The organism is Mesorhizobium sp. B2-4-3 (assembly GCF_006442815.1).
Classification (GTDB): domain Bacteria; phylum Pseudomonadota; class Alphaproteobacteria; order Rhizobiales; family Rhizobiaceae; genus Mesorhizobium.
The window spans coordinates 1-111,718 of sequence record NZ_VFVL01000012.1 but is presented as its reverse complement, the minus strand read 5'-3'; the positions used below and the strand labels follow the sequence as shown (position 1 = coordinate 111,718).

107 protein-coding genes, 1 tRNA gene, 1 other RNA gene and 2 pseudogenes (1 of these 111 cut by a window edge) are annotated in these 111,718 nt (G+C 64.2%); 52 read left to right on the top strand and 59 right to left on the bottom strand.

The window, feature by feature from the left end:
- The 5 genes in view from FJ956_RS14415 to FJ956_RS14395 are tightly spaced (each overlapping or abutting the next) and all read left to right on the top strand, a layout consistent with a single transcriptional unit that may run on beyond the window.
- A protein-coding gene (locus FJ956_RS14415) for a cobaltochelatase subunit CobN (protein ID WP_140674431.1) crosses the window boundary here: on the top strand, window positions 1-265 show its 3' end. The gene continues 3,290 nt to the left of window position 1, outside the view; 265 of the gene's 3,555 nt are visible here — the last part of the coding sequence; the start codon falls outside the window, past its left edge; its stop codon occupies window positions 263-265.
- Window positions 262-1,749, top strand: coding sequence for a precorrin-3B synthase (gene cobG / locus FJ956_RS14410; protein ID WP_140674433.1), 1,488 nt, complete (start codon window positions 262-264; stop codon window positions 1,747-1,749). The genes FJ956_RS14415 and cobG overlap by 4 nt, the downstream gene beginning before the upstream one ends.
- Window positions 1,750-2,382, top strand: a complete 633-nt coding sequence (locus tag FJ956_RS14405; RefSeq protein ID WP_140674435.1) for a precorrin-8X methylmutase — start codon at window positions 1,750-1,752, stop codon at window positions 2,380-2,382.
- Window positions 2,379-3,128, top strand: coding sequence for a precorrin-2 C(20)-methyltransferase (locus FJ956_RS14400; RefSeq protein WP_140674437.1), 750 nt, complete (start codon window positions 2,379-2,381; stop codon window positions 3,126-3,128). Before FJ956_RS14405 ends, FJ956_RS14400 begins: the two co-directional genes overlap by 4 nt.
- Entirely contained in the window at window positions 3,125-3,889 is a 765-nt protein-coding gene (locus tag FJ956_RS14395; protein ID WP_140674439.1) for a precorrin-3B C(17)-methyltransferase, read from the top strand. The genes FJ956_RS14400 and FJ956_RS14395 overlap by 4 nt, the downstream gene beginning before the upstream one ends.
- On the opposite strand, the gene FJ956_RS14390 is transcribed toward FJ956_RS14395, so the two are convergent.
- Window positions 3,853-4,620: a cobalt-precorrin-6A reductase gene (locus FJ956_RS14390; RefSeq protein WP_140674852.1), complete on the bottom strand. Its 768-nt coding sequence runs from the start codon at window positions 4,618-4,620 to the stop codon at window positions 3,853-3,855. The two genes, FJ956_RS14395 and FJ956_RS14390, sit on opposite strands and share 37 nt — an antisense overlap.
- Window position 4,621: 1 nt before the next feature.
- Here FJ956_RS14390 and cbiE point away from each other — a divergent pair, with 1 nt between their 5' ends.
- The 7 genes from cbiE to cobT are packed head-to-tail and all read left to right on the top strand — an operon-like array spanning window position 4,622 to window position 11,060.
- Entirely contained in the window at window positions 4,622-5,863 is a 1,242-nt protein-coding gene (gene cbiE, locus FJ956_RS14385) for a precorrin-6y C5,15-methyltransferase (decarboxylating) subunit CbiE (protein ID WP_140674441.1), read from the top strand.
- Window positions 5,860-6,360: a cobalamin biosynthesis protein gene (locus FJ956_RS30860; RefSeq protein ID WP_246672009.1), complete on the top strand. Its 501-nt coding sequence runs from the start codon at window positions 5,860-5,862 to the stop codon at window positions 6,358-6,360. Before cbiE ends, FJ956_RS30860 begins: the two co-directional genes overlap by 4 nt.
- The gene (gene cobM, locus FJ956_RS14370; RefSeq protein WP_140674443.1) at window positions 6,357-7,121 is read left to right on the top strand and encodes a precorrin-4 C(11)-methyltransferase; all 765 of its coding nucleotides are present in this window, start codon (window positions 6,357-6,359) and stop codon (window positions 7,119-7,121) included. The genes FJ956_RS30860 and cobM overlap by 4 nt, the downstream gene beginning before the upstream one ends.
- The gene (gene cobA / locus FJ956_RS14365; RefSeq protein ID WP_140674445.1) at window positions 7,118-7,933 is read left to right on the top strand and encodes a uroporphyrinogen-III C-methyltransferase; all 816 of its coding nucleotides are present in this window, start codon (window positions 7,118-7,120) and stop codon (window positions 7,931-7,933) included. The genes cobM and cobA overlap by 4 nt, the downstream gene beginning before the upstream one ends.
- Complete coding sequence (locus FJ956_RS14360; RefSeq protein WP_140674447.1) at window positions 7,930-9,246, top strand: cobyrinate a,c-diamide synthase; 1,317 nt, start codon at window positions 7,930-7,932, stop codon at window positions 9,244-9,246. The genes cobA and FJ956_RS14360 overlap by 4 nt, the downstream gene beginning before the upstream one ends.
- On the top strand, window positions 9,243-10,010 hold the full coding sequence (gene cobS, locus FJ956_RS14355) for an adenosylcobinamide-GDP ribazoletransferase (RefSeq protein ID WP_140674449.1): 768 nt from the start codon (window positions 9,243-9,245) through the stop codon (window positions 10,008-10,010). The genes FJ956_RS14360 and cobS overlap by 4 nt, the downstream gene beginning before the upstream one ends.
- 24 nt (window positions 10,011-10,034) lie before the next feature.
- Window positions 10,035-11,060, top strand: coding sequence for a nicotinate-nucleotide--dimethylbenzimidazole phosphoribosyltransferase (gene cobT / locus FJ956_RS14350; protein ID WP_140674451.1), 1,026 nt, complete (start codon window positions 10,035-10,037; stop codon window positions 11,058-11,060).
- A 236-nt stretch (window positions 11,061-11,296) separates the two neighbouring features.
- Here the strand turns inward: cobT and FJ956_RS14345 are convergent, their stop codons facing one another.
- Entirely contained in the window at window positions 11,297-12,133 is an 837-nt protein-coding gene (locus FJ956_RS14345; RefSeq protein ID WP_140674453.1) for a hypothetical protein, read from the bottom strand.
- A 248-nt stretch (window positions 12,134-12,381) separates the two neighbouring features.
- Between FJ956_RS14345 and FJ956_RS14340 the strand changes: the two are divergent.
- Window positions 12,382-12,555: pseudogene (locus FJ956_RS14340) on the top strand (nicotinate-nucleotide--dimethylbenzimidazole phosphoribosyltransferase); the annotation flags it as partial.
- Window positions 12,556-12,778: 223 nt separating this feature from the next.
- A complete protein-coding gene (locus FJ956_RS14335; RefSeq protein WP_140674455.1) occupies window positions 12,779-13,039 on the top strand; it encodes a hypothetical protein in 261 nt (86 codons plus the stop codon).
- A gap of 128 nt (window positions 13,040-13,167) precedes the next feature.
- Here the strand turns inward: FJ956_RS14335 and FJ956_RS14330 are convergent, their stop codons facing one another.
- Window positions 13,168-14,082 carry an AraC family transcriptional regulator gene (locus tag FJ956_RS14330; RefSeq protein ID WP_246672010.1) on the bottom strand — a complete coding sequence of 305 codons (915 nt, stop codon included), beginning with the start codon at window positions 14,080-14,082 and terminating at the stop codon, window positions 13,168-13,170.
- 228 nt (window positions 14,083-14,310) lie between these two features.
- On the opposite strand from FJ956_RS14330, the gene FJ956_RS14325 reads away from it, so the two are divergent.
- Entirely contained in the window at window positions 14,311-15,441 is a 1,131-nt protein-coding gene (locus tag FJ956_RS14325; RefSeq protein WP_246672011.1) for an acetylserotonin O-methyltransferase, read from the top strand.
- A gap of 31 nt (window positions 15,442-15,472) precedes the next feature.
- Complete coding sequence (locus tag FJ956_RS14320) at window positions 15,473-16,000, top strand: cytochrome c (RefSeq protein WP_140674458.1); 528 nt, start codon at window positions 15,473-15,475, stop codon at window positions 15,998-16,000.
- Between the two features lie 194 nt (window positions 16,001-16,194).
- On the opposite strand, the gene FJ956_RS14315 is transcribed toward FJ956_RS14320, so the two are convergent.
- Window positions 16,195-16,270: transfer RNA gene (locus FJ956_RS14315), tRNA-Lys, on the bottom strand.
- Between the two features lie 105 nt (window positions 16,271-16,375).
- Window positions 16,376-17,278, bottom strand: coding sequence for a PhzF family phenazine biosynthesis protein (locus tag FJ956_RS14310; protein WP_140674460.1), 903 nt, complete (start codon window positions 17,276-17,278; stop codon window positions 16,376-16,378).
- Between the two features lie 131 nt (window positions 17,279-17,409).
- Here FJ956_RS14310 and FJ956_RS14305 point away from each other — a divergent pair, with 131 nt between their 5' ends.
- Genes FJ956_RS14305 through FJ956_RS14295 form a run of 3 tightly spaced genes read left to right on the top strand, consistent with a single transcriptional unit; the run spans window position 17,410 to window position 20,622 of the window.
- Window positions 17,410-18,696, top strand: a complete 1,287-nt coding sequence (locus FJ956_RS14305; RefSeq protein ID WP_140674462.1) for an efflux RND transporter periplasmic adaptor subunit — start codon at window positions 17,410-17,412, stop codon at window positions 18,694-18,696.
- A gap of 4 nt (window positions 18,697-18,700) precedes the next feature.
- The gene (locus tag FJ956_RS14300; RefSeq protein WP_140674464.1) at window positions 18,701-19,408 is read left to right on the top strand and encodes an ABC transporter ATP-binding protein; all 708 of its coding nucleotides are present in this window, start codon (window positions 18,701-18,703) and stop codon (window positions 19,406-19,408) included.
- Window positions 19,405-20,622 carry an ABC transporter permease gene (locus FJ956_RS14295; protein WP_140781973.1) on the top strand — a complete coding sequence of 406 codons (1,218 nt, stop codon included), beginning with the start codon at window positions 19,405-19,407 and terminating at the stop codon, window positions 20,620-20,622. Before FJ956_RS14300 ends, FJ956_RS14295 begins: the two co-directional genes overlap by 4 nt.
- A gap of 399 nt (window positions 20,623-21,021) precedes the next feature.
- Here FJ956_RS14295 and FJ956_RS14290 read toward each other — a convergent pair whose 3' ends face one another.
- Both FJ956_RS14290 and FJ956_RS14285 read right to left on the bottom strand, forming a co-directional pair.
- Window positions 21,022-21,738, bottom strand: coding sequence for a hypothetical protein (locus FJ956_RS14290; RefSeq protein WP_140674861.1), 717 nt, complete (start codon window positions 21,736-21,738; stop codon window positions 21,022-21,024).
- A gap of 5 nt (window positions 21,739-21,743) precedes the next feature.
- Window positions 21,744-22,856: an endonuclease/exonuclease/phosphatase family protein gene (locus FJ956_RS14285; protein WP_140674468.1), complete on the bottom strand. Its 1,113-nt coding sequence runs from the start codon at window positions 22,854-22,856 to the stop codon at window positions 21,744-21,746.
- Window positions 22,857-23,022: 166 nt separating this feature from the next.
- Here FJ956_RS14285 and FJ956_RS14280 point away from each other — a divergent pair, with 166 nt between their 5' ends.
- Complete coding sequence (locus FJ956_RS14280; protein ID WP_140674470.1) at window positions 23,023-23,601, top strand: BA14K family protein; 579 nt, start codon at window positions 23,023-23,025, stop codon at window positions 23,599-23,601.
- 178 nt (window positions 23,602-23,779) lie between these two features.
- Complete coding sequence (locus FJ956_RS14275; protein WP_140674472.1) at window positions 23,780-24,064, top strand: PilZ domain-containing protein; 285 nt, start codon at window positions 23,780-23,782, stop codon at window positions 24,062-24,064.
- A gap of 218 nt (window positions 24,065-24,282) precedes the next feature.
- Here FJ956_RS14275 and ilvC read toward each other — a convergent pair whose 3' ends face one another.
- The 3 genes from ilvC to FJ956_RS14260 form a co-directional block, all read right to left on the bottom strand.
- On the bottom strand, window positions 24,283-25,302 hold the full coding sequence (gene ilvC / locus FJ956_RS14270; protein ID WP_140674475.1) for a ketol-acid reductoisomerase: 1,020 nt from the start codon (window positions 25,300-25,302) through the stop codon (window positions 24,283-24,285).
- Between the two features lie 127 nt (window positions 25,303-25,429).
- A complete protein-coding gene (locus FJ956_RS14265) occupies window positions 25,430-26,089 on the bottom strand; it encodes a TetR/AcrR family transcriptional regulator (RefSeq protein WP_140674478.1) in 660 nt (219 codons plus the stop codon).
- A gap of 127 nt (window positions 26,090-26,216) precedes the next feature.
- Window positions 26,217-26,675 carry a MarR family winged helix-turn-helix transcriptional regulator gene (locus FJ956_RS14260; protein WP_140674480.1) on the bottom strand — a complete coding sequence of 153 codons (459 nt, stop codon included), beginning with the start codon at window positions 26,673-26,675 and terminating at the stop codon, window positions 26,217-26,219.
- Window positions 26,676-26,771: 96 nt separating this feature from the next.
- Between FJ956_RS14260 and FJ956_RS14255 the strand changes: the two genes are divergently transcribed.
- Window positions 26,772-27,077, top strand: coding sequence for a Rieske (2Fe-2S) protein (locus FJ956_RS14255; protein WP_140674482.1), 306 nt, complete (start codon window positions 26,772-26,774; stop codon window positions 27,075-27,077).
- Between the two features lies 1 nt (window position 27,078).
- Window positions 27,079-27,798, top strand: a complete 720-nt coding sequence (locus FJ956_RS14250; RefSeq protein WP_181170127.1) for a glutathione S-transferase family protein — start codon at window positions 27,079-27,081, stop codon at window positions 27,796-27,798.
- On the opposite strand, the gene FJ956_RS14245 is transcribed toward FJ956_RS14250, so the two are convergent.
- Window positions 27,752-28,981: an NAD(P)/FAD-dependent oxidoreductase gene (locus tag FJ956_RS14245; RefSeq protein ID WP_140674486.1), complete on the bottom strand. Its 1,230-nt coding sequence runs from the start codon at window positions 28,979-28,981 to the stop codon at window positions 27,752-27,754. The genes FJ956_RS14250 and FJ956_RS14245 overlap by 47 nt on opposite strands.
- A gap of 73 nt (window positions 28,982-29,054) precedes the next feature.
- Window positions 29,055-29,411, bottom strand: coding sequence for a helix-turn-helix domain-containing protein (locus FJ956_RS14240; protein ID WP_246672015.1), 357 nt, complete (start codon window positions 29,409-29,411; stop codon window positions 29,055-29,057).
- Between the two features lie 218 nt (window positions 29,412-29,629).
- Between FJ956_RS14240 and FJ956_RS14235 the strand changes: the two genes are divergently transcribed.
- Window positions 29,630-30,523: an SDR family oxidoreductase gene (locus tag FJ956_RS14235; RefSeq protein WP_140674490.1), complete on the top strand. Its 894-nt coding sequence runs from the start codon at window positions 29,630-29,632 to the stop codon at window positions 30,521-30,523.
- 37 nt (window positions 30,524-30,560) lie between these two features.
- Here FJ956_RS14235 and FJ956_RS14230 read toward each other — a convergent pair whose 3' ends face one another.
- The 4 genes from FJ956_RS14230 to FJ956_RS14215 form a co-directional block, all read right to left on the bottom strand.
- Window positions 30,561-31,601, bottom strand: coding sequence for an aldehyde reductase (locus FJ956_RS14230; protein WP_140674492.1), 1,041 nt, complete (start codon window positions 31,599-31,601; stop codon window positions 30,561-30,563).
- 73 nt (window positions 31,602-31,674) lie between these two features.
- Window positions 31,675-33,591 (bottom strand): potassium transporter Kup, encoded by a 1,917-nt coding sequence (locus FJ956_RS14225; RefSeq protein ID WP_140674493.1) that lies wholly within the window; start codon window positions 33,589-33,591, stop codon window positions 31,675-31,677.
- Between the two features lie 105 nt (window positions 33,592-33,696).
- The gene (locus FJ956_RS14220) at window positions 33,697-35,610 is read right to left on the bottom strand and encodes a potassium transporter Kup (RefSeq protein ID WP_140674494.1); all 1,914 of its coding nucleotides are present in this window, start codon (window positions 35,608-35,610) and stop codon (window positions 33,697-33,699) included.
- Between the two features lie 86 nt (window positions 35,611-35,696).
- The gene (locus FJ956_RS14215; protein WP_140674496.1) at window positions 35,697-36,437 is read right to left on the bottom strand and encodes a pyridoxine 5'-phosphate synthase; all 741 of its coding nucleotides are present in this window, start codon (window positions 36,435-36,437) and stop codon (window positions 35,697-35,699) included.
- 109 nt (window positions 36,438-36,546) lie between these two features.
- On the opposite strand from FJ956_RS14215, the gene FJ956_RS14210 reads away from it, so the two are divergent.
- A complete protein-coding gene (locus FJ956_RS14210; protein WP_140674498.1) occupies window positions 36,547-36,945 on the top strand; it encodes an STAS/SEC14 domain-containing protein in 399 nt (132 codons plus the stop codon).
- 138 nt (window positions 36,946-37,083) lie between these two features.
- On the opposite strand, the gene FJ956_RS14205 is transcribed toward FJ956_RS14210, so the two are convergent.
- From FJ956_RS14205 to FJ956_RS14165, 9 genes are all read right to left on the bottom strand, one after another.
- A complete protein-coding gene (locus tag FJ956_RS14205; RefSeq protein ID WP_095764795.1) occupies window positions 37,084-38,211 on the bottom strand; it encodes an ATP-dependent RecD-like DNA helicase in 1,128 nt (375 codons plus the stop codon).
- A gap of 135 nt (window positions 38,212-38,346) precedes the next feature.
- A complete protein-coding gene (locus FJ956_RS14200) occupies window positions 38,347-38,697 on the bottom strand; it encodes a nitrile hydratase accessory protein (RefSeq protein ID WP_140674500.1) in 351 nt (116 codons plus the stop codon).
- Window positions 38,684-39,343 carry a nitrile hydratase subunit beta gene (gene nthB, locus FJ956_RS14195; RefSeq protein WP_140674502.1) on the bottom strand — a complete coding sequence of 220 codons (660 nt, stop codon included), beginning with the start codon at window positions 39,341-39,343 and terminating at the stop codon, window positions 38,684-38,686. The genes FJ956_RS14200 and nthB overlap by 14 nt, the downstream gene beginning before the upstream one ends.
- Window positions 39,340-39,945 carry a nitrile hydratase subunit alpha gene (gene nthA / locus FJ956_RS14190; RefSeq protein ID WP_140674504.1) on the bottom strand — a complete coding sequence of 202 codons (606 nt, stop codon included), beginning with the start codon at window positions 39,943-39,945 and terminating at the stop codon, window positions 39,340-39,342. Before nthA ends, nthB begins: the two co-directional genes overlap by 4 nt.
- Before the next feature lie 64 nt (window positions 39,946-40,009).
- Entirely contained in the window at window positions 40,010-43,162 is a 3,153-nt protein-coding gene (locus tag FJ956_RS14185) for an efflux RND transporter permease subunit (protein WP_140674506.1), read from the bottom strand.
- Window positions 43,159-44,466 (bottom strand): efflux RND transporter periplasmic adaptor subunit, encoded by a 1,308-nt coding sequence (locus tag FJ956_RS14180; RefSeq protein WP_140674508.1) that lies wholly within the window; start codon window positions 44,464-44,466, stop codon window positions 43,159-43,161. The genes FJ956_RS14185 and FJ956_RS14180 overlap by 4 nt, the downstream gene beginning before the upstream one ends.
- Window positions 44,467-44,683: 217 nt before the next feature.
- The gene (locus FJ956_RS14175) at window positions 44,684-45,280 is read right to left on the bottom strand and encodes a LysE family translocator (protein WP_140674510.1); all 597 of its coding nucleotides are present in this window, start codon (window positions 45,278-45,280) and stop codon (window positions 44,684-44,686) included.
- A gap of 106 nt (window positions 45,281-45,386) precedes the next feature.
- Window positions 45,387-45,962 carry an acetolactate synthase small subunit gene (gene ilvN, locus FJ956_RS14170; protein ID WP_027169049.1) on the bottom strand — a complete coding sequence of 192 codons (576 nt, stop codon included), beginning with the start codon at window positions 45,960-45,962 and terminating at the stop codon, window positions 45,387-45,389.
- A gap of 83 nt (window positions 45,963-46,045) precedes the next feature.
- Entirely contained in the window at window positions 46,046-47,827 is a 1,782-nt protein-coding gene (locus FJ956_RS14165; protein ID WP_140674512.1) for an acetolactate synthase 3 large subunit, read from the bottom strand.
- A 344-nt stretch (window positions 47,828-48,171) separates the two neighbouring features.
- On the opposite strand from FJ956_RS14165, the gene FJ956_RS30500 reads away from it, so the two are divergent.
- Both FJ956_RS30500 and FJ956_RS14160 read left to right on the top strand, forming a co-directional pair.
- A complete protein-coding gene (locus FJ956_RS30500) occupies window positions 48,172-48,333 on the top strand; it encodes a hypothetical protein (protein WP_181170128.1) in 162 nt (53 codons plus the stop codon).
- Window positions 48,334-48,415: 82 nt separating this feature from the next.
- Window positions 48,416-50,224, top strand: a complete 1,809-nt coding sequence (locus FJ956_RS14160; RefSeq protein WP_140674513.1) for an NAD(P)/FAD-dependent oxidoreductase — start codon at window positions 48,416-48,418, stop codon at window positions 50,222-50,224.
- A gap of 53 nt (window positions 50,225-50,277) precedes the next feature.
- Here the strand turns inward: FJ956_RS14160 and FJ956_RS14155 are convergent, their stop codons facing one another.
- Both FJ956_RS14155 and FJ956_RS14150 read right to left on the bottom strand, forming a co-directional pair.
- Window positions 50,278-50,868 carry an HD domain-containing protein gene (locus FJ956_RS14155; RefSeq protein ID WP_140674515.1) on the bottom strand — a complete coding sequence of 197 codons (591 nt, stop codon included), beginning with the start codon at window positions 50,866-50,868 and terminating at the stop codon, window positions 50,278-50,280.
- Window positions 50,865-52,016, bottom strand: a complete 1,152-nt coding sequence (locus tag FJ956_RS14150; protein WP_140674517.1) for a gamma-butyrobetaine dioxygenase — start codon at window positions 52,014-52,016, stop codon at window positions 50,865-50,867. Before FJ956_RS14150 ends, FJ956_RS14155 begins: the two co-directional genes overlap by 4 nt.
- A gap of 112 nt (window positions 52,017-52,128) precedes the next feature.
- Between FJ956_RS14150 and FJ956_RS14145 the strand changes: the two genes are divergently transcribed.
- The gene (locus FJ956_RS14145; RefSeq protein WP_246672012.1) at window positions 52,129-53,013 is read left to right on the top strand and encodes a LysR family transcriptional regulator; all 885 of its coding nucleotides are present in this window, start codon (window positions 52,129-52,131) and stop codon (window positions 53,011-53,013) included.
- Between the two features lie 15 nt (window positions 53,014-53,028).
- Here FJ956_RS14145 and FJ956_RS14140 read toward each other — a convergent pair.
- The 3 genes and pseudogenes from FJ956_RS14140 to FJ956_RS14130 form a co-directional block, all read right to left on the bottom strand.
- Window positions 53,029-53,544: pseudogene (locus FJ956_RS14140) on the bottom strand (GNAT family N-acetyltransferase); the annotation flags it as partial.
- A 37-nt stretch (window positions 53,545-53,581) separates the two neighbouring features.
- Window positions 53,582-53,890: a hypothetical protein gene (locus tag FJ956_RS14135; protein WP_140674521.1), complete on the bottom strand. Its 309-nt coding sequence runs from the start codon at window positions 53,888-53,890 to the stop codon at window positions 53,582-53,584.
- 5 nt (window positions 53,891-53,895) lie between these two features.
- Window positions 53,896-54,462: an XRE family transcriptional regulator gene (locus FJ956_RS14130; protein WP_140674523.1), complete on the bottom strand. Its 567-nt coding sequence runs from the start codon at window positions 54,460-54,462 to the stop codon at window positions 53,896-53,898.
- Window positions 54,463-54,614: 152 nt separating this feature from the next.
- Here FJ956_RS14130 and FJ956_RS14125 point away from each other — a divergent pair, with 152 nt between their 5' ends.
- Complete coding sequence (locus FJ956_RS14125) at window positions 54,615-56,450, top strand: ATP-binding protein (protein ID WP_140674525.1); 1,836 nt, start codon at window positions 54,615-54,617, stop codon at window positions 56,448-56,450.
- 173 nt (window positions 56,451-56,623) lie between these two features.
- Here FJ956_RS14125 and FJ956_RS14120 read toward each other — a convergent pair whose 3' ends face one another.
- Together FJ956_RS14120 and miaA are read right to left on the bottom strand one after the other, a co-directional pair.
- Window positions 56,624-57,415 (bottom strand): GGDEF domain-containing protein, encoded by a 792-nt coding sequence (locus FJ956_RS14120; protein WP_140674527.1) that lies wholly within the window; start codon window positions 57,413-57,415, stop codon window positions 56,624-56,626.
- Between the two features lie 125 nt (window positions 57,416-57,540).
- Window positions 57,541-58,485, bottom strand: a complete 945-nt coding sequence (miaA, locus tag FJ956_RS14115) for a tRNA (adenosine(37)-N6)-dimethylallyltransferase MiaA (RefSeq protein ID WP_140674865.1) — start codon at window positions 58,483-58,485, stop codon at window positions 57,541-57,543.
- Here miaA and serB point away from each other — a divergent pair.
- A complete protein-coding gene (gene serB / locus FJ956_RS14110) occupies window positions 58,475-59,362 on the top strand; it encodes a phosphoserine phosphatase SerB (RefSeq protein ID WP_140674529.1) in 888 nt (295 codons plus the stop codon). The genes miaA and serB overlap by 11 nt on opposite strands.
- Window positions 59,359-59,931: a GNAT family N-acetyltransferase gene (locus FJ956_RS14105; protein ID WP_140674531.1), complete on the top strand. Its 573-nt coding sequence runs from the start codon at window positions 59,359-59,361 to the stop codon at window positions 59,929-59,931. The genes serB and FJ956_RS14105 overlap by 4 nt, the downstream gene beginning before the upstream one ends.
- A 45-nt stretch (window positions 59,932-59,976) precedes the next feature.
- Here the strand turns inward: FJ956_RS14105 and FJ956_RS14100 are convergent, their stop codons facing one another.
- From FJ956_RS14100 to FJ956_RS14075, 6 genes are all read right to left on the bottom strand, one after another.
- Window positions 59,977-61,494, bottom strand: a complete 1,518-nt coding sequence (locus FJ956_RS14100) for a DegQ family serine endoprotease (protein WP_140674533.1) — start codon at window positions 61,492-61,494, stop codon at window positions 59,977-59,979.
- 145 nt (window positions 61,495-61,639) lie between these two features.
- Entirely contained in the window at window positions 61,640-61,825 is a 186-nt protein-coding gene (locus FJ956_RS14095) for a DUF2065 domain-containing protein (RefSeq protein ID WP_140674535.1), read from the bottom strand.
- Between the two features lie 6 nt (window positions 61,826-61,831).
- Window positions 61,832-62,773, bottom strand: a complete 942-nt coding sequence (locus FJ956_RS14090) for a protease modulator HflC (RefSeq protein ID WP_140674537.1) — start codon at window positions 62,771-62,773, stop codon at window positions 61,832-61,834.
- Window positions 62,773-63,888, bottom strand: coding sequence for an FtsH protease activity modulator HflK (hflK, locus tag FJ956_RS14085; protein WP_140674539.1), 1,116 nt, complete (start codon window positions 63,886-63,888; stop codon window positions 62,773-62,775). The genes FJ956_RS14090 and hflK overlap by 1 nt, the downstream gene beginning before the upstream one ends.
- Window positions 63,889-64,135: 247 nt before the next feature.
- Entirely contained in the window at window positions 64,136-64,654 is a 519-nt protein-coding gene (locus tag FJ956_RS14080) for a dihydrofolate reductase (RefSeq protein WP_140674541.1), read from the bottom strand.
- On the bottom strand, window positions 64,654-65,667 hold the full coding sequence (locus FJ956_RS14075) for a DUF4424 domain-containing protein (RefSeq protein WP_140674543.1): 1,014 nt from the start codon (window positions 65,665-65,667) through the stop codon (window positions 64,654-64,656). The genes FJ956_RS14080 and FJ956_RS14075 overlap by 1 nt, the downstream gene beginning before the upstream one ends.
- A gap of 127 nt (window positions 65,668-65,794) precedes the next feature.
- On the opposite strand from FJ956_RS14075, the gene cobF reads away from it, so the two are divergent.
- Window positions 65,795-66,559, top strand: coding sequence for a precorrin-6A synthase (deacetylating) (gene cobF / locus FJ956_RS14070; protein WP_140674545.1), 765 nt, complete (start codon window positions 65,795-65,797; stop codon window positions 66,557-66,559).
- Window positions 66,560-66,678: 119 nt separating this feature from the next.
- Here the strand turns inward: cobF and FJ956_RS14065 are convergent, their stop codons facing one another.
- The 4 genes from FJ956_RS14065 to modA form a co-directional block, all read right to left on the bottom strand.
- Window positions 66,679-67,020, bottom strand: a complete 342-nt coding sequence (locus FJ956_RS14065) for a winged helix-turn-helix domain-containing protein (protein WP_140674547.1) — start codon at window positions 67,018-67,020, stop codon at window positions 66,679-66,681.
- Between the two features lie 88 nt (window positions 67,021-67,108).
- Window positions 67,109-68,221 (bottom strand): molybdenum ABC transporter ATP-binding protein, encoded by a 1,113-nt coding sequence (modC, locus tag FJ956_RS14060; RefSeq protein WP_140674549.1) that lies wholly within the window; start codon window positions 68,219-68,221, stop codon window positions 67,109-67,111.
- Entirely contained in the window at window positions 68,218-68,922 is a 705-nt protein-coding gene (gene modB, locus FJ956_RS14055; RefSeq protein WP_140674551.1) for a molybdate ABC transporter permease subunit, read from the bottom strand. The genes modC and modB overlap by 4 nt, the downstream gene beginning before the upstream one ends.
- A 22-nt stretch (window positions 68,923-68,944) precedes the next feature.
- Window positions 68,945-69,739, bottom strand: a complete 795-nt coding sequence (modA, locus tag FJ956_RS14050; protein WP_140674554.1) for a molybdate ABC transporter substrate-binding protein — start codon at window positions 69,737-69,739, stop codon at window positions 68,945-68,947.
- Window positions 69,740-69,906: 167 nt separating this feature from the next.
- Here modA and FJ956_RS14045 point away from each other — a divergent pair, with 167 nt between their 5' ends.
- A complete protein-coding gene (locus FJ956_RS14045; protein ID WP_140674556.1) occupies window positions 69,907-70,116 on the top strand; it encodes a molybdopterin-binding protein in 210 nt (69 codons plus the stop codon).
- A 13-nt stretch (window positions 70,117-70,129) separates the two neighbouring features.
- On the opposite strand, the gene FJ956_RS14040 is transcribed toward FJ956_RS14045, so the two are convergent.
- Window positions 70,130-70,924 carry a thymidylate synthase gene (locus tag FJ956_RS14040; RefSeq protein WP_140674558.1) on the bottom strand — a complete coding sequence of 265 codons (795 nt, stop codon included), beginning with the start codon at window positions 70,922-70,924 and terminating at the stop codon, window positions 70,130-70,132.
- A 142-nt stretch (window positions 70,925-71,066) separates the two neighbouring features.
- Window positions 71,067-71,378: a DUF2853 family protein gene (locus FJ956_RS14035; RefSeq protein ID WP_140644165.1), complete on the bottom strand. Its 312-nt coding sequence runs from the start codon at window positions 71,376-71,378 to the stop codon at window positions 71,067-71,069.
- Window positions 71,379-71,545: 167 nt separating this feature from the next.
- Here FJ956_RS14035 and ssrA point away from each other — a divergent pair.
- Together ssrA and FJ956_RS14025 are read left to right on the top strand one after the other, a co-directional pair.
- Window positions 71,546-71,906, top strand: a transfer-messenger RNA (tmRNA) gene (ssrA, locus tag FJ956_RS14030).
- Window positions 71,907-71,997: 91 nt separating this feature from the next.
- Entirely contained in the window at window positions 71,998-72,558 is a 561-nt protein-coding gene (locus FJ956_RS14025) for an AAA family ATPase (protein ID WP_140674560.1), read from the top strand.
- Window positions 72,559-72,606: 48 nt separating this feature from the next.
- Here the strand turns inward: FJ956_RS14025 and FJ956_RS14020 are convergent, their stop codons facing one another.
- The gene (locus tag FJ956_RS14020) at window positions 72,607-73,812 is read right to left on the bottom strand and encodes a multidrug effflux MFS transporter (protein ID WP_140674563.1); all 1,206 of its coding nucleotides are present in this window, start codon (window positions 73,810-73,812) and stop codon (window positions 72,607-72,609) included.
- Window positions 73,813-74,022: 210 nt separating this feature from the next.
- Here FJ956_RS14020 and FJ956_RS14015 point away from each other — a divergent pair, with 210 nt between their 5' ends.
- From FJ956_RS14015 to FJ956_RS14000, 4 genes are all read left to right on the top strand, one after another.
- The gene (locus tag FJ956_RS14015) at window positions 74,023-74,706 is read left to right on the top strand and encodes a TetR/AcrR family transcriptional regulator (RefSeq protein ID WP_140674566.1); all 684 of its coding nucleotides are present in this window, start codon (window positions 74,023-74,025) and stop codon (window positions 74,704-74,706) included.
- A gap of 116 nt (window positions 74,707-74,822) precedes the next feature.
- Entirely contained in the window at window positions 74,823-75,353 is a 531-nt protein-coding gene (locus tag FJ956_RS14010; protein ID WP_140674569.1) for an SspB family protein, read from the top strand.
- Window positions 75,354-75,362: 9 nt separating this feature from the next.
- On the top strand, window positions 75,363-75,560 hold the full coding sequence (locus tag FJ956_RS14005) for a DUF4169 family protein (protein ID WP_140674572.1): 198 nt from the start codon (window positions 75,363-75,365) through the stop codon (window positions 75,558-75,560).
- Between the two features lie 9 nt (window positions 75,561-75,569).
- Window positions 75,570-75,797: a ribbon-helix-helix domain-containing protein gene (locus FJ956_RS14000; protein WP_140674575.1), complete on the top strand. Its 228-nt coding sequence runs from the start codon at window positions 75,570-75,572 to the stop codon at window positions 75,795-75,797.
- Here the strand turns inward: FJ956_RS14000 and FJ956_RS13995 are convergent.
- The gene (locus FJ956_RS13995) at window positions 75,794-77,599 is read right to left on the bottom strand and encodes a chloride channel protein (RefSeq protein WP_140674578.1); all 1,806 of its coding nucleotides are present in this window, start codon (window positions 77,597-77,599) and stop codon (window positions 75,794-75,796) included. The genes FJ956_RS14000 and FJ956_RS13995 overlap by 4 nt on opposite strands.
- Window positions 77,600-77,770: 171 nt before the next feature.
- Here FJ956_RS13995 and FJ956_RS13990 point away from each other — a divergent pair, with 171 nt between their 5' ends.
- A complete protein-coding gene (locus tag FJ956_RS13990; RefSeq protein WP_140674581.1) occupies window positions 77,771-78,199 on the top strand; it encodes a helix-turn-helix domain-containing protein in 429 nt (142 codons plus the stop codon).
- Window positions 78,200-78,633: 434 nt separating this feature from the next.
- Here FJ956_RS13990 and FJ956_RS13985 read toward each other — a convergent pair whose 3' ends face one another.
- Window positions 78,634-82,563, bottom strand: a complete 3,930-nt coding sequence (locus tag FJ956_RS13985; protein ID WP_140674584.1) for an AsmA family protein — start codon at window positions 82,561-82,563, stop codon at window positions 78,634-78,636.
- Window positions 82,564-82,758: 195 nt separating this feature from the next.
- On the opposite strand from FJ956_RS13985, the gene FJ956_RS13980 reads away from it, so the two are divergent.
- Window positions 82,759-83,727 carry a Dyp-type peroxidase gene (locus FJ956_RS13980; protein WP_140674587.1) on the top strand — a complete coding sequence of 323 codons (969 nt, stop codon included), beginning with the start codon at window positions 82,759-82,761 and terminating at the stop codon, window positions 83,725-83,727.
- A gap of 15 nt (window positions 83,728-83,742) precedes the next feature.
- Here FJ956_RS13980 and FJ956_RS13975 read toward each other — a convergent pair whose 3' ends face one another.
- Window positions 83,743-85,158: an FAD-linked oxidase C-terminal domain-containing protein gene (locus FJ956_RS13975; RefSeq protein WP_140674590.1), complete on the bottom strand. Its 1,416-nt coding sequence runs from the start codon at window positions 85,156-85,158 to the stop codon at window positions 83,743-83,745.
- 300 nt (window positions 85,159-85,458) lie between these two features.
- Here FJ956_RS13975 and FJ956_RS13970 point away from each other — a divergent pair, with 300 nt between their 5' ends.
- The 3 genes from FJ956_RS13970 (at window position 85,459) to FJ956_RS13960 (ending at window position 86,923) form a co-directional block, all read left to right on the top strand.
- Window positions 85,459-86,073 carry a hypothetical protein gene (locus tag FJ956_RS13970; RefSeq protein WP_140674593.1) on the top strand — a complete coding sequence of 205 codons (615 nt, stop codon included), beginning with the start codon at window positions 85,459-85,461 and terminating at the stop codon, window positions 86,071-86,073.
- Window positions 86,074-86,094: 21 nt separating this feature from the next.
- Complete coding sequence (locus tag FJ956_RS13965) at window positions 86,095-86,580, top strand: thioesterase family protein (RefSeq protein ID WP_140674596.1); 486 nt, start codon at window positions 86,095-86,097, stop codon at window positions 86,578-86,580.
- Between the two features lie 145 nt (window positions 86,581-86,725).
- Complete coding sequence (locus FJ956_RS13960) at window positions 86,726-86,923, top strand: hypothetical protein (protein ID WP_140674600.1); 198 nt, start codon at window positions 86,726-86,728, stop codon at window positions 86,921-86,923.
- Window positions 86,924-86,960: 37 nt separating this feature from the next.
- On the opposite strand, the gene FJ956_RS13955 is transcribed toward FJ956_RS13960, so the two are convergent.
- Entirely contained in the window at window positions 86,961-87,437 is a 477-nt protein-coding gene (locus FJ956_RS13955; protein ID WP_140674603.1) for an Lrp/AsnC family transcriptional regulator, read from the bottom strand.
- Window positions 87,438-87,619: 182 nt separating this feature from the next.
- On the opposite strand from FJ956_RS13955, the gene FJ956_RS13950 reads away from it, so the two are divergent.
- Window positions 87,620-88,456 carry a DMT family transporter gene (locus tag FJ956_RS13950; protein ID WP_140674866.1) on the top strand — a complete coding sequence of 279 codons (837 nt, stop codon included), beginning with the start codon at window positions 87,620-87,622 and terminating at the stop codon, window positions 88,454-88,456.
- Between the two features lie 161 nt (window positions 88,457-88,617).
- On the opposite strand, the gene FJ956_RS13945 is transcribed toward FJ956_RS13950, so the two are convergent.
- The gene (locus tag FJ956_RS13945) at window positions 88,618-89,520 is read right to left on the bottom strand and encodes a dienelactone hydrolase family protein (protein WP_140674606.1); all 903 of its coding nucleotides are present in this window, start codon (window positions 89,518-89,520) and stop codon (window positions 88,618-88,620) included.
- 337 nt (window positions 89,521-89,857) lie between these two features.
- Here FJ956_RS13945 and FJ956_RS13940 point away from each other — a divergent pair, with 337 nt between their 5' ends.
- Together FJ956_RS13940 and FJ956_RS13935 are read left to right on the top strand one after the other, a co-directional pair.
- Window positions 89,858-90,295, top strand: a complete 438-nt coding sequence (locus tag FJ956_RS13940) for a hypothetical protein (protein ID WP_140674609.1) — start codon at window positions 89,858-89,860, stop codon at window positions 90,293-90,295.
- A 366-nt stretch (window positions 90,296-90,661) separates the two neighbouring features.
- A complete protein-coding gene (locus FJ956_RS13935) occupies window positions 90,662-92,722 on the top strand; it encodes a bifunctional diguanylate cyclase/phosphodiesterase (protein ID WP_140674869.1) in 2,061 nt (686 codons plus the stop codon).
- 483 nt (window positions 92,723-93,205) lie between these two features.
- Here FJ956_RS13935 and FJ956_RS13930 read toward each other — a convergent pair whose 3' ends face one another.
- Window positions 93,206-95,518 (bottom strand): glucose/quinate/shikimate family membrane-bound PQQ-dependent dehydrogenase, encoded by a 2,313-nt coding sequence (locus FJ956_RS13930; protein WP_140674612.1) that lies wholly within the window; start codon window positions 95,516-95,518, stop codon window positions 93,206-93,208.
- Between the two features lie 182 nt (window positions 95,519-95,700).
- Here FJ956_RS13930 and FJ956_RS13925 point away from each other — a divergent pair, with 182 nt between their 5' ends.
- Window positions 95,701-98,418 (top strand): UvrD-helicase domain-containing protein, encoded by a 2,718-nt coding sequence (locus FJ956_RS13925; RefSeq protein ID WP_140674613.1) that lies wholly within the window; start codon window positions 95,701-95,703, stop codon window positions 98,416-98,418.
- 3 nt (window positions 98,419-98,421) lie between these two features.
- On the opposite strand, the gene FJ956_RS13920 is transcribed toward FJ956_RS13925, so the two are convergent.
- The 6 genes from FJ956_RS13920 to FJ956_RS13895 all read right to left on the bottom strand — a co-directional run bounded on the left by FJ956_RS13920 (window position 98,422) and on the right by FJ956_RS13895 (window position 104,872).
- A complete protein-coding gene (locus tag FJ956_RS13920; RefSeq protein WP_181170130.1) occupies window positions 98,422-99,753 on the bottom strand; it encodes a P-loop NTPase fold protein in 1,332 nt (443 codons plus the stop codon).
- 126 nt (window positions 99,754-99,879) lie between these two features.
- Complete coding sequence (locus FJ956_RS13915; RefSeq protein ID WP_140674619.1) at window positions 99,880-100,938, bottom strand: ABC transporter permease; 1,059 nt, start codon at window positions 100,936-100,938, stop codon at window positions 99,880-99,882.
- Window positions 100,938-101,726 (bottom strand): ATP-binding cassette domain-containing protein, encoded by a 789-nt coding sequence (locus tag FJ956_RS13910; protein ID WP_140781972.1) that lies wholly within the window; start codon window positions 101,724-101,726, stop codon window positions 100,938-100,940. Before FJ956_RS13910 ends, FJ956_RS13915 begins: the two co-directional genes overlap by 1 nt.
- A gap of 85 nt (window positions 101,727-101,811) precedes the next feature.
- Entirely contained in the window at window positions 101,812-102,825 is a 1,014-nt protein-coding gene (locus FJ956_RS13905) for a substrate-binding domain-containing protein (protein ID WP_140674624.1), read from the bottom strand.
- Window positions 102,826-102,935: 110 nt separating this feature from the next.
- Complete coding sequence (locus tag FJ956_RS13900) at window positions 102,936-103,844, bottom strand: sugar phosphate isomerase/epimerase (RefSeq protein ID WP_140674627.1); 909 nt, start codon at window positions 103,842-103,844, stop codon at window positions 102,936-102,938.
- Entirely contained in the window at window positions 103,844-104,872 is a 1,029-nt protein-coding gene (locus FJ956_RS13895; protein WP_140674629.1) for a Gfo/Idh/MocA family oxidoreductase, read from the bottom strand. Before FJ956_RS13895 ends, FJ956_RS13900 begins: the two co-directional genes overlap by 1 nt.
- Before the next feature lie 197 nt (window positions 104,873-105,069).
- Here FJ956_RS13895 and FJ956_RS13890 point away from each other — a divergent pair, with 197 nt between their 5' ends.
- The 3 genes from FJ956_RS13890 (at window position 105,070) to FJ956_RS13880 (ending at window position 109,338) form a co-directional block, all read left to right on the top strand.
- The gene (locus FJ956_RS13890; RefSeq protein ID WP_140674632.1) at window positions 105,070-106,095 is read left to right on the top strand and encodes a LacI family DNA-binding transcriptional regulator; all 1,026 of its coding nucleotides are present in this window, start codon (window positions 105,070-105,072) and stop codon (window positions 106,093-106,095) included.
- A 157-nt stretch (window positions 106,096-106,252) separates the two neighbouring features.
- Window positions 106,253-107,734, top strand: a complete 1,482-nt coding sequence (locus FJ956_RS13885; RefSeq protein WP_140674635.1) for an esterase-like activity of phytase family protein — start codon at window positions 106,253-106,255, stop codon at window positions 107,732-107,734.
- A 131-nt stretch (window positions 107,735-107,865) separates the two neighbouring features.
- Window positions 107,866-109,338 (top strand): MATE family efflux transporter, encoded by a 1,473-nt coding sequence (locus FJ956_RS13880; protein ID WP_140674638.1) that lies wholly within the window; start codon window positions 107,866-107,868, stop codon window positions 109,336-109,338.
- 30 nt (window positions 109,339-109,368) lie between these two features.
- Here the strand turns inward: FJ956_RS13880 and FJ956_RS13875 are convergent, their stop codons facing one another.
- Window positions 109,369-110,577 carry an MFS transporter gene (locus FJ956_RS13875; RefSeq protein ID WP_140674641.1) on the bottom strand — a complete coding sequence of 403 codons (1,209 nt, stop codon included), beginning with the start codon at window positions 110,575-110,577 and terminating at the stop codon, window positions 109,369-109,371.
- Between the two features lie 138 nt (window positions 110,578-110,715).
- Between FJ956_RS13875 and FJ956_RS13870 the strand changes: the two genes are divergently transcribed.
- Window positions 110,716-111,291: a TMEM175 family protein gene (locus tag FJ956_RS13870; RefSeq protein WP_140674644.1), complete on the top strand. Its 576-nt coding sequence runs from the start codon at window positions 110,716-110,718 to the stop codon at window positions 111,289-111,291.
- Window positions 111,292-111,294: 3 nt separating this feature from the next.
- On the opposite strand, the gene FJ956_RS13865 is transcribed toward FJ956_RS13870, so the two are convergent.
- Complete coding sequence (locus FJ956_RS13865; protein ID WP_140674647.1) at window positions 111,295-111,576, bottom strand: hypothetical protein; 282 nt, start codon at window positions 111,574-111,576, stop codon at window positions 111,295-111,297.
- Window positions 111,577-111,718: the final 142 nt, after the last annotated feature.

The window sequence follows — 111,718 nt, the reverse complement described above, 5'->3', positions numbered from 1 at the left end:
CGAAACGGTCGACCGTCTGGTCGGCTTCGCCGAGACCACGCATGCCATTTCAGGCGCGCTGATCGAGGCGGTGCACGACGCCTATGTTGGCGACCCGGACGTCCGCGCGTTCATCCTGCGCGAGAACCCGGCGGCGGCCAAGGTCATCGCGGAGCGGTTCCTCGCCGCGCGGCGACGCGGACTTTGGCATCCGCTCAGGAATTCCATCGACGACGATCTGGCCGCGCTGATTGCCGAGGCCCAGGCAGGCGGGGTGGCGGCATGAACGCCTTCTCGCGCCGCGGTGCCTGCCCTGCGCTGAGCGCGCCGATGCAGACCGGCGACGGGCTGCTCGTGCGGCTCGACCCGGTCGCTGGAGGAATTTCGCCGAAGTCGCTGATCGGGCTCAGCGAATCCGCTCTGCGCCACGGCAACGGCATCATGGAAGTGACCGCGCGCGGCAGCCTGCAGATACGCGGTTTGACAGCCGAAAGCGCGCGGCTGCTGGCGGCGGAGGTGGATGCGCTGGGGATCGAGGTGCGGACGGGAGTGCCGGTCGAGACGGCGCCGCTTGCGGGTATCGACCCGGAAGAGATCGCCGATCCGCGCCCAATGGCGGAGCGGATCAGGGCGGCGATCGAGGAGGCCGAGCTGACGGCGAGGCTGGGACCGAAGGTGTCGGTGGTTGTCGACGGCGGCGGACAGCTGACGATGGATGCCGTGACGGCTGACGTGAGGCTGAAGGCGGTGCGGACCGGCACTAGCGTCCAGTGGAGCGTATCGATTGCCGGCGACGCACGGAGTGCAAAGCCACTCGCGACAGTCGATGAAGATGCCGCCCGCGACATTGTCGTCGCGGCTCTCAGGATGGTCGCTGAAAAAGGGCGCGAGGCGCACACCCGGGATCTGTCGGAGCGGCAATTAGCGTCTCTCGCAGGCTGGCATTCCTTCGCGCCCCCCTCTGTCCTGCCGGACATCTCCCCCACAAGGGGGGAGATTAGCCGTTTCAACGCCGGCTCCCTCTCGGCAGCGAACCCTCATGTTTCAACGCCCGCGATCGGCGGAGTCGTCGGCGGTAGGTCGATCTCCCCCCTTGTGGGGGAGATGTCCGGCGGGACAGAGGGGGGCGCCGTAGAACGCCCTCGCTCGCCGATTGGCCTTTTCGACGTTGATAAAGGCATAGCCCTCGGCATCGCCCTGCCCTTCGGCAGCATGCCGGCGCAGTCCCTCATCGAACTCGCCACCCAAGCCTCAAACCTCGGCGCGACCGAAATCCGCCTCGCCCCAGGCCGCGCCTTGTTGTTCCTCGGCCTCTCCATCCCCTCCTCCCTGCAGACCTCCGCCGCGACCCTCGGCTTCGTCACCGACCCCACGGACCCACGCATCCGCATCGCCGCCTGCCCCGGCACGCCGGCTTGCGCGTCCGGCCGCATCGCCACGCGCGCCATCGCCGAGATGATCGCAAAGCAAAGCCCCGACCTCCTCGACGCCTCGCTTACCCTCCACGTTTCCGGCTGCGCCAAGGGCTGCGCGCATCCCGGCACGGCGGCACTGACCCTGGTCGGCGACGAAAACGGAGCCGGACTTGTCGTGGACGGGACGGCAAAGGCCCTTCCTGCCGCGTACAGGCCGGGCTATGACGCCGCGCGCGGGGTCGCCGGCATCCTTGCCGCCATGCGCGCGCAAAGACATCAGGGCGAAACCGTCGCTGCCTGCCTGGCAAGGCTTGGCGCTGCCGGCCTCGCCGAACTCTATCGACGGAACCAGTGAATGGCCGCCTACGACTATATCCATGACGGGATGGCGATCTACGAGCGCTCTTTCGCCATCATCCGCGCCGAGGCGGACCTGTCGCGCTTCTCCGAGGCGGAAGCCGATGTCGCGATCCGCATGATCCATGCCTGCGGCCAGGTCGAAGCAGTTAGCCATTTCGTCTTCTCCGGCGATTTCGTCGCCGCGGCGCGCACCGCGCTTGCCGCCGGCGCCCCGATTTTCTGCGATGCCGAGATGGTGGCGCACGGCGTCACCCGTGCGCGTCTGCCCGCCGGCAACGAGGTGACCTGCACGCTGCGCGACCCGCGCACGCATGACATCGCCAGGGAAATCGGCAACACCCGCTCGGCCGCCGCGATCGACCTTTGGGGAAATCGCATGGCCGGATCGGTCGTCGCCATCGGCAACGCGCCGACCGCGCTCTTCTATCTGCTTGAAAAGCTGCGCGACGGCGCGCCGAAGCCGGCCGCGATCATCGGCATGCCGGTAGGTTTCGTCGGTGCCGCCGAATCCAAGGATGCGCTGGCCGAGAATTCCTATGGCGTGCCCTACGCCATCGTGCGCGGCAGGCTGGGCGGCAGCGCCATGACCGCCGCCGCGCTCAATTCCTTGGCGAGGCCCGGCCTGTGAACGCGATCATGAAAGGCCGTCTTGTCGGCGTCGGCACCGGCCCGGGCGACCCCGAACTGCTGACGCTGAAAGCGGCGCGCGCGCTGGCCGAGGCCGACGTCGTCGCCTATTTCGCCAAGCGCGGCAACAACAGCAATGCCCGCGCCATCGTCGAGGCGCGCTTCCGGCCGGACATGATCGAGCTGCCGCTGCTCTATCCGGTGACGACCGAGATCGACAAGGACCATGACGACTACCGCACGCAGATCGCCGATTTCTACGAGCAGTCGGCCGACAAGGTCGCCGAGCATCTTGGCGCCGGCAGGATGGTGGCCGTGCTGTCGGAAGGCGATCCGCTGTTCTACGGCTCCTACATGCATCTGCATGTGCGCCTCGCGCACCGCTTCCCGACCGAGGTCATCCCCGGCATCACCGCCATGTCCGGCTGTTGGTCCGCCACTGGCCTGCCGATCGTCCAGGGCGACGATGTGCTGACCGTGCTGCCGGGCACGATGAGTGAGTTCGAGCTGACCCGCCGCCTCGCCGACACCGATGCCGCGGTGATCATGAAGGTCGGCCGCAACCTGCCGAAAATCCGCCGCGCGCTGGAAGCGGCCGGCAAGCTGGCGAAAGCCGTCTATGTCGAGCGCGGCACGATGCCGGGCAGCGTCTCGATGCGGCTCGCCGAAAAGCCCGACGACAAGGCGCCCTATTTCGCCATCGTGCTGGTCGCGGGCTGGTCGGCGCGCCCCGGAGCCAAAGCATGAGCGGCCGCCTCACCGTCATCGGCCTCGGGCCCGGCAACGCCGACCAAGTCACGCCGCAGGCTGCCAATGCCGTCGCCGAGGCTTCCTTCTTCTATGGCTACAAGCCCTATCTCGACCGGCTGGAGCTGCGGTCGGACCAGACTCGCATCGCTTCCGACAACCGCGAGGAGCTTGCCCGCTCCAACGAAGCGCTGGCCAAGGCGGCCGAGGGCCATAGCGTCGCCGTCGTTTCAGGCGGCGATCCCGGCGTCTTTGCCATGGCCGCGGCCGTCTGCGAGGCGATTGAGGCGGGCCCGCAGGAATGGCGAGCCATCGACCTCGCGGTCGTACCCGGCGTCACCGCCATGCTTGCGGTCGCCGCTCGCATCGGCGCGCCGCTCGGCCACGATTTCTGCGCCATCTCGCTGTCCGACAATCTGAAGCCTTGGGACCTGATCGAGTTGCGCCTGCTGGCGGCGGCCGGGGCCGGCTTCGTCATCGCGCTCTACAACCCGATCAGCAAGGCTCGCCCCTGGCAGCTCGGCCGCGCCTTCGAATGCCTGAAGGCGATCCTGCCTGGCACCACGCCGGTGATCTTCGGGCGCGCCGCCGGGCGGCCCGACGAGCGCATCGAGGTTTTCCTGCTGGCGGACGCCGATGCGGAAAAGGCCGACATGGCGACCTGCATCATCATCGGCTCGCCCGAGACCCGCATCATCAAGCGCGGCGAAAAACCCGCGCTGGTCTACACGCCGCGTTCGGCAACGGGGCCGAAAAGATGATCGACTTTTCCCGCCAGCGCATCGACGGTCCCGGCCGAGGAAACGTCCGGCAGCGCTGGCCGGCTGACCATGACCACTTCGATGCCAAGCGCCCGCGCAGCGGCGATCTTGCCGTAGGTCGCCTCGCCGCCGCTGTTCTTGGAGACGACCGCGTCGATGGCGTATTTTTCGAGCAACGCCCTTTCGTCCGCTTCCGGAAACGGTCCGCGCGCCAGCAGGTAAAGCGCATCGGGCACGCCAAGCTTCGGCTCGATCGGGTCGACGCTGCGGATGATATAGCGGTGCTGCGGAGCGGCTTCGAAGCCGCCGGCCTCCTGTCGGCCGATCGCGAGGAAAACGCGGCGCGGCGTCGTGCCGAGGGCACTTGCCGCCTCGGCGACGTCGTCGACCAGCATCCAGCGGTCGCCTGCGACCGGCTCCCAGCCGGGGCGACGCAGCGCAAGGATCCGCACGCCGGACCGCTTGGCCGCCTCGGCGGCATTGGCCGAGATACGGGCGGCGTATGGATGCGTGGCGTCGATCAGCAGATCGATACGTTCCTCGCGAAGATGAGCGGCCAATCCCTCCGCGCCGCCGAAGCCGCCGACACGCACCGGCACGCCTTGCGCGACCGGGCTTTCGGTGCGGCCGGCAAGCGACAGCGTGACCGAGAAATCCTCGCGACGGGCGAGCTTTCCCGCCAGTTGCCGGGCTTCCGTCGTGCCGCCGAGGATCAGGATACGGTGGGTCATCATGCCTGCTAAGGGTCCGCGCGCCGCCAAGCCAGCCTCAAAATGGCTGACCGTCGTCGGCATCGGCGAGGACGGTGTAGCGGGTCTCGGCGACGAGGCCAAGCAGCGGATTGCCGAGGCTGAAGTCGTGTTCGGCGGCAAGCGGCATCTTGCGCTGGTCGCATCCCTGGCCAAGGGCGAGGCGCGCTCATGGCCGACGCCCTTCGATGCCGAAATGCGCGACGTGCTGGCGCTCAAGGGCAAGAAAATCTGCGTGCTCGCGTCCGGCGACCCGTTCTTCCACGGTGTCGGCGTCACGCTGGCGCGCAAGGTCAGGCCGGATGAGATGCTCGTCCTCCCGGCGCCCTCGTCTCTGTCGCTCGCGGCATCGCGCCTCGGCTGGGCCTTGCAGGACGTCGAGACTGTCTCGCTGCACGGCCATCCCATCGATCTGATCCGGCCCCTGCTCCAATCCGGCGCGCGCATCCTGGCGCTTACCTCCGACGCCGACGCGCCGGCTGCGATCGCCGGGCTGCTCGACGAACTCGGTTTCGGCCCGTCGCGGCTGACGGTTCTCGAAGCGCTCGGTGGCGCCGATGAGGCGCTTCGAACCTCCCGCGCCGATGCCTTCGATCTCAAAAACATCAACCCGCTCAATGTGCTGGCGCTCGAAATTGAATCGACACCGGATGCGCGCGTCCTGCCCTTGACCGCCGGCCTCGCCGACCATCTGTTCGAGCATGACGGCCAGATCACCAAGCGCGAGATCCGCGCCATCACGCTGTCGGCGCTGGCGCCACGCCGTGGCGAGCTGTTGTGGGATATCGGCGCCGGTTCCGGCTCGATCGGCGTCGAATGGATGCTGGCGCATTCCTCGCTGCGCGCCATCGCCATCGAAGCCGACGGCGAGCGCGCCGCCCGCATCCACCGCAACGCCGCGCATTGCGGCGTGCCCGGCCTCGTCGTGATCGAGGGCGCCGCGCCGAAGGCGCTGGCAAAATTGGAGACACCCGATGCCATCTTTATCGGTGGCGGCGGCAGCGATGCCGGCGTGCTGGAGAAGGCGATCAAGGCGCTCCGTCCCGGCGGCCGGCTGGTCGCCAATGCGGTGACGCTGGAGATGGAGGCGCTGCTGCTCGGCCAGCACAACAGGCGTGGCGGCGATCTCACCCGCATCGCGCTCTCGCGCGCGGCGCCCGTCGGCTCGATGCAGGCATGGCGTCCGGCCATGCCGGTCACGCAGTGGAGCTGGGTCAAGCCATGATGGTCGCGGGCATCGGCAGCCGCAAAGGCGTGAGCGTCGAAGAAGTGCTGGCGACGATCGAGACCGCGCTCGAAGCGCATGGCCTGACCCTAACGGCATTGTCCGCCTTGGCGACAACCGAATTCAAACGTAACGAAGAAGCCATTTTTGCCGCCGGTCGTAGGCTCAGCCTCCCGGTGATAGTGGTGGATGCCGCTGGCTCCGAACCACCGCTCCCCCTCACCCAGCCTCCGCCTCGCTCGGCTGACCTCTCCCCGGGGGGAGAGGAGGCTGCCAGCGCTGGCGCCAGTCTCTTCTCCCCACCGGGGAGAAGGTGGCCCGAAGGGCCGGATGAGGGGGCGGCCTCACGCAACCTTTCGCAAGAACTCGCCGGCACACCGTCGGTTTCGGAGGCGTCGGCCCTCGCGGTTGCCGGGGCCGGCGCGAGACTGCTCGGGCCCCGCACGGTGCTTGGCCCGGTCACCTGCGCCATCGCCATCAGCGGAGAGGCGCCATGACCGTCCATTTCATCGGCGCCGGTCCAGGTGCGGCCGATCTCATCACGCTGCGCGGCGCCCGGCTGCTCGCATCCTGCCCGGTCTGCCTCCATGCCGGCTCGATCGTCGCGCCGGAGCTGCTCGAGCATTGCGCGCCCGGCACCAAGCTGATCGATACCGCGCCGATGTCGCTCGACGAGATCGAGGCTGAGTATGTCGCCGCCCACAAGGCCGGCCAGGATGTAGCGCGGCTGCATTCCGGCGATCTCTCGGTCTGGAGCGCGGTGGCCGAACAGATCAGGCGGCTGGAAAAACACGGCATCCTCTACACGTTGACGCCCGGCGTCCCTTCCTTCGCGGCAGCCGCGGCGGCACTCCGCCGCGAGCTCACCATTCCCGAGCTGGCGCAGAGCCTGGTGCTGACCCGCGTCTCCGGCCGCGCCTCGAAAATGCCGCCGGGCGAAACGCTTGCCGGCTTCGGCCGTACCGGCGCCACGCTTGCCATTCATCTTGCCATCCATGCCATCGACCGCATCGTTGCCGATTTGACGCCGCTTTACGGCGCCGAATGTCCGGTCGCGCTCGTCTTCCGCGCCTCCTGGCCGGACGAGCGCATCTTGACCGGCACGCTTGGCACCATCGAGGCGCAGCTGGCGAAAAACCCGATGGAACGCACGGCGATCATCTTTGTCGGCAGCGCGCTTGCCGCGCAGGATTTCGGCGAAAGCTCATTGTACGACGCCCACTACCAGCGGCGGTTTCGCGGACGGGACGGATTGTGAACGGCAGCGCCAATACAAACGGACGGGCAACGGTGGAGCAGGCGCTGGCGCGGCTGAATTTCAAGCCGCGTGAGTTGGAGCCTGGCCATGTCTGGCTGGCCGGCGCCGGCCCCGGCGATCCCGGCTGCCTGACGCTGGAAGTGCTGGCGGCGCTCGGGCAATGCGACGCGCTGGTCTATGACGCGCTGGTCTCGCCAGATGTCGTGGCGGTAGCCCAGGGCGCCGAGCTTTTCTACGCCGGAAAACGCGGTGGCCAGCCCTCGATGAAGCAGGACGACATCAACGCCCTTCTCGTGCGGCTGGCGCGCGAAGGCCGCCGTGTCGTGCGGCTCAAGGGCGGCGACCCCTACATTTTCGGCCGCGGCGGCGAAGAGGCCTTGGCGCTCGCGGGCGAAACCATTCCGTTCCGGGTGCTTTCCGGCCTGACCTCCGGTCTCAGCGCATTGGCAGCCACCGGCATTCCCGCCACCATGCGCGGCATCAACAAGGCCGTCATCCTCGCCACCGGCCACGCGGCCGGCACGGATGACGACATCGACTGGGCGGCGATCGCCCGCACCGGCCAGCCGGTTGTCGTCTATATGGGCATGGCCAACCTGCCGGTGATCGCGGCAAAGCTGATCGAGGGCGGCCTCGCGCCGTCGACACCCGCGGCTGTGATCGTCGCCGCGACCACCCCGCAGGAGCGCATCGTCGTCGCCACGCTCGCCACCATCGCCGGCGAAGCCGCGGCCGCCGGGCTCGCCTCACCGGCGCTGATCGTGGTCGGCGGCATCGTCGCCATGCGCGCGGCACTGGCGGGCGGCGCATGACGGCGCGCGCAATCATCATCGGCGCGCCGCGCTCCGGGTCGGGCAAGACCAGCGTCACCATCGGCCTGCTGCGCGCGCTTGCCCGGCGCGGCCTGAAAGTGCGCGGCGCGAAGTCCGGGCCGGACTATATCGACCCGGGCTTCCACACCGCCGCCACCGGCCTGTCCGGCGTCAACCTCGACAGCTGGGCGATGTCGCCTTCCCTGCTCAACGCGCTGGCGGCCCAAGCCGCGGACGACGCCGAATACATCATCCTCGAAAGCGCGATGGGCCTGTTCGACGGCATCCCCGCGCCGGAGGGCCGTTCGGGCTCGGCCGCCGATCTTGCCCGGCTCTACGGCTTGCCTGTGCTTTTGGTGCTCGACGTTTCCGGGCAATCGACCACGGCGGCGGCCGTGGCCAAGGGTTTTGCCACCTACGATCCCGATGTGCGCATGGCCGGCGTCGTGCTCAACCGGCTCGGCAGCGAACGCCATCGCCGCCTGTCCGGCGACGCGATCGAGGCGATCGGTCTGCCCGTGGTCGGCGCCATCCTGCGCGATCCGACGCTCAACCTGCCGGAGCGGCATCTCGGCCTCGTCCAGGCCGGCGAATACGAGAACCTGATGGCGCATCTCGACCGGCTGGCCGACATGGTCGAGAAGTCGCTCGACATCGACGCCATCCTGGCGCTGGCGACCCCACTGGAGCCGGCAGCCGGCGACTTCGCCGATGCCTTGCAACCGCCGGCGCAGCGCATCGCGCTGGCAGAGGATGCCGCTTTCAGCTTCCTCTATCCGCATGTCGCCACGCATTGGCGCAAGGCCGGCGCCGAGATCGTGCCTTTCTCGCCGCTCGCCGACGAGGCACCGTCGCAGGACTGCGACGTCTGCTGGCTGCCCGGCGGCTATCCCGAACTGCATGCCGGGAAGCTCGCCGCCGCGACGAACTTCCGGGCGGGAATGGCGCGCTTCGCGGCGACGAAGCCGGTTCACGGCGAGTGCGGCGGCTTCATGGTGCTGGGCGAAGTGCTGGAGGATGCGGAGGGCGAGAGTCACAGGATGCTCGGCCTGCTTGGCCATTCGACCAGCTTCGCCAGACGCAAGATGAATCTCGGCTACCGCGAGGCGCGGCTGCGCGTCGCCTGCCCGTTGGGGCCACAGGGCACGCTGATCCGCGGTCACGAATTCCACTACGCGCAGATGCTTGCTGCCGGCAATGACGAGCCGCTGGCCGATCTCGCCGACGGCCAAGGCAACTCGCTCGGCGCCTCCGGCTACCGGCGCGGCCATGTCAGCGGCACCTTCTTCCATGCCATAGCGAGGGGCGCATGAGCGGTCCTTCCGCACCGAAGCAATTGCTCGACGATATCGGCCTCAGCCTCGTCTTCTTCACCCGGCTGCGGCTGCCATCGAGCGATTTCGGCGGCCGCAGCCTTGCCGACGCGATCTGGGCGGCGCCCTTTGCCGGTCTCGCGGTGGCCATCATCGGCGCGCTCGTCTACGCCATCGCCACAGTTCTCGGCCTCGCCAGCGGGCCGGCCGCGGCGCTCACGCTCGCCGCGACGATGCTCGTCACCGGCTGCCTGCACGAGGACGGGCTTTCCGACATCGCCGACGGTTTTGGTGGCGGCAGGACGCGCGACAGGAAACTGGAGATCATGCGCGACAGCCGCATCGGCGCCTATGGCGCGGCGGCACTCGGTGTCTCGCTGCTCATCCGCTGGAGCGCGCTGTCCGAGCTGACCGGTGCCGGCCACGTCGTCCTGGCGCTGCTTGCCGCGCATGCGGCCTCGCGCGGCCTGTTCGGCGCCTTCATGCATCTTCTGCCGCCGGCCCGAGCCGACGGTCTGTCCGCCAATGCGGGCTCGGTCACGACCGAGACCGCCTTTGTCGGCGCGGCTCTCGGCGCGGTGGCGCTGCTGGCGCTCGGCCTTGGCGGCGCGATAGCAGCACTCATCCTGCTCGGCCTGATCTTCATGGCCTTCCGCGCGCTTTGCCTCAGCCAGATCGGCGGCCAGACCGGCGACACGATCGGCGCGCTGCAGCAGTTCGGCGAGATCGCCGTGCTGCTCGTCGCATCCGTTTGCCTTTCCTGATTCTCTTTCGGAGACCTTGCCCCCATGTCCCCCCAAACAACGTCCTTCAAATCGCTCGAAGACCTTCGCGCCGCCTGCCTCGATCTTCCCGCCGGCAGCGATGCGGCCGCCGGCGCCGTTGCCCGCCGCCAGGACACGCTGACCAAGCCGCCGGGCAGCCTCGGACGGCTGGAAACCATCGCCGCCTGGCTCGGCCGCTGGCAGGGCCGCGACATGCCTAAGCTCGATCATGTGAAGGTCTTCGTCTTCGCCGGCAATCACGGCGTCACCGCGCAGGGCGTGTCGGCCTATCCTTCGGAAGTCACGGTACAGATGGTGGCGAATTTCGCCGGCGGTGGCGCGGCCATCAACCAGCTTGCCCGCATCGCCGGCGCCAAGCTGGACGTCATCCCTCTCGATCTCGACCATCCGACCGGCGATTTCACGCAAGTGCCGGCGATGGACGAAAAGGCGTTCCTCGCCGCCGTCTCGGCCGGCTACGACGCCGTGACCAAGGACCTCGACCTCGTCTGCTTCGGCGAGATGGGCATCGGCAACACGACGCCTGCGGCGGCGATCTCCACCGCCCTCTTCGGCGGCGGCGCCGAGAAATGGACGGGTCGCGGCACCGGCGTCGACGACGCCGGGCTGCAGCGCAAGGTCGTGGCCATCGAGGCCGGCCTCAAGCGCCATGCCGATTCGCTCTCCGACCCGCTGAAGATCGCTGCCGCCCTCGGCGGGCGCGAGTTGGCGGCGATCCTCGGCGCCACGCTTGCCGCGCGCAAGAACAACGTGCCGGTGCTGCTCGACGGTTTTGTGTGCACCGCCGCGGCCGCACCATTGGCAAGGCTGCACCCGACCGGCCTCGCCCACACCGTCGCCGCCCACGTCTCGGCCGAAGCCGGCCACCGCCGCCTGCTCGAGGCGCTCGGCCTGCCGCCGTTGCTCGATCTCGGCATGCGGCTCGGCGAAGGCTCCGGCGCCTGCCTTGCCGTCAACATCGTCCGCTCGGCGCTGGAGTGTCATGCCAGGATGGCGAGCTTTGCCGAGGCCGGCGTTTCGGAGAAGTAGACGGCAACCCCCGGATTGCATGCGATGCACCCGAGCGCCGGTGAAGCGTTGTTTCTTCCGATCGCTAACGGCCTTCCGGTCAGAGCGATTCCAGCAAAAGTCTGAGCGGAATTGCGCCAAGCCAGAGAGATAGGGCGTTTCGCCGTTTCCGTGAAACGGTGAAACGCCCCCGTCCGTCTTCGAAGGATTGAAGGCGCAATGCCACCCGGTTGCGACCCAGGCGATCGCGGGCAGGTTTACTGCGAGGCGGCGAACCCGCACTGCTTCTGTTCCATCTCGATCTGCTTCGTGATGCGGATGGCGTTCTGCGCGTAGGCCTCCGTCACGGAGCCGCTGTTCACGGTCTTGTCCTTCAACGGACTCACCGCGGCGCAGAGATGGAAAACATGCGGTTCGGAGGACTTCGCTGCTCCGTTTTCCGGCGCGATCCAGTACACGACATCCTGACCGGCAGGGTGACTCGCATCCTTCGTCGCCGCGGTCACCGAAGCAGTATCCGTGGCGATCTCCTGAGCCTGGGCGGCGACTTCGGGCGAGCAGGCCGTGGTCGGCTGTCCCGCCCTGATCTGGGCCGCGCACGAGTTCATGTCCTGGGTGTACTGCTCGACCGACGGGGGCTTGAAGCTGACGCCCATTACAGTCGCAAGCACGGCCAGCGCAGCACCGACTCCGCCGGCTACCTTCTTGGTCTGCGGATCCATGTTCTTGTCGGTGAGGATAAGCAAGATCAACGGAAGGAAGGCAATCAGCGTGATGATCGCGCCGAGCTGGTTTTGGAAGAAGAACCTGGCCGTGTCTGATGCTCGGGCCGGGTCGTGCCGGTTGGCTGCCTTCCACAGCAAGTTACCGGCGATTGCGAAAATCGCGATTCCGACCAGAATGCCGATCAGCAGCGGCAGGTTTCCCTGGTCGAACTTGTGCTTGTAGAACAAAACGATCCCGGCAATCTCGCCGCCAATGGCGACGATCCACGAGAGCGCGGCGAAAAGGCGGAGGCGCGTCGCGGCGGACTTTTGACCCTGCGTTGCTTGCCAATCCTTGGTGACGTCTGCGGCCGGCTTGTTGTCGGTCATGACCAGTTCCCCTGAAATCGACACTTTGCAGGACGGCTTCAATCGAAAGGCCAACTCGCCCGGCGCAGCATCATTGAACGAACGTCTCGTCGTCTGCCTTCGCGACGCAGCGAAATGTGAGCGCCACGACAGACCACATCCCCATCCATATTGCGCACGAGCGAAAGCGTCCATACCCACGGGGCAGACTCCAGTGTGGCGGTGCCTTTGCTCTTCCTGTCTCCGGCTCGAATCTGATGTTTAGGATCGAAGCCGGTCACCGCCGCCTGCTCGAAGCGCTCGGGCTGCCGCCGCTGCTCGATCTCGGCATGCGGCTCGGCGAAGGCTCCGGCGCCTGCCTTGTCGTCAACATCGTGCGCTCGGCGCTGGAATGCCACGCGAAGATGGCGAGCTTCGCCGAGGCCGGCGTTTCTGAAAAATAAAATCGGTCGAAATTTCAACACTGTTGAAACATCGAAATAACGTCATCTTGATTATTCCATGAGACGTAGAAGTCTCACGGGAGATCACTCGATGTATTTGAAGTATCTAATATCTGCTGCGATTCTTGTTGCCGCAGCTTCGCCGGCCTTGTCTCAGGACCAATATGTTCGCCCGCCTCGTCCGGGCGAGGACGGGGCGGCCAGGATCCAATCGTCCATCTCGATGACCTTTCCGGTCAAGGATGACGACGACGCTGCCGCGCAGCAGCAAGTCGCGCTTCGTTCCTTCTACAAAGTGGCGGCCGGCAGTTGCGCGATGGTGCTCGAGACCGTCGCCGACACATGCGAACTTGCCGGCATGAGCACCAATCTCAATGCCAGGGACCGCAACATCGGCGGTTACGGCGGATCGCAGCTCACGGTGAGCGGTCAGATCACGATGAAGGTCAAGTTCAAGGCGAGCCTCAGCAAGACGGCGCAGTAGGCGCCGCTCTTGCGTCCGACTTCGAAGGGTCGACTGTGACCCGCCAACGAAGGCTGCGTCCGAAGGGAAACCGGTCGCAGCGGAACTGCGACTTTTCCCCTTTGCTCAAGTGGCCGAGATGACGATTTTCAGATCCCGATGCGCTCGGCTGGTGGCCGATCATAAAAGCAGCGGCCAAACTGGCGTGGAGTCAATCCAGTTGCCTCTCGGAAGCGAGCAGAAAAATGGCTTTGGCTGCCGAAGCCGCAGGCCTGTGCTACGTTAGACAACGACATCTTGCCTGCTGCAAGAAGCCGCTTTGCACGCTCAGTGCGCCTGCGCAACACGTAAGCATAGGGGCCGCAACCAGTTGAGCGTTTGAAGGTCCTGGCGAAGTGATAAGGGCTCAGGCCGGTCACCGCCGCCAGGTCCTCAATCGCCAAATCCTGTTCCAAATTGGCTTCGACATACTCCTTCACCCGCCGCAAGACGACCGGCGCCAGCCCCCCGCGAATGAAGAGGGCCTTCGGTGCGCGTTCGCTGCAGCGGACCGCGAGGTAGGTCGTCAACATTTCGCCAGCCTCGGTAATGGCGATACGGTCGGCCGGCTCCTCCCAAGACAGCGGCAATATTATTGAGCGGATTATGGTCTCAAGCGACGCATCGCGTTGGAGACCCTCTTCGCGCAGGCTTATCAGGCTGGGATCGGCATCGAGTGTCTCCACCACCCGGGCTTCGAACACTGGCTTCGGGATGTAGAAGTGGAGAAGCCGGCCTTTCCCGGCAGCTTCCCAAGCGGTCGGCGCGTCGGCAGGCACAACCCAAAGGCTGCTTTCGCCGTGGATGGGGTCGTAGCCGCGTCCACGCAGCCGGCGGAAACCGGCACCCTCGGCGACCCAGAAACTGAGTGTATGATGATTGGCCGGCTTGTAGCGGTAATGCCCGTGCCCTGCCCGCTCCCAGAGCGCGGCCGCCAAACCCTCGCCGAGGCGGGTCGAGGCCCGCAAAGGAGCGCCCGACTGCTGCAAATGGTTGAAAATTGCGTAGTCCTGCAGTCGTAACATGCCAAAGTCAGTAAACAAAAATTTCGACCGCCCAGCAAGTCTGCAGTCCATTCCGCAGCAAGATCAGGACAAAACCCGAAGCTTTTGAACTGACAGCACTGGGGTGCCTGCGTTATGTCTTGGTCTGGCAGCGGCCTCGTTGAACGAGGTTTGATCTTAGTCAGATCAGTCCTTCCGGGTTTGCGGCGGGACCTGCAAAAACACGCCATCAAATCAAGGGATTGAACAATGAGAAGCAATCTCCAGCGCGCTTCTGCGCGCACGACGATGCTTGCCCGTGAGCGCCCCAATCGGATTCCGCCCGCGCACAACTTGACCGTTTCCGCGCAGCCGCACGCCGCCGAACCCGAACTTCCATCGGCCGTTCCGCTGATGGCGCTCTCGACCGGCTTCTGGGCTTTCAAGACTCTGGCCGCCGCGCATGCACTGGATCTCTTCAGTCGCCTCGCAGGCGGCAAAGGCACGACTGCTGGCGAGCTCACGCAAACGCTCGGCCTCCACCAGCGTCCAGCCGAGATGCTATTGACCGGTTGCGCCGCGCTCGGACTCCTGGAGAAATCGCACGGCCGATACCGCAACACGCCCCTGAGCGAAGCATATCTGGTGCGTGGAAAGCCGTATTATTTCGGCGGCTTCGTGCAGATGGCCGACAAGCGGCTCTATCCTGGCTGGAACAAGCTTGACGAAGCGCTGCGCACAAACCGGCCAACCACGTGGGACCCGGCGGTGCAATCCTCGATATTCGACGGCGAGGATCCGCTGGTGCTGGCGCTTTTCTGGGAGGCGATGCATTCGCTTTCCACGATGACCGCGCGCAAGCTCGGCGAAGCCGTGGATCTCGGCCAATTCCGGCGGCTTCTCGACATCGGCGGCGGATCAGGCGCCTACGACATCGAGCTTTGCAAACAGTATGGGGGGCTGCGCGCGACCGTGCTCGAGCTGCCGCACGTGGCCACCATTGCCGCAGGAAAGATTGCCGAGGCAGGGTTGGCCGACCGCATCGAAACAATGGATGGCAGCTTCTTCGAGCAGCTCCCGAAAAATCATGACGTGCATCTTCTTTCGATGATCCTGCATGATTGGGACGAAGCGAAAAACCGGGCTCTTTTGCGCCGGTGCTTCGATGCCCTGCCGAGCGGTGGCGCGGTCATGATCAGCGAACTTCTTGTCAACGACGAAAAGACCGGGCCGGCGCCGGCCGCTCTGATGAGCCTCAATATGCTGATTGAGACGGAAGGACGGAACTACACGTCGGCCGAATATTCGGCCTGGCTGGAGGACGCCGGATTCCGGCAGATCGAAACGATCCGGTTCGACGCCCCCGCTGCGAATGGCACGGTGATCGGCCTAAAACCGTGAGACGCAAAGCAAGTAAGCGATGGAGAAAAGGATGATCAGAACATTGGTCTCGCTCACATGTCTGGCCGCGTCTGCCGTCGGCGTAACAACAATCAAGGCCGGTGCCGCCGATACGCAGATCGCGCATGGCAAGTATCTCGTCAACCTCGGTGGCTGCAATGACTGCCACACGCCGGGATATTTTCTTGGCAAGCCCGACATGTCGCGCTTTCTCGGTGGCTCGGATTTAGGCTTCGAGATACCCGGTAAGGGTGTCTTTGTCGGAAGCAACATCACACCCGACAAAGAGACGGGCATTGGTACCTGGACGCAGGCACAGATCGTCACTGCGATCCAGACCGGCGAGCGGCCGGACGGCCGTATCCTGGCTCCGGTGATGCCCTGGCATGCCTTTGCAAAACTCACCAAAGACGATGCCAAGGCTATTGCGGCATACCTCCAGTCGCTCGAACCCGTCAAAAATTCAGTACCCGGCCCGTTCGCGCCCGGCGAAAAGACCTCGACTTTCATGTTCAGGATCATGCCGCCGGGCCAGGTCGCCAAGACCGCACCGAATTGATTCGCTCCAGCGCACGAACAAGCTCGCAATTACTGTAAGCTCGGATGTGCGTCGTGCATTTGCCCGCCTGCGGCGCACACGCTGGAGAGACCGGTCGCGGAAATTCCCTGAATTTTATCGAGAAAGTCAGGCTGATACAGAAATAACGCGAAGATTTTGAGGGACTAGCGGACAGCTGAAAAGAGGAGACCGTTTGGTGGGTGTGCACAGGATCGAACTGTGGACCCGCTGATTAAGAGTCAGCTGCTCTACCAACTGAGCTACACACCCACACCGCCGGAAAACTCAGCGTCGGCGGCGCATATAGCCGCCGGTTTCGGGGATGTCCAGCCCTGCAGGATCATTTCCCGACAAATCGTCCAATTGCCGCACCGGTCAGATGAAAAGCTGACCTTCAGCCACCTTGACCGCGTGGCCGCCGATGCGCGCGGAGGCCAGTTTCCCACCATCGACATTGAGCTCGAGGCGGATGCGCGACGGCCGGCCCATTTCCAGCCCCTGCTCGATCCAGAGCTGCGAGATGCCGTCGGTCGGGGCGTCGAAATGCATGATGGCGCCGGCAAAGGCCGCCGCGGCCGAACCCGTTGCCGGATCCTCATAGGAAGGCGTGCCGGGCACGATCATGCGCACATGGAAGGCGCTGTCGTGGTGGACCGTCTCGCGGCAATAGACATAGGGGCTGGCGAAGGCCCATTCGCTCTTGCGCGGCGCCAACTCCGACCATGCCTGGTTGTCGAGCCTGATCTTGGCCGCTTCTTCCAAACCGGCAACCGGAATCGTCACATAAGGCACGCCGGCAGACCAGAAGGCGACGCGGTGATTCTCGAAGCCGATCTCGTGCGGGGCAAGGCCAAGCGCGGCGCCGATCGCTTCCGGGTCAGCCTTGAGCTCCAGCGGTCCCGGCAGTTTCGCCAAGTCGAACTCGGCGAAGGTCGAGCCGTCATGCTTGCTCACCGCGCAACGCACCGGTCCGATATTTTCCTCCAGCACGAAGATGCCGGTCGCCTCGCCGGCGAGCTCGGCAAGCGCGATCGCCGAGCCGACCGTCGGATGGCCCGCGAAAGGCATTTCATAGTCGGGCGTGAAGATGCGGATGCGGTTGCGGTGCTTGGGATTGTCGGGAGGCAGCACGAACACCGTCTCGGAAAGATTGAATTCGCGCGCGATCGCCTGCATGCCGGCAGTGTCGAGCCCATCGCTGTCGAGCACCACCGCAAGCGGATTTCCGGCCAGCCCTTCGGTGGTAAACACATCGTAAAGCAAGTAATTGCGCGCCATGGAGAAAACCTTTCACTCGCTCCGAATTTCCACCTCAATCCCAACATGAGGGAAATTTAATTTGAAATTCGAACCTTAAGGCCTGATTTGTGCACGGATAGGGACATCGAATTTCAGCATAGGGGTCCGGCGTGGACCAGCTTGTCAATCCGCCAAACGCGGAATCGGATACTTCCATAGAGGCGGCCCTCGGGCTCGACCGCAAGGGCGTGAGCCGCAAGCGGCGCCGCTTCTGGCTCTACGCGGTTCTGGCGATAGCGATCGTCGCCGCCGGCATTGCCCTCTATCGATGGTATGCCGCAGCGCCCCCCAGGATTGAATACACCGCCGTGCCTGCTGCGATCGCCGACCTCACCGTCGCGGTATCGGCCACCGGCACGCTGCAGCCGCTGACCCAGGTCGACATCTCCAGCGAGCTTTCCGGCATCGTCCGCTCGGTCGCGGCCAATGAAAACCAGCAGGTCAAGAAGGGCGACGTGCTGGCGACGCTCGACACCGCCAAGCTGGAGGTCCAGATCGAGCGCGCCACCGCCTCGGCCAAGGCGGCGGCAGCAAGCGTCGAGGATGCCAAGGTCACCTTGCAGGAGAACGAGAACGCGGTTGTGCGCGCCAGCGCGCTGACCAAGCGCGGCATGGCGACGGACCAGTCGCTCGAAGCGGCAACCGCGACGCGCGATCGTTCGAAGGCTGCGCTCGACAGCGCCGAAGCCAACCTCGCCATTGCCCAGGCGGACCTCAAGGCACAGCAGACCGATCTCGCCAAGAGCACCATCTATGCGCCGATCGACGGCATCGTGCTGACGCGCTCGGTCGATCCCGGCCAGACGGTCGCGTCCTCGCTGCAGGCGCCCGTGCTCTTCGTCATCGCCGCCGACCTTCGCAACATGGAATTGCAGGCCGCGGTCGACGAGGCCGATATCGGCCAGGTCAAGCCCGGCCAGCACGCCCGCTTCACCGTCGACGCTTTCCCGGACCGACCCTTCGATGCCGAGATTCGCGACATCTCCTACGCCTCGGTCACCACCGACGGCGTCGTCACCTACAATGCGCGGCTCGAAGTCGACAATGGCCAGCTTCTCTTGCGGCCCGGCATGACGGCAACGGTGTCGGTCGTCACCCGGCAGGCCAAGGACGTGCTTACCGTCCCCTCGACCGCCTTCCGCTATCGGCCGGCGCCGCCCGTCGCCCGCGGCTGGAGCCTGCGCGACCTCTTTACCGGCCGAATGGGCCGGCCCAACCGGCAGCGCGAGGCGACGAAGGCGCCGACCGACGGCTCGCGCACGCTCTATGTGCTGGAGAACGGCCGGCCGCATCCGGTCAACGTCAGGATCGGCTCGACCGACGGCGAGCTGACCGAGATCACGTCCGGTCTCGATGAGGGCGCTGAGGTCATCACCGGCGCGCAGCAGCGGAGCTGACGAAATGTCGGCTCCCCTGCTCATCACGTTCGACAAGGTCTGGAAAAGCTATGGCGAGGGCGAGGCCCGCGTGCATGCGCTGGCCGGCGTCGATCTCGCCATCCGCAGAGGTGAATTCGTCGCCATCATGGGCCCCTCCGGCTCGGGCAAATCGACGGCGATGAACATCATCGGCTGCCTCGACACGCCGACGGCCGGAACCTACTCTTTCATGGGCGTCGACGCAGGCCGCCTCGACCGCAACCGCCGCGCGCTTTTGCGCAACCTCTATGTCGGTTTCGTCTTCCAGGGCTACAATCTGCTGCCGCGCACCACCGCGGCGGAAAATGTCGAGCTGCCGCTGATCTATCGCGGCGTCGCCGCGCGCGAGCGCCGCGATCTCGCCATGCAGGCGCTGGCCGAGGTCGGGCTTATCGGGCGCGAGCACCACACTCCAGCCGAGCTTTCGGGCGGCCAGCAGCAGCGCGTGGCGATCGCCCGCGCCATCGTCACCAGGCCGACGCTGCTCGTCGCCGACGAGCCGACCGGCAATCTCGACACCGCGCGCACGCACGAGATCATGGAGCTGCTGACCAGGCTCAACGCCGAGCTCGGGCTCTCCATCGTCATGGTCACGCATGAGGCCGACGTCGCCGGCTATGCCGGCCGCACCATCCGCTTCCTCGACGGCCACCTCGCCTCCGATACCTTGAAAGCGGAGGAAGCGGCATGATCTGGGAGACCGTCCGCCTCTCTCTGCGCTCGATCCGCCGCAACGTATTGCGCTCGTTCCTGACGCTGCTTGGCATCGTCATCGGCGTCGCGGCCGTCATCGCCATGCTCACCATCGGCTCCGGCACGACCGAGAAGGTCAAGGCCGACATTTCCAAGCTCGGCAGCAACCTGCTCGTCGTCCGCGCCGGCCGGCCGGCCGGTCCCGGCGGACCGGGAGGGCTCGACCAGGCGGTGCGATCGCTGGCCGAAAAGGATGTCGCCGCGCTCGTCGCGCATCTCAGCGGCGCACGCGCGATTTCGCCCGCCTCGCAAAAACAGGTCCGCGTCATCTTCGGCACCGAAAGCCTGACCTCGGGCGTCACCGGCACCGACAGCGCCTATCTCGACGCCCGCGATTGGAAACTGGTGTCGGGACGGCCGTTCAGCGATTCCGAAACGCGCGCCGGCGCCGGCGTTTGCCTGATCGGCGAAACCGTGCGCCAGCAATTCTTCGGCGCCGGCGATCCGGAGGGCGAGATCATCCGCGTCAACCGCACCTCCTGCAAGATCATCGGCCTGCTCGAGCCCAAGGGCTATACCGGCTTCGGCCAGGACCAGGACAATGTCGTGCTGATGCCGCTGCACGCCTATCAGCGGCGCATCGCCGGCAACCGCGATATCGACAACATCTATATCGCCGCCGACGACCGCACCCCGACCACCGAGCTGCAGCCGCGCGTCGAGGACATCTTACGCGACACGCGCCGCATCACGCCGGACCGCGATCCCGATTTCGCCATCCGCGACATGACCCAGATCGCCGATGCGATGACCAGCGCCACCACCACCATGACCGGCATGCTGGGCGCCGTCGCCGGCGTCAGCCTGCTGGTCGGCGGCATCGGCATCATGAACATCATGCTGGTGTCGGTCACCGAGCGCACGCGCGAGATCGGCATCAGGCTGGCCATCGGCGCGCATGAAAAGCACATCCTCATCCAGTTCCTGGTCGAGGCGACGGTGCTGTCGCTCTTTGGCGGCATCATCGGCATCTTGATCGGGCTGACGCTCGCCGGCCTCGCCTCGATGACGCTGACGATACCTTTCGCGCCAAGCCCCGCCGTCATCATGCTCGCCGTCGGCTTCTCGGCGCTGATCGGCATGGTGTTCGGCTTCTTCCCCGCGTTGCGCGGCGCCCGCCTCGACCCAATCGACGCGCTGCGGCACGAATAGCCAGATCACGCCGACTGCTGACGTGCACAGGGATTTTGACCGGTCGGCTCTGTTTGCGTTGGCAGGCGGCATGCGTTGGAGATTGGCCGAAACGCGCAATCGCGATCGTCATTCTAGGGCGGAGCAGGAGCGAAGCTCCGTCGCGAAGACCCTAGAATCCATGCCGTTGTCTCGGCCGTAGAATCCAGCGGAGCAGAATTCTGCACCGTTGCAACGCCCCAACGTCACGGCATGGATTCTATGGTCTACGCCGCGTCGCTTCGCTCCTTGCTCCGCCATAGAATGACGAGGTTGGGCCGGCTTCAACCAATCCCCGGCGTTTGCGCTGATTTCACGGAAATGAATAGAAAATCTTGCACCAGACAAACGGCAACCTTTCAAAATCCCTGTGTCGGGGAACTAGTCGTGGCCGGCGAAATGCCACGCGATCAGCGGCTTCATATGCCCCATCAGCCCGCCGGGCAGATCGGCGGCGTGGCGGATGATCACCGGCCCCTCGATCTCCGGGTCCGTCTCGGTGGCGACGAAGGCGCTGATGCGCCGTGCCAGCTCGTCGGCCGGCTCGGCGACCCGGTAACGGCGAAAGATCACCGTGCCGCTTGCCGTCGATAGCGCGTGATAGCGCTGTCCGCGTTCGGCCGTCGAAAGATCGAGCCCGGTCTCTTCCCCCACCTCGCGGATCATGTTGAAGTCGACATCGACGAGACCGTCGCGGAAATCGATCGGCTCGAAGGAGCCGGCGGCAAAATAGACGCGGCCGGCATTGACCGTGTGCGGCCCCATGCGGATCGCCACCAGCGCATTGTCGCCGGCGACCAGCATGGCATGCGCATAGGCGTGTTCGGCGCCGGAATTTTCGCGCCGCTTGCGCCATAGCATGAAGGTCGAATAGTTGACCGCATGGCAGCGGCCGACGAGGCGGCCGCCCCGATAAGCAAGTTCGGAAAGCAGCACCACGGTGCCGTCGAACAGGGCCGGTTTGGCCGCTGTTTCCTGCCGCCAGTTCTCGGCGATCGCCGCCGCATTGCTCAGCGCGAAGGGATGCGGGCCGGGATCGAGACGCACGTCGACCGCATCGACGGGCAGGATGACATTGCGCGGCAGGTCGAAACTCAAGACGGTCACGCCATGTCCAGTGTGATCGCCACCGGGCAATGGTCCGACGCTTTCGGCCTGTCCCAGCCGGCGCGCGGGAAACGCTCGACCTCCTGTCCGGGCGGAAAGATGGTCCGCCAGGGCTGGCCGTTGCGGATGATGTCGGGAACGGCGGTGGCATTCTTCGCGGCCAGCGCCTTCGACAGCATGATATAGTCGAGCTGGCAAAGATGCCGCTCCTCCGGGCCGCGCGTATGGTAGAAGCTCCAGCGGTCCATCTCCGGCCGCCGCTCGACGACATTCTCGCAAAAGCCGCCGGCGGTGAGCACATCGATCGAGGACCGGGCTTCGTCGACAACCTCGAAACGGTAGCCGTCGATGGCGTCGCCATCGATCTTCACGCGCTGCCGGTAATCGTTCATGTCGCCGCAGATCGCCCAGCGTTTGTCGGCGGCGTGATCCTTGCCGAAACGCTCCTCGACGATGCGGCGCACCGCTTGCGCTTCGGCGATGCGCAGCGGCATCGACGCCTGGCGGCCATCCAGCCCGTTGCGCGGCGGCCCCATCGATTTGAAATGCACCAGATAGAGCGTCAACGGCACGCCGCCGACCCTCAGGTCGATCTCCAGGCAGTCACGGCGAAAGATACGCCCATTGGCGAGATAGCCGAGCCCGGCGAGCTCCGGCGTGAACAGCCCGAACTGCTCGAAAGTGACATAGGCGTGGCTGGTCATGCGCACGAACTCGATCGGCTGCCCTTGCGCGGTCTCGTTGCGCATCATCACGGCGACATCGATGCCGCGCGTATCGTTGCCGGCGGTGGTGTATTTCTGCCGGTAGCCCTGCCCGACCATCTTGAACAGATAGCCGTATTCGAAGGCCTTCAGCGCCTCGATATTGTCGACCTCCTGCATGCAGATGACGTCCGCGCGGGTGGCCGCGATAGCGAGCGCCGTCAACTGGCGGGTGTCGTCGGACTGGGCGATCGCGCGGGCCTGCTCGAGGATGCGGTATTCGGCCTCGCTCTGGATGTCGAACAGCGCCAGCGTGCGGTCTTCGTTGAGCTGGTTGCGGTAGCCCGAGAAATCGAACCTGTTCATCAGGTTCTCGACATTGAAGGTGGCGAGGCGCAGCGACATGGCCGTGACCTTTGCCTGCAAGCGAGGGCGAAAACAAGGGCCAGGCCGATGCTCGTCATGGTTGATGGAACCTTTCCGTTCATCCCCCGTTCAGACGGAAAGTTCCAACAATGGGCCTTTCCCCGGGGTATGCTGGGCGTGGGGCCTTTACTCCTTGGAGAGTGAAATGAAACCGCTTTTTTCTTCCCTGAGATCCGGGCTTCTGGTTCTGGGCCTCGTTACCGGCGTGACGGCACCGTCGGTCGCCGGTCCGATCCTGCAACCCGATCTCGGCGTCGCGACGAACACCGCCGCGCCGCAGGTCATTCCCGTGCGCGACGGCTGGGCCGGCAACAACAACGGCGGCGTCCAGGATTGGCGTTGGCGTCACCGGGGCGGCGACTTCAGGTGGCGTGGCGGCGACCGTCACTTCTCGCGCCATTGGGACGGCGGCAACTGGAACGGCGGCGGCGATTGGCGCTGGCGGCACCACCACCGCCGGCACTTCCGCGGCGGCGACGCGGCGATCCTGGGGCTGGGCCTAGGCCTGGGCTTGGGCAGCATGGCCTATGGCAACTACTATGACCCGTACTACTACGATCCCTATCCGCGTTACGCTCAGCCGCGGCGCATTTACCGGACCGAGCGGCTGTCCAGCGCGCATGTCCGCTGGTGCTACGACCGCTACCGGTCGTATCGCGCCCGGGATAATAGTTTCCAGCCCAACTATGGCCCTCGCAAGCAATGCTGGTCGCCCTATAGCTGAGCGGCTCGCCGACGCAGACAATGAAACGGCGCCCTTTGCGGCGCCGTTTCTATTTTGTTTGCGGCAACCTGTGACGCGACGGCGATAACCCTAAATTTATCGGACGCGGCTATTCATCCATGCCGATGTCCTCCAACATGACGATTCGCGCGAACAGGGGTGCGAGGACGTGCCCGCCATGGCCGAAAACGAACACAGAAACCAACACAGGCAACGCGTGCTCAAGGGCGCGGCGATCCTGACCGGCATCACCAATTCCGAGGTGAAGTGCACGGTGCGCAACATGCATTCGAACGGCGCGGAGCTGAAAGTGCCGATCGACGCACGCGTGCCGGACGAATTCCTGCTCTATGTGCCGATCGACGGCATCGGCTACAGGGCGGTGGTGCGTTGGCGCCGCGAGGACCGCATCGGCGTCGAGTTCACCGGCACCGAGCCCAAGCCGCACTGGCATTACGGGTGAGCAGCGGCGACACTGTCCGTCAATCTCGCATAGAAAAAGCCGACGGGCCGCTCCGCCGGCTTGCAGCTTCGCGACCGGAAGCTTGATGACAATTCGCCCTGCCGAGTCAGCTGGTGCAGGTTTCGAGAACCGGAGCGGAGCGGACATAAAGTCCGTGAGCACCGGAAGCGCAGAAACCTGCGGCAGATGGCCGGCAGGGTAGAATTGGCGCGAGCTTTCTAGTTCTTGGCCTTGTCGACCAGCTTGTTCTTGGCGATCCACGGCATCATGGCGCGGAGCTTGGAGCCCACCTCTTCGATCTGGTGGCTGTCGTTGTTGCGGCGGATGCCCTTGAAGCGTGACAGGCCGGCGCGATATTCCTGCATCCATTCCGAGGTGAACTTGCCGGTCTGGATGTCCTTCAAGATGCGCTTCATCTCGGCCTTGGTGTCGGCAGTGATGATGCGCGGACCCGAGACATATTCGCCCCATTCGGCGGTGTTCGAGATCGAATAGTTCATGTTGGCGATACCGCCTTCATAGATCAGGTCGACGATCAGCTTCACCTCGTGCAGGCACTCGAAATAAGCCATTTCCGGCGCGTAGCCGGCTTCCACCAGCGTCTCGAAACCGGCGCGGATCAGCTCGACCAGGCCGCCGCACAGCACGACCTGCTCGCCGAACAGGTCGGTCTCGCATTCCTCGCGGAAGTTGGTCTCGATGATGCCGGAACGGCCGCCGCCGACGCCACAGGCGTAGGAGAGCGCGAGGTCGAGCGCGTTGCCCGAAGCGTCCTGGTTGACGGCGACCAGGCACGGCACGCCGCCGCCCTTCTGGTATTCGCCGCGCACGGTGTGGCCCGGGCCCTTCGGCGCGATCATGACGACGTCGACCGAAGCCTTCGGCTCGATCAGGCCGAAATGCACGTTGAGGCCGTGCGCGAAGGCGATCGCGGCGCCGTCGCGGATGTTCGGCGCGATTTCCGATTTGTAGATGTCGGCCTGCAATTCGTCGGGCGTCGCCATCATCATCAGGTCGGCCCATTTGGCGGCGTCCGCCACGCTCATGACCTTGAGGCCGTCGGCTTCGACCTTCTTGGCGGTCGCCGAGCCGGCCTTGAGACCGATGGCGATCTCCTTGACGCCGGAATCCTTGAGGTTGAGCGCATGCGCCCGGCCCTGGCTGCCATAGCCGATAATGGCGACCTTCTTGCCCTTGATCAGATTGAGATCGGCGTCACGATCGTAATAGACACGCATTGTGGTCTTCCTTCCCGTTTTGAACCTAGAGCATGATGCCGAAAAGTGTGGAGCGGTTTTCGGACGACATCATGCTCCTCTCTTGGTGTAGAGCCGGATTCAGATTTCAGGTCGATTTGACCTGAAATCATCCGGCTCTATGGGCCAGCGGCCCGGTTTTTGCTCCGAAGAGAGCGAGAAACTGTTGCGTCGCGCGCGCGGCATCACCGCCGATCGTCGCCCCAGTCAATTCCACCCGGTCGCCGAGCAGCAGACGTATCTGCACGTCGCGGCCGACCAGACCGAAAAAGGTCCGGAACGCCGTCTCGGCGTCCTCGAAATCGAGCAGTCCGGCCTGCTGACCGGCTTCAAGCACCGGCTTCAGGCGCTTGGCAAGAGCGAAGCGGCCATTCTGCAGCACGATGGCGCCGAGATCGTCCTTGCCGGAACCGGCATGGCTGACCGCCACACGGTTCAGCGCGATCGAAGTGTCGCTGGATATAACCTTCAGCCAATCTGAAGCGAAGCGCTCCAGGCTCGCTGTGAGCGAACCGATATCCAGCCTCTCACGGTCGATGGCCGCGACACGCACCTTGGACGCTTGCCATTGCACCGTGGCGTTGAGCAGCCCGTCGCGGTCGCCGAACCATTTGTAGAGCGTTTCCTTGGAGCAGCTTGCCCGCCGCGCCACCGCCGTCATGGTCAGGTTGTCGCCCTCCTCGACCAGCAGGCGAAGCGCCGCATCCAGAACGGCCTGCTGGCGCTCGGTCAGCGTTTCGCTTGCGTCGATCTCCGCTGGCTGCAACACGACTGTTCCCAATTCCAGATACGGCCTCAGGCGTACCGTACGTTACGGTTCGGCTTATGGCGCATTCCTGGACTGGACGCAAGGGCGGCGATCGAAAAAATCGAGCCGATGGACTGGCCGGGCTCGCTCAGTGGTTTTCTATCGGCGGATGCCGCAGCCGCCCGAGCAGCGCCGCCAGCGCATTGAGCTCTTCGGCTGAAAGCCTGTCGCCCATCAGCTCCGTGATCGAAGCGCCATAGATCGCCCAGATGCCGCGGCGCATCTCCCGGCCGCTTGGCGTGATGCGCACGGTCTGCCCGCGGCCATCATCCGAGACGGGCAGCTTTTCGACCAGGCCATCCGCCTCCAGCTTGGCCAGCAGGCGCGAGACGCCGTACTGCGCCAACAGCACGCGATCGATCAGCTCGAACGGTCGCAACCCACCCTCGCCCGCTTCGGCAAGCTCGTGCAGCACGTCGTACCAGGCCAGCGGTGGCAGCCCGCCGGCTTTCAGCGCGTCCTCGGTCTTTTCGACCAGTTGGCGCGAGACGCGCATGAGGCGCGCCCAGGCGGTGACGGCTTCGGGCGATGGGGATTTCTTCGTCATTGGCGCAGCCTAAGCGATAGATGCAAATGCATCAAGCTTGACGATTGATGCAAATGCACCCATATAGATGCAAATGCATCGATATGGGGCTCTCTGATGAAACATGAAATCTGCAAGATCGCCGATATCCCGCAGACCGGCAGCCTGATCGCGCCTTTCTTCGGCCGCGAGGTCCATGTCTGGCGCAGCGGCGAGCGCATCCGCGCCGCGGCCAATGCCTGCCTGCATTTCGGCGGACCGCTGGATTGCAAGGACGGTTCACTTGTCTGCCAGTGGCATGGCGCGAAGTTCGACATGGAAACCGGCGAGCGCCTTGAAGGGCCGGCGCCGAAGGGCTCGCGCCTGATGTTCCTGTCGACCCGCGTCGAGGATGGCACGCTCAATTATGTCTGGGGAGAGTGAGATGACCGCTAGGCTCACCCTCGTCAGCCATCACCTTTGCCCCTACGTCCAGCGCGCCGCGATCTCGCTTGCCGAAAAAGGCGTGGCGTTCGAACGGGTCTATGTCGACCTTGCCAACAAGCCGGAATGGTACAAGGCCGTCTCGCCGCTCGGCAAGGTGCCGCTGCTGCGCGTCCGGCATGGCAATGCGCAGGAAGTGATTTTCGAATCCGCCGTCATTCTGGAATTCCTCGAGGAGACGGAGGCCAATCCCTTGCACCCTGCCGACCCGCTGCCCCGGGCCAGGCATCGCGCCTGGATCGAATTCGGCTCGGCCATCCTCAACGCCATAGGCCGTTTCTATTCCGCTGCTGATGAAGCTGCTTTCCTCGATGAAAGCAGAGGCTTGTCCGGGATGTTTGCACGCCTGGAAGCAGAACTGTCTGCAAGGCAAAGCGGTCCGTGGTTCGCCGGTGATCGCTTCTCGCTGGTCGACGCCGTCTTCGGGCCGGTCTTCCGCTATTTCGACACGTTCGACCGCATCGGCAATTTCGGCATTCTTAACGACAAGCCGCTCGTCCAAGCCTGGCGCGAGGCCTTGAGCGAACGGAAATCGGTGAAGGAAGCCGTCGGCCCGGACTATCCGCGGCGGCTGCATGCCTTCCTTCTGGCAAAGCAATCTTATCTGTCTGGGATCATCCGGCGGCAGGCCATTGCAACTCCGCAAGCCCTATCCGCCTGAACGGGTCGATCACCGTGCCGGCGACCATGGCGGCGAGGAATTGCGGCCCCGGCGGAATCCTCGCCAGCGCCGCCACCATGCGGTCGCGGACAAAGGGCAAGGCTGCGGAATCCGACTGGTAGAACGGCGTCAGCGACAGCGACAGCGCCTGGAATACGCGCACATGCCAACGGCGCGCGCTCGCGTAGGTGTCGAGCGCGTCGTCGACACCCTTTGCGTGCGCCAGCGCATGGCTGAGCGCCGCCGCGTCGAGCAGCGCCATGTTCGCGCCTTGCCCAAGCTGCGGACTGGTCGAGTGCGCGGCGTCGCCGATGACGGCAAGCCGCCGGCCGGCGGGCAGCGTCATCGTGTGGTGGCCATAGCGGGCGAGCGAGAGCTGCTCGAAACCGTCGATCTGACTGGTGAAAACCTCGCACTCAGGCCATACCGAAACCACCCTCGCCTTCCAGGCGTCGAGCCCCTTCGCCTTTACCTGTTCGGCGTCGGCCGGCTTGAGGCTCCAGAAGAACGCCGCCATGTCTTGCGCGCCGGGCTCAGGCCGGCCGATCGGCAGCACGCCGACCATGATGCTTGCCTTGTCGTAGCGCTGCAGCAGTGCGCGCTCGTCGAAGCCGTCCCGCCAGCCGAGCGACGCCCAGAATGCCCCATAAGTGAGCGGCCGCGGCATCGCGGCATCGCCGAGATAGGTCCGCAGCTTCGAGCGCGCGCCGCTGGCATCGACGATGAGGTCGAATGGGCCGAGCCGCCTGCCGTTGCCGTAGACGAGCGTCGCGCGCTCAGCCGCCTCCAGTGTCTCGACCTCGACATTGGTTTCGATGGCGATCGCTTCGCGCAAGGCAGCGCGGTAGAGCACGCCGAACAGCGCCGCCCGGTGCACCGCGAGGCCGAAGCGGCGGCCGCGCCGCGCGTCGTAGCGGACTTCGAGCACGGTGCGTCCGCTGCCGGCGTCGGTGCCGTGTAGCCGCTCGATCCGGCTGCCGAGCGAAAGGATCTCGTCGAGCAGGCCGAGATCGGCGAGCACGGTCAACCCGGTCGGCTGCAGGATGAGGCCGGACCCGAAGGGCTTCGGCGCGTCGAAACGCTCGAAAATGGTGACCTTGTGCCCGGCCCGCTTGAGATAGAGCGCTGCGGCCAGTCCGGCCGGCCCGGCGCCGGCAATCGCTATGTCGTAAGATCCGCTCATCGCCCGCCCAAGCCAAGCCGGCGCGACAATCTCCCACCACTATCGTCAAATCAAGCTGGCGCTTTGACGCCCATCAAGTTTGGGCATCGAAAGCTGCGCGGGCGGCGCGCACCGCGTCATGGTTCAGCTCGGCCCATTGGACCAGCATCTGCAAGGGCGCGAACATCGAGCGTCCGAGATCGGTGAGGCTGTATTCGACGCTCGGCGGCTTGGTCGGGAAGACTTCGCGATGCACATAACCATCGCGCTGCAGGTCGTGGAGCGTCTGCGTCAGCATGCGCTGCGAGATGTCGGGAACCAGCCGTCGCAATTCGCCAAACCGATAGGGCTTCTCCGCCAGCGCCATGACCAGCAGCGAGCTCCATTTGCCGCTGATGCCCTGGATCACGTCGCGAACCGGGCAATCGGCGAAATTGCCGCCATCCGTCATGGCCTTATAGATCTCGAGCTTGGCTTGGAGATTGAAGATCTTACTGTCCATCGCGACATCCGCTGAGTGAAAAATGTGGCCGGCCAGATGGTTCCCTCGCTGTGCCTACCTCCCGAAAAACTGCCTTCTTTACGGCCTGGGGTCAATTCCTATTTTAGTGCTGGTCTCTTTTTGAGACCACTACGCACCCGCCGATCGGCGCAATTCAGGAACCTCCCATGACCGAAACACTCCTCGTCTCCGGTGCCTCCGGCCAGCTTGGCCGCGCCGTCATTGATCACTTGCTGGAAGCGCAGAAAATTGCGCCGGCCAGCATTATCGCCACCACGCGCAATCCCGAAAACCTCACGGATCTCGCGGCGCGCGGCGTTACCGTCAGGGCCGCCGATTTCAACGACAAGGCCTCGCTCGAGAAGGCATTCAGCGGCGCCGACCGGGTGCTGATAATCTCGACCGGCGACCTTGACCTCAAAACCGGCCGGCGCCTGAAGCAGCATGAGACCGCGGTGGCGGCGGCCAAGGTGGCAGGCGTTTCGCATTTGCTTTACACCTCCATGCCCAATCCCGAGCCCGGCTCGCCCGTGCTGTTCGCCGGCGACCACTACGGCACCGAGCAGGCGATCAAGGCGAGCGGCATCCCCTACACCATCTTCCGCAACGGCTGGTATCAGGAGAACCTGTTCATGTCGCTGCCGCACGCCATTTCGTCGGGCAAGTGGTACAGCTCGGCCGCCGACGGCCGTATCGCTCACGGCGCGCGCGACGACATGGCGGCGGCCATCGCCGCCGGCCTTGCTTCCGGCTCAAACCAGAGCGAAATCCATACGCTGACCGGCCCGCAGGCCTACACGACAAGCGAGATCGCCGCGCTGGTGAGTGAAGTCACGGGCAAGCCGCTGGAAGTCATCCAGTTGCCGGACGAGGCGCTGACCGAAGGGGTGAAAGCGGCGGGCGTTCCCGAGGACTTCGCCCGCATCATCGTCTCCTTCGACGCCAACACGCGTGCCGGTCGCATCGCCGAGGTAACGGATTCGGTCGAAAAACTATCCGGCCGCAAGCCACGGACGCTGAGGCAGTTCCTCGAAACGAACAAGACTGCCCTGCTCGGTTGAAGTCTGGCGCGCCCGGGGAAGTCGTCCCGGGCGCGCTTCACTTCGACTTCTTGAGCAATCCAAGCCGGATCAGGCTCTCAGCGGTCGCGACCAGCGCGTCTTCCCGCGATCGCGGGGTCCAGCCGAGCAGGCGCACGGCCTTGGCGCTCGTGGCGTTCCTCTGCTTGCCCAGTTCTGTCACGATCTGGGCCGCTTGCCCGTCGAACAGGCCGACGATCCGGACCAGCCAGTCCGGCAGCGCTCTGGTCGTGATGCGCGATCCTGCGTTGCCAAGCCGCGCCTTCAGCGTCCGCGCGATCTCGAGCATCATCATGAAGTCGCCGCTGATGGCCAGGAACCGCTCGCCCTTGGCGGTGGGATTGGTCATGGCGCGCAGATGCAGGTCCGCGACATCGCGCACGTCGACCACGCCGAACACCATGCGCGGCAGGCCGGGCATCTCGCCATCCATCAGGCGCCTGATGAAATCCGTCGAGGTCGAATGGTCCGGTCCCAGAACCGGCCCGAAGATGCCGACCGGATTGACGACCGCCAACTCCAGTGACCTGCCTTCGCGATCGACGAAATCCCACGCCGCACGCTCGGCCAGCGTCTTCGACTTCACATAGGCGCCCACCTTCTGCGACAGATCGGTCCAGTTCTCTTCCGTGAACGGACGGCCGGGAACCGGCACCTGGCCGTAGCCGACGGCGGCAAAGGACGAGGTGAGCACCACCCGTTCGACGCCGGCATCGCGCGCGGCGCGCAGCACGCGCAACGCCCCTTCCCTGGCCGGGACGATCAGGTCGTCCTCGTGCTTCGGTACGCCGGGCGGAAAGGGCGAAGCGACGTGCAGGACATATCGGCATCCGGCAACCGCTTCGGGCCAGCCCTTGTCGCTCATGAGATCGGCATAAGCGAAGGAAAGTGCATCGCCCGGTTCGACGCCGCCGACCTTCAGCATGGCAAGAACATCGGCTTCGCGCTTGGCCGAGCGCACCGCCGCGCGCACGCGGTAGCCCGCGTTCAAAAGCGACAGGATGCAATGAGCGCCGAGGAAGCCGGACCCGCCGGTCACAAGCACCAACCCGTCGCTCATGCCCCGCCTCTTTCGAAATCAACTGCGTCTTCCATCCGCAATTGCGGGACGTCAGCCTATGCGGCGCAGTCTGTCAGATAGCGACCTGCGTGCCAATCTCCACCACGCGCCCGGTGGGAATCTGGAAATACTCCGTCGCGTCCGCCGCCGTTTTCGCCAGGCCGATGAACAGCCGGTCCTGCCAGATCGGCATGCCGGAATTGGGCGAGGCTTTCAGCGAGCGGCGCGACAGGAAGAACGACGTCGTCATGATGTCGAACTTCCAGCCCTGCTTGCGGCAGATGGCCAGCGCGCGCGGGATGTTCGGCTGCTCCATGTAGCCGAAGGTCAGCGTCACCCGCATGAACAGCTCGTTGACCGTCTCCAGCTTCACGCGCTCGCTGTCGGGCACCACCGGCTGCGGCGCCGTCACCACCGACAGGATGACGTTCTTTTCGTGCAGCACCTTGTAATGCTTGAGGCTGTGCATCAGCGCGGTCGGGGCGCTCAGCGGATCGCTGGTCAGGAACACCGCGGTGCCCGACACCAGTTGCGGTTTCTTCTTCAGAAGGTTCCCCGCCAGGAAATCGAGCGGGATCTCGTTGCGGCGGGTCTTGTCGAACAAATAGCGGCTGCCGCGCACCCAGGTCCACATGCCAAGGATGATGGCGAAGGCGACCGCGAGAGACGCCCAGCCGCCCTCGAACACCTTGACGATGTTGGAGGCGAAGAAGCCGATATCGATCAGCGCGAACACCGCCGTCAGGCCGATCGCCGGCCAGATGTTCCATTTCCAGATGCGCGTCATGACGATGAACAGCAGCGTCGTCGTCACCAGCATGTTGCCGGTGACGGAAATGCCGTAGGCCGAGGCGAGCCTGCTGGATTCGCCGAAGCCAACCACCAGCAGCATCACCACCAGCGCCAAGAGCATGTTGACGCGCGGCATATAAACCTGACCGGACTGCTTCTCCGACGTATGCAGGATTTCGAGCCGCGGCAGCATGTTGAGCTGCACCGCCTGTCTGGTCAGCGAATAGGCGCCGGAGATGACAGCCTGGCTGGCAATCACGGTCGCCGCGGTCGCAAGGACCACCATGGGGATGAGCGCCCAGCCCTCGTTCATCTCGAAAAACGGGTGGCCGACCGTGCCCCCCTTGGCAAGCACATAGGCGCCCTGCCCGGCATAGTTCAAAAGCAGGCAGGGAAACACAATCGCAAGCCAGGCCAGCACGATCGGTTTGCGGCCGAAATGGCCGAGGTCGGCATAGAGCGCCTCGGCGCCGGTGACGGCCAGGAAGACGGCGCCGACCGTGACGAAAGACACGTCGGGCGAATTGATGAAGAAGGCCACGATGTAATGCGGGCTTATGGCCCAGAGGATTTCCGGGTCCGAGATGATGTGCTTCAGCCCGGAAACGCCGATGGCAAGGAACCATATGGCGGTGACCGGCCCGAACACCAGGCCCACACCGCCCGTGCCGAAACGCTGCACGGCAAACACGGCGGCGAGAATGAGCAATGTCAGCGGCACCACATAGGGTTGGAAGGCGGGGGTGACGACGTTCATGCCCTCGACCGCCGACAGCACCGAGATGGCCGGCGTGATGACGGCATCGCCGAAGAACAGCGACGCGCCGACGATGCCGATGCCGAGCACGATCGCCGAGCGCGCCGGGAAAGTACCGCGCGCCAGCGCCATCAGCGACAGCACGCCGCCCTCGCCGCGGTTGTCGGCGCGCAGCACGAACATGATGTATTTCACCGTGACCGTGATGGTGAGCGACCAGATGATCAGCGACAGCACGCCGAGAATGTCGGCGCGGTTGGCCACGTCGCCGCCCGACGAGGCGTGCAGCGCCTCGCGAAACGCGTAGATGGGGCTCGTGCCGATATCGCCATAGACGACGCCGAGTGCGCCCAGCATCAACACCTTGGTGCTGTGCTGTTCAATCTCTGGATGGCTCGATTGGTCGACGGGTTCTGCCTCAGCACCATTGGCAAGGGCCATGGACGACACTCCGATAAAACGCGCGGTGCTCTACGCTTGCTGCAGTGCAATATCAAGTGCCCTTGCGTGAGGGCTCCCATGCCGCCGACGCACGGCTTCACCTCATCAGATAGCGACCTGCGTGCCGATCTCGACCACGCGTCCGGTGGGAATCTGGAAATACTCCGTTGCATCCGCGGCCGTCCGCGCAAGGCCGATGAACAGCCGGTCCTGCCAGACCGGCATGCCGGAATTGGGCGAGGCTTTCAGCGAGCGCCGCGACAGGAAGAACGACGTCGTCATGATGTCGAACTTCCAGCCCTGCTTGCGGCAGATGGCCAGCGCGCGCGGGATGTTCGGCTGCTCCATGTAGCCGAAGGTCAGCGTCACCCGCATGAACAGCTCGTTGACCGTCTCCAGCTTCACGCGCTCGCTGTCGGGCACCACCGGCTGCGGCGCCGTCACCACCGACAGGATGACGTTCTTTTCGTGCAGCACCTTGTAGTGCTTCAGGCTGTGCATCAGCGCGGTCGGGGCGCTCAGCGGATCGCTGGTCAGGAACACCGCGGTGCCCGACACCAGTTGCGGCTTCTTCTTGAGAAGATTCGCCGCCAGGAAATCGAGCGGGATCTCGTTGCGGCGCGTCTTGTCGAAAAGGTAGCGGGTTCCGCGGATCCAGGTCCACATGATCAGGCCCATGAGGCAGGCGACGGTGATCGACACCCAGCCGCCCTCGACGACCTTGACGACGTTGGCCGAGAAGAAGCCGAGATCGATGACGCCGAACAGCAATGCCAGCGCCAGTGCGGCCGCAACCTGCCATTTCCAGAGCCAGCGCATCACCACGAACAGGAGGATCGTCGTCATCAGCATCTCGCCGGTCACCGAGATGCCATAGGCCGAGGCGAGCGCGCTCGAGCTGCCGAAGCCGACGACCAGAAGCATCACGCCGAGCGCGACCAGCAGGTTGACCCTCGGCATATAGATCTGGCCGCTCTGCATCTCGGAGGTATGCTGCACTTCGATACGGGGCAGAAGGTTGAGCTGCACCGCCTGCCTTGTCAGCGAGAAGGCGCCGGAAATGACGGCCTGGCTGGCGATGACGGTGGCCGCGGTCGCCAGGCCCACCATCGGCATCAGCGCCCATTCGGGCAGCATCTGGAAGAACGGGTTGGTCGGCTTGCCGCCATGCGACAGCACGAAAGCGCCCTGCCCGAAATAGTTCAAGAGCAGGCACGGGAAAACGATTGCGAACCAGGCCATCACGATCGGCTTGCGGCCGAAATGGCCGAGGTCGACATAGAGCGCCTCGGCGCCGGTGACCGCCAGGAACACGGCGCCCACGGTGACGAAGGCGCCTGTCGGCGTGGTGGCCAGATAATAGATCGCGTAATAGGGATTGATCGCCAGGAAGACGGACGGGTCGTCGACGATATGATAGACGCCGGCCGCGCCGATCGCCACGAACCATGTCGCCGTCACCGGTCCGAACACCGCCGCCACCTTGCCCGTGCCGAAGCGTTGCACGGCAAAAAGCACGGCCAGGATGACCAGCGTGATCGGGACCACATAGGCATCGAGCGCCGGGGTGACGACTTTCAGGCCTTCGACCGCCGAAAGCACCGAGATCGCCGGCGTGATGATCGAATCGCCGAAGAACAGCGCCGCTCCGCAAAGGCCGATCACTAGGATGAGCTTGGAACCTGGCGGGTAGGCGCTGCGCGCCAGCGACATCAGCGACAGCGTGCCGCCTTCGCCCTTGTTGTCGGCCCTGAGCACGAAGGCGACATATTTGATCGTGACGATGATGGTGAGCGCCCAGACGATGAGCGAAAGCACGCCCAGCACGTCATGGCGGGCGACCGAGTTGGACGAAGCATGCAGCGCCTCGCGGAAGGCGTAGATCGGGCTCGTGCCGATATCGCCGTAGACGACGCCCAGCGCGCCAAGCATGAGGACCTTGGTGCTGTGCTGCCGCTCGGTTTCGGCATGGCCCGAGCGTTCGAGGGATTCTGTCCCGCTGGCGTTGGCTAGCACCATGAACCCCATTTCATCAGATTCGCCACGCTTCGAGGTCGCCGCGACGCGCGGGACGCACCGAAACTGCCGGAGTTACGCAAGGCGCCCTACCATCCACAGGCCTTCAAGAACCGTCCGACCGTGCCTGCCATGCCATACTCCAGCGCATCCGCTGTCAACCCATGTCCGATGGATACTTCGGCCAATGCCGGGATACGCTTGGCCAATGGCGGCAGGTTCTTCACGGTCAGATCGTGGCCGGCATTGACACCGAGCCCGGCCGCGAATGCCGCATCCGCGGTTTTTCCCAGTCTTTCCAGTTCTTTCGCCGCCTTTGCAGAATCGGAATGGAAGCCGCCATAGGGGCCGGTATAGAGCTCGATGCGGTCGGCGCCGGTATCGCGAGCCGCGTTCACACCATCCGGATCGGCGTCGGAAAACAGCGACACGCGGAACCCGCCTTTCTTCAGCCGCTTGACGATCGGTGTCAGGAACGCCGCCTGGGCGGCGAAGTTCCAGCCATGGTCCGAAGTCGCCTGCGCCGGATCGTCCGGCACCAGCGTCACCTGCTCGGGCTGATGCTTCTCGACAAGCGCCAGGAAATCCTCGGTCGGATAGCCCTCGATGTTGAATTCCGCGTTGGGAAATTCGTCGTCGATCAGCGCCCTGATCTCCGGCAGGTCGGAATGCCTGGTGTGCCGCTCGTCGGGCCTCGGATGCACCGTCAGCCCATGCGCGCCGGCGGCAAGGGCGATGCGGCCAAGTCCGGTGACGCTTGGCCATGGCAGGTCGCGACGGTTGCGCAGCATGGCGACGGCGTTGAGATTAACCGAAAGCTTGGCGGGCATGAACTGGGGTCCAGTGGATCGGCGGGCATCTATACCGCCTTTGACGGGAACAGATAGAGGGTTTCGCGTGTTCCAGGGGATAGATGGAGGCTAACATAAGGATTTGCCAGTGAATTTCCTCGAAGCCGTGCCGGCGATCCGCCGCATCGAAACCAACCGCGACGCGCTTTTCGCCATCGACGTCGTCGGCGATGTCTCGCCGGCCGATGCGGAAAACCTGTTCGGCCTGCTGGAGGCCGCCTACGCGCTGCATCCCAGGATCGACGTGCTGGTCAGGCTGACCGACGAGGAAAGCGTCGACTGGGCCAATATCAAGCAAGATACGCTCAAGCAGGGCGTCGCCGACGCATTGCAACATGTCGTGCGCTGCGCGGCCATCGGCGAGCCGGGTTGGGCTTCTCTCGTCACCGGCCTCTTCCCCAAGACGCTGCCTTTCGAATTCAGGCGCTTCGACGTCGACGATGAGGAAGCCGCCTGGCAATGGCTTGGTGCAAGACCAACGGAGTAGGGATGTTGAGATTCAGGTCAGGCCGAGTCGAAAAGGGTGGTTTCCGAGAACCGGAGCGGAGCGTACTTAAAGTACGTGAGCACCGGAAGCGCAGGAAGCCGCCATTTGCAGGCCGGCATCACCTGAATATCAACATCCCTAGCGCACCACGGTCAGCCGCTCGGCGGCACGGGTAATGGCGGTATAGAGCCAGCGCTGCCGGGTCTCCTTGAAGGCCCAGCTCTCGTCGAACAGCACGACGTCGTTCCACTGCGAGCCCTGCGCCTTGTGCACCGTCAGCGCATAGCCGTAATCGAAATCGTCGAAGCGCTTCTTCTGCTGCCAGGGAATTTCGGCATCCGGGTCCTCGAACGCCGCCTTGAGCAGCTTGATCTTGGCGACGCCGCGGTCGGGATCGTCCTCTTCCGGCGAGACCAGAAGGTTGATGCCGGGCTTCACCGTCTCACGCGACGAGGTCATCACCTTCCAAAGCGAGCCGTTGAGCAGCCCCTTGGCCGGGTCGTTGCGCAGGCAGACCAGCTTGTCGCCGGCCTGCGGAAAGTCGGCGTTGAACCCTTTGAGCTCGCGCAGCCTTTGATTGTAGCGACGGCGCGTGCGGTTGGTGCCGACCAGCACCTGGTCGGCCTTGAGCACCAGTTCCTGGTTGACTGCTTCCCTGCCGATCACCTGCGCCGTGCCATAGTCCCCATGCATGAATTCGCGGCCTTCGCGCACGTCGAGCGCCAGCCGGATGATCGGATTGTCGCGCGCCTGGCGATGGATCTCCGTCAACAGCACATCAGGTTCGTGCTCGGTGAAGAAGCCGCCGCCCGAGATCGGCGGCAGCTGCGCCGGGTCGCCGAGCACCAGGATCGGTGTGCCGAAGCTCTGCAGGTCGCGGCCGAGCTGTTCGTCGACCATCGAGCATTCGTCGATGACGACGAGCTTGGCGCGCGAAATCGGGCTTTGCCGGTTGAGCGAAAAGGTCGGCGACATCGATGTCTTGCCGGTCACCTCGTCCTCGACCGATTCCTCACCCTTGGGCCTATAGATCAGCGAATGGATGGTGCGGGCGTTGGTCGCCCCCTTCGAGCGCAGCACCTGCGCCGCCTTGCCGGTGAAGGCGGCGAACTGCACCTGGCCGTCGACATGCTCGGCGAAATAGCGCGCCAGCGTCGTCTTGCCGGTGCCGGCATAGCCGAACAGCCGAAACACCTGCGGCCGGCCCTCTTTGAGCCAGCGACCGACCGCTTTCAGAGCCTCATCCTGTTGGGGAGAAAATTCCATCAGTTGGACAGACCGGATTCGCAAGCGAAAGACAAGATTGGCCGCCATACAGACCGTTGTCGGCAGCAATCGCTAGCGCCTCCGACAACTCAGGCTATCAGCCGCAAATCGGAACGTAAAGAGAACAAAGACGATCTATCGGCCTGCGCCCGGATCATTCTCCAGCAGGATCGGCTTGCCATGTGGCGTCGCATGCGCGGCGCGTTCCCAGGCGGCGGCGAGCTTGTCCACCTCGCCCTTGCGAGCAACACCCTTCCTCGACAAAAGCTTCTCCAGCGCCGCCAGCCAATGCTCGTAATAATCGTGACCGTCCGTTGCCGCGCCTGGCTGCTTCACCTCGGCGGACAGGGCCTCCGCCCATTCGCTCCACGAAAACAGGCCTTTATCGTGCAGCGCAACCGTCAGGGCGAAGGCTTCGGCCTCCCATGGCTCGGCAAAGACCGGCTCGTCGAAATCCGCCGGCAACGCATCGTCATGCCGGCTCAAGATAGCTCTCCCAGGCGTCGATCGAGACGCTGAGCGTCGGATCGGCGCCCTCGCCCCAGATTTCGGCCCCGTCGAACACCACGGTGTAGACCCATTGCGGGTTCTCGCCCCTGCCATGCGCATTGCTGTCGGGGAAGACGAAGCCGTCGCGCACCGCCTCGATCGTCCCGCTCTTGCCGCGCGCGTAGCGTGGCAGGCGCGTATGGCCGGTCGGGTTGAAATTCTTCGTGCACACCCGATCGCCCGCCCGGAAACGCGCCGGCGTGGCGACGGGCCGGTCGCATGGCCCGCCCTTGGCAAGCACTGCCGGCACATCCGCCGCCTTCAGCACTCTCTTCGGTGTCGCGGCGCGATCGACGGCCTTGCCGGCGGCAAGGTCGCGCTCGGTGACGAAGCCGTGGCGTTTCAGGAGCGTTTCCAGCGCCTTGATCCAGATCTGGTAGTAGCTCGACGAATAATAATCCGCTGGATGCAGCGATTCCCGCGCATGCCGGCTTTCGTCGATGTTCCAGGCGCCCATGGACCCGGCGGTGAGCGTCACGCCCAACGCCCGCCGCTCCCATGCCGCATGGAAATAGGGCTCGTCCTTCTCGGGCGCGACCGGCCCGAAACCCATCTGCCCGCCGAGATCCTGCGGTCCGTTCATGCCGGTTCCTTCGCGATCGCCGTGCCGATCATCGCGTCGCGGCTGACCAGCCCTGCGAGCTGCTCCTCGCTCCAGCCCTCGGTTCCCTTGGGTCGCATCGGCACTACCAGGTAGCGAAGCTCGGCCGTCGAATCCCAGACGCGGATCTTCTTCTCCGCCGGCAGCGTCAGCCCGAACTCCTCCAGCACGCCGCGCGGATCGATCACCGCCCGCGAGCGGTAGGGCGGCGCCTTGTACCAGACCGGCGGCAGGCCGAGCACCGACCACGGATAGCAGGAGCAGAGCGTGCAGACGACGAGGTTGTGCGTCTCCTCGCTGTTGAACACCGCCTGCATATGCTCGCCCTGGCGGCCGGTATAGGAGAGCGATTCGATCGCCGCGGTCGCGTCGCGCTTCAGCCAGTCGGCATAGGCCGGATCGTTCCAGGCCTTCGCCACCACCCTGGCGCCGTTGCGCGGCCCGATCTTCGTCTCATAGGTGTCGACGATGACGTCGATGGCCGCGGGGTCGATCAGGCCCTTTTGCGTCAGGATCGTCTCCAGCGCGCGCACGCGCGCCGCGAACGGATCGAGCTCGTTGTCGTGGTCATGATCATGGGACATGGCCACAGACTAGGATTGGCTACAGCCGGCCGCAAGCGCCACGGCTTGGGCCAGTCGGAGCGATCTACTCGGCTGCCGTCTTCTGCGGCTCGGGTTCGCCATCGAACAGCGAGCGCTGCTCGCCGCTTTCCACCACATGCAGCGCCGGCCGGCTCTTCTTCGAGGAGAAGCCGAGCAGCCAGCCCGAGAAATTCTCGAAATAGACATAGATCACCGGCGTCACGAACAGCGTCAGCGCCTGCGAGGCGAGCAGGCCGCCGACCACCGCGACACCGAGCGGCTGGCGCAATTCGGCGCTGGCGCCGGTGCCGAGCGCGATCGGGAACGTGCCCATCAACGCGGCAAGCGTCGTCATCATGATGGGCCGGAAACGCATCAGGCAGGCCTTGTGGATGGACTCCCTCGCCGACATGCCCTGTCGCCTGAGCTCCAGCGCGACGTCGACCATCATGATGCCGTTCTTCTTGACGATGCCGATTAGCATCAGGATGCCGATCACCGCGATCACCGACAGATCCATGCCGGCGAAGCGCAGCGCCACCACCGCGCCGAGCACGGCCGACGGCAGCCCGGTGAGGATGGTGAGCGGGTGGATGAAGCTCTCATAGAGCATGCCGAGCACGATATAGATCGTCAGGATCGCGCCGCCGATCAGGAGGCCCTGGTTGGCCAGCGAATCCTGGAAGGTCTTGGCCGTGCCGGCAAAGCTCGTCGAGATCTCCTTCGGCATGCCGATCTGTTCCTTGAGCTGGTCGATCCGGGTCACCGTGTCGCCGAGCGACACGCCCTGCGGCAGGTTGTAGGAGATCGTCACCGCCGGAAGCTGGCCGAGCTGGTTGACTGTCAGCGCGCCGGCCGTGCGATCGACATGCGCGAAGGCGCCGAGAGGCACCAGGCTGCCGCTCGCCGTCCGCATCTGGATGGCGAGCATCCGTTCGGGCGACCATTCGATCTTGGGATCGAGCTCGGTGATGACCTCATAGCTGTCGGCCGAACCGAAGATCGTCGAAACCTGGTCGGTGCCGAAGCCGCCATAAAGAGCCGTGCGCAGCGTGTCGGTGTCGATGCCGAGCTGGGCGGCCTTGTCGCGGTCGATCACAAGCGAGGCCTGCAATGCGTTGTTCTGCAGGTCGCTGGTGACATCCGTAAAGTGCGCGTGGTCGGCCACCATGGCGTCATCGAGCTTCTGCGCCCAGATATCAGCCTGACCGGTATCGAGGCTCTGTACCACGAGCTGGTAGGCGCTGGCCGACGATCGCGAGCCCAGCCTGAGATTCTGCACCGGCTGCATATAGGCCTCGATGCCGGCCACATTCGAAAGTTGCCGCCTGAGATCGGACTGGACCTTCTCGATGTCGGGGCGCTGGCTCTTGTCCTTCAACTGCACATAGAGCCGGCCTTGGTTCAGCGCGCTTTGGCTGCCGCCTACCGACCAGGCGACATGCGTCACATAGGGAGAGTGCGAGAACACGTCGGCAACCTGGCCCTGCAGCTTGACCATGGCGTCGAACGAGATGTCCTGGCGCGCAAGCGTGGACACCGAGATCTGGCTGATATCCTCCTGCGGGAAGAAGCCTTTCGGCGAAACCTGGATCAGCCACACCGACGCCGCGGCGGTTGCGACGAAGACGAGGAACACTAGGAAAGTGTTTCGCAGGCAGAAGCTCAGGATCCGGTCGTAGCCGCGCGTGATGAGGTCCGGCTTATGACCGGGGGCGTGCTTTTCCCGATCGGCCTTCGTCACCGACAGCAGGCGCGAGCAAAGCATCGGCGTCAGCGTCAGCGACACGAACATCGAGGCCAGGATGGCGACGGTCACCACGACGGCGAATTCGTTGAAGATGCGGCCGATGACGCCGCCCATCAGAAGCACCGGAATGAACACCGCCACCAGCGAGATCGAGATCGAGATGATGGTGAAGCCGATTTCGCGCGAGCCCTTCAGCGCCGCGTCGAAGGCCGGCAGCCCATCCTCCTCCATGTGGCGGAAGATGTTTTCCAGCATGACGATGGCGTCGTCGACGACAAGGCCGACGGCCAAAGTCAATCCCATCAGCGAGATGTTGTCGATCGAGAAGCCGAACAGGAACATCGCGCCAAGCGTGGCGATCAGCGAGATCGGCACCGCCACCGCCGGGATGATCGTCGCCGTCACCCTGCGCAGGAACACGAAGATCACCAGCACCACCAGGGCGATGGTCAGGAGCAGCGTGAACTGGACGTCGTCGACGGCCTGGCGGATCGATGTCGAGCGGTCATTGAGCAGCTTGATCTGGGCGGCGGCCGGCATCTGCTCCTGGAAAGACGGCAGCATCGCCTTGACCTTGTCGACCACCTCGACGGTGTTGGCGTCTGGCTGGCGCTGGACTGCGAGGATGATGGCGCGCGTGCCGTCATACCAGCTTGCCGTCGTCGTGGTCTCGACAGAGTCGACGACGCGGGTCACCTCGCCCAGCCGCACCGGGTGACCATTCTTGGTGGCGATGATCAGGTTGGAGAAGCCGGCGGCATTGTCGAGCTGGGTGTTGGCGGTAATGGTCAGCTGCTGCTTGTTGTTCTGCAAAACACCGAGCGGGGTGTTGCTGTTGGCCGAGGTGATCGCAGCCTGCAGCTGATCGATCGAGATGCCGCGCGCGGCCAACGCGGTCGGATCGATCTGGATGCGCACGGCATATTTCTGCTGGCCGAAAATCGAGACCTGGGCCACGCCGTCGATGGTCGACAGCGACGGTGAAATGACATTTTCGGCGAAGGCGTCCAGATCGGTCAGCGGGACCGTGTCGCTGACCAGCGACATCAGGAGGATCGGCGCGTCGGCCGGATTGACCTTGCGATAGCTCGGCGGCGCTGTCATTTCCGGCGGCAGCGATTTTTGCGTGCGCGCGATCGCCGCCTGAACATCCGCCGCCGCCGCGTCGATGTCGCGGTTGAGCACGAACTGGATGGCGATCGAGGTCTGGCCGAGCGAATTGGTGGTCGAGATCGAATCGATGCCGGCGATCGTCGCGAATTGCTTGATCAGTGGCGTCGCCACCGATGTCGCCATCGTCTCCGGCGAAGCGCCGGGAAGGCTGGCCGAAACGTTGACCACTGGAAATTCGGCGCTCGGCAGCGCCGCCACCGGCAGGAACTTGTAGGCAAAAATACCGCCCAGAATGAGGGCGAACGACATCAAAAGGGTGGCGACGGGCTTGCGGATGCAGAATTCGGAGATCATCGGCTCGCCCCGCCGGCCTTGTCGGCCTCCGCGACCTTGGGCGATACCTGGTCACCGGATCCGGCCGCGGCTTTGCCTTCATGCACCGCCGCGCCGTTCTTCAATCGCGTCTGGCCTTCGACGACGACCTTCTCGCCGCTCTTGAGGCCATCGCTGATGGCGCTGTTCTGGCCCTCCGTCAGCGCCACCTGCACCGGCCGCATCTCCACGGTGTTGTCCGGCTTGACCACATAGACGAACGGGCCCTTCTGGCTGGGCTGCACCGCGACTGTCGGCACCGAGGTCATCTGCGGCATCATGCCGGCCTCGAGCACCACGTTCACATATTGCCCGGGCCACAGCGAAAGATCCGGATTGGGTATGCTCGCCCGCGTGGCGATGGTGCCGGAGGCGGTATCGACGCTGGAATCGACGAAATCGAGCGTGCCCTTGCCGATCGGCTTGGGATCGCCGTCCTTGGTCAGCGTCACGTCGCCTTGCTGCGGGTCGGTGAGCGCCTTGTGCAACAAGGCAAGGTTGCTCTCGGGCAGCGTGAAGTTCACCTGCAGCGGATCCATCTGCGTGATGGTGACCAGCGGCGTCGAGCTGCTCGAGTTGCCGTTGCTGGTGGTGACGAGATCACCGACCGAGACGTTGACGGCGCCGAGCCGGCCCGCGATTGGCGCCGTAATCGTTGCATAGCTCAACTGCACCGTGTCGGCATCGATGGTCGCCCTGTCGGCGTCGATGGTGGCGGCCGCGGCCTTCTGCGCCGCCAGCGCCTGATCGTAGGTCTGTTGCGTGCCGGCCTGCTTGGCGACGAGGTCCGTGGCGCGCTGCAGATCCGCCTTGGCGCTCACCAGCATCGCCTGGTCCTTGGCGAGCTGCGCCTGGTCCTTGGCGAGTTGCGCCTTCAGCGCGCGGTCATCGAGCGAAATGAGCAGATCGCCGGCCTTGACCATCTGCCCGTCCTTGACCGCGATCGACACGATCTGGCTGGAAACACGGGCATTGATATTGACTACCTCCGGCGACGAGACGAAGCCGATGGCATAACGGCGGATTGGAAAATCGGCGGTCGTCGTGGTCGCGGAGACGATCGAGGCCGAACGCGGACCGCCGCCTTTCGCATTGTCCGAGGCGCCGGCCGTTTTGTCGCTGCCCCCTGTTTTGTCAGCGCTTGCCGTCTTGTCCGTGGCGGCCGTGCTAGCCTGCTTGCCCGAAATCAGTTGCTGGACCTTGGCCAACGTCGTGGGCGAAAGATAGAGCCCGGCGCCCGCCAGACAGGCGACCGAAACAACTGCAAAGGCGATTTTTCCGCGCATCGACAAATAAGCCTTCTACCCGACACGCCGATCCCGGTGGTCCATTCTAGCTCGCTTCACGACCTCGTGCCGCGATTTTTCGTGGAGTAGATAGGACAAGGCTTTGGCGGAAAAGGGCCAAAACGGGGCATTACGAAGATTTAATGTGCACTGCACAATAGCTCAGCAACCGGAAAACGTGCCGTCGCGCACCCTCGCGTCAGTCCAAAAAATGCCCTCAGCGGAGCATTGGCCACAGCGTCGCCGCCAGCAGCACGCCCATGGCGATGTTGAACCATTTCAGCCGCACCGGGTCCGACAGGAAGCCGCGCAGCGCCGTGCCGAAGCCGGCCCACACCGAAACGCTGGGCAGGTTGACGATGGTGAAGGCGATCGAGATCAGCGCCACCGAGACGAACGGGTGATCGGCATTGGTGTAGACGGCCATGGCGGTGATGGCCATCACCCATGCCTTGGGGTTGACCCACTGGAACGCAGCGGCGTCGATGAAGCGCATCGGCCGGCCCTGCACCCCTTTTCCGTCGCTCATCGAGCGCGACATGGCGATCTTCCAGGCGAGGTAGAGCAGATAGGCCGCGCCCGCGATCTTCAGCGCGGTATGCAGCGCCGGCAACGCCGTCAGCACCGCGCCCAGCCCGAAGCCGACTGCCAGCAGCAGCACCAGGAAGCCGATGCTGATGCCCAGCATATGCGGAACCGTCCTGGCGATACCGAAATTGACGCCGGAAGCCAGCAGCATGAGGTTGTTCGGCCCCGGCGTGATCGAAGTCACGAAGGCATAGACCAACAGGGCAAGGAATGTGTCGAGCGACATGTTATCCTCCCGGATATGTCAGCCTTACTGTCCTTTTAGCAAATGCGCAAAAGCCAGGAACGGGCAACCGCCGGGCCAAAGCTTTAAAACAGGGTGGTTGTCCTGTTCACATTCCCTGCGGGCCGCGATTCATCGCGGCGACGCCGGTGCGGCAGATCTCGACCAGGCCGAGCGGCTTCATGATGGCGATGAACTGGTCGAGCTTGGACCCCTTGCCGGTGATCTCGAAGATGAAATGCTCGGTGTTGGCGTCGATGACCGAGGCGCGGAAAGCATCCGCGAGGCGAAGCGCCTCGACCCGGGCATCGCCGGTGCCGGCGACCTTGACCAGCGCCAGCTCGCGTTCCAGCGGCCGCTCCTGCCCAAGCTCATGCGAGCGCACGGTCAGGTCGACCACCCGGTGCACCGGCACGATGCGCTCGAGCTGATGCTTGATCTGCTCCATCACATGCGGCGTGCCGCGCGTCACGATGGTGATGCGCGACAGATGCTTCTCATGCTCGGTCTCGGAGACGGTAAGGCTCTCGATGTTGTAGCCGCGGCCCGAGAACAGGCCGATGACGCGGGCAAGCACGCCCGGTTCGTTGTCGACCAGCACGGAAAGCGTGTGCGTTTCCGGCTTCTCGGTTTCCTTGGCGATGAAATAGGCGGAGCCGGTCGGTTGAAGGTGCTGTGCGTTCATGAGGTGAATCTCGATTTCAGACTTTTGAGCTAATTCTCTGTTTGCGCACGGCTTTCTCTCGATAGCCCCGCCTTGATGGCTGCCTACACCAGTTCCCTGCCCTTGGCGTCGATGGCATTGGCCACCGCCTCGTCGGTCGCCTCGTCCGGCAGGAGCATCTCGTTATGCGCCTTGCCCGACGGGATCATCGGGAAGCAGTTGGCCAAGGTCGCCACGCGGCAGTCGAACAGCACCGGCTTCTTCACCGAGATCATTTCCTTGATCGCGTCGTCGAGCTCGTCCGGCTTGTCGCAGCGAATGCCATGGCCGCCATAGGCTTCCGCCAGCTTGACGAAGTCCGGCATCGCCTCGGTGTAGGAATGCGACAGCCGGTTGCCGTGCAGCAGCTGCTGCCACTGCCGCACCATGCCCATATACTGGTTGTTCAAGATAAAGATCTTGATCGGTGCGTTGTATTGCACCGCCGAGCTCATCTCCTGCATCGTCATCTGCACAGAGGCGTCGCCGGCGATATCGATGACCAGCGAATCCGGGTGCGCGATCTGCACGCCGAGCGCCGCCGGCAGGCCGTAGCCCATGGTGCCGAGGCCGCCGGACGTCATCCAGCGGTTCGGCTTGTCGAAATGATAGTGCTGCGCCGCCCACATCTGGTGCTGGCCGACCTCGGTGGTGATGTAGGTGTCCTTATCCTTGGTCAGTTCGTAGAGCCGCTGGATCGCGTATTGCGGCATGATCACGTCGTTGTTCATCTTGTAGGCGAGCGAATCCCGCGCCCGCCATTTCGCGATCTGCTCCCACCACGGATAGAGCGCCTTCTTGTCGGCCTTGACGGTCGCCCGCCACAGCCGCACCAGGTCCTCCAGGACGCGTCCGACATCGCCGATGATCGGCACGTCGGTGTGAACGTTCTTGTTGATCGAGGACGGGTCGATGTCGATGTGGATTTTCTTCGAGTTGGGCGAGAACGCATTCAACCGCCCGGTGATGCGGTCGTCGAAGCGCGCGCCGATGCAGACCATCACGTCGCAGTCATGCATCGCCATGTTGGCTTCGTAGGTGCCGTGCATGCCGAGCATGCCGACCCAGTTCTTGCCCGACGCCGGATAGGCGCCGAGCCCCATCAGCGTCGAGGTGATCGGGAAGCCGGTGAGATCGACCAGCTCGCGCAGCAAGTGACTCGCTTCCGGACCGGAATTGATGACGCCGCCGCCCGAATAGATGATGGGCTTCTTGGCGCCCGCCATCAGCTCGACGGCAGCCTTCACCTTTTCCAGGTCGCCCTGGACCTTGGGCTGGTAGCTGGTGCGCGGCGCCGTCTGCGGCGGCACGTAGATGCCCTTGGCGAACTGCACGTCCTTGGGAATATCGACCACGACCGGGCCAGGACGGCCGGTGGTCGCGACATGGAAAGCCTCGTGGATGGTGGCGGCGAGCTCGTTGACGTCCTTCACCAGCCAGTTGTGCTTGGTGCAGGGGCGCGTGATGCCGACCGTGTCGCATTCCTGAAAAGCGTCGGAGCCGATCAGCGATGTCGGCACCTGGCCGGTCAGGCAGACCAGCGGAATGGAATCCATCAGCGCGTCCTGCAGCGGCGTCACCGCGTTGGTGGCGCCGGGGCCGGAGGTCACCAGCATGACGCCGGCCTTGCCGGTCGAACGGGCATAGCCTTCGGCCGCATGGCCGGCTCCCTGCTCGTGCCGGACCAGGATGTGCTCGACATCGTCTTGTTGAAAAATTTCATCATAGATTGGGAGAACGGCGCCGCCCGGATATCCGAAGACATGCTTGACGCCGTTGTCCTTCAGCGCCTGCACCACCATTTCGGCGCCTGTCATTTCGCGCCGCTCGTTCTGTCCGTTGCTCATCGGTCTGGTCCCGTACTGTCCGCCATCTGGCGATTTGCTGGTCGTTTAGTCGTGTTTCAGGCAATAAAAAAGGCCCCCGAGGGAGCCTGTGTGATGCGCATGGGAGGTTTTCGCCCGGCGGTTACACCGCCTTGCCCACGCGCCTGCCTACGAGAATGAGTGCCGTTTTCATGGGCGCGGACAATAAGGGCGAAAACGCGGGCTCGTCAATGGGGTCCAGCGCGAATTCACCCGCCTGTGAGAACGGCGCCGGCGCGCTACCATCGCACAGCTACCATAGTACAGTTGAGCGTCCCTCTCCGACGCACCACTATGCGCTGGCAAAGGGCGTGCGAGGAGGACGCATGGCTGGCGAACGGGAGCATATCCGCGAGATCGAAGAGGTGCTGTCCGGCGTGCGATCGGCCCGCGACGACATCGTCGTTCAATCCTGGCTGCGTTGCATCGATACCCATCGGCTCGACCCGGCGCGGCCGACGGAAGCCTACATCGTCCTGCCAGATTGATCCCATCGAAATTTCTCATGAGCGCCACGGTTGGCACGCCGCTTGCTGCTCATGACGGACTCTAGCAAGTGGAGGAGAACAAATGCTCGAGAGAACACCCACCACCAAGGCGCAGGCGCTGCTCGACAAGTTCGGCAAGGCATTGGAATCCGGCGACATCGACAGCGCCGTCAACTGCTTCCAGGCCGATTGCTACTGGCGCGACCTCGTCACCTTCACCTGGAACCTGAAGACGATGGAAGGTCAGGACCAGGTTCGCGACATGCTCCAGGCAACGCTGGCCACCACCAAGCCGACCAGCTGGGCGGTGGCCAAGGGCGAGGAAGCGAACGAGGACGGCGGCATCATCACCGCCTGGATCACCTTCGAGACGAGCGTGGCGCGCGGCTTTGGCCTCGTGCGGTTCAGGGGCGACCTGATCTGGACCCTGCTCACCACGATGGCGGAGCTGAAAGACCATGAGGAGAAGGCGGGCTTCACCCGCCCGCTCGGCGCCAAGCACGGCCACGGCAAGGGCCGCAAGACCTGGCGTGAGGAGCGCGACGACGAGATCGCCGAGCTCGGCCACTCCCGGCAGCCCTATGTCGTCATCATCGGCGGCGGCCAGGGCGGTATCGCGCTCGGCGCCCGGCTGAAGCAGCTCGGCGTGCCGGCCATCATCGTCGAGAAGAACGAGCGTCCGGGCGACTCCTGGCGCAGGCGCTACAAGTCGCTCTGCCTGCACGACCCGGTCTGGTACGATCACCTGCCCTATATCGACTTTCCGAAGAACTGGCCGGTCTTCGCGCCGAAGGACAAGATCGGCGACTGGCTGGAAATGTACACCAAGGTGATGGAGCTCAACTATTGGAGCTCCACTACAGCGAAATCCGCCAAATACGACGACAAGGCCAGGGAATGGACGATCGTCGTCGAGCGCGACGGCAAGGAGATCACGCTCAAACCCAAGCAGCTTGTGCTGGCGACCGGCATGTCGGGCAAGGCGAACTGGCCGAAATACAAGGGCCAGGACATCTTCAAGGGCGAGCAGCAGCATTCATCGACCCATCCCGGCCCGGACAGATACCGCGGCAAGAAAGTGGTGGTCATCGGCTCCAACAACTCGGCGCACGACATCTGCGCGGCGCTGTGGGAAGGCGGCGCCGACGTGACCATGGTGCAGCGGTCCTCCACGCACATCGTGAAATCCGACACGCTGATGGATATCGGCCTCGGCGCCCTCTACTCCGAGCAGGCGGTGGAGAACGGCATGACGACGCGCAAGGCCGACATGATCTTCGCTTCGCTCCCCTACCGCATCCTGCATGAGTTCCAGATCCCGCTTTACGAGCAGATGAAGGAGCGCGACGCGAAATTCTATGCGGACCTGGAAAAGGCCGGCTTCATGCTCGACTGGGGCGACGACGGCTCGGGCCTGTTCATGAAATATCTGCGGCGCGGCTCCGGCTATTACATCGATGTCGGCGCGTGCGACCTCGTCATCGACGGCTCGATCAAGCTGAAGAGCGGACCGGGTGCCGCGGTGCAGGAACTCACCGAAACCGGCGTGAAATTCGTCGACGGCACCGAATTGCCGGCCGACCTCGTCATCTATGCCACCGGCTACGGCTCGATGAACGGCTGGGCCGCGGACCTCATCTCGCAGGACGTCGCCGACAAGGTCGGCAAGGTCTGGGGTTTGGGTTCCAGCACCACCAAGGACCCCGGCCCTTGGGAAGGCGAGCAGCGCAACATGTGGAAGCCGACGCAGCAGGAAGCGCTGTGGTTCCACGGCGGCAACCTGCACCAGTCGCGCCACTATTCGCAGTATCTGTCGCTGCAGTTGAAGGCGCGCCAAGTTGGCCTGCCGACGCCCGTCTATGGACTGCAGGAGGTGCACCACAAGAGCTGACGCACGGGTGCTCTCGTGGATGGCAAAAGCCCGACCAACCGGGCTTCTGCCATCTAAGCCGCCCTTTCAGCCGCGAACTTCTTCACCACGCGCTCCAGCAAGGGCACGTAGTCGCGAAAGGCCCGCGTCTTCATGTCGGCGACCTTGCCGCCCTCATCCCAGATGCGCACGCGTACCGCTTCCTCGTGGAACGGATTGCGGCGGAACTCCTTGACTTCCTCAGCATTCATCGGCCCGCCCTGCAGCGACAGCGTATGCACCGAGGCAGGCGACAGCTTGCCGAAATAGGTCGGATCGGTGGCGCACAGATAGCGCTTGGCCGAGACGTGCAGCCTGACGCACTCGACGATGACCGGCGGAAAGAAAGGCGCAAGCACCTCGCCGCCCGCCTCGTCATGGTGCTTGTCCTCGACGTCGTCGGGCGAATAGGTGCCGAACTCGCTGGTATAGTGGCCGATGTCGTGCAGCAGCGCCGCCGCCACAAGCTCCTCCGGCGCGCCGTCCTGCTCGGCCAGCCAGGCGCCCTGCAGCATATGTTCCGACATGGTGACGGGCTCGCCGAGATAGGATTCCGCGCCACGGCGCTCGAAGATATCGGCGATGAATTCGACGATGTTGCCCGTGTTCAGTTCGTTCGGATTCATTCCGCCGCCTCCTTGAAACCATGCTCGATCGCCGCCAGCGTCGACAGCAGGCCGTCCTTGTCGGCGTAGCAGCCCTGCAGCCAGCGCTTGCCGCTGCCGGAAAACGCCTTGCGCGCATGCATGACGCGCGTGTTGTCGACGATGAAGGACTGCCCCGCCTCAAGCTTGAACGTCACCTCGAAGGCCGGATCCTCGATCAGCTCGGCGAACCGGCGATAGGCCGCGTAGTACTTGTCCATCGCGGCGAACGGCACATCCACGGCCGGCGCCAGCGAGCGGTTGTTGAAGCGGATGCAGATGAGCTCGCCATCGGGCCCGAGCTCGATCATCGGCCGCTTGGACTGGAGCCGCACGCCCGACGAGCCGGCATATTCGAAGCGCGCCGGATAGGAAGAGAGCAGCCGGAAGCCGTCGGGGTTTTCCGCCTGAAGCGCCGCCGCCACCGCGAACCCGTCGACGACGCTGGATTCGCCGCCTTCCACCGTGTTCTCGATGCAGGCCAGGATCTGCAGCGTCGGCACCGGATCGCGGTAGGGATTGTCGGTATGCGCCTGCAGGCCGAGATTGGTGTAGGCGAGATTGTTCGGATTGACCTCGGCGCGTACCTCGAACCAGCGCCCGTAATTGGTCTCCCGGATGTAGCCGAACAGGTCGGCCACCTTGCACAGCGCGCCGGATTCCGTGGGCAGGCCGTCCATCACGGCAAAGCCGTAGCTGCGGACCGCGGCCAGCCATTGCCGCAGCACATCGCCGTCGCGGCTGGCGTCGGCATAGGCTGCCCGCGGCACGGAATTCTGCATCGTGACTTTCGTCCAGCGCCGTATGTCGCCTCCCGTCCAGCCGGGCTCCCGAGCCTCCTGACCATCATAGGCATGGCTGCGCAGCCAGCCGGCGGGAAAGCCGACCGTCTTGCCTTCGGGAACGAAACTGACTTCGAGCAACTCGCCCTTGATCGAGGCCGCGTCGATCCGCGTCTCGGCCGGAATGTCGAGGATGGTGATCAGCCGCTGCCCGTTGCCGGCGCTGCGCGTCTTGTCGTCCAGCGCATTGTCGCGCAGCCACATCGCGTGGAAGCGGCTCACCGCTCCGTCCTTCCAGCCAAGCTCGATCACTCGTCCATCGTCGCCCAGCGTTGCCGTCGTCAACATACCCCGAAAGCTCCCATCCTCCTACCCGCCGCTGCGGGCACGGATTGCATGGTGGCTTCATCGAAGGCATAATTCAAATTATCGTTTTGTGGGTAATGACGCTAAATTTTTGATGGCTGGAAAAGCTTTCGACACGATGCCTCCGCTCGCCTGGCTGCGCAGTTTCGAGGCCGCCGCCCGCCTGTCGAATTTTACCGCCGCGGCCGCCGAGCTCGGGCTCACCCAGGCCGCGGTCAGCCAGCACATCCGTTTCCTGGAAGAGCGGCTCAAGGCGCGATTGTTCGCGCGCCTGGCGCGCGGCGTGGCGCTGTCGCCGGAAGGCGCGGCCTACCTCCCCCACATCCAGTCGGCATTCGCGACCATCGGCAACAGCACCAACGAGCTGTTCGAGCCGCGCGCCGTGCAGACCGTCAGCATCCGCGTTCCCATTTCCTTCGCCCTGCTGGTGCTGGTACCGGCTCTTCCCGACTTGGCAAAGGCGCTGCCGCGGGTCAGGCTCGATCTGGTGACCATCCATCGGCCGACCGATTACGACCAGCCGGGCTCGGCGCTCGACATACGCTTCGGCAACGGATCCTTTCCCGGGCGCGAAGCCGACCGGTTGACCGTCGAGCGGCTTGTCCCGGTCGCGGCTTCAACACTCGCCCTCGGTGGCGATTGGACGTCGTTGCCGCTTCTCCTGGTGGCCGGCGCGCGCGAGATGTGGGCGGAATGGTTTGCCGCCGCGGGGCTTGCCGGCCATTCCCGACGCTCGCATCGCTTCGACAGTTTCGTCGCCGCCTTGGAAGCGGCGAAGACGGGCGCCGGAGCGCTGCTCGGCTCCCGGCCTTTGGTCGACGCCGCGCTCAGAGACAATACTCTCGTCAGGCTTTCGGATTTCGAGCTTTCGAGCCCGTCGGGCCACTTCCTAACAAGGCCGTCATCGTCGCGACTGTCCGGCGCCGAGCAGGATTTTCGCCGCTGGCTTCTGTCGCGCATCGCCAGGATTTCGGGATAGCGCGTCGGCCGCTGCTCCGATCCGCTTCCAGTAGATAAGGGTGCCGGTCAGACCGCCATGCGGCTTCAGCGCAAAATCGGGGATCTCACCGGCCAAGGTGAAACCCAGTTTCTGATAAAGCCCGGCCGCGCCCTCTTCGCTCGCCGTGTCCAGCACCAGCAGCGTACGACCTTTCTCGACGGCCAATTTCTCCGCTGCCCGCATCAGGCCGGTCGCGACGCCTTTGCCGCGATGGTCGCGGCCGGTCATCAGCTTCGCGATCTCGGCGCGGTGCGGTTGATTGGGCGGGAAGTCGAGCAGCAGCGTGACGGTGCCGGCAAGCGCCCCGCCCCGCCATGCGCCCAGCACCGCCCTGTCGCCGCGCGCGGCCGTGGCAAGCGACATGCGCCAGAAATCCCGCGCTGCCGCCGGCGACAATGGATGCATGAAGCTCACCGATCCACCGGCGGCAACCGTTTCGATCAAGAGATCGGTGAGCATCGCGATGGTCGCCGCATCATCGGTCAAGGTCCGGATTTCAAGGGAGTTCATGCTGGTGCTCTCCAGGTGATGAGGCATCGGGGACAGGTCATTCGAAATGGCGGATCCGTTTGCGTGGCCGCGCCCGCCTGATTTCGGCGATACGGTCGGCGTCTTCCTCGCTGAGATGGCGCCCGCGCTCCAGGATCTCGAGCGTATATTCCTCATAGGTCAGCCCGAGCCGCTCGGCCCGTTCCAGCCGCATCAGCATGACGGCGTGGCTCGGCGCCTTCCAGGCCTTGTCGTGAGCGGCGCGCCAGGCGAGGAAGATGTAGGCATCGCCCTTGCCCCAGGGCGGGCCGTCATAGTCATCGAGCGGCGGCCCGCCATTATGCGAGCGTTTTGGCCGGCGAGACATCGGGGTCAGTCCCTGACCAGCGCCACGAGATACTCAGCCGCATCCGGCCCGGGAGCATGGAAGACACAATCCGAGGGCGCCCCCAGCGCCAGGCAGTCGCCGGGCTCGAGCCTGTGCACCAAATCGCCCTCGGTGAAGTCGAGCCGTCCTTCGATCAGCCATATCTGCTGCTTGATGAAGGCATAGGATGACGCCGGAAGGCTGACCTTGGCGCCCGCCGGAAGGCTGACCCTGATCAGCTCGAGCGGCATCTGCGATGCCGGCGAAAGATGCCGCCTGATGTAGCCGGTCGCCGGATCCTGCCAGACCGGTTGCTCGTCCCTGCGCGAAACGCCGCCGCCCTGCATCTCGGCCCGTGCGATCAGCGTCGACAGCGTCATGCCGAAGGCCGCCGCGATACGCACCAGAAGCGCCGCGGTCGGACTGGTCGTACCGCGTTCGATGGCGCTCAGCATCGCTTTCGAAACGTCCGAGCGCTCGGCCAATTCGGCCAGCGACCAGCCCCTCATCGTCCTCTCGGAGCGTATCCGTCTGCCGATCGTGGCACTGATGTCGTTCGATATATCATTCATTCGTCCAATATATCGGAATTCCACACGCTGAGAAGAGGCTGTTCGATCGAATTGTCGCGGCTGGCTTAACGCTGCCTACACCATTCGACCTCACCTGACTTTAACCCCGATTGGATAGGGTTGCCGCTCCAGGGGAATGGGACCAGGGCATTATGTTTGTTGAACGCGAAGCCTCCGTCGGGGAACCGACCTCGCAGGAACGCCGCAACATCCAGCAGAACGACAAGCGCATTCTGGGCAATGTCGTGCAATGCGACGGCGCGCGCGCCACCATCAGCGCCCATGCGGACGACCCCGAAGGCGCGGTCACCGGCCTTTGGACCGTCGGTAAGATGATCTCCATCAATCTCGGTTCGACACGAACGGTCGGCCTTGTCTATGCCATCGGCAAATCGGATCGCGCCTGGAACCACGAAGGGCAGAACCCGATCGAGGTCAGCGTCGAACTGGTCGGCGAGGTGCGCGACGGCGCCGAGCCTGGCGCCAAGCCGGTCTTCGACCGCGGCATCACCACCTATCCGCATATCGGCGCCATTGCTCACAGCATCCGCAGCCGCGACTTGCAGGCGGTCTACGATCTGGCCGGGCGCCATTCGGTGACCATCGGCACGTTGTCTCAGGATGAATCGATCGATGCCAACATCGCCATCGACGACACGCTGGCGCGCCATTTCGCCATCGTCGGCACCACCGGCGTCGGCAAGTCGACGGCTGTCTCGCTGCTCTTGCGCAAAACGATCGAGGCACGCCCGGACCTGCGCGTGCTCATCCTCGACCCGCACAACGAGTTCGCCGCCTCGCTCCCGGAATATTGCGTCAAGGTCGATTCCAAGACGCTCGATCTGCCGTTCTGGATGTTCAGGCTGGAGGAGTTCGCCGAAGTGCTGTTTCGCGGCCGCGAGACGGTGCCCGAGGAAGTGGATGTCCTGCGCGACCTGATCCCGGCCGCCAAGAACCTCTACCGCAACCCGAATTCCGGCACCTATGTCAGGCGCGGCAGCGACGCGCTGACGGCGGACACGCCGGTGCCGTACCGCGTCGCCGATCTCATCAAGCAGATCGACGAGCGCATGGGCATGCTTGAAAGCAAGAACGACCGCCCGACTCTGAAATCGCTGAAGACGCGCATCGAATCGGCCGCCGCCGATCCGCGCTACCGCTTCATGTTCAATTCGCGGCTGATCGAGGACACGATCCACGAAACGATCGGCAATATTTTCCGCGTTCCGAGCCATGGCCGCCCGGTCACTTGCTTCGAGATGGCGGGCATGCCTTCGGAAGTCGTCAATTCGGTTTGCTCGGTGCTGGCGCGCCTGGCCTTCGACCTGGCCTTGTGGAGCGAGGGCCGGCTGAGGCTGCTCCTGCTTTGCGAGGAAGCCCACCGTTATATGCCGGCCGATCCGCGCCTCGGCTTCGCGCCGACCCGCCACGCGCTGTCGCGTATCGCCAAGGAAGGCCGCAAATATGGCTGCTATCTCGGCGTCGTCACCCAGCGCCCGGGCGAGCTCGACCCGACCATCCTGTCGCAATGCTCGACCTTTTTCGCCATGCGCCTCGCCAACGAGCAGGACCAGGCGATCATCCGCTCGGCGATCGCCGACTCCTCGGCCTCGACGCTGGCTTTCCTGTCCTCCATGGGCCAGCGGGAAGCCATCGCTTTCGGCGAAGGCGTGGCGACGACCATGCGGCTGAAATTCGAGAAGCTGCCGCAACAATTCATCCCCGGCACCGCGAAAGGCGAGCAGGTCGAGCCCTCCGTGGATGGCAGCGACGTCGATCTGGCCATGATCGTCGAGCGGCTTCGCAACGTGCCGAAGCCGCAGCAGTCCATGGCTTTCGCCGAGACCGTGGACTCGACCCGCCAGGCCGGCGACCCGGACTACAAGAAGCCGGCCAACGCCGCTTCCCGCGTCCAGCCCGACGACGACTTCGACACTCGCTACGGCCTGAAGCCCTCGACCTTCGGCATGCGCCCGCTGAACGACTGAGGCTCCGTTTCCGAGGTCGGCGAGAACGGGTAAATCTCGTCAGGAAATTCGTCAGGCTGAGTCGAATGGAGTCGCTGTCGAGAACCGGAGCGGAGCGGACATAAGGTCCGTGAGCACCGGAAGTGCAGACAGCGGCTCCAGGCGGCCAGCCTCACGAATTTGATGATGAGATTTTAGGCGCAGACGCGATTGCGGCCTTGCTTCTTCGCCTCATAGAGCTGGCGGTCGGCGCGGCGGTAGAAATCCTCCGCGCTCTCCTTGTGGTCCCAGACGGCAAGGCCAACGCTGGTGGTGACCTTCAGCCGCACATTGCCCGACATGATCGACATGTTGGCGACCGCCTTGCGGATGCGTTCGGCAAACCTGGCGAGCAATTCGACATCCATGTTGGGGGTGACGACGGCAAACTCCTCGCCGCCCAGCCGCGCCACCACATCGTGATAGCGCGTCATGCCCCTCAGACACGTGGCGACGGCCCTCAACACCTCGTCGCCGACGTCATGGCCATGCGTGTCGTTGACCTGTTTGAAATGATCGAGATCGAGGATCATCAGTCCGACCGGCCTGTCGATGCGGCGAAACTCGTGCAGATATTCGCGCAGCGCATCGTCGAAATAGCGGCGGTTCTGCATTCCGGTAAGACTGTCGGTGAGCGCCGCCTGCTCAAACGTCTGCGAACGGGCGCTGAGCGAGACCGTCATCGCCCTGAGCTTGCCCTCTTCCCGCACCTGGCCGCGGATCAGCGGGTAGATGAAGAAGGTGCCGAAGAACAGCGCGGTCGCCAGCAGCGCCCCGGTGACGAACAGCAATTTGTTGAGATAGACGATTTTGTCGACGCGCGATGCGGTATCGAGGTCGGCGGCGATGTCCTGCAATTGGCCATAGGCGTGGAAGGTCACCAGGCCCGCGGCCAGGATCACGAAAATAAAGACAAAGAATGCGGATTCCGCCTTATGGAAACGCATCTACTCCCCGCGGCACTGCAACCCTTGAGGTTATGGCATGGCGGACCTTACGGACAGTTAACCCGGACAACCTTGGCGAGAATTAGAGCCAGGGATTTTAAAGTGCTGATTGAAAAAGCTTTTCGTCAGTCCGGGAGCGCCGGTTCGTTGCCCGGCCGGAGCCTGCGCCACTCCGCGCCCAGTTGGTGCCTGAACCAGGTCGACTGGCGCTTGGCATACTGCCGGGTCGCGATCTTGGCGCGTTCGATCGCTTCGGGAAAATCTAATTGTCCGGCCACCGCCGCCTGCAGTTCCCGCACGCCGATCGCTTTCATCGCCGGCAGGTCCGGATCGAGGCCGAGCGCGATGAGCCGGCGCACTTCGTCGAGCGCGCCCTTGTCGAGCATCTGGTCGAAACGCGCCTCGATGCGCCGCACCAGTTGCTGCCGGTCCGGCTCGACGACCAGGAAGCGCGCGCTGTCGCAATCGATCAGCGGCCGGCCGCGCGCCGCCTGCCATTCCAGGATCGAGCGCCCCGAAGCGTCGAGCACCTCGAGTGCCCGCACGATACGCTGGCCGTCGGTCGGCTTGAGCTGCATGGCGACAGTCGAATCCTCACGCATCAGCAGGCGATGCAGCCTTTCGGCCCCTTGTTCCTTGAGCTCGTAGCGCCAGCGCTCACGGACGGCCGCCGGAATGTCCGGCATGTCCGAGATGCCTTCGGCCAGCGCGCGGAAGTAGAGCCCGGTGCCGCCGACGAAAACGACCGGACGGCCCGACAGCACGCCGTCTTCTATCAGCCTCGTCACGTCGCGCAGCCAGGCGCCGGTGGAATAGGCCGTCGAGGGATGGACATGGCCGTAAAGGAAATGCGGAACGCGTGCCATTTCGGCGGCGCTCGGCCGCGCCGTCAGGACATCGAGCACCGAATAGCCCTGCATGGAATCGGTGTTGACGATGACCCCGCCACCGCGTTCGGCGAGATCGAGCGCCAGCGCCGACTTGCCGCTGGCTGTCGGCCCGGCTATCAGGATCGCGTTCTTGACGCGGCCTTCGCCCGCCTGCCTGCCGGAATGTTCGATGCCGCTGATCGCCACTTTAGTGTCCCGTCCAGAAGCCCGCGCCGTGCCGGCCTCGCTTGCGAATATGGCCTTGCGGGCCGCCGGCGCAAGCGCCGTTGATTGGCTGGCCGAGGACATTGCCTGCGATCTCGTTTTGCCGCGGACGCCCGATATCGGCGAAATGACCGCCAATCTGCGCGCCGCATTGGCTTCCGAGCCGGTCGACGTCATCGTCCAGCCGGCCGAGGGCAGGCGCAAGAAGATCCTGCTCGCCGATATGGATTCGACCATGATCGACCAGGAATGCATCGACGAGCTCGCCGACGAGATCGGCGTCAAGGATCATGTGGCGGCGATCACCGCGCGCTCGATGAATGGCGAGATCGCCTTCGAGCCCGCCTTGCGCGAACGCGTCGCCTTGCTGAAAGGCCTCGATACAGCCGTGGTCGACCGCATCATCGCCAACCGGCTGACGCTCGCCTCCGGCGGCCGCGCGCTGGTGCGCACGATGCGCGCCAACGGCGCCTGGACGGCGCTGGTCTCCGGCGGCTTCGACGTCTTCACCAGCCGCATCGCCGCCATGCTGGGCTTCCAGGAAAACCGCGCCAACCGCCTGATCGAGAAGGACGGCGTATTCACCGGCATGGTGGCCGAGCCGATCCTCGGCCGCGCCGCCAAGGCCGAAGCGCTGCTCGATATCGCGAAGAGGCTCGGACTGACGACAGAGGACGCCATCGCGGTCGGCGACGGCGCCAACGACCTCGATATGATCCGTCTTGCCGGCACCGGCATCGCGCTTCACGCCAAGCCGGCGGTGGCGGAGCAGGCCCGTATCCGCATCGATCATGGCGATCTGACCGCGCTGCTCTATCTCCAGGGCTACCGCCGGGAGGAGTTCGTCGAGTGAGACCCATGCGAACCGAGCGCCTGATCCTGCGCAACTGGGAGGATCGCGACCGCGAGCTTTTCCATCGCATCAATTCGGACGAGCGCGTGATGGAATTCTTCCCGTTCCGCCGCGACCGTGCCGCGGCGGACGCCAAGATGAACGAATTCCGCGGCTGGATCGAGGAGGATGACTACGGCTTCGCCGCGGCCGAAATCGCCGCGACCGGCGAATGCATCGGCTTCGTCGGTCTCCTGGATACGGATGATGTGCCATCGCTACCGGACGGCACGATCGAGATCGGCTGGCGGCTGGCGCCGGAATTCTGGGGCAAGGGTTATGTCACCGAGGCATCTGAAGCCTGGCTCGCCTTCGGCTTCGAAACGTTGAGGCTGGAGGAGATTGTCTCCTTCGCCGTCGCCGAAAACCATCGCTCCATCGCCGTCATGAACCGGCTCGGTATGCGAGCCGATCCAGGCGGCGATTTCGACCATCCGAGCGTCCCCGACACCCATCCGCATCTCAAACGCCATGTCTTGTACAGGCTGGCGCGTGAGGACTGGCAGGCACGAAAAAGGGCGGCTCGCTAGCCGCCCACTTCGTTGAAGTTCAGTTAGTTGGGTGCCTTTCCGGACTCAATCCATCCGGATCGTGACGAAGCGCAACTCGCCGGTCTTCGACGCCAGCATCAAGAGCGCGTTCTTGCGGCCCTGCTCCTTCAATGCGCCGATCCGGTCCATCACGTCCTTCGGCGTGCCGACCGATTCCTGCGCGATCTCGGTGATCACCTCGCCGGGCTGGATGCCGCGCTCGGCCGCCGCCGAATCCTTGGCGACATCGGTGATGACCACGCCGGACACATCGGCCCCGATGCCGAACTTCTGCCGCGTCTGATCGTTGAGTTCGCCGACCGTCATGCCGAGCACCGAAGCAGTCGATACCGGAGGCGCCGCCTTGTCGCCCTTGTCCTGGTCGGTGTTGCCGTTCTCGCCGCTGGCCAGCTTCTCGCCGTCCTCCAGCCGTCCGAGCGTCACCTTGACGGTCTGCTCGACGCCCTTGCGCACGATGACGACGTCGACCGCCTTGCCGACCGGGCTTTCGGCCACGACACGCGGCAGGTCGCGCATTTCATGGATATCCTTGCCGTCGAACTTGATGATGACGTCGCCGGCCTGCACCGACCCGTTGTCGACCGGCCCGCCCTTGATGACGCCGGCCACCAGCGCGCCCTTGGCGGTCGCCATGCCGAGGCTTTCGGCGATGTCCGCCGTCACCGGCTGGATGCGCACGCCAAGCCAGCCGCGCCGCGTCTCGCCAAACTGGCGAAGCTGGTCGACGACGCCGGCGGCAAGCTGCGAGGGGATGGAGAAACCGATGCCGATCGACCCGCCCGACGGCGAGATGATCGCCGTGTTGATGCCGATGACCTCGCCCTCGGCGTCGAACAGCGGGCCGCCGGAATTGCCGCGGTTGATGGCGGCGTCGGTCTGGATGAAATCGTCATAGGGGCCGGAATTGATGTCGCGGTTGCGCGCCGAGACGATGCCGACCGTCACCGTTCCGCCCAGGCCGAACGGATTGCCGATCGCCATCACCCAGTCGCCGACGCGCATCTTGGTGGAATCGCCGAATTTCACCGCCGTCAGCTTGTGGCCCTTGGGGTCGACCTTCAGCACCGCGACATCGGTCTTGGTGTCGGTGCCGACCAGCGTCGCCTTCAGCGTGATGCCATCGGAGAAATTGACTTCGATATCGTCGGCATCGGCGATGACGTGGTTGTTGGTCACCACGATGCCCTGCTCGGCGTCGACGACGAAGCCGGAGCCGAGCGACTGCACTTTCTGCGCGGCACCGCCCTTGTCGCCGCCACGGTTCTTGAAGAAATCGTCGAAGAAGTCCTGGAACGGGGAGCCCTCGGGCAGCTGCGGCATCGGCACCGCGCCCGGCCCTTCCGTGCCTTTGACCGTCTGCGAGGTCGAGATGTTGACCACCGCGCCAAGCAGGCGCTCGGCCAGATCTGCGACCGAAGGCGGTCCGTCGGAGGCGATCGTCGGCGTGACGAAGGACGGAACGGCGACAATGCCGACTGCGAATGCCGTGGCGCCGGCGAAAAAGGTGCGCCGCGCCGCGCGCAACAGGGTGTCGGATATCATCGTGGCCTCCCGGTGTTTCAGAAAAGGAACGGCGCATCCGCAAAGGCGCCTGTCCAATTCATGTTGGCAAGAAATAAGGCACGTTTGCGGCTATAGCTATCGGCGGAAGATAAATCGTCAATCGCTTCGGCACCAAGGAATTTCATCAACCGCGGACCAGCCAGACGATGGCGACGCCGATGGCGATCGCCGCCAGCCCGCCGATCCGCAGCACATTTTCCGGCACAGACAGCACTTCAGTAGCGAGCTTCCGGGCCAAAGCCGGAAACCCTCCATAGACCAGCCCTTCGATCACGAGGACCAGGCCGATTGCCGCCAGAAAATCCTGCACCGCCCGCTACTGGGCGGTGCCGGGTTGCGTTGCAGGTGGCGTCGCAGGCGCGGCAGGTGCCGGCCCGGGCTTGCTGTCCGGATCGCGGAAATAGCGGAAGAACTCGGATTCGGGCGAGAGCACCATCGTCGTTCCGGTGCTGTCCAACGCCGTGCCATAGGCGTTCATCGAGCGATAGAAATCGAAGAAGGCCGGATCGCGCTTATAGGCGTCCGCGAAGGTCGCGCTGCGTTGCGCCTCGCCCTCGCCGCGCAGGATTTCCGATTCCTTCTGCGCCTCGGCAACGATCTCGACGACCTCGCGGTCGGCTCGCGCCCTGATGCGCTGCGCCGCCTCGTTGCCGCGGGCTCTCAGACGCTCGGCTTCCGCCAGGCGCTCGGCCTTCATGCGGTCATAGGTCTGCTGCGAGACCTCCGCCGTCAGATCGGTCCGGCGGATGCGCACGTCCTCGATGTCGAGGCCGAGCGAGGTCGCGTCGGGACGAAGCTGATCGCGCACCTCGCGCATCATATTGCCGCGCTCTTCCGAAAGAGCGGCTTCGAAGTCGCGCAGGCCGTAGACACGGCGCAGCGCCGCATCGAGACGCGTCCTGAGCCGCGCCTCGGCCAGTTCAACCTGACCGGACACCGCCGCGCGGAAGGTGCGCGGATCCGAGATGCGGTAGGCGATGAAGGCGTCGACCTCGTAGAACTTGCCGCCCGAGACCTGGACGCGGATATTGTCGAGATCGAAGCGCATCACCCGCTTCTCGACCATCTGCACGCTGTCGGCATCGAAGAAGGCGAACGGCGCCTTGAAGTAGATGCCGGGCTCGTTCTTGACGTCGATGATCTCGCCGAACCTGAGCACGATCGCCTGCTGGCCGGCATTGACCACGAACACGGAGGAATAGAGCAGGAACAGAAGGACAGCCGCGATGACGGCGACGATGGGAAGCCGGTTGGCCATCACTGGTTACCTCCCGTCGTGACGCCGCCCAGAGGGGCCGGCGCCGGCTGCGCTTTCGGCTGCAATGCCGGCAGCGGCAGGTAAGGCAGCACGCCCTGACCATTGCCCTGCTCGACGACGACCTTGTTGGAGTCCTTCAGGATCTTCTCCATGGTTTCGAGGTAAAGGCGCTTGCGCGTGACGTCGGGCGCCTTCGCGTATTCGTTGTAAACGGAGATGAAGCGCTGCGCCTCGCCTTCCGCCTCCTGCACGACGCGGTTCTTGTAGGCCGCGGCATCTTCGCGGACCTGCGCCGCCTGGCCGCGCGCCTGGCCGAGCTTCTGGTTGGAATACTGGTTGGCCTGCTCGACGAACTTGTCCTCGTCCTGCTCGGCGCGCTGCACCTCGTCGAACGCGTCGGCCACCTCACGCGGCGGTGCCGCGTCCTCGATCGAGACCGCGTTGACCTGGAGACCGGTCTTGTAGCCGTCTAGCGTGCCCTGGATGATCTCGCGCACCCCGGTTGCGATACCCTGGCGATCGTCGCGGAAGATGTCCTGCGCCGGCCGCCGGCCGACGACTTCGCGCATGGCGCTCTCGGCGACCTGGGCCAGCATGCCGTCGGGATCTGAAACGTCGAACAGATAGGCTTTGGGATCGGAGACCTGGTAGGCCACCGAGAACTGCACGTTGACGATGTTCTGGTCGCCGGAGAGCATCAGCCCGGAGCCGCTGCTCGAGCCGCCGCCGACGCTGACGAGCTGCTCGGAGATCTTGGCGGTTTCGACCGTTTCGATCGGCCACCAATGGAAATGCAGGCCTGGCTGCGAAAGCTCGGTCTTCGGCTGGCCGAAGCGCAGTTCTACCGCAACTTCATCGGGCTGCACGGTGTAGATCGCCTTGAAGGCCCACAGCACGATGAGGGCCAGCGCGATCAGCCCGAGCACGGCCGGGCTCGCGCCGCCGCCGCCGGGAAGCGCACGCCGCAGCCTGTCCTGGCCGCGGCGGATGATATCCTCAAGATCGGGGGGCGAACCCTGCGGGCCGCTTGGCCCTTTCGGTCCCTGCCCCCAGGGCCCCTGATTGCCGCCGCCGCCCCATGGGCCGCCGCCACCGCTCTTGTCGTTCCAGGGCATGAATGTCCTTTCGCTCCGGTTCCCTCAGGCCTTGCGGCGCAATCCTAACGCATGACCCGGAAAACCCATATCGGTTTTCGAAAAGGAATCATGCGCCAAAATCAAAGTATTACGGCGGCCTCTTGCGCGTCCGGTTGGACGCGCGCCGCTGCAACACCGTTCTTCTATAGGGACGCCTTGACCCGCTTTCAACGCGATGTGCCGTCGTCCCCGTGCGATTTGGATCGGTAGCGACCCTTTGTCGTCGTCAGCGATCGTCGCGTCGGCGCTCGTAAACCGTGTAACGCGTGGCGTGGCTGTCTTTCTCGCCGGCAGGAAAATCCTCGGCGTCGACGACTTGCCAGATGCTTGGGTCGATCGGCGGAAAATGCGCGTCGCCATCGACGCTGGCCAGCACATGGGTCACATGCAGCCGGTCGGCGAGCGGCAAAGCCTGGGCGTAGATCTCGCCGCCGCCGACCACGCAGATCTCCTCCGCTCCCGCCATGCAGCGGCCGCGCACCCTGGCCAGCGCGATCGCGTCATCCAGCGAGTGGGCCACCTCGATGCCCTCGGCGCGCCAGGCCTTGTCGCGCGTCACCACGATGTTGAGACGGCCGGGCAGCGGCCGGCCGATGCCTTCATAGGTCTTGCGGCCCATAATGATCGGCTTGCCCATCGTGTCGGCCTTGAACCGCTTGAGATCGGTGGAAAGCCGCCACGGCAGGCCGCCTTCGCGTCCGATCACGCCGTTTTCGGCGATGGCGACATAGATCGCGATGTCCATCAGCCGCCATTCCCGCCATTGTCCGACGGCTCCAGCAGCAGGATGTCGATGTCGTGCTCGGGATAGAAATCCTTGGCCGTGATCTCGAACGTCGTCGGTCCGACCTTTTTGACATTGTCGCCGCAGAAGGAGACGAGGTTCTTGGGGCTGCCCTTGTCGATCGTCAGCTTGAAATTGCCGATATTGCCGGAGGCCCAATTCCCCCCCGTGGTCAGGATATAGGCGATCCGGCTCTCGTAATATTTCGGGTAGCCGTCCGGATTTGCCTTGGCCGCCTTGCGGACCGCGTTCTCGAACGCGCCGTCCATGCAATAGCGGGTCTTGTAGGCCGCATACTGGCCCTGGAACTGGCCGTCATAGAAGAAGCTGACCGAGGAAGTGCCGCCGACGCTTGGCTTGTAGCGGTGCGAGACATGGACTTCCTTGTTGGCCGGGAAGGTCGAACGCCACCAATAGGTCGAGCGCAATTGCCAGAACGGCGCATAGGCGGTTTTCATGCCCGAGCCGTCATCGGCGGTATCCTCGATGATGATGCCACGGTTTTCCCAATCCTCGGCGACATCCTTGGGCAGCTTCGCCAGCGCCGCCTTGGCGGCATCGCCGAACGGATAGAGCGGCACGTTCTGCGCCTTGAGGTCGGCGGTGATGTCGATGCCGAGCGCCAGCGCCTTTTGCTCGAGCTGAGGCTTCGCGTCGACGCCGTCGATCGTCACCTCGAAGCCGAGGAAATTGTCGCTCTGTGCCTCCGGGATCGCCGGCATCTCGTTCGGATCGCCCTCGATGTCGGGCATCGGGAACGCGACGACGGAGCTGACATCCTTGTCGGTGTTGTTGCGGAACACATAGTCGACCGTCACCTTCTCCGGCGAGATGAACAGGTCCTCGCTTTGCATCGCGACCGCGTCGCTGCGCGACAGGATCAGCCCGCCGGTGCCGAGCTCGGCGACGGAATCATTGGCGAAGGCCGGAGCGGCGATGATCGCCAGCGCTGCGGTCAGTACGATGCGTAACATGGACCCCTCCTCGACGGCGATACCGGGCGTCTTTTCATCTACCGTTTCAGCGCGCCGTTTCAAAGCCCTTCGTCATCGGGCACCGGGACTTCTGGACACCGCGCCGCCGATCGGGCAGGAGATCGCCATGCGCAAGCTTCTCGTCATCGGCATCGGCGCCGGCAATCCCGACCACATGACGGTGCAGGCCATCAACGGCCTGAACCGCGCCGACGTGCTGTTCATTCCCGACAAGGGAGCGAAGAAGAACGATCTTGCCGATCTGCGCCGGCAGATATGCGACCGCTTCGTCACCAATCCGAAGTCGCGCCGCGTCGAGTTCGAGGTGCCGGTGCGGGCCGAGCCGACATCGTCTTACCGGACAACCGTCGACGACTGGCACGAGGCGATCGCCGAGATCTATGAAGCCCTGATACGCGACGAGCTTGCCGAAGACGGCTGCGGCGCCTTCCTGATCTGGGGCGATCCGTCGCTCTATGACAGCGCGCTGCGTATCCTCGAACGCGTTCGCCTCAGAGGCAATGTCGGTTTCGAGCTCGAAGTCATCCCCGGCATCACCGCGATCCAGGCGCTGGCCGCCGCCCACGCGACCGCGCTCAACCGAATCGGCGATTCGATCCTGGTCACCACCGGCCGGCGGTTGACCGAGGAAGGCCTGGCTGCCAATGCCGGCTCGACCATAGTCATGCTCGACGGCAAATGCGCCTTCAACACGCTTGCCGACCAGGACGTCCTCATCCAGTGGGGCGCCTATCTCGGCACAGCGGACGAGATCGTCATCTCCGGCCGGCTGGGCGATGTCAGCGCCGAAATCGAAAGGGTTCGCGAGGAAGCCCGCCGAAAGAAGGGCTGGATCATGGACACCTATCTGCTGAAGAAATTTGGGGATTAGGGATTAGGCAGTAGGGAATAGGCAGTAAAATTAAAATAATGGGAGGCGATTAGAGGCCTCGATTTCGTTTGCATCGAGCATCCAGGACATCATACCCCTACTGCCTACTGCCTACTGCCTCATCCGGCATCGATCTCCGCCTGCAGGGCCTGCATATGGATGGCGGCGGCCGATGAAGCGGCTCGCTCTATGGCGCGAAACCGGCTGACGACCGCCAAACCCGCCGGTGTCAGTTGCGCGCCGCCGCCTTTGCGGCCACCGGTCTGCGCCGCGACCAGCGGCTTGCCGAACACGCGGTTCATGTCCTCGACCAGATCCCAGGCATGCTTGTAGGACATCTCCATGCCGCGCGCCGCGGCCGAGATCGAGCCGAAGGCGGCGATCTGCTCCAGAAGTTCGATCTTGCCCGGGCCGATCCGGCCGTCGGGGTCGAGATTTATCCGCAGGCTGAGCGACGGCATTTCATCTCCTCGGATTCCACGGCACGACAATAGTCTCTATGCGAAGGAAGCGCTATTCCAAATATACATAGCGACGTGATCGAGCGCCTCAAACGTCGGCTTCGGCCGGCAGGCCGGCGCCGGTGTTTGCGCGATCGAAGCTCACCGTCTTGATGACCGCGAAGACCTGGCTTCCCAGCCTGAGGCCAAGCGCCTGCCGCGATTGCTCGGTGATCCGCGCGACCACAACCGCGCCGTGGCAATCGATGCCGATCTCGACCTCGGGCCCCTCGCCCGGCTTCATGTTGACGATTGTTCCCGCCAGGATGTTGAGCGCGCTGAGGCCGGCGGGTTTCTCGATGGCGACCATCACGTCACGGGCGCGGATGCGGATGCGAACCGAAGCACCGGCCGGCCGCGCAAGTTTCGGCACGCGGATCTCGCCGGCCTGCGAGGCAAGCACCGTCATGCCGAAGGCCTCGTCGTGACGCAGAACCTTGGTGTCGAGCACGGCACCCCCCTCGGCACGCTCTTCCGCCGGCAACAGGTCGAGCCGCCGCATGATCGCCTCGGTCGGGCCCGCGGCCGCGACCTTGCCCTGTGAAAACACCACGACGTCGCTCGCCAGCCGCGCCACCTCGGCGACGGAATGGCTGACATAGCCAATCGGGATCTTCGTCTCGTCGCGCAGCCGCTCGATATAGGGCAGGATCTCGGCCTTGCGCGCCTCGTCGAGCGAGGCGAGCGGCTCGTCCATCAAAAGCAGTTTCGGGCTGGCGAGCAGCGCGCGGCCGATCGCGACGCGCTGCTTTTCGCCGCCCGACAGTTTCGCCGGCCGCCGGTCGAGCAAGTGACCGATGCCGAGCAGGTCGACCACCGCATCCATCTTGGCGTAGCGCTCGGATGCCGGCGTGAACCAGCGGCCGTAGCGCAGATTGTTGGCGACGCTCATGTGCGGGAACAGCCGCGCGTCCTGGAACACCATGCCGATCCGCCGCTTGTGCATCGGCACGAAGATGCGCGCGGCGGTGTCGACCAGCACATTGCCGTCGACCGAGATACGGCCTTTGTCCGGACGGATCAGGCCCGCGATCAGGTTGATCAGCGTCGACTTGCCCGAGCCCGACGGCCCGAACAGCGCCGTCAGCCGGCCGGCGCTCTCGAAACGCGCCTCCATGGCGAAATCGCCTAGGCGATGGCTGATGTCGACCGAGAGCGTCATTCGATGTCCATCCGCGGGCCGACCCGCCGCGCCAGCACTTCCGAGGCGATGAGCGCGACCATCGAGATGACGATCGAGATCAGCGTCAGCCTGAGCGCGCCTTCATCACCACCCGGCACCTGCGTGAAGGTGTAGATCGCCGAGGGCAGTGTCTGCGTCTCGTTGGGGATGTTGGAGACGAAGGTGATGGTGGCGCCGAATTCGCCCATCGCCTTGGCGAAGGAAAGGATCGCGCCGGCGATCAGGCCAGGCAGGATCAGCGGCAGCGTGATGGTGGCGAACACCCAGAGCGGATTGGCGCCGAGCGTGCCGGCCGCCGCTTCGATTCTGCGATCTACAGCCTCGATCGAGAGGCGGATAGCCCGCACCATCAGCGGAAAGCCCATGACCCCGCAAGCCAATGCCGCGCCCGTCCAGCGGAACGAAAAGACGATGCCGAAATGCTCGGCAAGGAAGGCGCCGGCCGGGCCACGCCGGCCGAAGGTGAGCAAGAGCAGATAGCCGGTCACCACCGGCGGCAGGATCAAGGGCAGATGCACCAGCCCGTTGAGCAGGGTCTTGCCCCAGAAACGCCCCCGCGCAAGCAGGAGCGCTATCAGGATGCCGGGCGGCAGGCTGGCGATCATCGCCACCGTCGCCACCTTGATCGACAGCCGGACCGCATTCCATTCGTCGGGAGTGAGGTCCAGCAGCCAGTTCATAGCTATGTTTGCGCGGTCTTTCTCAGTTGCTCGGCGCGAGCACCGTGAAGCCCTGCTCCTTGAACAGGTCGGCGGCCTTGGCCGACTCGACGCATTTCAGGAAGGCCGCCGCATCCTTGTCCTTCGAATCCGCGGTCTGGGCAATCGGGTAGATGATCGGCGGATGCGAATCTTCCGGGAAGGTGCCGACGACCTTGACGCCCTTTTCGGCATGCGCGTCGGTGGCATAGACGATGCCAAGCGCCGCCTCGCCCGTGGACACCAGCTTAAGTGCTGCACGCACATTCTCGGCCTGCGCGACCTTGCCTTCGACCGACGACCAGACGCCCAGCGATTCCAGCGCCGCCTTGCCGTATTTGCCGGCCGGCACGGCCTTGAAATCGCCCATGGCAAGCCTGCCGTCGCCGATCAGCTTGGCGAGGTCGAAGCTCTTCTCGACCTTGGTCTCGACCGTGGAATCCTTCGGCGCCACCAGCACGATCTGGTTGCCGAGCAGCTTCACTTCGGTATCCGGCTTGGTCAGCTTCTTGTCGGAGAGATATTTCATCCAGTCGAGGTCGGCCGAGACGAAGATGTCGGCCGGCGCGCCGCCTTCGATCTGCTTGGCGAGCGCCGAGCTCGCCGCGTATGAAATGGTGGCGGCTTCGCCGACTTCCGGCTCGCAGGCCTTGTTGACCGCGTCGAGCGCGTCCTTGAGGCTCGCCGCGGCAAACACGACCACCTTGTCGTCGGCATGGGCCGCCGGTACCGCCGCCATCAGCATCGCCGTCACACCGCCAACAGCGATCGCCTTCAACCCAAAACCCTTGCCCGTCATGGAGTCTCTCCCCGGTTTCAAAATCCGTACGGCTCAAAGCCTCGGATCGATATATCCGTATGAACATAACAAGGGAAGGCTTTTCGCCAGTCACGGCATTGTGCGCCGTCGAGGTCTCGGCCTACGATGAATGCGAAACGAAACGGCGAAGCTTAAAGGAGCGACGCATGCAGATCAGCGCTCGCAACATCCTCAAGGGTAAGGTCACCGAGATCGTCAAGGGAGCCACCACCTCGCATGTCAGGATCGACATCGGCGGCGGCGTCATCGTCACCTCCTCGATCACCAACGAAGCGGTCGCCGACCTCGCGATCGAGAAGGGCAAGCAGGCCTATGCGGTGATCAAGGCCTCGGACGTCATGGTCGGCATCGACTGAGCCGAAGGCTGGCTCACACGGCGATAGGCGCCTTGATATTCGCATCCGCGAAATAATTCTCGAGGCGGAAATCCTCGAAACGGAAGGCGAAGAGGTCCTTCACCTCCGGATTGATCCACATCGTCGGCAAGGCCTTGGGCGTACGCCGCATCTGCTCGCGCGCCTGCTCGAAATGGTTCGAATAAAGATGCGCGTCGCCGAGCGTGTGGACGAAATCGCCGGGCTTCAGCCCCGTGACCTGCGCTACCATCATGGTGAGCAAGGCATAGGAAGCGATGTTGAACGGCACGCCGAGAAAAATATCGGCTGAGCGTTGGTAAAGCTGGCAGGAGAGCCGGCCCTCCGAGACATAGAACTGGAACATGCAATGGCAGGGCGGCAGCGCCATCGCCTCGACTTCGGCCGGGTTCCAGGCCGAGACGATCAGCCGGCGCGAGTTAGGATTCTTGCGTATCTCCTTCAAAAGGCCCGCGATCTGATCGATCTCGCCGCCTTGCCCGTCCGGCCATGAGCGCCACTGCTTGCCGTAGACGGGACCCAGATCGCCATTCTCGTCGGCCCATTCGTCCCAGATGGTGACGCCATGGTCGTTGAGATATTTGATGTTGGTGTCGCCGGCCAGGAACCACAAAAGCTCGTGGATGATCGACTTCAGATGCAGCTTCTTCGTGGTCGTGACCGGAAAGCCGCGCGAAAGATCGAAGCGCATCTGGTAGCCGAACACCGAGCGCGTGCCTGTCCCGGTGCGGTCGCCACGGTCGGCGCCGTTCTCCAGCACATGCTTCAACAGGTCGAGATATTGGCGCATCGGCTCTGCCTCGATTCGGGTGACAAGCAATCATACCCGACCGACAGCCGATCGAACACCGCAAAGCAGGCTCCGGATGTGGATCGCGCCAAAAACCCACGGCACCGGCACGGTTTCGTGCCGGCCGCGGGGTGGCTGTGCCTTACAGAGATCCGAGCTTGCCGAGGTCCTTGGCGACCAGATAGTAGAAGGTCACGCGGCTCTTGGTGTTGTCGGCATGCATCGCCTTGCAGGTCTTTTCGATCGAGGCATTGGCCTTTGCGGCATCCGCGATGCCGAGCTTCTTGCCGATCCAGTTCTCCCGCACGCGGTCGAGTTCCTTCGGGTCGGTGCAGGACACCAGCGAGGAATCGCGGTTCCTGAGCGCAATGCCCAGATGCTTGACGATCTTATCGACCGCATCGGCGCTGGCGCCGGCATCGTATTTCTTCACATCCGCAAGATAGTCGGCCATCGAACTTCCCCTCGTCGGCGCCACGGATCCGATCGGTGAGGGTTGTGGCGCGCTACGCAACCTGTGCGCTAGGTCAGAGACTCCTCACCAGGAGCGAGATTTGATTGAGTGGGCGCGCAAGTCAACCCTGGCTGCGCAGTTTGGCATAACCGGATAAGCGCCGGTTTGGCCTTTCTTTTTCCGTTATCGATCCCTATATTCGTTTCGTCGGCTTGACCGACTATGGCGATAAACAGGCGATGAAATAAGCCGTTCGGACCCGGGGGCGGTACCCGGCGCCTCCACCAAAAACCGCTCTGGCTGACGGAGCGGCTTTTGCTGGGGGCGAAATAGGATCGACGAAGGTGTAAAGATCGTACTTTTGCCCGGCATTGTACCACCGTCATCGGGCTAAACTTATAGTTGCCAACGACAACTATGCGGAAGCTCGTCTCGCTGCTTAATGCGGCGCGAACGCTTCAAATCAAGTCCTAGCGGTTCGCACTTCTAGGCGGGGTTCGGAGGTACCTGGCAACAGAAACCTCCACCTTCCCCCAATTTCTCATCCGATCAACCGAACGGCCAAGGCTCGTCCGGCGCTCGATGCGCGGCCTTGCCGCTCATCCTCCATGGACAAGCGATGCAAAACGATTGCGGCCGATTCTTCGTGCTGACCGGCGGTCCAGGTTCCGGCAAGACAACCTTGATCGAAGCGCTGCGGGCCCAGGGCTTCGCGACGGCGCCTGAGGCCGGGCGCGGCATCATCCGCGACCAGATGGCCATCGGCGGCCCTGCCCTTCCCTGGCAGGATCGCGCGCTCTTTGCCGAGCTGATGCTGTCGTGGGAACTGCGCTCCTGGCACGCCGCGCATGCCGAGCCACCGGGCCCGATCTTCTTCGATCGCGGCGCGCCCGACTCGGTCGGCTATCTCAGGCTCTGCGGCCTGCCGGTGCCGGACCACCTCACAAGCGCTGCGAGGAAATTCCGCTACGCGCGCCGTGTCTTCGTCGCGCCACCCTGGCCGGAGATATTCACCCAGGACGAGGAGCGCAAGCAGACGCTCGACGAGGCCGAGCGCACATTCCGCTCGGTGACCGGCGTCTATGTGGAGCTCGGTTACGAACTGGTGCCGTTGCCTCTCGCTCCGGTCGAGGAACGGTTGCGCTTCGTCATCGATCAAACAGCGTCGCCAGGGACATGAAAAAGGCCGGGATCAAGCCCGGCCTCTCCTGTCTTCTCAACGGCTGCCCTATTCCGCCGGCGCCTCGACCGCCTCGCGCGAACGGCCGAGCGTTAGCTTGGCCAGCGTGAAAGAAATCACCGCGCAGAGCGTGATGCCGGCCACCATCGGCAGCGGCGTGCCGTCGAAGAAGATGCCGGCGACACCCATCGCCAGCGCGCCGATGGCGAAATGCAGCGTGCCCATCAGCGCCGAGGCCGTGCCGGCGATCTCGCCATGCTCTTCCATCGCCAGCACCGAGGTTGTCGGGATGACGAGGCCAAGGAAGCCGTAGCCGACAAAGAGCAGCGCCGCCATCACGTCGAGCCGGTCGACACCCGAGGCCATGATGGCGAACAGCGCCACCATCACCGTGGCATAGCCGGTCACCGCCACCCAGACGACGCGCTTCAACCCGAAGCGGTCGGCCAGCAACCCGGTCAGCTGCGACATGCCGATGAAGGCGACCGCGTTGATCGAGAAGAACACGCTGTAGACCGACGGCGACAGGCCGTAATGGTCGATCAGGATGAAGGACGAGCTCGACAGATAGACGAAGAAGCTCGCAATGCCGAAGCCCGCGATCGCCACGAGGCCAAGGAAGTTGCGGTCGCCCATCAGATAGCGGTAGCCGGCGAGCGCCGTGCCGAAGGACGAGCCGGCGCGCTCTTCGACCGGCCGCGTCTCCTTGAGCGAGGTGGCGAGCAGGATGGTGGCCAAAGCGGCGGCACCCGTAACCGTCCAGAATACGGCGCGCCAACCAAAACTCTCGATGATCTGGCTGCCGGTCAGCGGCGCCAGGATCGGCGACACCGAGAACACCAGCATCAAGAGCGACATCAGCTTGGCGGCCTCGTTGCCGGTGTGCAGGTCGCGCACGATGGCGCGCGGCACCGCCATGCCGGCGCTGGCGCCAAGCCCCTGCAGGAAGCGGAAGGCGATCAGCCACTCGATGGTCGGCGCCATCGCCGAGCCGACGCCGCCGACCATGAACAGCGCAAGGCCGGCATAAAGCGGCGCCTTGCGGCCGACCATGTCGGAGATCGGTCCGACGACGATCTGCCCAAAGCCCATCGACAGGAAGAAGATCAGAAGGCTCATCTGCACGGCGGCTGTGCCGGCATGCAGATCCTGGCCGATCGAAGGCAGCGCGGGGAGATACATATCGATCGCAAACGGGCCGATCGCGGACAACAAGCCGAGCACGACCGCGATGCGGAGGAATTTGGGACTCATGATAAGGCTCTTTCGGATCTGGTTGCCGCCGCGAAATGCCGGCGTCTGAACCCAGGACGTTCCATCCCGTGGGAAATCCGACACCTGAGAGCGAATTCATTCGTCTCTAGAGCGAACTTGTTCGTCTCGGCAGCGCAGACTTCCCGTTATTGTGTCCACAAATTTAGACAGGCTTGTCCAATTCGTCAATCACCGCTATATAGATTTTTCATGAAGCACGGCGTTTCTCCTGACACTTTCCCGCCACGCAGCCACGAGGCCAAGCGCGTGTCGGTGGTCGATGCCGCCGCTTCCGTCTTCTGCCGCGAAGGCTATGCCGGCGCCAATATCGACCTGATCGCGGCCGAGGCAGGCGTTTCACGCCAGACCGTCTACAACCATCACGGCGATAAGGAAAAGCTCTTCGTCGCCGTCGTGCGCGACCTGACGGAGCGCTGCAATGCCGGCATCTTCGCCACCATCGCCAGCTTCCCCGACCAGCCCACGGACCTGGAAGCCGACCTGGTCGCCTTTGCGGTGCGCATGAACCGCAATTGCATCTGCAACCGCGACGGCCGTTTCCTGCGCAAGCTGATCCAGGCCGAAGGCGGGCGTTATCCGGAACTGTTTGCCGAATGGCGCGAGCAAGGCCCGGGCCGCACCTGGTCGGCGCTTGCCGCGCGCTTCGCCCGGCTTGCCTTCGCCGGACATTTGTCGATCGGCGACCCCGACGTCGCGGCGCGTCAGTTCCTCGCCCTCGTCAACGCCGAGCTTCAGATCACTTTCATGCTGGGCGGCGCACCGACCGAGGAAGAGGTGCTAAGCTCCGCCACCAATGGTGTGCGGACCTTTCTCAGCGCCTTCGCCAGGAAGAAATCGCCAGCCGGCAAACAGGCGGCGCTCGTTCACGCCTGAGCGATCAAATCGCCGGCACCCCTCTTGGCCTCACGGCTTTGCGCCTATATGCGGTTTACGCCGCGCTCAAGCTTGATTACAGCTATGCGGACGATTCAACGGAACCCGACCATCAGATGGCCGACGACCACATCCGCTACGACATTCTGGCCCAGGAGGCTCTGCGCGGTGTCATGCGCAAGGTCCTGGCCGAGGTCGCGCGCACGGGCCTTCCGGGCAATCATCATTTCTTCATCACCTTCCTAACCGGCGCGCCGGGCGTGCGCATCTCGTCCAGGCTGCGCGAGCGCTATCCGGAGCAGATGACCATCGTCATCCAGTTCCAGTACTGGGACCTCAAGGTGACGGATGCCGGCTTCGAGGTCGGGCTGTCCTTCTCCGACGTGCCGGAGAAGCTCGAAATCCCCTTCTCCGCCGTGCGCGGCTTCTACGATCCGTCGGTCAATTTCGAGCTCGAATTCGACGTCAAGACGGAGAGCGCCGAAGACGAGGCTGCCGCTCCAGCGCCCGAGCCGATCGCCGTCGTCCCCGAGAAAAAGGCGGAAACCAAGAAGAAGGCCGTCGAGGCCGAAAAGAAACCGGCGGTCGCCGAGACCGGCGGCAAGGGTGCCGACGTCGTTTCGCTCGACGCCTTCCGCAAGAAGTAGCCCGGCGCCATGGGCGAGGTCGTCAATCTCCGCCAGGCCCGCAAGCAGAAAGCGCGCATCGAGAAAGAACGCCAGGCCGGCGAGAACCGGGCGCTGCACGGCCGCTCGAAGACGGAGCGCGAGCGTGACCGGCTGGCATCGGAAAAGGCCGAGAAATTCGTGGCCGGCCATCGCCGGGAAAAACCCGACGACCCTGGCGAGCGCTGAGTCCCTGCAATGGCCGCGGTCGAAAAACGTTCGGTAACGATCCGCGGTCACCGCACCAGCTTTTCCCTGGAACAGCCCTTCTACGACGATCTCATCGCCATCGCCGTGCAGCGTTCGCTGTCGCTCGCGGCCCTGGTCGCCGAGATCGACGAGACGCGCACCCGCGACGCGAACCTGTCATCCGCGCTGAGGCTCTATGTGCTGGCCTGGGCGAAGCGCGGCGGCGCGGCGCCCTAGACCGCGTTGTCGCTGAGGCTTTGTTGCGTCTTGCGCTTGGCGCCGAAGCTGAGCAGGGCCGAACGGTCACGCTCCTCCGCCTGCTTTTTCGACCTTACCCGCATCATGTCTTTCCAGCCGATATAGCCGACGAGCCGTTCATCCTCGCGTGAGACGACCGGCAGATGCGAGACGTTGGCGAGCAGAAGCTTGTCGGAAAGCGCCTCCAGATATTCGTCCGGATAAGCCAGCGTGATCTTGCTGCCGGCCAGCAATTCGCCAAGCGTCGTGCTGCGATGCTTGCCGTTACGACGCCAGCGCAGGATCGCCGGCGGATCGATGACGCCAAGCACATGGCCTTGCCCGTTGATCACCGGGAAGCTCGGATGCCGCGTCTCCGGCGCAGTCAGGAATGCAGCTGCGCCATGCAGCGTCATCGTCGCCGGCACAGTCTCGACCTTGGTCGTCATCACTTCCTTGACCCTGGTCAAAGCGAAAGGATCGACGCGGTATTCTCGAACGAGGTGATGCCCGCGCCGCGCCACTTTCTCGGTCAGGATCGAGCGCTTCATCAACAGCACGGTGACGGCATGGGCGGTGGCGCAGGCCGCGATCAGCGGCACCAGCACATGCGTGTTGCCGGTAAGCTCGGTGGCGAAGAAGGTCGCGGTCAGCGGCGCGCGCATGGTGCCGCCCATGGTCGCGGCCATCGCCAGCAGCGGCCAGAAGCCGGGGCTCGCCTCGGGCAGGATGCCCGAGAGCACCGCTCCCATCGCGCCGCCCATGATGAGCAGCGGCGCCAGCACACCGCCCGAGGTCCCGGACCCCAGCGCCACCGCCCAGATGACGGCCTTCACCACCAGAAGCAGCAGCGCGGCGGTGGCGACCGTGCGGCCGTCGAGCATGTTGGCGATGTTGTCGTAGCCGACGCCGAGCGCGTGCGGTTCGATAAGTCCGCCGATGCCGACCACCAGGCCGCCGATCATCGGCCACCACATCCAGTGGATCGGCAGCTTCTGGAAAGCGTCCTCGCAACGATAGACCATCTGCGTCAGCAGGCCTGAGAGCAGGCCGGCGCAGATGCCGATCAGCACCCAGCCGCCCAATCCGGCGATCGATGCCTCCATGGTGCCCGAGAACGGAAAGATCGGACCCGGCAGGTGCAGAAGGGTGCGCTCGACTTCCGCGACGATCGCGGCGACGGCGACAGGGATGAAGCTGCGCGGCGTCCATTCGAACAGGAGCAATTCGACCGCAAGCATGATGGCGGCGATCGGCGTGCCGAACACCGTCGTCATGCCGGCCGCGGCACCGGCCACCAGCAGCGTCTTGCGCTCATTGTCGCTGACCGGCAGCATCTGCGCGATCAGCGAGCCGATGGCGCCGCCGGTCATGATGATCGGGCCTTCGGCGCCGAACGGTCCGCCCGAGCCGATCGAGATCGCCGAAGACAGCGGCTTCAGCACCGCGACCTTGGCGTCGAGCCGCGAGCGCCCGAGCAGGATCGCCTCGATGGCCTCGGGAATGCCGTGGCCGCGGATCTTCTCGCTGCCGAAGCGCGCCATCAGGCCGATGATCAGCGCGCCGATCACCGGCACGATCACGGCGGCATAACCCAGCGGCGAGTCCTCGAGCTTGAACTCGGCCAGCGAGAACTGGCCGAAATAGGCGATGTTGGTGGCAAGACGGATGAGCTGCAGGAGCGCGATGCCGGCAAAAAGCCCAGCAGTCGCCACCACGACGGCAATGGCCGCGATGAGGAGCACGCGCGGATCGGTCGTGAAGTCGCGGAGATGGCCGTTGCCGGCGTGAGCAGGTTTCATTCTGGGAGCCTGAACTTTCTGGCGGCGCCAAGGCCGTCCGGTTTCAGGCGGCCTAATATCGTAATACGATATAAATCCGCAAGGCTGTTTTCGATCGCTGCACCGCGTCATTTTGGACAGGGATCGCGGCGGCCGGTTGAGCTTTTGCGGGAAAAGACCATAAGTCGGGAAATGACGCCGCCGAAACCACGCCCCGCCATCAGCCAGGCCGACTACCAGCGGCTGTCGCAGTTCCGTTATCTGATCCGCCGCTTTCTCGAATTCAGCCAGGTCCAGGCGAATGAGGCCGGCCTCACGCCGCGCCAGCACCAGGCGCTGCTGGCGATCAAGGGATTTCCCGGCGGCGGACCGGTGGCCGTGGGCGAGCTTGCCGAGCGGCTGCGCATCCGCCATCACAGCGCGGTGGAACTGGTGAACCGCCTTGCCGAGGCGGGCCTGGTGATCCGCGATCAGGACAAGGGCGATCACCGACGTGTGCTGCTGCAACTCACCCCTTTGGCCGACGATCGCCTGGCCGACTTGTCGGCCGCGCATCTCGACGAGCTTTCGCGCATCGAGCCGATGCTGCGGCGCCTGCTCTTGCGCCGCGGAGAATCCTAGGCGCTAAGATATTCAACTGGTTCGCCGACACAGGGATTTTGAAAGGTTGCCGTTTGTCTTGGCGCAAGATTTTCCCGTTCATTTCCGTGAAATCAGCGCAAACGCCGGGGATTGGTTGAAGCCGCCCCAACCTCGTCATTCTATGGCGGAGCAAGGAGCGAAGCGACGCGGCGCAGACCATAGAATCCATGCCGTGAGTTCGAAGCGTTGCCGCGGTGCAGAATTCTGCTCTGTTGCACGCCTTGGCGAAGGTAACGGCATGGATTCCAGGGTCTTCGCGACGGAGCTTCGCTCCTGCTCCGCCCTAGAATGACGATCGCGATGGGCGTTTCGGCCAATTTCCAACGCATGCCACCTGCCAACGCAAACAGAGCCGACCGGTCAAATCCCCTGTGTGCTGGGGAACTAGCTCCGCCCTACGCGCAGCGTGAAACTCAGCCGCCGTCGAGCGACTTCAGCAGATTGTCGATCGTGAACGGGTTGGCCTTCGGCTTCGCCGGCGCTGAAGTCGAACCATCATTGACGCCGGGCAGCGACCCATCGACCTTGCGCGTTTGCGCGGCTGCCTTGCGCTCCGCTTCCAGCCTCGCCTGCTCCGCCTTCTTGCGATCGGCCTCGGCCTGCGCCTTGGCCGCCTCGTCCGCGGCTCGCTGCTCGGCCTCGGCCTTCGCCTGTGCATCGGCCTTCGCCTTGGCGTCAGCCTCGGCCTGAGCCTTCGCCTCGGCTTCCGCCTTCACCCTCGCCTCTTCGTCGGCCTTGGCTTTTGCCTCGGCTTCCGCCTGTGCCTGCGCTTCCGCTTCGGCTTTCGCCTTGGCTTCCGCCTCGGCCTTCTGTCGCGCCTCTTCCTCTTGTCGGCGCAACTCCTCGGCCGCCTTGTCGCGCTCCATCTGCAGCGCCGCGTAGTAGCGCACTTCGCGCCGCAGGCGCTGCTTCTCCAGCAGCGCCGCCTGCATCGCCTCGACCCGCTGCTGTTCCTTCTCCAGCGCACGCTGCGTCAGGAACTGCGCCAGAGGGCCACTGTCGAACTGGGGCGCGGTCGCCCCGAGCGGACCGGCCAGGCTGAAATTGACGGCCGGCTCGGAACCGACCAGCGCCTCGTCGCCGGGACGATAGGTCAGCGCGCCCTTTGCCGTGACGGTGCTCGTGTTGAGATCGGCGGTCACGTCGGCGGACAAGGTCGCGCCGGGATTGTCGAGGCTGATCGGCGGCGCCCGCAACGTGCCGTTGGCAACGGTGAAGGCCGTATCCGTGTCGCCGGCGGCGAAGCTGCCCGTCCCGGCGATCTGCGGCGCGAACTCCGCGGTCTTGGCCGTGTCGATATCGCGCCCGATCGTGTCAGCCTTGGCGATGATGGCGCCAAAGCCGTCCGGATTGATGCCGTCCACTTTCAATCCCTTCAGCGCCGCCGTGCCGGAGCCGGACAGGGCCGCAATCATGGCGTCGACGGATTTGCCGCTGGTCGACAGCGCCGCCGAAAGATCGCCGCTGCCGCCGATACCGGCGCCGGGCAGAACCGCGGAAAGATCGCTGCCGGCCAGCCTCATCTGGCCGGAGAACAGGCCGGTGCCCTCCGTGTTCTTCAGGTCGAACAGGCCGGTCAGGTCGCCGCCGTAGAGCTTAGCCTTGAGGTCGGAGACGTGGATGCCTTCGCGATCGAGCTTCAGCGAGAATGAAGCGTCATGCGCCGTGGCGAAGGGCCCGACCGCGAGCGCCGAGGTGTTGAGGTCGAGATCTGCGTTGAACGGCAGCGTCGACTTCTGGCTGAACGGCGTGGTCGGCCATCCGCCCTTGGCGGGCGCGAAGGACTGGTCGCCGAACAGCGAGACCGCCAGCGGATCGAGGTCGAGCTCGTCGAGCGCCAGCGCCCCGGCAAGATGCGGCAGCCCATCCTTGGCGTCGATGTTGATGTCGCCGGACACCGGCGCCTTGTTGATCGAACCGGTGAGGCCGCTCAGCACCAGGAGCCCATTGCCGAAATCGGCATCGGCCGCCAGCGATGTCGACGTGCCCGTTCCCATGCCGGGCAGGCCTACGCCCGTCGTCATCAGCCACGGCTCGATATCCGCGGCATCGAGACTGACCTTGCCCTTGGCGATGGGGCCTTGCGCCGTCGAGGCGACTGTTCCGTCGAAGCCTGCCCTGAAATCATCGGCTGTCAGGTTGAAGCTGGTCGCGAGGCCGCCGGCGACCGAGCCCTTCGCCGAGACGTCGGTGTTGGCGTGGCCGAGCATGCCGAGCGGCAACGCCGGCAGGCCGTAAAGCGCAAGCAGCGTTGTGGCATCGTCGTTGCGGGCGTTGAAGGTGATCGACACCGGCGCCTCGGAGAGCTTGTCCGCGGTCCCCTTGCCGGAAAGCGACGCCGAGAAGGCCGAGCCGCCGGCCTTGCCCTGGGCTGAGAGCGCCAGGCCCGTGGTGCCGTCGCCATTGTCGGCGGCGCTGGTCAAGAGATCGATGCGCGCGTCCTGGAACAGTTCGGGATAGGCCGCCGCGCGGCTGGCCAGGCCTTTGAGCACGCCATTGTCGGGATAGTGCTGCGCCGCGACATCGATCAGCGGCTTGAGGTCCACCGCCACCACCGAGGCGTTGAGCTTGCCGGTCGGGCTCTGCGGGAAATCCTTGACCCGGCCCGTGGCGCTGATCGAGGCGCCGGCCAGGCCGCCGATCGAAAGCCGGTCGATCTCTAGCAGGCCCTCGCGCAGCCGCAGCGCCGTGTCGACGGTGTCGGCGCTGAGCCCGGCGGCGCTGACTGGCCCCGCCTTGATCTGGAAATCGAGATCGCGATCCGAAAACCGGTTGGCGCCCTTGTCGCTGATGAAGATCGAGGCGAACGCCGCGAGCCCGTCCAGGTCCATCTCGCCGCCCGTCAGCCGCATCAGCACCGACGGCCTGGCGCCATCCGGCTGGCTGGAATCGATGCTGCCGGCAAACTTCGCCTTGCCGAGTATGAGCTCGAGATCGCTGAAGGACTGCCGGTTCTCGCTGAGATCGACCTTGGCCTTGAAGCCTGCCGCGGGCAGCCGGCGGATCGCCTCGTCGACATCCTTCGACAGCCAGGCGGCAAAGCCGGAAGGCTGTCCGACGGCCAGCAGCAACGAGCCGGTGAAGCCGAAATGGTCTTCCACGCTCAACATGCCGTCGGCTTCGAGCGTCGTGCGGCCCGGCAGCGTCGCGGCGAGCGACTTCACCGACCAGCCCCCTTCGACCGGCTCGGCCGACAGCCGCACGTCGCGCACCGTCGTGTCGCCCGCCACCACCGCCGGCAGCCTGACCTCGACCGTGCCCGGTATCGTAGGCTTCGGCATGTGCTGCAGCGTCCGCTCGAATGCCGCGATCCGCTGGTCGAGCGTGAAGCCGGCGCCGGCGGCCCCGCCGACGGCCTCGTCGAACTGCACCTGCGCGCCGCTGGCCTCGACCGAGAAATGCGGCTTCAGGCCGAGATCGACCGATGCCTTGCCGTCGGCGGTATAGGGATTATCGAGCGGCCCGGTCTCGAAGCGGAACTCGTCGAAATTGAGCTTCTGGTGGTCGAGCGCGAACTTGCCGTTCAGCCGGAAGCCTGGGTCGGGCTTGCCGGTGCTGATCTTGACCGGCTGGCCCTCGTTGCCGCGCAACTCGGCCGAATTCTTGTCGTCACCCGAAATCTTGAACTGGCCGGAATAGACCGCGGCGCCCTTGACGATGCCGGCATTGCCGTCGGTTTCGACGATCAGCGGATAGGCATCGGGATCCGCTTTCAGCCTGAGCCGCATCTGGCCGTCCGGTTCCACCTTGCCGGTCGAAGCCGAGACATCGGTGCGCAGGCCGTCGAAGCGCAGCGTTCCGTCCATGCGCCATGGGCCGGTGAGCGCCTTGGCCGAAATGGTCGAGTTGATCTCCGAGATCAGATGGCTGCGTCCGCCGGCGGCGTGGCGCAATTCGATCTGCCCTTCGGTTACCGACAGCTTCTCGATCGCGATCTGGCCTGGGTCGAGGGGCGTCGAGGGCCGGAGCGTCCAGTCGACGATGCCGTCGCCGGCGACATTGATGGTGGCTTTCGGATGCACCAGCCGCATGTCGAAGATCAGCACCTCGCCGCGCAGGAATGGCGCGAGCTCGGCATCCATGGAAAAGGTCTCGACCGTCATCGCCGGCTGGCCTTCCGGCCCCCCCGCCACCTCGACATTGGAGAAGGTCACCGACGGAAACGGCAACAGCCTCGCCGTCGCATCGCCCTTCACCGTCACCTTGCGGCCGAGGACGGCGCTCGCCTCGCGCTCGAAATCGCCCCGGTAACCCGTCCAGTCGATGAAATACGGCACCACCAGTGCCGCAAAGAGCACCAGCACGAACAGGCCACCGAAGATCACGAACAGGCGGGCGAGCATCTGTTTCCCGGGTTGAAAGTCAGCCGCACTCTACCCGCATCCGCGTGTCGATAAAGAGGCAATTCAGCGTGCGACAGCCGCCAACGTCTCCAGTTGCGTGATCGCTCGCGGTCGCGATATCTCTTTTGCAAATCCCTGCCCTTCCGGCCGCGTCCTTGGCCGCCATGAATCTGAACCCAACACGGAGTGTTCCCGATGTCAGGCAAGAACTGGGACAGAGTGCCGATCGACGCGCAGAGCGTCGACGCGCCGCTGTCGCAAGCCGCGATTTTCCTGGTCGTCACGGTCGCCGGCGACAAGACCGCGCTGTCGACCGTCGCTTCGGTGCTGGGCGAGCTCGACGACCTCGTCAAGAATGTCGGCTTCCGGGACCTGTCGGGCCGCCTGTCCTGCATCGCCGGCATCGGCGCGGTGCTCTGGAACCGTCTGTCGCCCGGCCGGCGGCCGCGCGAGCTGAAACCCTTCGCGCCGATCGAGGGCTCGGCGCATTCGGCGCCCTCGACGCCGGGCGATCTGCTCTTCCATATCCGCGCCGAGCGGCCCGACATGTGCTTCGAGCTCGAGCGCATCCTGCTGAACAGTCTTGGCGCCAGCGTGACCGTCGCCGACGAGGTGTCCGGCTTCCGCTATTTCGACGCGCGCGACCTGCTCGGCTTTGTCGACGGCACAGCCAATCCGACCGGCCTCGACCTGCCCGCCTCCGCCTTGGTCAGCGACGAGGACGGCGACTTTGCCGGCGGCAGCTATGTCGTCGTGCAGAAATACCTGCACGACATGGCCGCCTGGGGCAAAACGCCGACGCATATCCAGGAAGAGATCATCGGCCGCACCAAGATCGACAACATCGAGATCGATGACGACGACAAGCCGCGAAAGTCGCACAAGTCACTGGCCACGATCGAGGACGACGCCGGCAACGAATACGACATCCTGCGCGACAACATGCCGTTCGGCCGCCCGGGACAAAACGAGTTCGGCACCTATTTCATCGGTTATACGCGCTATCTGTGGGTGATCGAGAAGATGCTGCAGCGCATGTATGTCGGCGAACCGCCAGGCGCTTACGACCGGCTGCTCGACTTCTCGACGCCGCATACCGGCACGACCTTCTTCGCGCCGACACGGCCCATGCTGCAGAAGCTGGCCGAAGGCGTGGGAGGATAGCCGCCGGCCAGCGGATCAGCCCGCCGCGGGCAGGATCTTGCCCGGGTTCATGATGTTCAGCGGATCGAGAGCCTGCTTGATCGTGCGCATGACATCGACGCCATGGCCGAGTTCGTGCCGCAGGAAGCCGACCTTGCCTTGGCCGATGCCGTGCTCGCCGGTGCAGGTGCCTTCCATGGCGATCGCGCGCATGTTGAGCCGGGCGACGAATTTCTCGGCGAGCGCGATCTCTTCAGGATTGTCGACATCCATCAGCACCAGCACATGGAAATTGCCGTCGCCGGCATGGCCGACGATGGGTGCTACCAGCCCCATCTCGGCAATATCCGCCTCGGTCTCGGTGACGCATTCGGCAAGCCGCGAGATCGGCACGCAGACGTCGGTCGACAGCCCCTTGGCGCCGGGGCGCAGCGTCAGCGACGACCAATAGGCGTCGTGCCGCGCCTTCCAGAGTTTTGTCCGCTCCTCCGCGACGCTGGTCCACAGGAACGGCCCCCCTCCATTCTCCTCGGCGATCATGCCGAACATCTCGGCCTGCTCGGCAACACCGGCGTCGCTGCCGTGGAATTCGACGAACAGGCATGGGCTTTCCGGGTAGTCGAGCTTGGAATAATTCTTCATCGCCCGCATCTGCAGGGCGTTGACCAGCTCGATGCGCGCCACCGGGATGCCCATCTGGATGGTCGCGATCACCGTGTTGCAGGCCGCTTCCAAGCTTGGAAACGGGCAGACGCCGCCTGAGATCGCCTGCGGAATGCCCTGGAGCCTCAGCGTCAGCGAGGTGATGACGCCGAGCGTGCCTTCCGAACCGACCAAAAGCCGCGTCAGGTCGTAGCCGGCCGAGCTTTTCTTCGCTCGCTTGCCGGTCGTCACCGTCTCGCCGTCGGCCATGACGGCGGTCAGCGACAGCACGTTTTCGCGCATGGTGCCGTAGCGCACCGCGTTGGTGCCGGAAGCCCTGGTCGCCGCCATGCCGCCCAGCGAGGCATTGGCGCCAGGATCGATCGGGAAGAACAGGCCGGTGTCGCGCAAATGCCGGTTGAGGTCCTCGCGCGTCACCCCGGGCTCGACGGTGCAGTCGAGGTCTTGCGGATTGACGGCGAGGATCCGGTTCATGCGCGAGGTGTCGATGGAAATGCCGCCGCCCGGCGCGTTGGTGTGGCCCTCGAGCGAGGAGCCGACGCCGAAGGCGATGACCGGCACGCGGTGGACAGCGCAGGCGCGCACGATCTCTTGCACGTCCGCGGTCGTCTCGACGAAAGCGACGCCGTCGGGCGCCTGGGTCGGGATATAGGTGGTGGTGTGCGCGTGCTGGCCGCGAATCGCCTCGCCGGTCTGGAAGCGCTCGCCGAAGCGCTGCTTGAGGATGCCGAGCACCGCGGCGATGCCTTCCTCGTTGCGTTCGACGGGGTTGAGGTCGCTCAAAGCCATGAATTCCTCCGCGAATGGACCAGCCTTACATGCCCAAGCGGCTCTATGCTACTTGCTGTATCAATTTCATTGACTATCGACGGAACCAGGGGCTCTGGGCGCAAACCATGCCGGGCGGGGTCTGATATGAAGCACGCTGGATGGATAGGCGGCCTTGCGTTCCTTGTCACTCTGTTGCCGGCTTGGGCTGTGAAGTCCGCATCTCAGCAAAGCCGGATCGTTTGGGCAGGATTCGTGGTTCTGATGGTATTCGTAGGCGCGATAGGGGCGGCAGCTCGAGCGCGAGACCCGCGAACGCGCATGGTCCTGGGACCTTATGTGCAACGAAATTTCTGGTATCTAGCCGCCTTCGTGGGAACAAGCTTTTTGATTGCAGGAGCTTTCTCTACCTCGATCACTTATGCACAGCCAGGGGTTGGCTTCGTTGGCGAACTGGGACTGGTGCTATCGCAAAAAGCAGCGAGCCTCATTCCAGTTGTCGCCAAATATGCGACTAACATGGACCCGCCACTTTCCCCTGAAGTGTTGTTCAAAACCCAGTCGATTGTTGCCTCATTCATGCTTGCGGGATTTTTGAATCTCGCCGCCTATGCAGTCTATCTGGTGAGAATGCCAAAGGCCGAACGTACAGAAATCTATACATCGAGACAGCTCAAACGGCATTCGGTGCTGTTTGTATGCTTCTCTACGGTTTTTGCGGTTTACGTGGCACTCGCTGCCTACTGGGGCTTTGATGAGTTCGAGGCGGCCCCAAAGGCGAAATGGTGGTGCGCGATGCAGGCAAGTTGTTATGCGAGAGGCGATGATTTGACGATTTTCGCAGCTGCCTTGCTGAAGGTTCTTGCATTGCTCGTGTTCCCGCTTGGGGCCGCAGTGCTCATAGATGCGTCAAGACTTCTGCCGCGAGAACCATAGCCCAGAGATTAAGGAAACCAGATGACGATCCCCGCGCCCATCATTTCCCGCCCATTGGCGATCGAGAAGGACTGGATCGACTATAACGGCCACCTCAACATGGCCTTTTACAACGTGCTGTTCGACCGCGGCACCGACGAAGCGTTCGAAATGATGGGAGTGGACTCGAGCTATACCAAGGAGCGCCGCCTCAGCGTCTACACCGCGGAAGTCCATGTCTGCTACGTACGCGAGCTGCATCTCCACGACACGGTCAAGGTCTCGTTCCAGCTCATCGATCATGACGACAAGCGGTTGAGAACCTATCAGGAAATCCGCCATGTCGACGGCTGGCTCGCCGCCACGTCCGAAACGCTGTCGCTGCATGTCGACATGGACGGACCCAAGGTCGCCCCCTTCCCCGCCGACGTGATGGCCAAGTTGGAGGCCATGCGCGCGGCTCATGCGGCGCTGCCGATGCCCGAGCGCGCCGGCCGCTCGATCGGCATCAAGCGCAAGGGCGCTTGAAAACCCGCGCGCCCGCGTTAACCTTACCAAGGTTTTAACGTGAACAAGTCGGTTGAGTCCGTTGAACGACTCACCGGTGCGTTCGAAAACCGCCCTACCGGGTTTACGCGCGGGCGGCTGGCGGAATGCGGTGCGAGGACAGTGCATGAAAACCGACATCAAGGTCGAAGTGGAGCGCTTGGCGGCCGATCCACGCATCACCGACTATGATTTCTGGCGATCGCTGAAGAACGTCAACAACGAGATCTTCCACATCGCCAACAACAACGAACCTATCCCGTTCGACATGATCCGCTGGCGCGCGATTCTGAAGCAGGCGCGCATGAGGCGCGGCCACGCTTGATCCATCGTCGCTGCCCTGTCTAGCCATCTCTGCCCAGTCATAGCTGCTTGAACCCGCCCAGCGGCGAACGCGGCTCGACCGGCGACGACTGGATGATGGCGGTGTTGGTCATCGCATAGGGGATGACCCGGTCGATCACCCGCTCGAGCTCGCTCACAGAGCCGACATGGGCGAGCGCGATGAAGCAGTCCTCGCCGGTGACCCGGTCGCATTGCGCGATTTCCGGCAGCTCCCGGATGATGTCCGCCACCACCGAAAGCTGTCCCGGCACGGGCCTTATTCTCAGCCATGCCGACAGCTTCATGCCGAGAGCGGCCGGATTGATCCTGACCGTATAAGCCTCGATCACGCCGTTCTCCTGCAGCTTGCGGATGCGCTCCGCCACGCTCGGCGCCGACAGCCCGACCGCGCGCGCCAGTTCCGCCGTGCTGATGCGCGCGTCCTTTTCCAGCAGACGCAGGACCTTCAGATCGATCGCGTCGAGGTCGACATTTTCACTTCGAAGGTTTTTCAAATCAAATCTCTTCCATCAGAAAGCGAAACTAGGCATCAAGCCGTTCATCGCGCATATAATCCGCGAGTTTCGCCTGCGATAATGCTCGCATGAAAGCTCAAACGCAAATTCCAGCTGCAAAGCAGGCCAGCAGTGATATCGATGCCCGCCCCGCCCTTGCCGGCCCCACCACACTTGCTGGAATGGCCAACGCGTTGCCGCCGCATGTCTGGTTCTGCGTCAGCGCCGTGTTCCATTATCTAGGCCCGGCCTTCGCGGTGCTGCTTTTCGCTCAGGTCGGCGTCCTCGGCATGGCTTGGCTGCGCATCGCCACCGCCGCTGTCATCTTCGCCCCGCTGACAAGGCCCTGGCGCGTCTTCGCCCGCGCTGATCGCGCTCCGCGGCTGCTGCTGCTTGCCTTCGGCATCTGCCTGGCGGTGATGAACTGCTCGTTCTATCTGGCGCTCGACCGCCTGCCGATCTCGCTGGTGGCGGCGATCGAATTCGTCGGCACGATCGCGGTCGCGCTGGTCGGCCTTCGCAGCCGGCGCAACTTTGCCGCGCTCGCCGTTGCCGTTGTCGGCACGTTGCTGCTCATCGACGTGAAATGGTCCAGCGATCCGGTCGGCTTGTTCTGGGCCTTTTTGAATGGTGCCCTCTTCGTCGGCTACATCGTGATCGGTCACCGCGTCGCCCAGGCAGGCATCGGCATCGCCGGCCTCGGCACCGCCATGGCAGTCGCTTTCCTTATCGTGTTGCCCATCGGCCTTCGCGAGGCGCTGCCTGCCTTCTCGTCGCCGCAACTCCTCGTCGCCGCGATCGGCGTCGGCGTCTGCTCCTCGGTCATCCCCTACATCTGCGACCAGCTCGCCATGGCGCGGCTGCCGCGCGCGAGCTTCGCATTGATGCTCTCGCTCCTGCCGCTCACGGCAACGCTGATCGGCGTCATCGTGCTGCGCCAGGTGCCCAGCATCACCGACTGCATCGGCATTGCGCTGGTCATCGCCGGCGTCGCCTCCCACAAGCCGGCCCTGGAGTGATCCGGCGACTGCGCCGTTGAGGTGTGTTGAGATTCAGGTCAGGCCGAGTCGAAAACGGCAGCTTCCGAGAACCGGAGCGGAGCGTACTTCAAAGTACGTGAGCACCGGAAGCGGAGGAAGCTACCGTTTGCAGGCCGGGCTCACCTGAATATCAATACGCCTCAGGCCAGCTTCTCCTTCAGGAAAGCAATTGTCCTCCCCCAGGCGAGGTCGGCGGCCTTCTTGTTGTAGCGCGCGGCCGAGGTGTCGTTGTTGAAGGCGTGGTTGGCGCCGTCATAGACGTAGACCTTGTAGTCGACATGCGCGGCGTCGAGCGCCTTCTTGTAGGCGTCGATGCCGGCGTTGGTGCGTTCGTCCAACCCGGCATAGTGCAGCAGCAGCGGCGCCTTGATCCTTTGAGCGTCCTCTGCCTTGGGCTGCATGCCGTAATAGGCGACGCCGGCGCTGAGGTCCGGCGCATGGACGGCAAGTTGGTTGACCGCGCCGCCGCCCCAGCAGAAGCCGACCGCCCCGACCTTGCCGTTGCCGTCCTTGAGGCCCTTGAGGTAGGCGATCGTCGCCACGCCGTCGGCCGCGACCTGGGCGGCATCGAGCTTGGTGAACATGTCGCGCGCCTTGTCCTCGTCGGACGGCGTACCGCCAAGCGGCGACAGGAAATCCGGCGCCAGCGCGACGAACCCTTCCAGCGCCACGCGCCGGGCGACGTCGCGGATATGCGCATTGAGACCCCTGTTCTCATGGATAACGATGACGGTGCCGAGCTTGCCCGACTGATCCGCCGGCTTGACCAGATAGGCTTTCATCTCGCCGCTTGAGCCGGGATAGGTGATGTCCTCGCCCTGAACGCGGCTGTCGTCCTCGGCGACGATCGCGGCCTGGGCGGAATTGGCCGCCAGCATCGGCGCGATCGCGGCCGCCGCGGCGCCCGAGCCCGCCAGCTTGGTCAACTGCTCCATGAAGCGGCGGCGGTCGAGCGTCAGATGCGTGTATTCGTCATAGGCATCGATCATCGCCTGAGTGATGACGGGCTGCGTGACGACGGGCTTGGCAACGGGTTCGGTCATGGCTGTCCTCGACGTCTAGTGCATGTCGCCCAAAAGTGCGCAGCGGTTTTGGGACAACGACATGCATCAAGCAAAAACCTAAAGCTCGACACGTGAATCCATTTCCGACGTGGCGCGCTTTAGGCGGGTAATCCGCAAGATAGGGTCGAGAATTGCACGGTCCAGTCACGCCCGGGTGACGATCCCCTGGTGGAATCTTAGTAGAGCCGCTGCGCCGACAAGCAGCTTGATTCATCACATTTTGGTCATTTCCGAAAGTCTTGATGGTGCTGTCACATTAGGACACGAAGGTGGCCGAGCCGCCTCGCCGATAGGAATGACGAAAAAGGGGAATGCCGTGAATGTCCAGGACATCGTCAACACCGTCTCACAAAAGGCAGGACTCGACGAACCCACCACCGAGAAGGTTGTCGGCACCATCTTTTCCGTGCTCGAGCACGAGGCTGAGGGCATCAGCGTTTCGTCCTTCTTCGACCAGATCCCCGGTGCCGGTGCGCTGGCGCAGAAATACGACGTGATGGCCGCCGGCGCGACGGCCAATTCGGGCGGCGGACTTCTGTCGTCGCTGCAGGGCGCGCTCGGCGGCGTGCTCGGCGAAAAGGCCGGCGCGCTGATCAACGGCGTCGCGGCGCTTAAAGAGTCCGGCCTCGACATGGCGCAGATCCAGAAGGCCGGCGAGACCCTGATCAAGCAGGCCGAGGCCGCCGCCGGCCCTGACCTGACCAACCAGGTGCTGGACCAGGTGCCGAGCCTGAGGGGCCATCTCGGGCTGTAGTCCCTTGGCCGGGACGGATATCCCGCTTCGTTGCCGGTGCGGCCGGGTGCACAGCCTTGCAGAAGGCGTTACTGGCAGGAAATCTCGACATTATTCAGAATTACTACATTATCATGCACATTTCAGAAACCATCCGCTGATCGCATCGGCCGTGCCTTCATGCAATTAACCACCTATTAGAAGTTGTATCGCAGGGTTGTAGGCAGAACTATTGGTATCCGCATTGGGGGCGGCTGCCTTTTATCGCCTGTGTCACACCCCTCGCCGCAGCAAATCGGATGTCCGCTCCGACGGACATCGGGCGATGGTTGACCGGGCAGGAAGGTCAGGCACCTCCGCGCGTTCGAAGAGAGCGACCTGGCCGTGATGCGCGTCATCTCCTGCGTGACAGTAGATCATAATCTCTGGCTTGTGCTGGTTGCTGCGCTGGTCTGCAGCGCGGGTTCATGGGCAACCATCCGGCTTTTCCTGCGTGCGCATGAAGCCAAGGGCTTGCAGCAGGTCGGCTGGCATTTCCTGACCTCGGTCTGCGCAGGGTCATCCATCTGGTGCACGCATTTCATCGCCATGCTGGCTTACGATCCCGGCGCCCCGATCACCTTCGACCCGGTGCTGACGATCGCCTCGCTGTTCATCGCCATCACCGGCACCGCCGCCGGCTTCATCACGGCGACGACCCACGCTCCGCGTGTTGCCCCGATCGCCGGAGGCGTCATCGTCGGCTTCGCGATCGCCGGCATGCACTACACAGGCATGGCCGCCTATCATGTCGACGGCATCGTCGAATGGAACGCGACCTATATTGCCGCGTCTGTCCTGTTGTCCGTGGTCTTTGCCTGCCTCGCCGTGCGTGTCGCCCTGAACGAGCGGCTGTCCGGGCGCAACTATTGGGCCTCGGCCATTCTGGTGCTGGCCATCGTCAGCCTGCATTTCACCGCAATGGCGGCGGTGCAGGTGACACCGCTGGTAACGCGCGGCGCCGACAGCGATGCCCTGGCATTGCACGCCATGGCGCTCGGCGTCGCCGTTGCCGGCCTGATCATCATAGGCACGGGGCTCGCCAGCTATCTGATCGATGACCGGACGCGCTCGGAAGCCTTTCAACGCCTGCATCATCTGGCGATGAGCGACACGCTGACGGGTCTGCCCAACCGGGCGAACTTCAACGATCATCTCGACCGCGAGATCGACCGCGCCCGCGAACTAAGCGGCAAGGTGGCGATCGTCGGCATCGATCTCAACCGGTTCAAGGAGATCAACGATATATGGGGGCACGGCGCCGGCGACCAGACTTTGAAGAACCTGGCCGAGCGCATGAGCGCGCTGCTGCAGGAAGGCGAGTTCGTCGCTCGCCTCGGCGGCGACGAGTTCGCCGGCGTCAAGCGCATGAAGAGTCAGTCGGACCTTGTCGATTTCGTTTCGCGCCTCGAAGCGGCGCTCTTCGCGCCGGTCAGGGTCGGCGACATCGAAACCACCACCGGCGCCAGCCTCGGCGTCGCCATCTACCCGAATGACGCGCTCAATCGCGAAGCGCTGGTCAACAACGCCGACCTTGCCATGTACCGCGCCAAGGCGAACATAACCCAGAATGTCTGCTTCTATGAGCAGGCCATGGACGAGGCCGTTCGCGCCAACCGCACTTTGGCCAACGACCTGCGCGACGCCGTCGAGAACAGCCAGCTCGACCTGCACTATCAGGTGCAGACTTCCGTTCCGACCGGCGACATCCGCGGCTATGAGGCGCTGCTGCGCTGGAAGCATCCGACCAGGGGCAATATTCCTCCGGCCGAGTTCATTCCGCTGGCCGAGGAAAACGGTCTCATCCTGCCGCTCGGCGAGTGGGTGCTGCGCACCGCTTGCGCCAAGGCCGCCTCATGGGATCATCCGTACAAGGTCGCGGTCAATCTCTCTCCGGTCCAGTTCGCCCACGCCGACCTGCCGAAGCTGGTCCACGAGATCCTGCTCGAGACCGGGCTAAAATCGAACCGGCTGGAGCTCGAGATCACCGAAACCACCATCATCGCCGACAAGATCCGCACTTTGAACATCCTGCGGCGGATCAAGGCGCTGGGCGTCACCATCGCCATCGACGATTTCGGCACCGGCTATTCCTCGCTGGAGACGTTGCGCGCCTTCCCGTTCGACAAGATCAAGCTCGATCGTTCCTTCATGTCCGAGGTTGAAACCAGCCCGCAGGCCAAGGCCATCATCCGCGCCGTCCTGGCGCTAGGCCAGAGCCTCCATATCCCGGTGCTGGCCGAGGGCGTCGAGACGCACAGCCAATTGTCGATCCTGCGCGCCGAGGGCTGCAACGAGGCGCAAGGCTTCCTGCTCGGCCGTCCGGCGCCCTCCGCCGAGATCCTAGCGCTGGGTCATCGCGCCGAGGTGGCAGGCGCCGAGATGCCAGTCCGCCAGGCTGTTGCATAGACGATAGCACGCTGAGATTCAGGTCAGGCCGAGTCGGAGTCTGGGATTTTGACCATTTTGACCGGTCGGCTCTGTTTGCATTGGCAGGTGGCATGCGTTGGAGATTGGCCGAAACGCGCAATCGCGATCGTCATTCTAGGGCGGAGCAGGAGCGAAGCTCCGTCGCGAAGACCCTGGAATCCATGCCGTTACCTTCGCCAGGGAGTGCAACGGAGCAGAATTCTGCACCGCAGCAACGCTTCGAAGTCACGGAATGGATTCTATGGTCTGCGCCGCGTCGCTTCGCTCCTTGCTCCGCCATAGAATGACGACGTTTGGGGGGCGGCTTCAACCAATCCCCGGCGTTTGCTAGGTGGTTTCCGAGCACCCTACGCCGGCCGTAGCCTTCATAGGGCGGAGACACAAACGATGGCTTCGGTCCCCAAAGGCCGGAGCCGCAGGAACGAGCCATTCGCAGGCCGGCCTCACCTGAATATCAGCCGGCTATTTCGGTAGCGTGTAGGCCATCACATAGTCGCCCGGCTTGGTGCCGACCGAGCCGTGGCCGCCGGCGACGATGACGACGAACTGGCGGCCGTCGGCCACCGTATAGGTCATCGGCGTCGACTGGCCGCCCGCCGGCAGCCGCGCCTGCCAGAGCTGCCTGCCGGTGGTGAGGTCATAGGCGCGCAGATAATCGTCGACCGCGGCACCCAGGAAGGCGACCCCGCCCGCCGTGATCATCGGCCCGCCGATACCCGGCACGCCGACCTTCAGCGGCAAAGGCAGCGGCGTCATGTCGTAGACGGTGCCGTTGCGGTGCTTGTAGGCGATATTTCCCGTCTTGAGGTCGACGCCGGCGACATAGCCCCAGGGCGGCGCCTGGCAGGGAATGCCGAGCGGCGACAGGAACGGTCCCATCACCACCGCGTAAGGCGCGCCTTCGTTGCGATTCAGCCCCTGCTCGCTGCCCTTGGTGTCGCCCGGAGGCGGCACGTCCGCGCGCGGGATGAGCTTCGAGGTGAAGGCGAGATAGGTCGGCATGCCGAACATCACCTGCCGCACCGGATCGACCGCGACACCGCCCCAGTTGAAGACGCCGAAATTGCCGGGGTAGATCAGCGAGCCCTGCAGCGAGGGCGGCGTGTAGCGCCCCTCATAGTGCAGCTTCTTCAATTCGATCCGGCACGCCAGCTGGTCGAACATGGTGATGCCCCACATGTCCGCGCCGGTCAGCGGCTTGGGATTGAAGGACAGGTCCGAGGCCGGCTGCGTCGGCGAGGCATGATCGCCCTCGATCGCGCCGCCGGGCGCCGGCACGTCCTTCACCGGGATGATCGGCTCGCCGGTGCGCCGGTCGAGCACGTAGAGATCGCCCTGCTTGGTCGGCCCGACCAGCGCCGGGACGACGCCGCTCGCCGTGGTGATGTCGACCAGCGACGGCTGCGCCGGCACGTCCATGTCCCACAGATCGTGATGCACGGTCTGCCGCACCCAGCGCAATTGTCCGGTGTTGAGATCGAGCGCGGTGATCGAGGAGGAGAATTTCTCGACATTGGCGCTGCGGCCCATGCCGAGCTGGTCCGGCGTCTGGTTGCCGAGCGGCACGTAGAGCAGCTCGAGCTTCTCGTCGGCGCTCGCCGTCGACCACATGTTGGGCGAGTTGTGGGTGTAGGTCTGCCCGGCCGGCAGCGGCGTCGTCACATCCGGATTGCCGGAATCCCAGTTCCACAGCAGCGCGCCGGTATCGACGTCGAAGGCGCGGATGACGCCGGACGGCTCTTCGGTCGAGTAATTGTCGTTGACCGCGCCGCCGACGATGATCTTTCCGGCGACGATCAGCGGCGCCGACGTCGAATAGTAATAGCCCGACTTCGGATAGGGCATGTTGGCCATCAGGTTCAACGTGCCGCCCTCGGCGAAGGACGGACACACCTGCCCGTTCGCCGCGTCGAGCGCGATCAGCCTCGCGTCGGAGGTCGGCAGGTAGATGCGCGCGGCGCAAGGCTGGCCGGCGGCGATCTTGGCGTCGGCATAATAGGACACGCCGCGGCAGGTCTGGTGCTGGCGGTCGGGGTCGAGCTTGATCTTCGGGTCGTAGCGCCACTTCTCCTTGCCGCTCGCGGCATCGATGGCGATGGCGAAATTATGCGGCGTGCAGATGAACAGCGCGTCGCCTACTTTTAGCGGCGTCACCTGATAGGTCGTCTCGTCGATGTCGTCGGGGCCTTTCACGTCGCCGGTGCGATAGGTCCAGGCCGGCTGCAGCTTGGCGACATTGTCAGGCGTGATCTGGTCGAGCGGCGAATAGCGCTGGCCGAAGGGCGTGCGGCCGTAGAAGTGCCACTCGCCGGCCGGCATGTCGCCGCCGAGATTGGCCGCCGCCGCCACCTTCTCGGTGCCCAGCGTGCCGCCGACATCCTTGGGGTCGGCGGTCATCGAATAACCGGCGACCGCGAGCGATGCGAGCACGGCCAGGATCAGCGGCGCGCGTCCATCCGGCCCCCGCAAGCCTCGCCTTGCCCACGGCGTCAGCAGCCACAGGGCGATGAGCACGATGACGCCGCCGCGCGGGCCGAGCTGCCACCAGTCGAAGCCGATTTCCCAGACCGCCCAGCATAGCGTGGCCAGCACGAACAGCGCGTAGAGCCAGAGCGAGGTCGACCTGCGCCTGAACAGCAGCCAGGCGGTGATCAGGAAGACCAGGCCGGCGATCAGGTAGTACCAGTTGCCGCCCAGCACCGCGAGCCAGATGCCGCCGCCGCCGAGAATGAGACCGATGAGGAAAAGGACCAGAGAGGTGATGGTGACAGCCAAGACGGTGCTCCTTCGACTGTTGCGCCTTTGCGGCCGCTCTCAGGCGACGGCGAGCCGTCCCTGCCCTGCCGGCAGCTTTCCCTCACCCGCTCCGGCTGTCAAGTTGGGGCCAGACACGCAAAACTAGAACAAAACGTAGACAGTTCTGGTCTTTCGCTGCCGAATCACTACATTCGGGGGCGATGTCGGGCTTTTCCGAAGACATGCCTTTTTTCGATGAACCGAATGCGCGGCCGGCGGCGGCTCCATCCGGCATAGCCGCGCGCGCCATGGCCGCCCGCAGCGGCCAGAACGGCGCGCCCGATTATCTGAAGGGCCTCAACCCCGAGCAGCGGCTCGCGGTCGAAACAACGGAAGGCCCGGTTCTGGTGCTCGCCGGCGCCGGCACCGGCAAGACGCGTGTGCTCACCACCCGCATCGCCCATATCCTCAAAACCGGAAAGGCCTGGCCTTCAGAAATCCTGGCCGTGACTTTCACCAACAAGGCCGCGCGCGAGATGAAGCAGCGCATCGGCCTGTTGATCCACGAACAGGTTGAGGGCATGCCGTGGCTCGGCACCTTCCATTCGATCGGCGTGAAGCTGCTTCGCAGACACGCCGAGCTTGCCGGGCTGAAGTCGGATTTCACCATTCTCGACACCGACGACGTGGTGCGGCTGATCAAGCAGCTGATCCAGGCCGAAGGCCTGGACGACAAGCGCTGGCCGGCCAAGACCTTCGCCCAGATGCTCGACAACTGGAAGAACAAGGGCCTCGGACCCGACGAAATAGCGGAAGGCGATGCGCGCAGCTTCGGCAACGGCAAGGGCCGCCAGCTCTACAAGGCTTATCAGGAACGGCTGCGGACGCTGAATTCCTGCGACTTCGGCGACCTGCTCTATCACCCGATCCGCATCTTCCGCGCCTATCCGGACGTGCTGAAGGAATACCACCGCAAGTTCAAATACATACTGGTCGACGAGTACCAGGACACCAACACCGCGCAGTACATGTGGCTAAGGCTCCTGGCGCAGCGGCCCAATTCTGGGCGCAAAGGCGCTGACGTCGGCGGCAGGCCAATCTCCCCCCAAGTGGGGGAGATGTCCGGCAGGACAGAGGGGGGCGCGAAGGATCGCGACGCCTCCAATCTTTCAGGCGGAAAGGCCGGCGGGACAGCGCCCCCCTCTGTCGCCTCCGGCGACATCTCCCCCACTTGGGGGGAGATTGGAGCCAGCGCCGTAAACATCTGCTGCGTCGGCGACGACGACCAGTCGATTTATGGCTGGCGCGGCGCCGAGGTCGACAACATCCTGCGCTTCGACAAGGATTTTCCGGGCGCCACCATAGTCCGGCTGGAGCGCAACTACCGGTCCACCGCGCATATTCTGGGCGCGGCCTCGCATCTCATCGCCCACAATGAGGGCCGCTTCGGCAAGACGCTGTTCACCGACCGCGACGATCCCGAGGACGACAAGGTGCATGTCCACGCCGCCTGGGACTCTGAGGAAGAGGCCCGGGCCATCGGCGACGCGATCGAGACCTACCAGCGCCAGAAGCACAACCTCAACGACATGGCGATCCTGGTGCGCGCCTCCTTCCAGATGCGCGCCTTCGAAGACCGCTTCATCACGCTGGGCTTGAACTACCGCGTCATCGGCGGACCGCGCTTCTATGAGCGCTTGGAAATCCGCGATGCGTTGGCCTTCTTCCGCGTCGTCGCCAACGGTGGCGACGACCTCGCCTTCGAGCGCATCGTCAACGTGCCGAAGCGCGGACTGGGCGAAGCCACCATCCGCCAGATCCACGACACCGCCCGCGCCATGCGCGTCCCGATGCTGGAGGCCGCCGCAACGCTCGCCGAAAGCGACGAGCTGAAGCCGAAGCCGCGCGCGGCGCTGCGCGAGGTCGCAGCCAATTTCGAGCGCTGGCAGAAGGCGCTGGAAACCACCCCGCACACCGAGCTCGCCGAGACCATCCTGGAGGAGAGCGGCTACACCGACATGTGGAAGAACGACCGCTCGGCGGATTCGCCTGGGCGGCTGGAAAACCTCAAGGAGCTGATCCGCTCCATGGAGGAGTATGAATCGCTGCGTTCCTTCCTCGAGCATGTCGCGCTGGTGATGGAGGCCGAGCAAGGCGAGTCGCAAGATGCGGTCTCGATCATGACGCTGCATTCGGCCAAGGGCCTCGAATTCGAGACCGTCTTCCTGCCCGGCTGGGAGGAAGGCCTGTTCCCGCATCAGCGCGCGCTGGACGAAGGCGGACGCTCGGGCCTCGAGGAAGAGCGCCGGCTCGCCTATGTCGGCCTGACACGCGCCAAGAAGAACCTGCATATCTGGTTCGTTTCCAACCGCCAGATTCACGGTCTGTGGCAATCGACGATCCCGTCGCGCTTCGTCGATGAATTGCCCGAAACCCATATCGATATCGCCGATAGCGGCAACAGCTACGGCGGCTACGGCAATCCCTATGGCGGCGGCTCATTCGCTTCCGGCCGCGGCGGCGGCCGGAAGAATCCCTATGGCGCCTCGCGCTTCGACAATATCGGCGCCAAGGACCAGGGCAGCTTCTCCAACACCTATGCGACGCCCGGCTGGCAACGCGCGCAGGCGAACCGCACCGAGGCGACCGACCGCAACTGGGGCACCCGCTCAGGCCACCAGGTCGAGCGCATCGGCTATGGTGAGACAGACTCCGGCTACGGCGCCGGCCGCACCAGCGTGAAGGGCCGCACCATCGAGGGCGAGCTGGTCGCCAAATCCGTCGCCGACACGCCGTCCGCCTTCAATGTCGGCGACCGCGTCTTCCACCAGAAATTCGGCAACGGCAACATCGCGGCAATCGACGGCAACAAGCTCACCATCGACTTCGACAAGGCAGGGCAGAAGCGCGTGCTGGACGGGTTTGTGATGGGAGTTTGAAATTCAAGTGGGGAATGCAAATCGTTCCACGATGTTATTCGCCAAGAAACGAACAACGTCTTCCCTCTCAACATTAAAATCAAATGAACTTCTTTCAAAACCGCTTACGTCAAACCCCTTCAATTCCTCATTGGATGACAAAAAATATCGCCAATTGAGGGCATACCAATCTAGTTTATTGTCCCTCCTATCCGGCTCATCTGAAAACCCGTAACGACGCTTAACATCTTGATAACTCAGATTACCGTTTTTTGCCTTATAAAATAACACTGGCGCTGAAAGTTTCAAGTCGCAAAGTATATGTATCATCGCCGGATAGCGAATGGTATTTTTATTGGTGAAAGCCAGGCACAATCCAAATAGTGTACAAAGCCTCTCAATGCGACGAAGAGAATATTGTTCACGCTCCCACACAAGAGAAATAAATTGTGCGAACCCATTCTTTAGTTGGCCAGATTCATCGTCGTCAGGCATATCCTTGAGGGCGCTTAACGCAAACTTCTTCAGAAGCCGGTCGTTCTCTCTTTTTTCAAACTGCGGAAAGGAAACTCTAAAGTGAATGAATTTCTCCAGATACAAACTGGCGTTTATGTCAGATCCGTATACTTTTCTCACTGCGGCAGAAAGCTGATCGAGCTGGCAAACAAGCAAAAAATGAACGTTTTTTACCGAAAATAAGTGCTTTATAATCTCAATGACCGATAGCGCGTAGATCGGACTACATCTATCGAGTTCGTCGACTATAAATATAAGAGGCTTCTGGTTATCATCCGCCAGAGACAGATTCGATAGCTTTTGGCGAAAAGCTTCAAATGCCTTCTTCTCAGCCTTTGAATTTGATAGCCTGCTATCAATAATTTTATCGAGTTCGGATTCGATCTGCTTACTCACCTCCTCGGCTATCTCTTCATTTGCCTCCTCGAAGTCGGAGGCACGTATCGCACCAGCCGTTATTCCACGAATGGCCCCTTTTAACGCAACTCGGCCAACGATTTTAGCTACATCTTTTGCCCGCGCTTTAAGCTCTCTCTTTTCTTTGGGTCCTGTTCCTGTCTCTTCAATAATCTCTGCGGCGAGCGAAACGAAAATGTCCGGATCATAGTCGCGTTTGAACGCATCGAAATACACAACTTTGAATTTCTGCTCCCTAGCCCTACGAGCTAGTCGCCTCGCGAAGACCGTCTTTCCAGATCCCCATGGCTCATCAAGTGCGACAACTAATGCATCGTCGCTGACGTCAAACACCTTTAGGAGCCCATCGCCAAACAAGTCGCGGCCAAAAATATCTTCACTGGCTGCAACTGCTTGCTCGACATCTGGCGCAAGTATCTTCATCTGACGCTCCTTCAAAAACAGGAGCCGTTCTAGCATGCGGAATCGCCGCTCTAAACTTGGCCTGGCTCAATCCACTAATTCTTTTGCTGACACTGCTGCAAGACAGAGCCGGCGAGCGTGGCCCACTCACCTGTACCTTGCCTGGTTCCACTTGTGGCCAAGCAGCGACAGGATGATGATCAGCCCGTTGAAGAACTGCACGTAGAAGCCGCTCAGGCCCGCCGCCACCACGCCGGTCTGGATGAACGACACGGTGACCGCGCCGATCGCGCCGCCCACCACCGTGCCGATGCCGCCCCAGGTCGGCGTGCCGCCGACGAACACCGAGGCCAGCACCGGCAGCAGATAGCCGTCGCCCGCCGTCGGCCACCAGGTGAAATTGATCATCACCGAGAAGGTGCCGGCGATCGCGGCGCCAATGCCGACGAAGACGAACACCTTCACCCGAACCCATTTGACGTCGATGCCCATCTGCCTGGCGCTGTCGGGATTGTCGCCGACCACTTTCACCTGCGCGCCGAAGCGATGCCGGTTGTAGAGCAGCGCCGAGAACACGACGAAGGCGATCGCCCAGAATATCTGCACCGGGATGCCCCAGACCTGGCTGGAGAAGATCTTGTAGGCCGAGCTGTCGGCAAGGCCGGTCAGCGCCGTCGACTTGCCTTCGTTGATGATCTGGATCAGCCCGCGCAGCAGGAAGTTCATGCCGAGCGTGGCGATCAGCGACGACAGGCCGCCATAGACGACCAGCGAGCCGACCAGGAAGCCGAGCAGCGTGCCGGTGACGAGCGCCGCCGCGATGCCGATAAACGGATCGTAGCCGGCCTGCACGACCAGCGCGAAGACCCAGGAGGCAAAGCCCATCGTCGCCGGGAACGAGAGGTCGATCTCGCCGCAGGTGACGACGAAGACCAGCGGCACGACCACGAACAGCGCCACGGGAAGCGTCGTCAGCACCGAGCTGTAGAGATACCAGGTGGTGAAGACAGTCGGGTTGGCGATCATGAACACCGCCATCATGACGATGAACACGGCGAGCGTGCCGAGCGAGGCGCGATTGTCGAGGACGAAGCTGCGCAGCCAGTGATTGGACGGATGGCTCCATTGCTTGGCTGGCTCCTTGGCTACCTGGCCGGTTGCCCTTCCCAGAGGCGTTTGCAGATCGGGTTCCATCGCCTTGCTCATTACGCTCCCTGCTCCGCGTCCTCGTGCAAACCGGGCAATCCGCCGGGATGTGCTACGTCTTCCATGAAGTTGATGAGGTCTTCTGCCGACTTGACCTCGTTGCGGTCAGCGCTGAGCGCCACCTTGCCGCGGTCGAGCACGACGAAACGGTCGGCGATGTCGAAGACATGGTGGATGTTGTGCCCGATGAACAGGATCGAACGGCCGCTCGCCCGCACCTGGCGCACGAAGTGGAAGACCTTGGCGGTCTCGGTCAGCGACAGCGCCGTGGTCGGCTCGTCGAGGATGATCAGTTCCGCCTGCTTGTATATGGCGCGAGCGATCGCCACGCCCTGGCGCTCGCCGCCGGAGAGCTGGCCGACGATCGAGTGCGGCGTGAACACTTTCGAGGTGAAGCCGATCTCGCGCATCAGCCGGCTCGCCTCCTCGATCTCCTTGTCGACCTTCAGCCAGCCCATGAAGCTGGTCAGCTCGCGGCCCATGAAGATGTTGCGCACGATGGTCTGCTGCACGGCCAGCGCCCGGTCCTGGAACACCGTCTCGATGCCCGCGTCGCGCGAGCGCGCCGCGCTCCATCCGCTGACCGGCCTGTCGCGCACCAGGATCTCGCCGCTGGTCGGCTTGACCACGCCGGACAGGATCTTGATCAGGGTCGACTTGCCGGCGCCGTTGTCGCCGATCAGGCCGACCACCTCGCCGCGGTCGACGCTGAGGTTGACCCCGCCCAGCGCGTAGACCTGGCCATAGGATTTCTTGATGTCGCGCAGTTCGATGATGCGTTCGCCCATGCGATCCTCGCTTGAATGTTCGTCTGCCGGGCGTCTTGCCGGCGGTCCTGCCGGCCGGGTTGGGTCCGGCCGGCAGCCTGGGAGGTCAGCGCAACGCCTGCTTGGCGAGCTCTGAGACGATCTCGTAGTTCTGCGGCGTGACGAAACCGGCGCCGGTGTCGACATTCATCGGCGCAAGGCCGAGCACCACCTGCTGGCAGAGACTCAGGATCGGCAGATAGCCCTGCAGGAACGGCTGCTGGTCGGCCGTCAGTTGCACCCAGCCGCCCTTGAAGCCTTCGACGATCTGCGGGCTGGTGTCGAAGCCGAAGTTGAAGATGTCGCCGGGCTTGCGCCCCGCCGCCTGCATATAGGTCGCGACATTGCCGAGCATCTGCCCGCCCGGATAGCCGACCGCCTTGACGTCGGGATGGGTGAGAAGTGCCGCCGTGATCACCGGAATGGCGAGGTTCGGATCGGACGCCCATTCGCCGCTCGGCGGCGAGGACAGCTGGATCACTTCGACGCCCTGCTCCTTCAGCGCCGCCACCGTGCCGCGCTCGCGCGCGCCGCGGTTCTCATTCTCGAACGGACCGATCATGATCGCCTTGTCCCCGGCCTTGAGCTTGCCGAGCTTGAACGCCTCGGCGCCGAGCGCGCGGCCCTGCTGCTCCTGCTGCGCGCCGACATAGCCGCCGCCGAACGCCTCCATCACCTTCGGCACGGGCACGTTCTGGTACATCATCTTGATGCCGTCCTCATGCGCCTGCTCGGCCAATGGCATGATCGCCGCATCGCCCGGATGGCCCATCATGGCGATGCCCTGCGGCTTGACAGCGACAGCTTCGCGCAATTGCTGCACCATCTTCTCGGAATCCCACTGCGAGAAGATGTAGTCGACCTTCGGCCCGAGATCGGCCGCCGCCTGCTTGGCGCCATTGTAGACGATGGTGCCGAAGGCGTCGCCCTCGGCGCCGCCGACGAAGAAGCGGATGTGCACGTCCTTGCACCATTGCGCGTCGAGCGCGTGCGCCGGCAAGGCAGAGATCGAGGCGCAGAGCGCCGTGGCAGCCGCCACGACGGTCGAGCGCAGAACAGTCCTTCTGGTCGTCATGCTCATGCAGGTTCCTCCCTTTTGATCCCTCGCATCGGAGGGTTTTCGACAATCGTTCGGCTCGGCGCGCCGCAGTGCTGGCCGGCTCCTCCCGCCGGCCAATCCTCAATTTGGCCTCAAGCCGGATTGGGCAGGTAGCTGGTTCCTCCCCGGCATTGCTTCAGATAGTCGAGAGCGCGCGCCTGTCCGGTGATCTCGAGGTCGCCGCGATAGACCGGATCGTGCCAGCCCTCGATGTCGATGGCGCCGCGATAGCCGGCCAGCCGCAACTCGCTGATCACCCGCGTCCAGTCGCTGTCGCCGAAGCCGGGCGTGCGCATCTGCACGAAAGGCAGGCGGCCGAACACGCCGTGCTCGCGGATGACGTCCCAGCGCACGGTCGCGTCCTTGCCGTGGACGTGGAAGATGCGCGACGCCCATTTGCGGATCTGCGGGATCGGGTCGATCAGGTAGACGAGCTGGTGGCATGGCTCCCATTCGAGGCCGAGATTGTCGTTGGGCAACTCGTTGAACATCAGCTCCCAGGCATCCGGGTTGTGGGCGATGTTCCAGTCGCCGCTCGCCCAGTTGCCGTCCATCGCGCAATTCTCGAAAGCGATGCGCACACCCTTGTCGGCGGCGCGTTTCGCCAGCGGTCCCCACACCTCGCGAAAACGCGAGAGGCTGTCGGTCAGCTTCTTGCCGCGGATACGGCCAGTGAAGCCGCTGACCGTGGAAGCGCCGAACAGATGCGCATTGTCGATCACCGTCTCCCAGGCCGCCAGCACACCGCGATCGACCTCTCCATTCTCGAGCGGGTTGCCGAACACCCCGATCGAGGACACGGTCACATCGGCATCGCCGATCGCCTCGCGGATTTCGCCCGCCAGGCGCTTCAGGTCCTTGCCGCCCAGCGTTTGCCAGAAGAAGGGCTGGATGCTCTCGAAGCCGAGCGACAGGATCTGCCTGACATAGGCGGCTGGGTCGTCGAGATTGGCCCGCACCATGGTGCCGATCCTGATATCGAGAAGCGGGTTTGCCATCATTATGCTTCCTTGGCGATTGTCACGCGCCGCCCGCTCTCCGCGCTCTCGATGGCGCCAAAGACCATGGCCAGGCTTTTGATGTTGTCGGCGCCGCGCGTCTCCGGCTCGGCGCCAGTCTCGATCGCGTGCATGAAATCCCGGATGATGCCGAGATGGCCGTCGACGCGGTCGGCGGGATCGAGCGGCGGCACTTCGATAGGCTGGGTCTTGTCGATGATCCCGTCGCGGCCGGACGCAACCACCTCCGCCTTCAGCCCGTCATGACCGTCCCACAAGAGGCTGCCGCGTTCGGCGACGATGCGCCAGCTGCCTTCCCAGCTGGTGCGAAAACCGTCCGCGCACCAGGAGCCGGCATAGGTGAACACCTTGCCGCCGCCGAGATCGAAGACGGCGCTCGCCGACGACCCCTGCCGATACCAGGAATTCACGGGTTCCCATTCCTGGCAATAGACACTGGCCGGCTCGCCGGCGACCATGTAACGCGCGGCGTCGAACGTGTGGATCGCCATGTCGAGCAAGAGCACATGGGCCATCTCCTCGCGAAAACCGCCGAAATGCGGCGCGACGAAGAAGTCCGCATGGATACTGGTCGGCTTGCCGATGGCGCCGGAGTCCAGGAAGCGCCTGATGCGCCTGACATTGGCGACATAGCGGCGGTTCTGGACGACTGCGTGGATGCGTCCCGCGCGGCGCGCCGCTTCAACGATGGCGCGCGCATTCTCCGGGCTGTCGGCAAGCGGCTTCTCGGTGAGCAGATGGCAATTGTGGGCGAAGGCCGAAAGCGCGACCTCGCGGCGGGCGGCCGGAACCACGACGTCGAACACGGCGTCGGGCTTGGTCTGGTCGAGGACCGCGTCGAGGCTGGTGCCGATGATGGCGTTGGACAGCGCGTATTCGCGCGCCCTCGCCTGGGCCCGCTCGGCATCGAGGTCGACGAGGCCGACAATGGCGAGCCCGTCGATCTGCTTCACGGCAGTGAGCCAGTGCTTGCTCATCGCTCCGCACCCGGCCAGGACGACCTTCATCATCCAGCGCTCCTCCTCCGCCGGTCCCTCCAGACCGGGTGTCACGGCATCCACGGCGTCGACCGTAAACGTTTTTCCGTAAACGTTTACGAGAACACACCCGATGGCGTAGAATGTCAATCGGCTGCTTATCGAAAATTGTCTCGAAGCCTTGGCCTGAACGGCAGCCGGTGCTAGCCAAGGCAGGGGGAGAACCGTCCTTGGCGTCCAGCATCCACGATCTCGCGCGTCACCTGAACATTTCGATCGGCACCGTGTCGCGCGCGCTGAACGGCCGCGCCGACGTCAATGCCGACACACGCCAGCGTGTGCTCGAAGCAGCCAGGAAGCTGAACTATTCGCCCAATCAGTCAGGCCGCAGCCTGCGCCAGGGCGCCACCCGCTCGATCGCCTTCATGCTGCAGCCGCATCCCGGCGACCAGCAATATGGCGAGCCGTTCTTCATCCCGTTCCTGACGGGCCTGCAGGCGCGGCTCGCCGAGCATGACCTGGATCTGATGGTCGTCATGGGTGAGCCGGGCCAATATCAGCAGGAGCGGTTGCGCCGCGTGGTCGAGACGCGCCGGGCCGACGCGGTCGTGTTGGCCAATACGCGAAGGGAAGACGATCGGATCGACTATCTCAGCAAGGCCGGCTTTCCCTTCGCCACGCTTGGCCGAAGTCAGTCCGGCGGCGACACGTATCCTTCACTCGATATCGATTTCGAGAGGGCGGGTGATGAAGCAGTCGACCGGCTGGTCGCGCGCGGCCACCGCCGCATTGCCGCCATCCGCCCTTCGCTTGATCTCAACTTCGGCTACCTGTTCCTCGACGGCTACCGCAAGGCGCTGAAACGGCACGGTATCGAGGTCGACCCCGACCTGATCGCCGATGGCTTCATCAACGAGACCGGCGGCTACCAGGTGACGCCGCAAGTAATGCGCTCCAAAAACCCGCCGACGGCGATCGTCTTCAACAATGACGCGATGGCGCTCGGCGGCTGCAAGGCGCTGGCCGAGATGGGTATCAAGCCGGGCCATGACATGGCCGTGATCGTCATCGTCGACACGCCGCTCTGCCGCTATTTCTCGCCGGCGCTGACCGCCTTCCGTCCATCTTTGGAGCCGATGGGGCGGCGGCTGGCCGAAATGCTGCTCGCCTCGCTTCCAACCTTCGCCGGTCCCGAGGGCACACGGATCATCCGCGAGGTCTGGCCGCTGGAGCTGATCGCACGGGAGAGCGATTGAGCGCCTTTCCCTTCTCCCCTTGTGGGAGAAGGAAGAAACCTCTTCCTGTCACGCAACCATCACGTTCACGTCCTAGACCGCTCGACGGGAACCGGCTCGCCGCATCTCCGATGCGCGTTCCTTCCAGGCCGCTCTGCTCGTCACGAAGGGGATATCGATGAAACATCTTAACCGAACCGTCGCGCTCGGCGCGGCACTTGCCCTGTTCACCTCCCTGACCCCGGCGCTCGCCGACGGCGTCGCCTATGTCAACAAGGGCCTCGTCGGCATCGGCCGCATCCCGGCCAGCCAGAAGGACAAGTTCGGCGAGACCTTCGGTTCAGGTTCCGGCATGGCGATCGACACCAAGTCCTGGGCGCGCGACGGCGCCGGCTACAAGGGCTCGCTCTGGCTGCTGCCGGACCGCGGCTACAATGTCGTCGGCACCACCGATTATCGCCCGCGCCTCAACACCATCTCGATCGAGCTGGCCCCGACCGCTCCCGGCGCGGCGCCCGCCGCCGGACAGGAACAGTCGGGCGTGAAAGCGACGCTCGCCGACACGATGCTTCTGACCGACGACAAGGGCGCCGACGCCACCGGCCTCGATCCGTTGAACGGCGTGCGCGAAGCCGCAGGCGACATGCCGATCCTGCCGCAGGCCGACAACGGCAAGCTGGCGTTGGATAACGAAGCGATCGTGCGCCTGCCGGACGGCACGATGTTCATCTCCGACGAATATGGTCCCAACATCTACCGTTTCTCGGCCGAAGGCCGCCTGATGTCGGCGACGCAACCGCCGGCGGCGCTGGTGCCGATGCGCCACGGCAAGCCGAACTTCGCGTCCGACAATCCGGGCCCGGGCGCGGCCGAGCCCGATCCGAAGGATCCCGAGACCGGCCGCCAGAACAACCAGGGCCTCGAAGGCATGTCGATGACGCCGGACGGCAAGTTCCTGATCGCCGTGCTGCAGTCGGCGCCCCGCCAGGACGGCGGCGATTCCGGCTCGACCCGCCAGAACACCCGCGCGCTGGTTTACGACGCTTCCGATCTCGCCCACCTCAAGCTGGCGCACGAATATGTCGTGCCGCTGCCGGTGTTCAAGGACGCCAAGGGCAAGACCAAGGTGGCCGCGCAGAGCGAGATCGTGGCGCTCTCCGACAAGAGCTTCCTGATGCTGGCGCGCGACTCAGGCAACGGCCAGGGCGTCAAGGGCGACGAGTCGCTCTACCGCAAGATCGAGATCGTCGACCTCTCCGCCGCCACCGATATTGCCAACGGCCCGTTCGACGCCGCCGACAAGCCGGTCGCGCCGAAGGGCATCCTCGACCCGTCGGTGACGCCGGCCAAGCTCACCTCTTTCATCGACATCAACGACAAGGGCGAGCTCGGCCGTTTCGGCCTGCACAATGGCGCTCCAAACGACAAGGACAACCTGTCGGAGAAGTGGGAGGCGATGTCGCTGGTCTCCGTGCTCGATCCGAAGCTGCCCGACGACTATTTCCTGTTCGTCGCCAACGACAACGACTTCCTCACCCAGGACGGCTTCCAGGTCGGCGCTTCGTACAAGGCCGAGGATGGAGCCGACGTCGACACCACCTTCCTGGTCTATCAGGTGACGCTCCCCGGCCTGTCTGGGAACACTGTCGCCGGCCAGTAACCGGTGACGGGCAGTTGCCCGTCATTCGGCTCGAGATGGGCGAATGCCCGTCATCCCACTGATCCTGAAAAGGATGCACGACCATCAGGCCTGCGATAGCATCGCGGGCCTGATTCATTTTCGGTGCTGCCATGGATGACAAGAAGCCCACCCGCCGGCGGACCGGCGACCTGACCAGCGGCCCCATTCCGCGCACGCTGCTTCTGTTCGCCCTGCCGGTGCTGGGCTCCAACGTGCTGCAGTCGCTGAACGGCTCGATCAATGCCGTCTGGGTGGGGCGCTTCCTTGGCGAAGCGGCGCTGACGGCGACCTCCAACGCCAATCTGGTGTTGTTCCTCATCCTCGGCACCGTCTTCGGCATCGGCATGGCGGCGACCATTCTGGTCGCGCAGTCCGTCGGCGCCCGCGACTTGCCCGAGGCGAAGCGCATCGTCGGCACCAGCGCCACCTTCTTCTTCCTGGTTTCCGTGGTATTCGCCGTCTGCGGCTGGGTCTGGGTCGACGCCATCCTGACCGGGCTCGGCACGCCGGCCGATGCCTTGCCTTTGGCGCGCGCCTATTTGCGCATCATCTTCGTCGCCGTGCCGATGATGAACCTTTTATCCTTCGTCATGACCGTGCTGCGCGGCGCCGGCGACTCGCGAACCCCGTTTGTCTTCATGGCGCTGGCGGTCGTCCTCGACGTCGTGCTCAATCCGTTGCTGATCCGCGGTATCGGCCCCTTTCCCGAGCTCGGCATCGCCGGCTCGGCAACGTCGACGCTCATAGGCCAGACGATCAGCGTCATCGCCATCCTGATCGTGCTTTATGCGCGAAAACACCCGCTGCGGCTGGCGGGCGCTGATCTCGCCCTGCTCAGGCCCAACCCGGCCCTGCTGCGCATCGTCGTCTTCAAGGGCATTCCGATGGGGCTGCAGATGATCGTCATCTCGGCGGCGGCATTGACCGTGATGGGCATCGTCAATTCCTATGGCTCGCAGGTCGCCGCCGCTTACGGCATCGCAGCCCAGCTCTGGACCTATATCCAGATGCCGGCTCTGGCGATCGGCGCCGCCGTCTCCTCGATGGCGGCGCAGAATGTCGGCGCCGGCCGCTGGGACCGCATCGGCAAGGTCGCGGCCTCAGGCGTCGGCTTCAACCTGGTGCTGACCGGCGCGCTGGTGGCGCTGCTTTTCGTCTTCGATCGCGCGGTGCTCAGTCTTTTCCTTAGCAACGACAGCGCCGCGATCGACATTGCCGCCCACATCAACAAGGTGGCGTCCTGGTCGTTCATCCTGTTTGGCGTCACGATCGTGCTGTTCGCCACGGTGCGTGCCACCGGCGCCGTCATGCCGCCGTTGATCATCCTGATCATCTCGGTGTTGATCATTCGCACCGGCTTTGCCTATTCCATGCGCAGCGTCATCGGCCAGGAGGCGCTGTGGTGGAGCTTTCCGGCGGGCTCGATCGCCTCGCTGGTGCTCGCCGCCGCCTATTACCGGTTCGGCCGCTGGCGCACGATGCATATGATCGAGGACCGGCCGGCGGCCGGCGAGCCGCCCGATACCGGCCTCGGCATGCCCCGCCAGCGCGCGCAGCTCCTGCCGGAGACGCCGAACGGCTAAATCCGTGACGACGAGAAAGGGTGAAATACTCTACCGCGCGTATTTGGCGCCGAAGCCAAGCGCCACCAGCGAGAAGACGACGATCATGCCGGCAAAGGCCATGCTTGCGATGGTTGCGTCCGCCAGGCTCGACAGGATGCCGATGCCGATCACCGGCAGCGCGTTGCCGCAGAAGCAGCAGATGAAGAAGGCCGACACCACCTCGGCGCGGCGGTCGGCGGGCGCGATCTGATTCACCACTTGCAGGCCGCCGCGATAGCCGAGCGCCGCCGCCACGCCGCACACCGCCGTCGCTGCGATCATCAGGACCATCGAGGCATAGACCTGCGCCGCCACGATCAACGCCACGGTCGGGATCATCAGCACCAGCGCGGCGAGCATGGTGGAACGGCTGGAGAGCCATGTGGTGGCGACGATGGCGATGGCCGCCACGATCGACAGCTCGAAGAAAAGCCCGCCGGCCTCGGCATGATTGGTCACATGCAGCTGCTGCGCCAGGATGCTCGGCGCCAGCGCCGCGTAGAAGCCTACCAGCGCCATCGCGCCGAAACCGGTCACCGCCGGCGCCACGAACTGCGCGCGGATATCGTCGGGCACCGATAGCCGCGGCCGCAGCGAGACGTCGGAGAACCGTCCGGGCCTGGAGACGGTTTCGCGCGTGCGCCAGATCAGCAGGGTGACCAGCGCAAGCAGGACGAGATAGACGGCGAATGTCAGCCTGAGCGGCCAGGGCGCATATTGGGCGAGCAACCCCGACATGAGCGCGCCGGCCCCTAGACCGACAAAGTTGGTGCTGGTGGCGATGACGGCGGCGCGCGACTTGTCCTTGCCTTCGATCAGCTCGGCCAGCCAGGCGGTGCCCGCCCCCGCGCCGACGCCGATGCCGAGCCCGCTGAGAATGCGGGCGACGTCAAGCCAAGCGAGGTCTTCGGCGAAGAGGAAGGACAACGCGCTGACCACGGCAACGCCCATCGCGGCGAGCGCGGCGGGGCGGCGGCCGACGACATCCGACAGGCGGCCGAGAAACAGCAGTGCCGCCAGATTGCCGACGACATAGACGGCATAGACCAGCGTCAGCGTGACCTGCGAGAAGCCGAATTCCTGCTTGTAGATCACGTAGAGTGGGGTCAGCGCGGTGCTGCCGGCAAAGAGCGCGGCGATCATGGCGGCGACGGCGGCCTTTGCGGCGCCGCCGCCAAGCTCATTGTCACGCGTCATGGTTTGAGCGTAGCTGGTCATCGCGACCTCCGGGGGTTGCAAGCCCAACGCCTATATAATGGCGCTGTTCCAGCCACCGAACGCCCTCCTGACAATCCTGACAGGATGGTCTTGTGCGAAATCCTCGCGTAGCTTTTGTCGACCGACAAGGGAGGAACCATGGGCAAGGGACGGGTCGAGGCATTCACCGATGGCGTTGTCGCCATCATCATCACCATCATGGTGCTCGAGCTGAAAGTGCCGCATGGCGAGGATTTCTCAGCACTTGTGCCGCTGTGGCCGATCTTCTTCTGCTATGTGCTCTCCTTCATCAATGTCGGCATCTACTGGAACAACCTGCACAACATGTTCCACACCGTGCAGCGCGTTGACGGACGCGTGCTATGGGCCAATCTGAACCTTCTGTTCTGGCTGTCGCTGATGCCGGTGACCACCGCGTTCATGGGAGAGAACCATTTCGCGCCTGCGCCGGTCGCCGTCTATGGCATCGACCTCGCGCTTTGCGCCGTCGCCTACACCATCCTGGTCCTCAAGCTGCGCCATCTTCACGGCGCCGACACGACCTTCGCCAAGGCTGTCGGCCGTGACAACAAAGGCAAGATCTCGCTGGCGCTCTACATCGCCGCCGTCCTGCTCAGCTTCCTCAACCAGTGGATCAGCGTGGCGATCTATGTGCTTGTAGCGACCATCTGGTTTGTGCCGGACAAGCGCTTCGAACGGCTGGTCGAGAAATAACGCTTACTTCCGCATGGTTTTCAGCTTTTCCGCCACAGAGGCGGCAAGATCGGCATAGCGTTCCTCCAGCCGCTCGGCCGCCTTGATGATCGGAAAGTCATGGCCGAACTTCTCCAGCGCCAGCCGCAGCTTCTCGGCGAAATCCGCCTGCTTCTCCAGCGCCGCGAACAGCGTCTTCACCTGCGTCTCGCTGATGTCGGGATTGGTGAGCATCTTCGGCACCTCGCGGCTCATCTGGTCGCCGTTGACGCTTTGCTCCTTCAGGATTCCGATCCAGTCGGTCAAATGCCGAACTCCTTTTTGGGACACCATGCGCGGCGAGCGCTGCAATGGTCAACCCGTTGCGGCAATTGCCGTCAACCCGTTGCGGCCCTTTGCCGTCAACCCGTTGCGGCCCTTTGCCGTCAACCCGTTGCGGCCCTTTGCC

What these genes read in the sequence shown, in the direction of transcription:
- cobG (WP_140674433.1), top strand. Translation starts at nt 262, where the DNA reads ATGAACGCCTTCTCGCGCCGCGGTGCCTGCCCTGCGCTGAGCGCGCCG.
- FJ956_RS14405 (WP_140674435.1), top strand. Translation starts at nt 1,750, where the DNA reads ATGGCCGCCTACGACTATATCCATGACGGGATGGCGATCTACGAGCGC.
- FJ956_RS14395 (WP_140674439.1), top strand. Translation starts at nt 3,125, where the DNA reads ATGAGCGGCCGCCTCACCGTCATCGGCCTCGGGCCCGGCAACGCCGAC.
- FJ956_RS14390 (WP_140674852.1), bottom strand. Translation starts at nt 4,620, where the DNA reads ATGACCCACCGTATCCTGATCCTCGGCGGCACGACGGAAGCCCGGCAA.
- cbiE (WP_140674441.1), top strand. Translation starts at nt 4,622, where the DNA reads ATGCCTGCTAAGGGTCCGCGCGCCGCCAAGCCAGCCTCAAAATGGCTG.
- FJ956_RS30860 (WP_246672009.1), top strand. Translation starts at nt 5,860, where the DNA reads ATGATGGTCGCGGGCATCGGCAGCCGCAAAGGCGTGAGCGTCGAAGAA.
- cobM (WP_140674443.1), top strand. Translation starts at nt 6,357, where the DNA reads ATGACCGTCCATTTCATCGGCGCCGGTCCAGGTGCGGCCGATCTCATC.
- FJ956_RS14360 (WP_140674447.1), top strand. Translation starts at nt 7,930, where the DNA reads ATGACGGCGCGCGCAATCATCATCGGCGCGCCGCGCTCCGGGTCGGGC.
- cobS (WP_140674449.1), top strand. Translation starts at nt 9,243, where the DNA reads ATGAGCGGTCCTTCCGCACCGAAGCAATTGCTCGACGATATCGGCCTC.
- cobT (WP_140674451.1), top strand. Translation starts at nt 10,035, where the DNA reads ATGTCCCCCCAAACAACGTCCTTCAAATCGCTCGAAGACCTTCGCGCC.
- FJ956_RS14345 (WP_140674453.1), bottom strand. Translation starts at nt 12,133, where the DNA reads ATGACCGACAACAAGCCGGCCGCAGACGTCACCAAGGATTGGCAAGCA.
- FJ956_RS14335 (WP_140674455.1), top strand. Translation starts at nt 12,779, where the DNA reads ATGACCTTTCCGGTCAAGGATGACGACGACGCTGCCGCGCAGCAGCAA.
- FJ956_RS14330 (WP_246672010.1), bottom strand. Translation starts at nt 14,082, where the DNA reads ATGTTACGACTGCAGGACTACGCAATTTTCAACCATTTGCAGCAGTCG.
- FJ956_RS14325 (WP_246672011.1), top strand. Translation starts at nt 14,311, where the DNA reads ATGAGAAGCAATCTCCAGCGCGCTTCTGCGCGCACGACGATGCTTGCC.
- FJ956_RS14320 (WP_140674458.1), top strand. Translation starts at nt 15,473, where the DNA reads ATGATCAGAACATTGGTCTCGCTCACATGTCTGGCCGCGTCTGCCGTC.
- FJ956_RS14310 (WP_140674460.1), bottom strand. Translation starts at nt 17,278, where the DNA reads ATGGCGCGCAATTACTTGCTTTACGATGTGTTTACCACCGAAGGGCTG.
- FJ956_RS14300 (WP_140674464.1), top strand. Translation starts at nt 18,701, where the DNA reads ATGTCGGCTCCCCTGCTCATCACGTTCGACAAGGTCTGGAAAAGCTAT.
- FJ956_RS14295 (WP_140781973.1), top strand. Translation starts at nt 19,405, where the DNA reads ATGATCTGGGAGACCGTCCGCCTCTCTCTGCGCTCGATCCGCCGCAAC.
- FJ956_RS14285 (WP_140674468.1), bottom strand. Translation starts at nt 22,856, where the DNA reads ATGTCGCTGCGCCTCGCCACCTTCAATGTCGAGAACCTGATGAACAGG.
- FJ956_RS14280 (WP_140674470.1), top strand. Translation starts at nt 23,023, where the DNA reads ATGAAACCGCTTTTTTCTTCCCTGAGATCCGGGCTTCTGGTTCTGGGC.
- FJ956_RS14275 (WP_140674472.1), top strand. Translation starts at nt 23,780, where the DNA reads ATGGCCGAAAACGAACACAGAAACCAACACAGGCAACGCGTGCTCAAG.
- ilvC (WP_140674475.1), bottom strand. Translation starts at nt 25,302, where the DNA reads ATGCGTGTCTATTACGATCGTGACGCCGATCTCAATCTGATCAAGGGC.
- FJ956_RS14260 (WP_140674480.1), bottom strand. Translation starts at nt 26,675, where the DNA reads ATGACGAAGAAATCCCCATCGCCCGAAGCCGTCACCGCCTGGGCGCGC.
- FJ956_RS14255 (WP_140674482.1), top strand. Translation starts at nt 26,772, where the DNA reads ATGAAACATGAAATCTGCAAGATCGCCGATATCCCGCAGACCGGCAGC.
- FJ956_RS14250 (WP_181170127.1), top strand. Translation starts at nt 27,079, where the DNA reads ATGACCGCTAGGCTCACCCTCGTCAGCCATCACCTTTGCCCCTACGTC.
- FJ956_RS14245 (WP_140674486.1), bottom strand. Translation starts at nt 28,981, where the DNA reads ATGAGCGGATCTTACGACATAGCGATTGCCGGCGCCGGGCCGGCCGGA.
- FJ956_RS14240 (WP_246672015.1), bottom strand. Translation starts at nt 29,411, where the DNA reads ATGACGGATGGCGGCAATTTCGCCGATTGCCCGGTTCGCGACGTGATC.
- FJ956_RS14235 (WP_140674490.1), top strand. Translation starts at nt 29,630, where the DNA reads ATGACCGAAACACTCCTCGTCTCCGGTGCCTCCGGCCAGCTTGGCCGC.
- FJ956_RS14230 (WP_140674492.1), bottom strand. Translation starts at nt 31,601, where the DNA reads ATGAGCGACGGGTTGGTGCTTGTGACCGGCGGGTCCGGCTTCCTCGGC.
- FJ956_RS14225 (WP_140674493.1), bottom strand. Translation starts at nt 33,591, where the DNA reads ATGGCCCTTGCCAATGGTGCTGAGGCAGAACCCGTCGACCAATCGAGC.
- FJ956_RS14220 (WP_140674494.1), bottom strand. Translation starts at nt 35,610, where the DNA reads ATGGTGCTAGCCAACGCCAGCGGGACAGAATCCCTCGAACGCTCGGGC.
- FJ956_RS14215 (WP_140674496.1), bottom strand. Translation starts at nt 36,437, where the DNA reads ATGCCCGCCAAGCTTTCGGTTAATCTCAACGCCGTCGCCATGCTGCGC.
- FJ956_RS14205 (WP_095764795.1), bottom strand. Translation starts at nt 38,211, where the DNA reads ATGGAATTTTCTCCCCAACAGGATGAGGCTCTGAAAGCGGTCGGTCGC.
- nthB (WP_140674502.1), bottom strand. Translation starts at nt 39,343, where the DNA reads ATGAACGGACCGCAGGATCTCGGCGGGCAGATGGGTTTCGGGCCGGTC.
- nthA (WP_140674504.1), bottom strand. Translation starts at nt 39,945, where the DNA reads ATGTCCCATGATCATGACCACGACAACGAGCTCGATCCGTTCGCGGCG.
- FJ956_RS14185 (WP_140674506.1), bottom strand. Translation starts at nt 43,162, where the DNA reads ATGATCTCCGAATTCTGCATCCGCAAGCCCGTCGCCACCCTTTTGATG.
- FJ956_RS14180 (WP_140674508.1), bottom strand. Translation starts at nt 44,466, where the DNA reads ATGCGCGGAAAAATCGCCTTTGCAGTTGTTTCGGTCGCCTGTCTGGCG.
- FJ956_RS14175 (WP_140674510.1), bottom strand. Translation starts at nt 45,280, where the DNA reads ATGTCGCTCGACACATTCCTTGCCCTGTTGGTCTATGCCTTCGTGACT.
- ilvN (WP_027169049.1), bottom strand. Translation starts at nt 45,962, where the DNA reads ATGAACGCACAGCACCTTCAACCGACCGGCTCCGCCTATTTCATCGCC.
- FJ956_RS14165 (WP_140674512.1), bottom strand. Translation starts at nt 47,827, where the DNA reads ATGAGCAACGGACAGAACGAGCGGCGCGAAATGACAGGCGCCGAAATG.
- FJ956_RS30500 (WP_181170128.1), top strand. Translation starts at nt 48,172, where the DNA reads ATGGCTGGCGAACGGGAGCATATCCGCGAGATCGAAGAGGTGCTGTCC.
- FJ956_RS14160 (WP_140674513.1), top strand. Translation starts at nt 48,416, where the DNA reads ATGCTCGAGAGAACACCCACCACCAAGGCGCAGGCGCTGCTCGACAAG.
- FJ956_RS14155 (WP_140674515.1), bottom strand. Translation starts at nt 50,868, where the DNA reads ATGAATCCGAACGAACTGAACACGGGCAACATCGTCGAATTCATCGCC.
- FJ956_RS14150 (WP_140674517.1), bottom strand. Translation starts at nt 52,016, where the DNA reads ATGTTGACGACGGCAACGCTGGGCGACGATGGACGAGTGATCGAGCTT.
- FJ956_RS14145 (WP_246672012.1), top strand. Translation starts at nt 52,129, where the DNA reads ATGGCTGGAAAAGCTTTCGACACGATGCCTCCGCTCGCCTGGCTGCGC.
- FJ956_RS14135 (WP_140674521.1), bottom strand. Translation starts at nt 53,890, where the DNA reads ATGTCTCGCCGGCCAAAACGCTCGCATAATGGCGGGCCGCCGCTCGAT.
- FJ956_RS14130 (WP_140674523.1), bottom strand. Translation starts at nt 54,462, where the DNA reads ATGAATGATATATCGAACGACATCAGTGCCACGATCGGCAGACGGATA.
- FJ956_RS14125 (WP_140674525.1), top strand. Translation starts at nt 54,615, where the DNA reads ATGTTTGTTGAACGCGAAGCCTCCGTCGGGGAACCGACCTCGCAGGAA.
- FJ956_RS14120 (WP_140674527.1), bottom strand. Translation starts at nt 57,415, where the DNA reads ATGCGTTTCCATAAGGCGGAATCCGCATTCTTTGTCTTTATTTTCGTG.
- serB (WP_140674529.1), top strand. Translation starts at nt 58,475, where the DNA reads ATGCCGCTGATCGCCACTTTAGTGTCCCGTCCAGAAGCCCGCGCCGTG.
- FJ956_RS14100 (WP_140674533.1), bottom strand. Translation starts at nt 61,494, where the DNA reads ATGATATCCGACACCCTGTTGCGCGCGGCGCGGCGCACCTTTTTCGCC.
- FJ956_RS14090 (WP_140674537.1), bottom strand. Translation starts at nt 62,773, where the DNA reads ATGGCCAACCGGCTTCCCATCGTCGCCGTCATCGCGGCTGTCCTTCTG.
- hflK (WP_140674539.1), bottom strand. Translation starts at nt 63,888, where the DNA reads ATGCCCTGGAACGACAAGAGCGGTGGCGGCGGCCCATGGGGCGGCGGC.
- FJ956_RS14080 (WP_140674541.1), bottom strand. Translation starts at nt 64,654, where the DNA reads ATGGACATCGCGATCTATGTCGCCATCGCCGAAAACGGCGTGATCGGA.
- FJ956_RS14075 (WP_140674543.1), bottom strand. Translation starts at nt 65,667, where the DNA reads ATGTTACGCATCGTACTGACCGCAGCGCTGGCGATCATCGCCGCTCCG.
- cobF (WP_140674545.1), top strand. Translation starts at nt 65,795, where the DNA reads ATGCGCAAGCTTCTCGTCATCGGCATCGGCGCCGGCAATCCCGACCAC.
- FJ956_RS14065 (WP_140674547.1), bottom strand. Translation starts at nt 67,020, where the DNA reads ATGCCGTCGCTCAGCCTGCGGATAAATCTCGACCCCGACGGCCGGATC.
- modC (WP_140674549.1), bottom strand. Translation starts at nt 68,221, where the DNA reads ATGACGCTCTCGGTCGACATCAGCCATCGCCTAGGCGATTTCGCCATG.
- modB (WP_140674551.1), bottom strand. Translation starts at nt 68,922, where the DNA reads ATGAACTGGCTGCTGGACCTCACTCCCGACGAATGGAATGCGGTCCGG.
- modA (WP_140674554.1), bottom strand. Translation starts at nt 69,739, where the DNA reads ATGACGGGCAAGGGTTTTGGGTTGAAGGCGATCGCTGTTGGCGGTGTG.
- FJ956_RS14045 (WP_140674556.1), top strand. Translation starts at nt 69,907, where the DNA reads ATGCAGATCAGCGCTCGCAACATCCTCAAGGGTAAGGTCACCGAGATC.
- FJ956_RS14040 (WP_140674558.1), bottom strand. Translation starts at nt 70,924, where the DNA reads ATGCGCCAATATCTCGACCTGTTGAAGCATGTGCTGGAGAACGGCGCC.
- FJ956_RS14035 (WP_140644165.1), bottom strand. Translation starts at nt 71,378, where the DNA reads ATGGCCGACTATCTTGCGGATGTGAAGAAATACGATGCCGGCGCCAGC.
- FJ956_RS14025 (WP_140674560.1), top strand. Translation starts at nt 71,998, where the DNA reads ATGCAAAACGATTGCGGCCGATTCTTCGTGCTGACCGGCGGTCCAGGT.
- FJ956_RS14020 (WP_140674563.1), bottom strand. Translation starts at nt 73,812, where the DNA reads ATGAGTCCCAAATTCCTCCGCATCGCGGTCGTGCTCGGCTTGTTGTCC.
- FJ956_RS14015 (WP_140674566.1), top strand. Translation starts at nt 74,023, where the DNA reads ATGAAGCACGGCGTTTCTCCTGACACTTTCCCGCCACGCAGCCACGAG.
- FJ956_RS14010 (WP_140674569.1), top strand. Translation starts at nt 74,823, where the DNA reads ATGGCCGACGACCACATCCGCTACGACATTCTGGCCCAGGAGGCTCTG.
- FJ956_RS14005 (WP_140674572.1), top strand. Translation starts at nt 75,363, where the DNA reads ATGGGCGAGGTCGTCAATCTCCGCCAGGCCCGCAAGCAGAAAGCGCGC.
- FJ956_RS14000 (WP_140674575.1), top strand. Translation starts at nt 75,570, where the DNA reads ATGGCCGCGGTCGAAAAACGTTCGGTAACGATCCGCGGTCACCGCACC.
- FJ956_RS13995 (WP_140674578.1), bottom strand. Translation starts at nt 77,599, where the DNA reads ATGAAACCTGCTCACGCCGGCAACGGCCATCTCCGCGACTTCACGACC.
- FJ956_RS13990 (WP_140674581.1), top strand. Translation starts at nt 77,771, where the DNA reads ATGACGCCGCCGAAACCACGCCCCGCCATCAGCCAGGCCGACTACCAG.
- FJ956_RS13985 (WP_140674584.1), bottom strand. Translation starts at nt 82,563, where the DNA reads ATGCTCGCCCGCCTGTTCGTGATCTTCGGTGGCCTGTTCGTGCTGGTG.
- FJ956_RS13980 (WP_140674587.1), top strand. Translation starts at nt 82,759, where the DNA reads ATGTCAGGCAAGAACTGGGACAGAGTGCCGATCGACGCGCAGAGCGTC.
- FJ956_RS13975 (WP_140674590.1), bottom strand. Translation starts at nt 85,158, where the DNA reads ATGGCTTTGAGCGACCTCAACCCCGTCGAACGCAACGAGGAAGGCATC.
- FJ956_RS13970 (WP_140674593.1), top strand. Translation starts at nt 85,459, where the DNA reads ATGGTCCTGGGACCTTATGTGCAACGAAATTTCTGGTATCTAGCCGCC.
- FJ956_RS13965 (WP_140674596.1), top strand. Translation starts at nt 86,095, where the DNA reads ATGACGATCCCCGCGCCCATCATTTCCCGCCCATTGGCGATCGAGAAG.
- FJ956_RS13960 (WP_140674600.1), top strand. Translation starts at nt 86,726, where the DNA reads ATGAAAACCGACATCAAGGTCGAAGTGGAGCGCTTGGCGGCCGATCCA.
- FJ956_RS13950 (WP_140674866.1), top strand. Translation starts at nt 87,620, where the DNA reads ATGGCCAACGCGTTGCCGCCGCATGTCTGGTTCTGCGTCAGCGCCGTG.
- FJ956_RS13945 (WP_140674606.1), bottom strand. Translation starts at nt 89,520, where the DNA reads ATGACCGAACCCGTTGCCAAGCCCGTCGTCACGCAGCCCGTCATCACT.
- FJ956_RS13935 (WP_140674869.1), top strand. Translation starts at nt 90,662, where the DNA reads ATGCGCGTCATCTCCTGCGTGACAGTAGATCATAATCTCTGGCTTGTG.
- FJ956_RS13925 (WP_140674613.1), top strand. Translation starts at nt 95,701, where the DNA reads ATGTCGGGCTTTTCCGAAGACATGCCTTTTTTCGATGAACCGAATGCG.
- FJ956_RS13920 (WP_181170130.1), bottom strand. Translation starts at nt 99,753, where the DNA reads ATGAAGATACTTGCGCCAGATGTCGAGCAAGCAGTTGCAGCCAGTGAA.
- FJ956_RS13915 (WP_140674619.1), bottom strand. Translation starts at nt 100,938, where the DNA reads ATGAGCAAGGCGATGGAACCCGATCTGCAAACGCCTCTGGGAAGGGCA.
- FJ956_RS13910 (WP_140781972.1), bottom strand. Translation starts at nt 101,726, where the DNA reads ATGGGCGAACGCATCATCGAACTGCGCGACATCAAGAAATCCTATGGC.
- FJ956_RS13905 (WP_140674624.1), bottom strand. Translation starts at nt 102,825, where the DNA reads ATGAGCATGACGACCAGAAGGACTGTTCTGCGCTCGACCGTCGTGGCG.
- FJ956_RS13900 (WP_140674627.1), bottom strand. Translation starts at nt 103,844, where the DNA reads ATGATGGCAAACCCGCTTCTCGATATCAGGATCGGCACCATGGTGCGG.
- FJ956_RS13895 (WP_140674629.1), bottom strand. Translation starts at nt 104,872, where the DNA reads ATGATGAAGGTCGTCCTGGCCGGGTGCGGAGCGATGAGCAAGCACTGG.
- FJ956_RS13885 (WP_140674635.1), top strand. Translation starts at nt 106,253, where the DNA reads ATGAAACATCTTAACCGAACCGTCGCGCTCGGCGCGGCACTTGCCCTG.
- FJ956_RS13880 (WP_140674638.1), top strand. Translation starts at nt 107,866, where the DNA reads ATGGATGACAAGAAGCCCACCCGCCGGCGGACCGGCGACCTGACCAGC.
- FJ956_RS13875 (WP_140674641.1), bottom strand. Translation starts at nt 110,577, where the DNA reads ATGACCAGCTACGCTCAAACCATGACGCGTGACAATGAGCTTGGCGGC.
- FJ956_RS13870 (WP_140674644.1), top strand. Translation starts at nt 110,716, where the DNA reads ATGGGCAAGGGACGGGTCGAGGCATTCACCGATGGCGTTGTCGCCATC.